This is a genomic window from Micromonospora haikouensis (genome assembly GCF_900091595.1).
In the GTDB taxonomy this organism is placed as follows: Bacteria; Actinomycetota; Actinomycetes; order Mycobacteriales; family Micromonosporaceae; genus Micromonospora; species Micromonospora haikouensis.
This window is the reverse complement of record NZ_FMCW01000026.1, coordinates 1-115,343: the sequence shown is the minus strand read 5'-3', so window position 1 is coordinate 115,343 and position 115,343 is coordinate 1. Positions and strand designations below refer to the sequence as shown.

Here is a 115,343-nt window from a genome sequence, read left to right as displayed (position 1 = left end):
CGTAGCCGGACAGCCGCCGCCCGGCGAGACGTCGTGCCGGGCGGCGGCTGTCGGCGTGCGAGGTCAGCAGCCGCAGGTGTAGTACAGGATGTCCCAGTGGTTGCCTTCCTTGGTGTACAGGTTCCCGGAGGCGGACCGGTACTGGTAGCCGAAGCCGGCGATGTAGCCGACGTAGGCGAAGTGCGCCGAGATGTAGTTCTGCACGCAGGTGGTCAGGCCGATGTCGAGCTTGTAGCCGGTCCAGTGGCTGTAGGGGCCGTCGGCGTGGCCGACCTCGGTGCCGGCGGTGATGGTGATCGCGCAGCCGCTGACCCGCTTGAACGTGATGATCCCGTCGATGGTGGCCTGCCGGATGCCGTCGAACGACGTGCAGGTGGCGGTGTAGCGGTCGCTGCAGTTGCCGCTGGAGGTCCAGGAGATGCCGGCGGCCGACAACTGGGACGCGGCGCTGGAGTGGGTGATCGCCAGGGCGGGGCTGGCGAAGCCGAGCGTGACGCCGAGGGCCGCGAGCGCGGCGACGAGCAGGGTCACCGCTCGGCGGCGCAGCGTGGGGCGGGTCGTGGACATGGTTCTCCCGTATCGCCGTGGGGGTTGGATTCTTGCGATTCAGGGGGCCGGCCTTGCAGGATTTCTACCAGACATCGACGCTCATGACTAGATGCGGGCCTCGGCGGGCCGGTCGGTGATCAGCTTGTCGGTACGGCCTGTTACGGTCGCGCCGCCGCTGCACCAGTCGAGCCGGAGGTTGGCGTGATCCGCTCCCACTTGTCGTCGTTCGCCGGGCTGCCCGTGCTGCCCTTCACCCCGGGGATGAAACTGCCCGACGATCCGTCGGCCGTCGCCTGGCGGCTGGAGGTCGAGGACTTCGAGGCCGAGCCCGAGGAGTTCGCGGCCCTGGTCACGGCCCTGCGCGACGAGGTGCCCGCCGACGCGGTGCGGGCGGTCGTGATCGGCGAGTGGGGCTCGGCGTACGAGCGGGCGCTGCCCGTGGAGCTGCTGATCGACGCGGCGCAGCGGTGGACGTCGCTGCGGGCGGTCTTCCTCGCCGACCTCGTCAGCGAGCAGTGCGAGATCTCCTGGCTCACGCACGGTGACGTCACCGGGCTGCTGACGGCGTACCCGTCGCTGGAGGTGCTGTGGGTGCGCGGGGCCAACGAGCTGCACCTGACCCCGGTGCGCCACACCGGCCTGCGGGAGCTGGTCTTCCAGACCGGCGGGCTGCCCGGTGCGGTGGTCCGCGCGGTCGGCGGCTGCGACCTGCCCGAGCTGGAGCGCCTGGAGCTGTGGCTCGGCCGGTCCGACTACGGCGGCGACACGACCACCGACGACCTCGCCGAGATCCTCGCCGGCACCCGGCTGCCGGCGCTGCGCCACCTCGCGGTCTGCAACGCCGAGGGCGCCGACCGGGTCGCCGGGGCCGTCGCCGCCGCGCCGGTGGTCGACCGGCTGGCGGTGCTCGACCTGTCCAAGGGGGTGCTCACCGACGCCGGGGCCGAGGCGCTGCTCGCCGGCCGGCCGCTGACCCACCTGCGCCGCCTCGACCTGCACCACCACTTCCTGTCCGAGGCCGCCGCCGAGCGGGTCGTCGCCGCCCTGCCCGGCGTCGAGGTCGACCTGTCGGAGCCGCAGAAGGCCGACGTCTACAACGGCCGCGAATACCGCTTCACCGCGGTCGGGGAGTGAGCCTGCGATGAGCGTCCTGTCGCACGCCGAGTCCTTCGCCGGCCTCCGGGTCGTCCAGGTCCCCGCCGACGGCCCGCTGCCCGCCGTCGACGGGCCCGTCGCCTGGCGCATCGACCACGCCGACTGGGGCGACACCAACGAACACGAGCCCTGCCCCCGCTTCCGGGACGCGTTCGACCGGTTCGTCGACGCCGTCGGCGAGTCGGTGCAGGCCCTCGTCGTCGGCAGCTGGGGGTACGCGGCGGTCAACCCCGCCCCGCTCGACCAGCTCTGCGCCGCCGCGCCGCGCCTGCCGAACCTGACGGCGCTGTTCCTCGGCGACATCGTCAGCGAGGAGTGCGAGATCTCCTGGATGCGGGTCGGCGACGTCAGCCGGCTGCTGACCGCGTACCCGAAGCTGGAGGTGCTGCGGGTGCGCGGCGGCGAGGACTTCCGGTTCTCGCCGGTGCGCCACGGGCGGCTGCGCCGCCTCGAGGTCGAGAGCGGCGGCCTGAGCGGCGACTTCGTCCGCGCGGTGCTCGACTCCGAGCTGCCCGCGCTGACCGACCTGGAGCTGTGGCTCGGCGTCGAGTACTACGGCGGCGACACGACCGTCGACGACCTGGCCCCGCTGCTGGCCGGGCAGCGGTTCCCCGCGCTGCGCCGGCTCGGGCTGTGCAACGCCGAGCACGCCGACGGGATCGCCGAGGCCCTGGCCGCCGCGCCGGTGGTGCGGCGGCTGGAGCTGCTGGACCTGTCGCTGGGCACGCTGTCCGACCGGGGCGCGCTCGCCCTGGCCGGCGGGCAGCCGCTGACCCACCTCACGAAGCTGGACCTGAGCCACCACTACGTCTCCGACGAGGTCGTCGCGGCGGTCCGGGCCGCCGTGCCCGGCGTGACGGTGGACCTGTCCGACCCGCAGGAGCCCGACATCGACGACGACGAGGAGCACCGGTACACGGCGGTGTCGGAGTGACATGCGCCTGACCGTCGTCGGCAACCCCGACAACCGTCGCGTCGGCCTGTTCACCGCCGCCGTGCTCGCCGCCGGGCTGCCCCGCCCTGCGATGCTGCCCTGGGCCGACGTGCTCACCGGGGCGGCCCCGCCGCCGGCCGGCGCGCTGGTGCGCGTCGACTCCCCCGGCGAGGACCCGCAGGTGGACCGGCTGCTGCGGCGGGCGGACGCCCCGGCGCGGCACGGCGAGCTGCTCGGCCTCGCCGACGCGTACGCCGGATTGGTCGACGGCCTGGCTCGGGTCGCCGCCGGCGGCGCGGAGCTGCTCAACGACCCCGGCGACGTGGCGGCGCTGTGCGACAAGCGCCGCTGCCACGCGCGGCTGTCCGCCGCCGGGGTCGCGGTCCCGGCGGCGCTGCCTCCCATCGACGGGTACGCGTCCCTGCGGGCCGCGATGGCCGCCGCCGGGTGGGCGCGGGTGTTCGTCAAGCCGGCGCACGGCTCGTCGGCGGCCGGGGTGCTGGCCCTGGCCGTCGGCCCGCGCGGCGTGCGGGCGGTCACCCCGATCGAGGTCGCCCCGGACGGGCTGTTCAACTCGCTGCGGGTGCGCACCTACGACGACGAGGCGACCGTGGCCGCGCTCGTCGACCGGCTCGCCGCCGAGGGGCTGCACGTGGAGCGGTGGCTGCCCAAGGCGGGTCTCGGCGACCGGGTCGTCGACGTGCGGGTGGTGGTCGTCGCCGGGCGGCCCACCCACGCGGTGGTGCGGGCCGCCGCCGGGCCGCTGACCAACCTGCACCTGGGCAACGCGCGCGGCGACCTGGCCGAGCTGCGGGCCGCCGCCGGCCCGACGGCGTGGTCGGCGGCGATGGAGACCTGCGTACGGGCCGCCGCGTGCTTCCCGCGCAGCCTGCACGTCGGGGTGGACCTGATGTTCCTGCTCGGCTGGCGGCGGCACGCGGTGGCGGAGGTCAACGCGTTCGGGGACCTGCTGCCCGGGGTGCTGGCCGACGGCCGGGACACCTACGCCGAGCAGGTGCACGCGCTGACCAGCGGCCGGTGGGAACGCTGGCGGGCCACCGCCACGGCAGCGACGGCCACCGGCATGCGCGCGGCGGAGGTCGTGGCGTGCGGGAGCTGATCGGAAGTCACGACGTCTGCCTGGTCACCCTGGACACGCTGCGCTTCGACGTGGCCGACGACCTGGCCGCCGCCGGGCGTACCCCCGCCCTCGCCCGGGTGCTGCCTGGCGGCCGGTGGGAGCGGCGGCACTCCCCCGCCAGCTTCACCTACGCCGCGCACCACGCGTTCTTCGCCGGTTTCCTGCCCACCCCGGCCGCGCCGGGGCGGCACGAGCGGCTGTACGCGGCGGCGTTCCCCGGCAGCGAGACCTCCGGCGAGCGCACCTGGGTGTTCGACGCGGCGGACCTGCCGAGCGCCCTCGCGCGGGAGGGTTACCACACGCTCTGCCTGGGCGGGGTCGGCTTCTTCAACCGGCGCGGGGCGCTCGGGTCGGTGCTGCCCGGCCTGTTCGCCGAGGCGCACTGGGAGCCGGAGTTCGGCGTCACCGCCCCCGGCTGCCTGGACGCGCAGCTCGACCGGCTCGCCGAGGCGCTGCCCCGGGTCCCGGCGCGGCAGCCGCTGTTCACGTTCCTCAACGTCGCGGCGCTGCACCAGCCCAACCGGCACTACCTGCCCGGCGCCGACGCCGACGACCTGGCCAGCCACGCCGCCGCCCTGGAGTACGTCGACAGCCGCGTCGGACGACTGTTCGCCCTGCTCACCGGGCGGGGGCGACCGGTGTTCACGATCGTGTGCTCCGACCACGGCACCGCGTACGGGGAGGACGGCCACACCGGCCACCGGGTCGGCCACGACGTGGTGTGGACCGTCCCGTACGCCCACTTCACCCTGCGACCGGGAGAATGGTGACCAGCAACCTCGCGGGCCTCGACGGCTCGCCGTACCAGCAGTACCTGTACGCGTACCCGCACAAGACGTCGTACCGGGCGCTGCGGCCCCGGCCGCTGCTCGCCGACGTGTGGCGGGCCGAGCCCCGCGACGCGCTGTTCCTCTACGCGCACGTGCCGTTCTGCGAGATGCGCTGCGGCTTCTGCAACCTGTTCACCCGCACCGGCGCGCCCGCCGAGCAGGTCACGGCATACCTGCGGCAGTTGCGCCGGCAGGCCGAGCGGGTCGCCGACGCCCTCGGCGGCGACGCCGGCTACGCCCGTGTGGCGTTCGGCGGCGGCACGCCGACTTATCTGACGGCCGGCGAGCTGACCGAGCTGTTCGACATCGCCACGTCGACGCTGGGCGCGCGGCTGCCCGGCGTACCGCTGTCGGTGGAGACGTCGCCGGCCACCGCGACGCCGGACCGGCTCGCGGTGCTCGCCGCGCACGGCACGACGCGGGTGAGCATCGGGGTGCAGAGCTTCCTCGACGCCGAGGCCCGCGCCGCCGGCCGGCCGCAGCGGCGGGCGGAGGTGGAGGCGGCGCTCGGCGCGATCCGCGACGCGGCGATCCCGCTGCTCAACGTCGACCTGATCTACGGCATCGACGGGCAGACCGCCGACACGTGGCGGCAGAGCCTGGAGGCGGCCCTGGCCTGGCGGCCGGAGGAGCTGTACCTCTACCCGCTGTACGTGCGGCCGCTGACCGGGCTGGGCCGGCGGGCGCACGCCCGCGCCGACTGGGACGCCCAGCGCCTCGCCCTGTACGCGCAGGCGGTGGAGGTGCTCGGCGCGGCCGGATACCGGCAGGAGTCGATGCGGCAGTTCCGCCGTGCCGACGTGCCCGCGCCGGACGGGCCGGACTACTGCTGCCAGGACGACGGCATGGTGGGGCTGGGCTGCGGAGCGCGGTCGTACACGACGGGCCTGCACTACTCGTTCGACTACGCGGTCAGCGTGTCCGAGGTGCGGGCGGTGCTGGACGACTACCTGGCGCGTCCGGCCGGCGACTTCGCGTACGCCGAGTTCGGTTTCGCCCTCGACGGCACGGAGCAGCGCCGCCGGTGGCTGCTGAAGTCGCTGCTGCGCGCCGAGGGCGTCGACGCGGCGGCCTACGCGGCCCGGTTCGGCGCCGCGCCGGGCGAGGACTTCCCCGAGCTGGGGCGGCTGGTCGAGCGGGGCTGGGCCACCGACGGCGGGCTGCGGCTCACCCCGGCCGGGCTGGCCCGCTCCGACGCCGTCGGGCCGTGGCTGACCTCCGCTCAGGTACGCCGCGCGATGACCGGGTACGTGCCCCGGTGAGCACGGCCGACCGGTGCGGCGCAGGCAGCGGCAGCGGGGCCAGCGGCAGCGGCCTGGCGATCCTCTACCGGGGCCCCCTGGCCAGCTGCAACTACGACTGCCCCTACTGCCCGTTCGCGAAGCGGCGGGACCCGCCGGACGTGCTGGCCGCCGACCGGGCGGCCCTGGAACGGTTCACCGGCTGGGTGGCCGCGACCACGGACGTGCGGCTGTCGGTGCTGTTCACCCCGTGGGGCGAGGGGCTTACCCGCCGCTGGTACCGGGAGGCGATGGTGGCGCTGTCGCACCTGCCGCACGTCGACCGGGTGGTCATCCAGACCAACCTGGCCGCCCGGGTGGACTGGCTGGCCGACGCCGACCCGGCCCGGGCCGCGCTGTGGACGACGTACCACCCGGGGCAGGTCACCCGGGAGCGGTTCCTGGCCCGCTGCGCCCGCCTGGTCGAGCTGGGGGTGCGGTTCTCCGTCGGGGTGGTCGGGCTGCCGGAGCATCTCGACGAGGCGCGGGCGCTGCGCGCGGCGCTGCCACCGCACGTCTACCTGTGGGTCAACGCCGCCGACGGCCACCGCTACGACGCCGCGCAGGAGGCTGCCTGGACGGCGCTGGACCCGCTGTTCGGCTACAGCGTGCGCCCGCACCTGTCGCTGGACCGGCCCTGCCACGCCGGGGAGACGGCGATCTCCGTGCGGGGCGACGGGACGGTGCGCCGCTGCCACTTCGTCGACGAGCCCATCGGCAACCTGTACGACGGCTCGTGGCGGGCCGCGCTGCGGCCCCGCACCTGCGTGAACGGGGCCTGCGACTGCCACATCGGGTACGTCCACCTCAAGCCGCTCGGGCTGCGCGACGTGTTCGCCGGTGGGCTGCTGGAACGCATCCCCGCCGGCTGGCCGCCCGGCTGAACCTCCCCGGCCGGGGCCGGTTCGGCCCGACCGGCCCAGCCGCAGCAGGCCCGGCCGGCGGTCAGGCCCGCAGGGTGTGGCTGGGTGGCCGGCCGTAGGCCCGCCGGTACGCCTCGGCGAAGCGGCCCGGGTTGCCCCAGCCCCACCGGCGGGCGATCGCCGCGACCGACGCGCCCCCGGTCGGGTCGGCGTCGACGAGGTCCCGGTGTGCGCGGTCCAGCCGGACCCGGCGCAGGTGGGTCGTGGGGCTGACGCCGAGGTGCCGCGCGAACGCGGCCTGGAGCCCGCGCGGGCCGACCCCGCAGACCTGCGCGATCTGCGCCAGGGTGATCGGCTCGGCGGCGTGGGCCTCGATGTGGGCCACGGCCCGCCGGACCACGGCCGGCTCCACCCGGCGCGGCCCCGGCACGTAACCGGCCGTCATGGTGGTGTTGGGGAACACGGCCAGCGCGGTGGTCGCCACGTGCTCGGCGAGGCTGGCCCGGATGAGCGGGTGCGCCAGCGTCTCGCCCGCCGCCGCGGCCTGCGTGTCGAGGAACGCCGACAGCCCCGCCCAGGCGCGCGCCATGGCGGCGGAGACGGGGGCCATCCCCTCGAACCGGAAGTCGGCCACGGCGACGTCGGTGCGGGTGGCGGCGACGCGGGCGACGTGCGCGGTCGACAGCCGCACCACGCTGGCGGTGACGTCGCTCCACTGCACGATCATGGGCGAGTTGTGGAACCGGCCCACCGCGCCCGGCGGCAGGGCCAGCTCGTCGCGGCCGACCCGCCAGTGGTATCACCCGCGCCGCACGTGCACCGCCAGGAAGCCCGAGTAGGGCTCCGTCCACGACCGGGCGTCCATCGAGTGCACGATCTGGTCGACGCCGAGCTCTCCCGCCTGGGTGGTGGCGAGCCGGAACCGGAAGCCGAGGGCGCTGCCGGCGAACCGGGGGCGGTGGGCGGAGTACTGCGCGGCGATGGTGTGGTGGGCGAGGTCGGGATCCCGGGTCGCGACCTCGTCGTGGACCACCGGTGCCGAACGCCCCGCATCCACGCCGTCATCTGCACGCACGTCGCCTCCCCATCGCCGCGTTCCACGTCCACAACGCACCGGATCCGAGCGGCGTTACGGGTGGCCGGGCGTCGATATCGGAATACGTGAGATCCGTCCACCGGCCGGGACGGCGACCCGCCGCCGGCCGGTGCCGCAGGCAGGCCGGCTAGCTTGGGCGGCCGGTGCGGACGCCGGCCGGCGGCGCCGGGGGCCGGCAGGTCGGGAAGGGGTACGGCACGTGCGAGACGACTTCCCGCGCCACCTGGCCAAGGAGCTGGACGCCGCGGACCCCCTCGCGGATCTGCGTGACCGGTTCGTGATCGCCGACGACGACCTGATCTACCTCGACGGCAACTCCCTGGGCCGGCTGCCGGCGGCCACCCCGGCGCACCTGGACCGGCTGGTCCGCCAGGGCTGGGGCGACGGGCTCGTCCGGTCCTGGCCCACCTGGATCGAGTGGGGCCGGCGCATCGGCGACCGGCTCGCCGCGCACGCCCTCGGCGCGCGTCCCGGCGAGGTGGTCGTCTCCGACTCCACGTCGGTGAACCTCTACAAGCTCGCCGCCGCCGCGCTGGACGCCGCCGGCGACCGCCGCACGGTGCTGGTGGACGCCGAGGACTTCCCCACCGACCGGTACGTCCTGGAAGGGCTGGCCGCCGCGCGCGGGCTGACGCTGCGGCTGCTCCCCTCCGACCTCGACGAGGGGCTGCGGCTCGACGAGCTGCGCGCCGCGCTCGACGGGGACGTCGCGCTGGTGGTGCTGTCGGCGGTGGCCTACCGGTCGGGGGCGCTGCTGGACATGGCGGCCGTCAACGCCGCCGCCCGGCAGGTCGGCGCGACGGTGCTGTGGGACCTGTCGCACGCCGTCGGGTCGGTGCCGATCGAGCTGGCCGCCACCGGCGCGGACCTCGCGGTCGGCTGCACGTACAAGTACCTCAACGGCGGCCCGGGCGCGCCGGCCTTCCTGTACGTGCGCCGCGAGCTGCAGTCCCGGCTGCGCCAGCCGATCCAGGGCTGGTTCGGCCGGCGCGACCAGTTCGGCATGGGGCCCGGCTACGACCCGGCCCCCGACCTGGACCGGTTCCTGGTCGGCACCCCGTCGATCCTCGCCCTCGCGCCGCTCGACCCGGCGCTGGACGTGCTCGCCGAGGCCGGCATCGACCGGGTCCGCGCCAAGGGCCGCCGCCTCGGCGAGCTGATCGTGACGCTGGCCGACGCGTGGCTGACCCCGTACGGCTTCCGGGTGGCCTCCCCGCGCGAGGCCGACCGGCGCGGCAGCCACGTCTGCCTGCACCACCCGGAGGCGCTGCGGATCTCCCGCGCCCTGGCCGAGGCGGGCGTGGTGGGCGACTACCGGGCCCCCGACCGGCTGCGGCTGGGGCCCGCGCCCCTCTACACCCGCTATGTCGACGTGTGGGACGCCCTGGACCGGCTGCGGGGCCTGGCCGAGCGGCGCGGCTGGGAACGGGTGCCGGGCGGGCCGTCGCGGGTCACCTGAGCGTGTCGGCGGCGCGGGGCAGGGCGAACCAGACCTCGGTCCCGCCGCCCGGCGGGGACTCGATGCCGACCCTCCCGCCGTGGGCGGTGACGATGCCGGCGACGATGGCCAGGCCCAGCCCGCTGCCGCCGCCGCGCCCCGGCTCGGCCTGGGTGAACCGGTCGAACGCCCGCTCGGCGAGCGCGGCGTCGACGCCCGGCCCGCCGTCGGTGACCCGGACCGTGACGCCGTCGGCGTCGGGCTCGACGGCGACGGTGACGGGGGCGTCGGCCGGGGTGTGGGCGCGCACGTTGGCCAGCAGGTTGGCCAGCACCTGCCGCAGGGCGTGCTCGTCGCCGGTGACCGGCACGGGCGTGGGCGCCAGCAGCCGGGCGGGCCGGCCGGGCTGGGCGGCGAGCAGGTCGGCGACGGAGTCGCGGGCCAGCACCGCCAGGTCCACCCGGTCGTGCCGCAGCTGCGGCTCGGCGTCGAGGCGGGCCAGGTAGAACAGGTCGTCGAGGATGCGGCCCATCCGGACGGCCTCGTCCTCGCTGCGGGCCAGCACCTCCGCCCGGCGGCCGGGCTCGACCATGTCGTGCCGCAGGATCTGCAGGTAGCCGCGGATCGAGGTCAGCGGGGTGCGCAGCTCGTGGGAGGCGTCGGCGGCGAAGTCCCGCAGCCGCTGCTCCGAGCGGGTGCGGGCGGCGATCGCCGCCTGGAGCCGGGTGAGCATGCCGTTGACCGCGAGGGTGAGCCGGTCCACCTCCGTGCGCGGATCGGCGACCCGCACGCCGTCCAGGGGGACCCGGCGGTCGAGGTCGCCGTCGGAGATGGCGGTCGCGGTGGCGGTGATCCGGTCCAGCGGGCGCAGCCCCCGCACCAGCAGCAGCCGCGCGGAGCCGGCCAGCAGGAGCAGCACCGCCGCGCCGCCGGCCAGCTCGACCAGCACCAACCGGCGCACGGTCTGCGTCACCGGGGCCAGCGGCAGCGCGATGAGCACGACGGCCTCGCCGGCGCGTACGGTGACCACCCGCCACCGGCCGTCCAGGGTGACCGGCGCCGACGGGCCGTCGGCGGGCGGCGCCGGCGACAGGTCGAGCAGCGGGGTGGCCGGCGGGGTGGCCGCCGAGAACCGGGTGAGCGTGCCGCGGTGGCGGATCTCCACCAGGTAGTCCGACGGCGCGACGGCGGCCCGGACCGTGCCGGGGGGCTGGCCGGCGAGCTGCTTCACCCGGGTGGCGACGACGGCGGCGGCGGAGCGCAGCTGGTCGTCGGTGCGCTGCATCAGGTACGCCTGCAGCGCCAGCGCGCTGACCAGCCCGGCGGACACCAGCGCGGTCGCGGTGAGCCCGACCAGGCCGAGCAGCAGGCTGCGGCGCAGTGGCAGCCGGTTCACCCGGGCGCACGCAGGGCGTAGCCGAAGCCGCGCCGGGTCTCGATCAGGGGCGGCCCGAGCGGGTCCAGCTTGCGCCGCAGGTAGCCGATGTAGGTGTCGACGACGTTCGACGCGCCGTCGAAGTCGTAGCGCCACACGGCGTCGAGGATCTGGGCGCGGGAGAGCACCCGGCCGGGGTTGAGCATGAGGTGGCGCAGCAGCTTGAACTCCGTCGGCGACAGCGACAGCAGCCGGCCGCCCCGGCGGACCTCGCAGGTCTCCTCGTCGAGTTCGAGGTCGGCGTAGCGGAGCACGCCGGTGGCGGGCACGGGGGCGGAGCCGATGCGGCGCAGCACCGCCCGCACCCGCGCGACCAGTTCCTCGACCGAGAACGGCTTGGTGACGTAGTCGTCGCCGCCGTAGGTGAGGCCGGCGATCCGGTCGCGCGGGGCGTCGCGGGCGGTGAGGAAGACGATGCCGATCTCGTGGCCGGCGGCCCGCAGCGACCGGCACACCTCGAACCCGTCGCCGTCGGGCAGCAGCACGTCGAGGACGACGAGCCGGGGGCGGCTCTCCCCGGCGCGGCGCAGCGCCTCGGCCGCGGTGGTCGCGGTCACCACGTCGAAGCCGTGGAACCGCAGCACGGTGGCGAGCATGTCGACGATGTTGGGCTGGTCGTCGACGACCAGGACCCGGACGGCGGCGGCGTTCATCTCGACGGATCAGACCACGGGCGGCTGGGAATTCGATGAGAGTCCGGCGAGAGCCTGCGCCTTGTCCGGCTCAGGGGCGGGCCGGCGCCGGCGGCCCGGGTGCCACCAGTTGGCCCGGCCGAGCAGCGCCATCGTCGCCGGCACCAGCAGCCCCCGGACCACGGTGGCGTCCACCGCCACGGCGACCGCCATGCCGAGGCCGAACATCTTGATCACCGGGTCGGTGTGCAGGACGAAGCCCGCGAAGACGGTCACCATGATCAGCGCGGCGGAGGTGATCACGCGGCCCGTGCCGGCGAGCCCGTCGCGGACGGCGACCCGGTTGTCGCCGGTCGCCCGCCACGCCTCCTGCACGGCGCTGAGCAGGAACACCTCGTAGTCCATGGAGAGGCCGAACAGCAGCGCGAACAGCATCATCGGCACGTAGCTCTCCACGGGCACCGGCCCGGACAGGCCGGTCAGCTCCACCCCCCAGCCCCAGGAGAAGACGGCCGTCAGCACCCCGTACGCGGCGCCGATCGAGACCAGGTTCATCACGGCGGCCTTGACCGCCACCACGGGGGCGCGGAACGCCACGTACAGCAGGACGGTGGACAGCCCGACGACCACGGCGATCACCCACGGCATCCGGTCCCGGACGCGGTCGGCCAGGTCGGCGCGGGTGGCGGTGGCCCCGCCGACGTGCACCTGCACGCCGTCGACCCGCACGTCGCGCAGGTCGGCGACCAGGGCGGCGGTGGCGGGGTCGCTGGGACCGGTGTCCGGCTGCACGCTGGCCGTGGCGACCCGGCCGCCGTCGGCGAGGCGCACCGGGGCCACCGACGCGACGCCGGGCGTGGCGGCCAGCTCGCGGGTCAGCTCGACGAGCCGGGGATCGGCGGCGCTGGCGGCCGGCGGGTCGACGGCGGCGACCACGTTGAGCGGGCCGTTGACGCCGGGGCCGAACCCCTCGGCGAGCAGGTCGAAGCTGGTGCGGGTGGCGCTGCCCGGCGGGTCGTCGCCGGCGTCGAGCTGGCCGAGGGTGAGCGTGGCGGCGGGTGCGGCGAGCACGGCGAGCAGCGCGGCGGCGAGCAGGGCCCACCGCCAGGGGCGGCGGGTCACCCGCTCGGCCTGCCGGGCCCAGCCGGAGCCGCCGTCGGCGGCGCGGCGGCGCAGGCGCAGCGGCAGCGCGTCGAGGCGGGGGCCGAGCACGGCCAGCAGGGCCGGCAGGAGGGTCACCGCGCCGAGCACGGCCACCACGACCACCAGGCCGGCGGTCCAGCCCAGCGTGCCGAGGATGGGCACGCCGGCCACGGCGAGGCCGCCGAGGGCGATGACCACCGTGCCGCCGGCGAACACGACCGCCGCGCCGGCGGTGCCCATGGCGGCGACCAGCGCCTTGTCGGCCGGCGTGCCGGCGGCCCGCAGCGCCCGGTAGCGGGTGATCAGGAACAGGGCGTAGTCGATGCCGACGCCCAGCCCGATCATCGTGGCCAGGTTGCCGGCCACCGACGGCACGGACACCAGGTGGCCGGCGAGGCCGACCGTGGCAAGCGCGCACCCCAGGGTGAACAGCGCGGTGACCAGCGGGACGGCTGCGGCGACCAGGCCGCCGAAGGCGAACAGCAGCACCACGGCGGCGACGAGCAGCCCGACGGCCTCGGCGGTGTGCGAGCCGCCCCGCTCGGCCGCCGTGGCGAGCACCCCGCCCGGCACCGTCTCGACGCCCGCGTCGCGGGCCGGCTGCGCCGCGTCCAGCACCGCTCCGCTGAGCGCCTTGTCCACCTCGCGGGCGGGCACGTCGAGGCGCACGGTGAGGTAGCCGGTGCGGCCGTCGGGGCTGAGGGTGCCGGCGCGGGCGTCGACGCCGTCGACCCGGGTCACGTGCTCCACGGCGGCGAGCGCGGCGGCGCTGCGCTCCAGCGCCGCCCGGCGGTCCGGCTCGTCGAGGCGGCCGGTGTCGACGTGCACCACGACCTGGCCGCTGCTGGCGGGACCGCCGCCGCGTTCACTCAGGTCGCGGGCGAGCTGGGCGTCGCTGCCGGGCAGGGCCACGTCGTTGTCGACCGGCCGGCCGAAGGCGGCGACGCCGCCGACCAGGGCGACCGCGAGCAGCAGCCAGGCGGCGAGGACCCGCCACGGCCGGCGTACGCACCAGCCGCCCAGCCGCTTGAGCGTCCGGTGGGTCCAACCGTCGGTACGGGCGTGCATCAGTTTCCTCCGCAGGTGCCGGCGCGGCGGCCGTCGCCGCCCCCGGGCAGGGTCAGGTCGTGTCCGGTCAGGCGCAGCCGCAGGCCGTCGTCGGCGACGTCGACGCCCTGCCAGCTCAGGCCGGCGGGCAGCGCGGGCAGCGGCCGGGACAGGTCGCGGCCACCGGTGAGCCGCTCCACCAGCTTGGCACCGGCGGGCCGCCGCATGCCCAACACCTCGATCTCGGTGGGGGTGACGGTCAGCCGGCCGGCGTCGATCGCGGGCCGGGCGAGCACGGTGACCGGGAGCTGCTGCCCGGCCATCGGCGCGGTGGTCTCGACGGCGAGCAGCCCGCCGACGCCCCGGTACTGCACCGGGCGCTCGCCGACCGTGCCGGGCAGCGCGTCGAAGCCGACGCGGATCCGCAGGTCCAGCGCGCCGACGCGGGCCGGCTGCTCGCCGGGCAGCCGCACCTGGGACAGCTCGGCGTCCACCTCGGCGGCCCGCACCTCGCCGCGCGTGACGTCGGCGGCCCGCACGCTCACCTTGCCGAGCTCACCGGTGAGCACGCCGGGCAGCACGGGGAACCCGCCGAGGTCGACCGTGGGCGACCGGTCGAGGCCGGCGGCGCAGGCCAGCCGGTCGGACAGCCGCTGCGCCGCCGTCCGCGCGACCCACCGGTCGGCCACCACCGCGACCGTCGCAAGGACGGCCACGCAGGCGGCGGCCAGCAGGGCGGCTCGTCGCCGCCGGATGATTCGCAATCGCACCGGTAGAGCAGAACAGGTCGGTCTGGACCCACCACCCGAGGACGATGAGAGGAACGTGGGAGTTCGGGGTGGCCCACCTGCGGGGCCGCCCCGGTGGGGGCTGGCCGCCGCGGGGGTGGGGAGGCTACCAGTCGAGGCCGAGGGTGGCGACGTAGTCGCCGAGCCGGTCGGCGATGAGCCGGTCGTCGGCGACCGAGTAGTGCCAGTGGCAGCCCAGGAGGTCCAGGCCGGCGTCGTCGAGGTGCCAGTAGCGGACCTTGGCGTCGCCGGCGGCGTTGCGGTCACCGACGACCTGCCGGGCCTTGTCCCCGAAGAGGCTCGTGCCGACGACCACGATCGTCGTGCCCGCGCCGTAGCGGGCCCGTAGCTTCTCCAGGAACGCCACGTACGTGGCGCGGTAGGCGGCGGCCAGGCTCGCGTCCGTCCACGGCTCGCCGCTGTTGATCGGGGTGGAGAAGTCGTTGGTGCCGAGGTCGACCACGACGAGCTGCGGACGCCACGTGGCGGGCCGGTCCCAGACGTCGCCGTCGACGTGCAGCAGCGCCCGGTCGTAGTAGGTGCCGTAGCTGACGCCCGGCGAGCCGCCGTTGTAGTTGCGCACCATGCCGATGCCGGAGTAGGCGTTGACCTGGTAGTCGGCGTTCAGCTCGCGGGCGGTCAGCGCGCCGAAGCTGAGGTCGGTGTTGGTGGTGCGGGTGACCTGGTCGCCGGTGCAGTCGCGGGTGCCGGAGGTGTTGCCGTAGCCGACGGTCAGCGAGTCGCCGATGAACTCGACCTGCCGGGTGCGGGCGGCGGGCCGGTCGAGGATGGCCCCGCCTGCGGCGGCGACGAGGCCGCCGAACGCGCTGGCGCTCCACGGGCTCTCGGTGCGCTTGACGAGCCGTACGCTGTGCTCGCCGGCGGCGAGCCCGTCGATCCAGCGGGTGGTCGTGCCGGGCTTGACCAGGGTGGCGACGACCTTGCCGTCGACCGCGACGTCGTAGTCGTTGGCGGCGTCGTCGAAGACGAGCCCGACGCCGGTGCCCCGGAAGCGGCCCTCGAAGTAGATGCCGGGCCAGCTGTACTGCACGGTCTGCCCGGCGGTCACGACCCGGCCGGCGGTGTGGGTCTGCGCCAGCACGCCGGACGGCCCACCCGGGTCGCCGGGGTCGCCCGGGTCGTCGCCGCCGCAGGTGGTGCCGTTGAGGGCGAAGCCGGTCGGGGCCGGGTTGGCCGCGCCGAACGAGCCCATCACCCCGAAGGTGGTGCTGCCGCCGGTGGCCAGGCCGCCGTTCCACGCCGCGTTGCGGGCCGTCACCTGCGCGCCGGCCTGGGTGACGGTGGCGTTCCACGCCTGCGTCACCCGCTGGCCCGAGGGGTAGGACCAGGTCAGCGTCCAGGCGGTGACCGGGGCGCCCAGGTTGGTGACGGTGACGTCGGCGGTGAAACCCCCGGACCACTGCCCGCCGACGCGGTAGGTGACGGCGCAGCCGGCCGCCGCGGCCTGCGCGGGCACGGCGGCGGTGACGGCGGCGGTCGCGCCGAGCATCAACGCGGTCAGCACCGCGGTCGCTCCCCTGGTTCCCACGCGTTTCCCCTCGCTGGTCCGACGGCGGTCGAGTCGACCGTTAGTCTGATACCCAAACAAACTAATCGACGGTCGTGAGTACGCGCAAGGATGCCGACGGTCAGCGGGCGGCGGGGCCCTCCCGGACCACGGCGACGCCCCCGGCGGGCACCTCCACGGCGGTGTCGACGAGCGCGCCGGTGAGCAGCTCCACGCCGGCGGCCGGCACCCGGTGCGCCCGGCCGGTGTGGTTGAGCAGGAACAGCCAGCTCACCGCCGCACCCCGGCGGCGCACCGCCTCCACCCCGGCCGGCGCGGCGGGGCAGGTCGGCGCCGCGCCGGCCGCGAGGGCCGCGTCGGTCAGCAGCCGCCGGTACGTCTCGTCGTCGGGTCGCGTGGAGACGTACCAGGCGGTGCCGGCGCCGTGGCGGTGGCGGGTCACCGCCGGCTGCCCGGCGAGCACCCCGGCGGCGTACGCCCGGACGACCTCCGCCCCGGCGAGCCCGACGCTCTCGGCCCAGATCCGCCCGACGCCGCCCCCGCCCAGGGGAATCTCGTCGCCGTCGGCGAGCGGGTGGAACTCCTCCACCCGGACGCCGAGCACGTCGCGGAACGCGCCGGGGTAGCCGCCGGCGCGCACCCGGGCGTGCTCGTCGGCGACGCCGCTGAGCCAGGTCACCACGAGGTTGCCGCCGCCGGCGACGTAGGCGCGGGCCCACGCGGCGGCGTCGTCGCAGGCGAGGTAGAGCGCCGGGAGCACCAGCAGCGCGTACCCGTCGACGGGGTCGCCGGGCAGCACCACGTCGCAGCCGAAGCCGGCCCGCCACAGCGCCCGGTGCGCCGCCGCGACCTCCTCGTGGTGGTTGACGCGCTGCGAGGGCAGGCCGGGGTGCTGCAGGGCCCACCCGCTGGCGGCGTCCCAGCCGATCGCCACGGACGCCTCGACCCCCGCGCCGTCGGTCTCGGCGATCCGGTCCAGGATCGCGCCCAGCTCCACCGTCTCGCGGAAGACCCGGCTGTCGGGGCCGGCGTGCGGCACGAGCGCGGAGTGGAAGCGTTCCGCCCCGCCGACGGGGGCGCGCCACTGGAAGTACATCGCGCCGCGCGAGCCCCGGGCGACGTGGGCCAGGCTGTGCCGGGCCATCCGGCCGGGCTCCTTGGTGTGCATCCGTCCGGCCGTGTAGATCAGGTTCGGGGCGCTCTCCATGAGCAGCCACGCGCCGCCGTCGGCGGCGTCGCCGGGCACCGGCCGCCGTCCGTCGCCGTCGGCGCGAGCCCGGTGGGCGGGGGCGTCCGCCGTCGGGTCGGCGGCGGCCCGGGCGCGCGCGCCGTGGCGGGCCCAGCCCCGGGCCAGGTCCGCGGCGAGGGCCGTCTGCTCCTCGGCTGCCCCGTCGACGGCCGACGGGTAGTGGTCGACGGCCACCAGGTCGACCTCGGCGGCCCAGCGGGCGTGGTCGACGGGCACCCAGTCGCCGAGGACGTAGTTGGTGGTGACGGGCACCGCCGGGTTCGCCGCCCGCAGCAGGTCCCGCTGCTCGGCGTACGCGGCGAGCAGGGTGTCGGACCAGAACCGGCGGAAGTCGAGCAGCTGGCCGGGGTTGGCCAGGTACTGCGTCGCCCGGGGGGTGCTGATCTGCGCCCAGTCGGAGTAGTGCTGGCTCCAGAAGCTGGTGGTCCAGGCGTCGTTGAGGGCGTCCAGGCTGCCGTGCCGCCCGGCCAGCCACGCCCGGAACGCCACCGCCGCGTGCTCGCAGTGGCAGACGGTGCCGTACTCGTTGTGCACGTGCCACAGCGCCACCGCCGGGTGGTGCGCGTAGCGGTCGGCGAGGACCCCGGCGATCCGCCGGGCGGCGGCCCGGTACGCCGGTGCGGCGGCGCAGTAGGTGTCCCGGCTGCCGTGGTGCAGCCGTACCCCGTCGGCGGTCACCGGCAGCGCGCCCGGGTGGGCCAGGGAGAACCAGGGCGGCGGCGACGCGGTCGGGGTGGCCAGGGCCGCGCCGACGCCGTTGTCGGCGAGCAGGTCCAGCACCCGGTCGAGCCAGCCGAAGTCGTACCGGCCGGGCGCGGGTTCGAGGCGGGACCAGGCGAACACGCCGACGGTGACGAGGTTGACCCGCGCCCGGCGCATCAGGGCCACATCCTCGGCCCAGACCCCCTCGGGCCACTGCTCGGGGTTCCAGTCGCCGCCGAAGCGGAGCCGGGCCTCGTCCCACATGCCGCACCGTCCGTTCGTCGAGGTGGTGGTGTCCGCGTACGCCGGCCGGCGTCCCGCGCGGAGTCGGCTCCGCGCGGGACGCCGGGGTGTCAGCCCTTCACCGCGCCGGTGATGACGCCCTTGGTGAAGTGCCGCTGCACGAACGGGTAGACGATGATCGCCGGGACGACGGTCACCACCACCACGGCCATCTTCACCGCCAGCGTCGGCGGGTACGCGGTGATCCCGGGCAGGCTGACCGCGGCGCCGGAGACGTTCGGCGACTGGCCCGCCAGGATGTAGCTCTGCAGCACCCGCTGGATGGGGAACTTGTCGTTGTCGTCGATGTAGAGCACCGAGTTGAAGTAGGCGTTCCAGTAGCCGACGGCGTAGAACAGGCCGACCACCGCGATCACCGCCTTCGACAGCGGCAGCATGATCCGGGTGAGGATGCGGAACTCGCCCGCCCCGTCGATGCGGGCGCTGTCGAGCAGCTCACCGGGCACGCCCATGAAGAACGCCCGGATGACCACGAGGTTGAACACGCTGATCGCGCTGGGCAGGATCAGCGACCAGATGCTGTCCTTGAGCCCCAGCCCGGTGACCACGAGATAGCTGGGCACCAGCCCCGGGAAGATCAGGAAGGTCAGCAGGAAGAAGAACAGCAGGCCCCGGTGCCCCACCGAGCCCGGCCGGGACAGCCCGTACGCGGCCAGCACGGTGAGCACCAGGCTCACCGTCGTGCCGAGGACGGTGACCAGGGTGCTGATCCAGACGGCCCGGGTGATCTGCCCGCCGTTGAAGATCGTGATGTACGCCGACGGGTCGAACTCCCGGGGCACCATCACCATGCCGCCGGCCGCGTCGATCGTCTCCCGGGAGGCGAGGCTGGTCACCAGCACCGCCCACAGGGGCACGAGCACCGCCGCCACGAGCAGGACGAGCACGACGCCCTTGCCGAACAGGCCGACCGGCGAGGGCGGCTCCTCCCACGGGGGCCGCGGGCTGCCGCGCCGCCGCCTCGGCTTGCCGGCCGTCGTGGGGGCGGCCGGCACCGGTGAAATGCCACTGAGCTGCGCTGTCATGACTTGGAGTACACCCCCTGCTCGCCGAGCCGGTGCGCGAGCTTGTTGGCCGCGAGGATGAGGATCAGGCCCACCACCGCCTTGAACAGCCCGGCCGCCGCGCCCAGGCCCCACTGCTGGGTGGCGATGGCCTGGTAGTAGACGAAGGTGTCGAGGACCTCGGCGGCGTCGCGGCCGACCGCCTCCCGTTGCAGGATGAACTGCTCGAAGCCGACCGACAGCGCGTCGCCGAGCCGCATGATGAGCAGCAGCACGATCACGGGCCGCAGCCCGGGCAGCGTGATGTGCCACATGCGCCGCCACCGCCCGGCGCCGTCGGCCGCCGCCGCCTCGTACAGGTTGGGGTCGATCGCGGCGAGCGCGGCCAGGAAGACGATCGCGCCCCAGCCGATGTCCTTCCACACCGACTCGGCCGTGACCAGCACGATGAACGTGTCCGGGTTGGTCATGATGTTCCACGGCTGCATCCCGGCCTCGCGCATCTCCTGGGCGAGCAGTCCGGCCCCGCCGAGCATCTGCACGAAGAACGTGACCACCAGCACCCAGCTGAAGAAGTGCGGCAGGTAGACGACGCTCTGCACGAAGCCGCGCACCCGCCCGGAGACCAGGCTGTTGAGCAGGATCGCCAGCAGGATCGGCAGCGGGAAGAAGAACACCAGCTGGAACGCGGTGATGGTGAGGGTGTTGCGCACCGCGTCCCAGAACAGGGGGTCGGCGAAGAGCGCCTCGAAGTTGCCGAAGCCGATCCACTCGCTGTAGAGGAACGCCTCCACCGGGTCGTCGCCGACGAAGGGGTTGTAGTCCTGGAAGGCGATGACGTTGCCGAGGGTCGGCAGGTAGTGGAAGACCAGCAGCAGCGCGGCGGCCGGCGCGGTCATCGCCAGCAGCGGCCAGTCCCGGCGCAGCCGCGCGCCCAGGCTGGCCCGGTGCCGGCGCCGGCCGGTGCCCCGGGGCTTGCGGGTCGGCGGCGGGGCCTGCCCGGCCGCCGCCGGCGCGTCCACCGCGCCGGCGGTGCCCGGGCCGCTCATCGGCCGTTGTCGGCGAGCGCCTTCTCGTGGAAGGCGCGCCCCTCTTCGCCGCCGGAGGCCATGAACTCCTTCGTCACCTGGTCGAGGTCGCTGACGGGGCGGCGGCCGCGCAGGATGTCGCGGATCTTGTCGTCGGTCGGCTGGATGATCTTCGACCAGTTGGCGGGCAGCTCCAGCTTGATCCCGGCGAACAGGTCCTTCTCCAGCAGGGCGACGTTCTTCTTCAGGTAGTCCAGGTACTGCTGGACGTAGTCCGGGGTGTCGCCACTCTTGACCTTCACCGCGACCCGGCAGAAGTTGTACTGGCCGCCCAGCTCCTTGCGGCCCAGCTCGGTCGGGATCGGGCTGCCGTCGGCCGCGCGGGTGAAGTGCTTGCCCTCCACGCCGTACTCGCGCAGCTCGAACTCGCGGCTGCCGAACGGCGCGGCGCACCAGTTGAGCACCCGCAGGATCTCGTCGACCCGGTCGGCGCCGAGGCCCTTCTTGACGAACGTGAAGAAGATCGGCTTCTCGCTGCCCCAGATGACCGGCTGGGCGCCGGCCGCGCCGAACACGGGCAGCGGCTGCATGTTGAAGCTCGCCAGCACCTTGGACTGCTCGCCCTGCAGGCCCTGCCACGCGCCGAGCCCGTCCTGGAACATCAGGATCTTGCCGGCCTTGAACAGCTGCTTCTCGTCGGCGCCCTTGCTGGCCACCGTGTCGGGGTGGACCAGCCCCTCCTTGAACAGCTTCGCCGTGAACTCCAGGGCCGCCTTGTAGGCGGGGTTCTCGAACTTGTGCTCCAGGCCGCCGCCGGGCTTCTTGCGCCAGGTCTGCTGGCAGCCGTAGAACTGCTGGACCATGTCGAAGACGGTGCCGAAGGCCCACACGCCCTTGGCCGGGTCGGTCGCCTTCTTGGCCAGCTCGTAGAGCTCCTCGGGCGAGGTCGGCGCGGCCAGGCCGGCCTTGTCGAACAGGTCCTTGCGGTGGAACAGGGCCCACGCGAAGGGGCCGTCGGTGGGGTACGGCACGGCGGCCAGCCGCCCGCCCCAGACGGAGTACTCCCAGGACCCGGTGGGCAGCGCGGCCAGGTACGGGTACTTCGCGGCGGCGTCGCCCTTGAGGTGGTCGGTGAGGTCCTCGAAGAGCGCCTTGACCGCGTCGGAGAACCGGGCGACCTTGTCGACCTCCCAGTTGGGCGCCATGAGCAGGTCGGGCACGTCGCGGGCGCCGAGCATGGCGTTGAGCTTGTCGGCGAACGTGGTGCCGTCCTGGAGGCTGGGGTTGATCTCGACGCCCAGCTTGGTGTTGATCGCGGCGAGGTAGGAGTTGCTGCCCAGCGTCGGCGGGGTCGGCCCCCACCAGGGGCTCATGGTGCGGATCGCCGCGCCGCCCTTGCCGGGCTGTTCGGTGACCGCGTCGACGAGGTCCTTGGGGTAGCTGAGGTAGCCGTCCGGGATCGGCCCCTCCCCCGGGATGTCCGGCTTGAGGACCTCGGCCGGCTTGTGGTTGGGCAGGACGGCCCGGACCGCGTCGGCCTGGGTGGCGCTGCCCTTGCTTCCGGCCTCCTTGCTGCAGCCGGCGAGGGTGGCGCCACCCATCGTCGCGGCGGCGCCGAGACCGGCGAGACGCAGCAGGGTCCGGCGATCGGTGGATACGCCTGGCAGGGACGGCTTCACGGCGTTCCCTTCATCTGACACGCGGGGCTTGCGGAGCACGCGCGCCCGGCTAGGATTAGTTGGGTTACTAGCCGAATAAACTAATCGACGGTGATCCGACCCACAAGGGAGCGGCGACCGCGAGGCGACGTGCCGCGCGCGGTGGTCCGCTGGGGTGCCGCGGTGCGCGATGATGGACGCGCGGACCGACCGGGGATCGCGCACCGGCAGCGCAGGGAGCGGGCACATCTTGATCAGCATGCAGAACGACCCGCAGCCGACGGACCTCGGCGACGTGCGGGTCGCCAACCGGGCCGTGGTGCTGCGGCACGTCCGGGTGCACGCCCCCTGCTCCCGGGCCGACATCGCGGCCCGCACCGGGCTCAACAAGGCCACCGTCTCCAGCCTCGTCGGCGAGCTGATCGAGCGCCGGCTGGTGCGCGAGACCGGGCTGACCGAGAACCGGATCGGCCGCCCCGCCACCATGCTCGTCCTCGACGGCGAGCCGTACGCCGCCCTCGGCCTCCAGGTCGGCGCCGACGAGCTCGCGGCGGTGGCGGTCGACATCGGCGGCAACCGGCTGCTCACCTGGCGGCGTGCCTTCGCCGCGCCGGCCGCGACCCCGGCCGAGACGGTCCGCGCCCTCGCCGCGCTGGCCCGTCGGGCCACCGCCCGCGTCACCGGCGAGGGGCGGGCCGTGCTCGGCCTGACCGTCGGGGTGCCGGGCCTGGTCGACGCGGCCGGCTGCGTGCCCCTGTCCCCCGCGCTCGGCTGGCGCGACGTGCCCCTCGCCGACCAGTTGCGCGCCGCGCTGCGCGACCCGGACTTCACCGTCGCCGTGGACAACGAGGCCAACCTCGCCGCCCTGGCCGAGCAGCGGCACGGCGCCCAGGCCGGGGCCACCGACCTGGTCCACCTCACCGGCGGCGCGGGGATCGGCGCCGGGGCGATCGTCGACGGCCGGCTGCTGCGCGGCAACCGGGGCTTCGCCGGCGAGATCGGGCACCTGTGCCTCGACCCGACCGGCCCCGCCTGCGCCTGCGGGCGCTCCGGCTGCCTGGAGGCGCTGGTCGGCCTGCCCGCCGTGGTGCGTCGGCTGCTGCCCGACACCGCCGAGGACGGTCCCGTCACCGACTTCCTGCCCGAGCTCGACCGGCTGAAGGCCCTGGCCGGGCAGGACGACCCGACCGTACGCACCGGACTGGCCGAGACCGGCCGCCACCTCGGCCACGCGGTCGCCGTGCTGGCCGACCTGCTCAACCCCGAGGCGGTGCTGGTCGGAGGCCATCTCGCGACGCTGGGGCCGTGGCTGCTGCCGGCGGCCCGGGCCGAGCTGGCCGCCCGCACGCTCGCCCCGGAGGCCGGCGGGTGCCGGCTGGAGGCGTCCACACTGGGGGGCACCGCCGCCGCGCTCGGCGGCGCCACCGCCGCCCTGGCCACCGTCGAGAGTGGCCGCCTGCCCGCCCGCTGACGCCGGAACCCGTCACCGTCAGGCCTTGACCACATCGGCCCGGTGGTGCCAACCTCGGAGCAGCCGTCCCGTCCGGGCAGACGAGGCGGCCTGGTTCCTCGTCGGTTGTCGAAGCGCTTCACCGCGTCCGGGTCGACACCCGCACACCACCACCCCGCGATGCCACCCGTCACGACGGTCGTCGAAGCGCTTCGACCTGCCGCCCGGGCATCGCTAGCCCATGGAAGGTAACCGATCCACCATGACCGACAGCACCGGCCGGACGCCCGGCCCGTCCCCCGCCGCCCGCGTCGACGACCTGCTGGCCCGCCTCACCCTCACCGAGAAGATCGGGCTGCTGCACCAGTGGCAGGCCCCGGTCGACCGGCTCGGGCTGCCGCCGTTCCGCACCGGCACCGAGGCGCTGCACGGGGTGGCCTGGCTCGGCACGGCCACGGTCTTCCCGCAGGTGATCGGGCTGGCCAGCAGCTGGAACGCCGAGCTGGTGCGGTCGGTGGGCGCCGCCGTCGGCGCCGAGGTGCGCGCCAAGCACCACGCCGACCCCGAACGGGTCGGGCTGAACGTGTGGGCGCCGGTGGTCAACCCGCTGCGTGACCCCCGCTGGGGGCGCAACGAGGAGGGCTGGTCCGAGGACCCGTGGCTCACCGGGCACCTCGCCACCGCGTACGCCCGGGGGCTGCGCGGCGACCACCCCGACCGGCTGCGGACCGCGCCGACGCTCAAGCACTTCCTGGGCTACAACAACGAGACCGACCGCGCCACCACCTCCAGCGACCTGCCGCCACGGGTGCTGCACGAGTACGAGCTGCCGGCGTTCCGGGCGCCCCTGGCCGCCGGGGCGGCGGTTGCCGTGATGGCCTCGTACAACCTGGTCAACGGCGTTCCGGCGCACCTGAGCCCGCTGATCGAGGGCGAGCTGCGCCCGATGGCCCCCGACGAGATCATGGTCGTCGGCGACGCCGGGGCGGCCACCAACATCGCCGGGGTGCAGGGCCGGGAGCCCGACCACGTCCACGGCTTCGCCGCCGCCCTGCGCGCCGGCATCGACAACTTCACCGAGGACGACACGAACAGCGCCCTGACCACCGGCCGGATCGCCGAGGCGCTGGAGCGGGGCCTGATCACCACCGCCCACGTGGACCGGGCGGTCCGGCGGATCCTCGGCGTCCGGCTGCGCCTCGGCGACCTCGACCCGGCGCACGAGGACCCGTGGGCCGGGGTGGCACCCGACGTCGTCGACTGCCCCGCGCACCGGGAACTGGCCCGCGAGGCCGCCCGGCAGTGCGTCGTGCTGCTGCGCAACGACGGCCTGCTGCCGCTGACCGCGCGCCCGGGGCTGCGGGTCGCCGTGCTCGGCCCGCTCGCCGACGCGGTGCACACCGACTGGTACAGCGGCACGTTGCCGTACGCGGTCAGCACCCTCGACGCCCTGGCCGCGCGGGTCGGCACCGTCACCAGCCACAGCGGTGCCGACCGGATCGCGCTGCGCGCCGGGGACCGGTACGTGCGCTGCGCGACCGACGCCGACGGTGGCCCGCTCACCCTCGACGCCACCGCCGCCACCGAGGCGACCTGGTTCGACGTGTTCGACTGGGGCGGGGACGCGGTGGCGCTGCGCGCCGTCGCCAACGGCCGGCACGTCGGGGGCGACGACGACGCCGGCCTGGTCAACGACCGCACCGGGCCCGGCGGGTGGATCGTCCGGGAGACCTTCCGGTTCCGGCCCGGCCCCGACGGCACGGTGCTGCTGCACCACCTCGCCACCGGCCGGTACGTCGCCGTCGGCCCCGACGGGCGGCTGCGCGCCGACGCCGCCGAGCCGGGTGCGGGCACCCCGTTCGCCGTGGAGCTGGTCGCCGACGGCGCCGTCGAGGCGGCCGCCCTGGCAGCCGACGCCGACGTGGTGGTGGTGGCCCTCGGCAACCACCCGATGGTCAACGGGCGGGAGACCGAGGACCGGGTGGACCTGGCGCTGCCGGCCGGGCAGGAGGCGCTGCTGCGCGCCGCGTACGCCGCCAACCCCCGCACCGTCCTCGCGCTGACCAGCAGCTACCCGTACGCGATCGGGTGGGCCGACGCCCACCTGCCGGCGGTGCTGTGGTCGGCGCACGGCGGCCAGGAGCACGGCGCGGCGCTGGCCGCGGTGCTGTTCGGCGACGCCGAGCCGGGCGGCCGGCTCACCCAGACCTGGTACGCCGACGCCGCCGAGCTGCCCGACCTGCTCGACTACGACATCATCGACGCCGACGCCACCTACCTCTACCACCGGGGCGACCCCCTGTACCCGCTCGGCCACGGGCTCGGCTACACCCGCTTCGACTACGCTGACCTGCGACTCAGCGCGGCGTCGGTGGCCGCCGACGGGGAGGTCGAGGTGCGCGTCGAGGTCACCAACAGCGGTGACCGACCGGGGGAGGACGTCGTGCAGCTCTACACCCGGCAGCGGCGCTCCCGGGTCAAGCAGCCCCTGCGCCAGCTGCGGGGCTTCGCGCGGGTCGCCCTCGCCCCCGGCGAGCGCCGGGTGGTCCGGCTGCGGCTGCGCGCCGCCGACCTGGGCTGGTGGGACGAGACCCGGGGCGCCCGGGTCGTGGAGGACGCCGCGCACACCGTGCTGGTCGGCCGGTCCGCCACCGACATCCGGCTCGTCGGCACGCTCCGCGTCCGGGCGGCGTCCGCCGCCGACGCCCCGGCGCGGGAGGCCACGGGTGCCGGCCGGTCCCGGTGACCACGGCCCGCGCCTGCCCACGGCGGCGCGGCCGGCGAAGTCACCCGACCTGGTCACCATCTCCGACGTCGCCCGGCACGCCGGGGTCGCCGTCAGCACCGTGTCGTACGTGCTCAGCGGCAAGCGGGCGATCTCCGAGGTGACCCGCAACCGGGTGCTGGCCAGCATCCGGATGCTTGGCTACCACCCGAACGCCGGCGCACGCGCCCTGGCCAGCCGGCGGGCCAACGTCGTCGCGCTGGTGCTGCCGCTGCGCTCCGGGATGCAGGTGCCGGTGGTGATGCAGTTCGCGATGGCGGTGGTGACCACCGCCCGCACCGTCGAGCACGACGTGCTGCTGGTCACCTCGGACGAGGGGCCGGCGGGGCTGCGTCGCATCGCGGCCAGCGCCATGGTGGACGGTCTGCTGCTGATGGACGTGGAGATGCACGACTCGCGGGTGCCGCTGCTGCGGGAGCTGGGGCGGCCCAGCGTGCTGATCGGCTTCCCGGCCGACCCCACCGGCCTGACCTGCGTCGACCTGGACTTCCACCGGGCCGGCGCGGTCTGCGTCGAGCACCTGGCCGGGTTGGGCCACCGGCGGATCGCCCTGCTCGGCGCCCCGGCCGCCGTCTACGACCGGGGCACCGGCTTCGCGCACCGCACCCGCAACGGCATCCTCGACGCCGCCGCGCGGCTCGGCGTCGACACCGTGGTCCGGCCCTGCGAGGAGGGCACGGCGGCCGTACGCCGGGAGCTGGTGGAGCTGTTCGAGCGGTGGCCGGACATGTCGGGGCTGATCGTGCAGAACGAGTCGGCCGTCGGGCCCGTGCTGGCGACGCTGCCCACCCTCGGCCGGCGCGTGCCGGAAGACGTGTCGGTGGTCGGCATCTGCCCCGACCAGTTCGCCGAGCAGGCCAGTCCCCGGCTCACGTCGGTGCCCCTGCCGGCCGAGGAGGTCGGCCAGCAGGCGGTGTCGCTGCTCATGCGCAAGGTGCACGGCGAGCCGGTGCCCGACGCGACGCTGCTCGAACCCCGGTTGACGATCCGGGACAGCACGGCCGCCGCGCCCCGCTGACCGCACCGCCGCCCGCTGCCCACCCCGCCCTTCCCCAGAGAGGATCGTCGATGACGGCTGCCCTGCCCGCGTCCGCCCACGGGATCTGGGACGACGCCCCCGCCGCCGGCTGGGAGGACGCCTTCCTGTCCGGCAACGGCGAGTACGGAATCATGGTGCTCGGTGCTCCCCATGCCGAGCGGGTCGTCGTCAACCACCACCGGTTCGTGCTGCCCAACGGCACCCACGACGCCCGGCCGCCCCGGCTGGCCCACCTGCTGCCCCGGGTCCGCGAGCTGGCGCTCGCCGGCCGGCGGGCGGAGGCGAGCCGGCTGCTCGGCGGCGGCCGGGAGCTGCGCTGGACCCAGTCGTTCCACCCGGGCTTCGCGCTGACGATCGACGCGGCGGGGCCGGGCGGAGCGGCGGGGCCGGGCGCGGCGGCGCTGCCGGCCGGGTATCGGCGGAGCACCGACTTCCGCACCGGGGAGGTCGTCGTGGAGTGGGCCGGCGGCGAGCGGCGCGGCTTCGTCTCCCGCGCCGACGGCCTGGTGGTGCTGCGGCTGGAGGCGGGCGACTGCGTGGTGGGGCTCACCGGCGACCTGCCCGGCCGCCCGGCGGACGTCCGCTACGAGACCGCGGCGTACCAGCGCGGCCAGGACGTCTTCCTGCGCATCCGCGGCCACTACCCGCCGGTGGGCGGCGCGTACGGCTTCGAGGGCCTGGCCCTGCTCACCGGCGACGTGCGGGTGCTCGGCGACCGGGTGGCGGTGCGCGGGCCGGCGCTGCTCACCATGGTGCTCGACCGGCCCGGCACGCCGCCGTGGCGCACCGCCGAGCTGGAGGAGACGCTGCGCGTCCGCTCCCCCGCCGGGTACGCCGACCTCCTCGCCCGGCACGCCGCCCGGCACTCCCCCGCCTACGACCGGGCGAGCCTGGACCTGGCCGTGCCGGCCGCCGAGCGGGAGCTGCCCGTCGGCGAGCTGCTCGCCCGGCAGGCCGCCGACCCGCAGCGGCCCTACCCGGCGCTGGTGGAGCGGCTGTTTCACGCGGGGCGGTACCTGCTGCTCAGTGCCAGCGGCGTCCTGCCGCCCCGGCTGACCGGGCTGTGGCTCGGCTCGTGGGACGCGGCCTGGGCGGGCGACTTCACCACTGACGCCAACCTCAACCTGCAACTGGCGGGGGCCAACATCGGGGCCCTGCCCGAGGTGAGCGAGGCGTACGCGCGGCTGATCGGGTCGCAGGTCGACGACTGGCGGCGCAACGCCGAGGCGATCTACGGCGCGCGGGGCCTGCTCGCGCCCAGCCGCACCGACGGGGAGCACGGGCACCTGTTCCACATGCACGACGACTGGCCGTTCGCCGCGTGGCTCCCCGGCGCGGACTGGCTGCTCTTCCCCCTGTACGAGCACCACCTGGTGACCGGGGAGCCGCTCGGCGAGCTGGCCGGCTGGCTGACGGAGGCCGCCGAGTTCTTCGCCGACGTGCTCACCGTCTCCGCCGCCGACGGCACGGTGGTCGTGGTGCCGTCGTACTCGGCCGAGACCGGCCCGCTGGACGACGACGGCCGGCCGGTGCACCTGGCGGTCAACGCCACGATGGACATCGCCGCCGCCCGGCACGCCCTGGCCACCGCCGACGCCGTCACCGGCACCGACCGGTGGGCGGCACTGCGGGGGCGGCTGCCCGCGTACCGGGTCGACGAGCGCGGCGCGCTGGCGGAGTGGGCCTGGCCGGGCTACCGCAGCGACGAGGACCACCGGCACGTCAGCCACCTCTACCCCGTGTGGCCGTTGGACGAGATCAACCCGGACGACACCCCCGAGCTGGCCGCCGCCGCGCGCCGCGCGCTGCTCCTGCGCGGCGACGAGAACCTCTCCGCTCACGGCAGTCTGCACCGGGCGCTCGTCGCGACACGCCTGCGCGACGGCGCGCTGGCCGGAAAGAACGTGGCCAAGATCCTGGGCAACGACATGTTCTTCCGGTCGCTGATGAGCGCGCACAACCCCGGCCGGGAGACCTACAACGCCGACGCCGCACACGCCCTGCCCGGCGTGTTGATCGAGTCGCTGGTGCACTCCCGGCCCGGCCACGTACGGCTGCTCCCGGCCCCGCTGCCCGGCCTGGACCGGGGGGTGCTGCGCGGGGCGACCTGCCGGGGCCGGGTCACCGTCGAGGAGCTGGCCTGGGACGCCTCGTCGGTGCGGGCGCGGCTGCGCTCCCCCGTCGGCCAACGACTCACGGTGTCCAGCCCGTACGGGGACGTGGCGGTCGAGCTGCGCGCCGGCCGACCGGTGGAGCTGGTCTTCGGTTTCCGCACCGACGGCAGGTAACGCAACGCGGTTGCGCCGGGCCTGCCCCCACCACTCCCACCGCCTCCTTTGCTCTGCACCCACGGACGCAACGCTTCACGCAGCGCAACCCGATGCCGCACCCCGGCCCCGCTCTGCCCCCGGCAGGAGCAGCTCGGGCGGGGTGTTGCGCGGGTGGGTGCAGAGCAAAGGGCCGACAAGCGGTGCGCCGGGGTCGGCAGTTCGTCACCGAGAGCGACAGCGGCCGTCCCTCCCGGCCAACCCCCGCCACCGTCACGGAACGCGATCGACCGCGACGGCGCAGGCCTGAGCACCGACCCCCTGGGGCACCAGGTGCCGCTCGCTGCGCGAGCCACCGGACGCGACAGCGGCGGCCCGCTCCCGGCGTGCGAGCATGGGGCGGTGACCGCAGTTCCTCGGGAAGACCCGCCGGTGGAGGGCCTTGCCTTCGGGCCGCTGCTGCGCACGCTGCGGATCGCCGCGGACCTGACCCTGGAGCAGCTCGCGGAACGGTCGGGCGTCAGCGACCGGGCGATCAGCGACATGGAGCGCGGCGTCAGCCAGGGCCCGCAGGCCCGCACCGTCACGGCGATCGCCGCCGCCCTGGCCCTCAGCCCCGCGCAGCACGCGGCGCTGACCGGCGCGGCCCGGGCCGGGCGACGCCGCGGGCAGCCGGCCGCCCAGGGGCGGTGCCCGCTGCCCCGGCGGGTCGCGGACTTCACCGGCCGCCGCGCGGAGCTCGACAGCGTCCGGGCCCTCGTCGAGGCGGCCCGCGCCGGGCTGCCGGCCCCGGTGGTGCTGGTCAGCGGGGCGCCCGGGCTCGGCAAGACGTCCCTGGCCGTGCAGGCCGCCGCCCAGACCGCCGATGCCTTCCCCGACGGCCAGTTCTTCCTCGACCTGCGAGGGCTCGACGCCCGGCCGCTGACCCCCACGGCCGTGCTCGACCGGCTCGTGCACGCCGTCGAGCCGGGCGCCGGGCCGACCCCCCGGGACGTCGACGACGCCGCGGCGCTGTGGCGTACCGTCGTCGGGGGGCGGCGGATCCTGGTGCTGCTGGACAACGCCGCGCACGAGGGGCAGGTGCGCCCGGCCCTGCCGGCGGAGGGACCGGCGGCGGTCGTGGTGACCAGCCGGCGCACCCTCGGCGGCCTGGAGGGCGTGCACCGGCTGGCGCTGGAGCCGCTGCCGGAGGCCGCCTCCGTCGCGCTGCTCGCCGGGATCGTCACGCACCGGACCGCCGACGCCGATGGGCTGCGGCAGCTCGCCCGCCTGTGCGCCCACGTGCCGCTGGCGTTGCGGATCGCCGGCAACCGGCTGGCCAGCCGCCCCGCCTGGACGGCCGGCGACCTGGTCACCCGGCTGTCCGCGCACGAGCACCGGCTCGACGCGCTCGCCGTCGGCGACCTCCAGGTGAAGGCCGCGTTCGCGCTGTCGTACCAGCAGCTTTCGGGCATCGGCCGCCGGCTGTTCCGGCGGCTCGCGGCCGTGCCCGGCCCCAGCACGGCGGTGGAGCTGGCCGCCGTGCTGGTGGAGGAGACGCCGGCGCGCACCGAGGACGCGCTCGACGAGCTGATCGACCTGGGCCTGCTCCAGCAGGGCGGCGACGGGCGGTTCTTCCTGCACGACCTGCTGCGCCTCTACGCCCAGGGGGAACTGGAGCGGGAGGAGTCCGCCCAGGACCGGGCGAACGCGGACCGGCGCGCAGCGGACTGGCTGCTCGACACGACGATCGTCGCCGGCCGGTGGTTCGAGCCCGCGTACGGCGCTCCCGCGCCCGGCGCGACCCGGCACGTCGAGCTGGACTCGGCCGACACCGCCCGCGAGTGGCTCCAGGCCGAGGGCGACAACTGGCTGCCCGCCCTGCGCCGGGCCGCCGCCGAGGGCGCCCACCAGCGGGTCGTCGACGTCGCCGAGTCCCTGCACTGGTTCTCCGACCTGTGGGCGCACTGGGAGCACTGGGCGGAGGTGTTCGCGCTGTCCAGCGCCGCCGCCGACGGGCTCGGCGACGACCACCTGCGGGCGGTGCACCGGGGCTACCTGGCCTGGGCGCACATCTACCCGCGCAGCGAGCCGGAGGAGGGGCTGCGCCAGGCTGAGCTGGCGTACGAGCACGCCCGCCGGGCCGGCGACGAGGACCAGCAGGGCTGGGCGCGCTTCTACTGCTCGTACGCGAACGCCCGGCTGGGCCGGTTCGACGTCGCGATGCGGCACGCGCAGGAGTCGGTCGCCCTGTTCCGGTCGGTGCGGGACTGGCAGGGCCTGCCGCAGTCGCTGGTGATCCTCGGCCGGACGCTACGCGACGCCGGCCGGTACGAGGAGGCCCTCGCCGCGTACGCCGAGGTGATCGAGATCGTCACCACGCCGGAGACCGCCCTGCCCCGGCACATCGTGCTGATCAGCCAGCTGTCGGCGATGCAGGCGATGATCGAGCTGCACGGCGGGCTGGACCAGTGGCAACGCATGGTCGAGCTGGCCGACGAGGCGCTGCGCCTCAACGAGGAGCTGCGGCACCAGAAGTTCACCGTCGCCGTCCTGCGGTTGCGGGCCACCGCCCACGAGGGGCTGGGCGACCGGCCGGCTGCGGCGGCCGACCTGCGCGCGACGATGCGGTTGCAGCGGGAGCTCGGCGACGAGGCGGGCCAGCGGGAGACGGTGCAGCAGCTCGACGCGCTGGGCGCTTCGGCACCATAGCGACACCCTGCGACCCGCCGTCGGCGGGTCGCAGGGGCCCGGCCAGGGTCAGACGATGTACCCGTTGATCTCCACCCACTTGAGCCAGCTGATCAGCCCGGCGAGGGTGGTGATGGCGATCCGTCCGTAGAGCACGATCATCTGACCGGACGGGTTCATCAGCACCCGGTGGACGAACGCGGACACCGTGCCCCAGTGCGTCGTCAGCCAGACGTTGTCGTCGTTGAGCGGCAGGGACTGCAGGCGGTTGGCGTAACGGATGTTGTAGCGGATGGTGTCCAGGATCGGGGAGTACCGCGCCGCCTCGGAGGTCATCGTGATCGCCTGGACCAGCGCCGCGCTGACGTCGTTGTTGAGCGTGGTGGTCCGCCCGAGGGTGCGCAGGCTGTCGTACATCCGCTGTGGGTTCGTCACCAGCGTGCTGCGGGAGTTGCCCCCCACCAGCTCGTTGTAGTTGCCGTCCATGTTGTATACCGTGACCCGGCTGGTGTCGAGGCCGAGGACGCTGACGACGTTCCGCCACCGGTCACCCTGGCTGAACAGGTAGTGCCGGTTGTTCGTCGGGGAGTACCACGCCGCCAGGTACAGGTTGTCGGCCCAGAAGTAGAGCGAGACCAGGTGGGCGTTGTTGGTGTCCAGCACCCGCACCTGGATCATGGCGCGGTAGTTGCCGTTGGTCTGCATCACCTCGTTGGCGATGTAGTTGCCGCTGTAGGTGTGGATGGCGGCGATCATGTTGAAGTAGCGGCTCTCGTGGACGTCGCCGCCGTCGGTGATCCTGGAGATGTTCCAGTCGATGATCGACAGACTGTCGCCGGGTTGGGCGTGGGCGGGCGACTGCGGCACCGTGGCGATGCCGAGCATCATGACGAGGGCGACGAACAGGGCGCTGATCCGCCGTCCGCTTCCTCTGCACGCATGGAGCAGTGACACGAATCTGGTCCTTTCGGGGTGCGGTCGGCGGCCGACGCCGCGACGCTGTCTGGCGGGCAACGTCGATCCAACCGGCGCGCCGGGCGGGGCACCACGCAGAAGACACGCAGAACTCGACGACAGTGACCGTCCACACTCCACCGTCCACATGCGACGGCCAGCGGGGCCGACGGTCAGCGGATCGCGGTCAGCGCGGCGTAGTCGGCGGGGGTCAGCGGCTGGGCCGACAGCGAGCCGTCCGCGCGCGGCACCCCGAGGGGGCGGCCGTCACGCAGGAACGCCACGGCGTCGACGTCGTCGCGGGCGGCCAGCGTGCAGACGATCTGACCGAACGCGAGCACCTCGTCGCTGCGGCCGGTGTCGTCGCCGGTCCCGTCGACCCGTACGCGTGCCTGGCCGTCGGCGACGCCCACCACGCCGGCGCCGATCGCCCCCGGCAACGCGCTGGTCAGACCGCTGTCCCGCTCGACGGCGCTGGGTCCGGCGAGCAGGTCCCGCAGCTGGTCCTCGGCGTCGAGGGGGCGGCCCACCCGCCGGTCCACCGGGACCAGCCGATCGTCCCGCACGAAGCACAGCGTCACGGTGACCGGTCCGACCGTCGCGGGGCCGTCGACGGTCGCGGGGGACGGGAACGGCCCGGGTGGGGCCTCGACGGCCCGGGGCGTGTCCTCGGCCGGCACCCCGCAGGCCGCCACCGTGCAGGCCACCACGAGGGCCGACAGCAGCGCCCGCGCCGCGCGGCGGCTCACGCGAGGCTCCCCGGCAGGGCCACCCGGAACCGCGCTCCCCCGCCGGGGCGGTCGTCGACGCCGGCCGTGCCGCCGTGGGCGGCGGCGTGCTGGGCGACCAGCGCCAGACCGAGGCCGGTTCCGTCGCCGGTGCCCCGGGCGTGGGCGGCCCGGCCCCGGACGAAGCGGTCGAAGATGGCGGCCCGGTCCTCGACCGGCACGCCGGGGCCGTCGTCGTCCACCTCGATGATGCCGGTGTCGCCGTCGCGTGACAGCCGCACCGCCACCGGGCCCGCACCGTAGCGCACCGCGTTGTCGAGCAGGTTGGCCAGCACCTGCGCGACGCGACGCCGCTCCACCCGCCAGGTGGCCGGGGTGCCGGCCGCGAGGCGGACCAGCGTGGGCGGCAGGTCGTGGCCGGCGCAGGCGCGCCGGGCCAGGTCGGCCACGTCGACCGGGGCACGGTGGGCGGGCTGGTCGCTGCGGGCCAGGTCGATGAGGTCGTTGACCAGCCGCTGGAACCGGTCGATCTCGTCGGCAACGAGGCCGGCGGCCACGGCGGTGCGCTCGTCGTGGTGTTCCCGCCGCCGCTGCAGGACGCTGGCCGCCGCGGCGAGGGTCTGCAGCGGCGAGCGCAGCTCGTGGCTGACGTCGGCGGCGAAGCGGCGGTCCCGCTCGATCCGGCGGGCCAACTGGTCGACCATGTGGTTGAACGAGGTGGAAAGCCGGGTCAGGTCCGGGTCGGTGGCCGGGTCGAGGCGGGCGGTGACGTCACCGGCGGCGATCTTCTCCGCGGCGTCCGCGACCGCCGTGAGGGGGCGCAGCCCGTGCCGCGTCGCATACCAGCCCAGGGCCGCCCCGGAGCCGGCCACGAGGATGGCCACCGCTGTCAGGGCCAGGGCCAGCGCCTGGAAGGTCCGTTCCAGCTCCCACAGCGAGTTGACCTCGTAGTACGTCGCCGAGTCGGACAGCGGCACCCCGACCAGCAGGGCGGTCTGTCCGTCGACGCGGACCCGCTGCACGGCCGGCTGCCCCGAGCCGACGAGCTGTTGCAGCTCCGGCGGGACGGCGGCGGTGAGGCCCGAGTCGGCGATGCGGGCGTGCCACCTGCCGTCCAGGTGCAGCAGGGCCCGCCTGCTACTGCCGGTGTCCAGCGACCGCAGCACCTCCACCACGTCGGGGGCGTCGGTGTCCAGGCCGCTGCGCACCACGGCGGCGTCGAAGTACGCGGCCCGCACGGCGGTGCGTTCCCGCTCGTCGATCAGCGACTGGCGGGTCAGCTCGTAGGAGATCAGGGCCATCGACGCGGCCAGCAGCAGCGCGCCCAGGGCGAACGCGGCCATGACCCGGGCGCGCAGGCCGAGGCGGAGCCGGGGCGGGCGGCGCAGCGGGCTCATCGGCGCAGCTTGTAGCCGAGCCCGCGCAGGGTCACCAGGTGTTCGGGGTTGGCCGGATCCGACTCGATCTTCTGCCGCAGCCGTCCGACGTGCACGTCGACCAGCCGCTCGTCGCCGGTGTCGTAGCCCCAGACCCGTTGCAGCAGTTGCTGGCGCGACAGCACCCGGCCGGCGTGCTCGGCCAGCTCGCACAGCAGCCGGAACTCGGTGCGGGTCACCGGCACCCGCTGCCCGGCGCGGCGTACCTCGCCCGCCTCGGGGCTGACCTCCAGGTCGCCGAACGCCAGGACCGGCACCGGCTCGGCGGCGACCGGGGCGGCGGCGCGGGCGCGACGGCGCAGGGCCCGCAGCCGGGCGGTGAGTTCCTTGATCGCCACCGGTTTGACCAGGTAGTCGTCCGCGCCGGCCTCCAGGGCGGCGACGATGTCGTGGGTGTCGTCGCGGGCGCTCACCACCACGATCGGCACGTCGTCGTCGCGGCGCAACTGGCGGATGCACTCGAAGCCGTCGAGGCCGGGCAGCATCAGGTCGACCAGGACGTAGTCGGCCGGGTCGCGGCGCTGGGCGCGCAGCCCCTCCTCGGCGGTCGCCGCGCCCCGGGCGTCGTAACCCTCGTCCTCCAGGGCGAGCAGCAGCGCCAGCCGGATGCGGTCGTCGTCCTCGATCACCAGTACGGCCGTCATGACGGCATCATCCCCAAGGCCGTCGCCCGGCGGCCAACCGTGTCCCGCGTACGACGGATTTGTCACGCAACTGTCACACGTCCGCGCGGTCCCCGCCAACCCTGGCCGGCACGGTGGCGGGGACCGGTCGGGCGAGAGGAAGGGGTACGGCCGTGACGACGCCGCTGGCACGCCGGGAGTGCACGATCCCCCTGGTCGAGGTGGCCGTGACCGAGTTCGACCTGGCCTGCCTGCCGGAGACCGGCGCCGTGTTCGACCGGCTGCTCGCGCTGCGTCCCGCCCAGATCGTGGTGGACCTGTCCGCCTGCCGGCACATCGACGCCGCCGCCATCGGGTTCCTGCTGGACGTGCACCGGCGGCTGACCCGCGCCGACGGGGTGCTCACCGTCCGCGAACCGAACCCCCGGATCCGGCGCATCCTGCAGTCGGCCCGGCTGGACCAGGTGCTGCCGGTCGTCGTCGGCGACGCGGCGACCGGGTCCCCCGAACGGCCCGGTCCGGTGGCACCGCCGGTCGGCCGGGCGGTCGTGCCGGGCGGCGGGGGTGGCAGCCGTCGCCCGGCACCGGCCGGCCAGGGGCGCGCCCGCCGGTCGGCGGAGTGGGCGTGACCGTCGCCGCGCTGGTCAGCGCCGTCGTCGTCGGGCTCGTCGTGGGGACGCTCGGCCGGCTCGCCGTGCCGGGCCGACCGACCGCGCCGCTGTGGCTCACCCTCGTCGTCGGTGTGGTCGCCGCCCTGGCCGGCAGCGTCGTCGCCCGTCTCGCCGGCGCGAACGGGCAGGGGTTCCGCCTGGTCGACGTGGTCGTGCAGGCGGGGATGGCCGGGGTCGGCGTCGTCCTCGTCGCGGCCACCTCCGGCCGCTCCGACTCCGCCTGACGGGTCGGCCGGCATCGACCCGGACCGGACCGGGAAACGATCACGGCCGCGGGCCGGTCACGGGGCCGGCCCCGGTCTCCGACGGGTGCAGCAGCGCCCGGGTCAGCGGGTGCCGGGCGGCGGTGAGCAGGGCGGACGCGGGCCCGGCCTCGACGACCTGCCCCGCGTCCAGGACGACGACGTGGTCGGCGAGGCGGGCGACGACGTCGCGGTCGTGGCTGATCACCACGAGGGCCAGCCCGTGGGCGCGGCGCAGCCGGTCGACGAGGGCCACGATCCGGTCCCGGCTGACCGTGTCCAGTCCCGAGGTGATCTCGTCGCAGATCACCACGCGGGGCTCGGCCAGCAGCGCCCGGGCCAGGGCGGCGCGTTGCAGCTCGCCGCCGGAGAGCCGGTCGGGGCGGCGCGCGACGACGTCCGCCGCGAGGCCGACCTCGCCGAGGGCGCGGCGCGCGGCGTCGCGGGCCCGGGTCGGCGGCAGGGCGCGCAGCCGCACGGCGGCCCTCGACACCTGCTCCAGGACCGACCGGTGGGGGTGGAAGCTGGGCCGGGCGTCCTGGAAGACGTACTGGACGGCGGCGAGGTCCGCGCGGGTTCGCCGGTCCAGGGTCCCGGCCAGCGGCCGGCCGTCGAGGCCGACGGTTCCACCGCGCGGCGGGTGCAGCCCGGCGACGCAGCGGGCGAGCGTCGTCTTGCCGCTGCCGGAGCGGCCGACCACGGCGAGGCATCCGCCGGGGGCGACGGCGGTGGTGACGCCGCGCAGCACGGTACGGCGGCGGGCGCCGGCACGGTGGGCGGCGACCAGGTCGCCCACGCGCAGCGCCGGTGCTGCGGCGGCAGAGGCGGCGGCGAGCGGCGCGGCCGGGGCGGCGGCGAGCAGGCGGCGCGTGCGCTCGTCCCGGGGCGCGGCGAGCACGTCGGCCGCCGGGCCGGCCTCGACGACCGCGCCGGCGTCCAGGACGACCAGCCGGTCGGCCACGGCGCGCACCAGGTGCAGGTCGTGGCTGAGCAGCACCACCGCCATCCCGGCGTCGGCGAGGGTCCGCAGCTCGTGGGCGACGTCGCGGCGGGTGAGGCTGTCCTGCCCGGTGGTCGGTTCGTCGGCGACCAGGACGCGCGCCCTGGCCAGCAGCGCGTGGGCGACGACGAGGCGCTGCTGCTGGCCGCCGGAGAGCTGGTGCGGGAAGCGCCGCAGGAACTCCCGGTCGGCGGGCAGGTCGACGCGGGCCAGCACGTCGGCCACCGCCCGGCGCACCGCCGACCGCCGGGTCACCGTCGCGCGGGCCGCCGCGTCGCCCGAAGGGCCGCCGGGTGTCCGCCGCTCCGGCCGGGTGTGGCGCCGCGCGACCTCGCGCAGCACCGCGCCGATCCGGCGGACGGGGTTGAGCGCCGCCGACGGCTGCTGCGGGACGTAGCCGACGACGCCCGGGGGCGGTGGGGTCGCCGGGGACACGGCACGGCCGGCCACCTCCACCCGGCCGGCGAGCCGCACGCCGGGGCCGGCCTCCCCCAGCAGCGCCCGGCCGGCGGTGGTCTTGCCGCTGCCGGAGCGGCCGACGAGCGCCAGCACCTCGCCCGCCGCCACCGTGAACGAGACCCCGGCGAGCAGGCGACGCCCGGCGACCTCGGCGTCGAGGCCGACCACCCGGACCGCGCAGGCGTCCACCGGCGGCGTCGGCGGGCCGGCGGCGACGGCCGGGCCGGCGGCCCCGTCGTCGAGCGGCGCCCGGGCGGCGGGGACACGTGCCCCGGGCGCGTCCCGGTGGGCGGCCCCGTGCCGGGATCCCGCGTCCCGGGCGGCCCCCTCGCCGGCCGCCGCGTCGCGGTCGGCGAGCAGCCGGTCGGCGACGAGGTTGACGCCGACGGCGAGGGCGACGAGGAGCGCGGCGGGCACCAGCACCGACCAGGGTTGCAGCAGCAGGCCGGCGCGGTTGCGGTCCACCATGACCGCCCAGTCGGCGGCGTCGGGGGCGACGCCGACGCCGAGGAAGCTGGCCGTGGCGACGAGGTACAGCGCGCCGATGAACCGCACGCCCGCGTCGGCGAGCAGCACCCGGCGGCTGCCGGTCACGACGTGGCCGACGGCGCGCCGCCACCACGTCTCCCGGTACAGCCGCATCGCCTCCATGGCGGGGCCGTGCGCCAGCGGAAGCGCCGCGGCGCGGCTGATCCGGGCGACCTCGGGCAGGCCGATCACCGCGACGATGCCGACGAGGGTGGCCGGCCCGCGCGGCGCGGTGGCCGCCAGCAGGATCAGCAGGATCAGCGACGGCACGGCGAGCAGCAGGTCCAGCGGGCGCATGACCAGCTCGTCGAGCCACCGGCGGCGGGTCAGCGCGGCCAGCAGCCCCAGCGGCACCCCCACCAGGTACGCCAGGGCGGTCGCGGCGAGCGCCACGCCGACCACGGAGCGCCCGCCGAGCAGCACCTGGCGCAGCACGTCGCGCCCCACGAAGTCGGTGCCGAACGCGCCGCCCGGGTCGAACGGCCGGCCGCGCGGCGCCGCGTCGCCGGCCAGGGCCGGCCCCACCACGGCGACCAGCAGGGGTACGGCGAGCAGCGCGACGCCGACGGCCAGGCGCAGCCGGGCCGGGGTGCGGTGGCGGCGACCGGGTGGGCTCACGCGGCGGCCCCGACGCGCGGGGCGAGCCGGAACGCCACCAGGTCGGCGGCGAGGTTCACCGTCACCGTGGTCACGGCGACCAGCACGCACAGCCCCTGCACGGTGGGCACGTCGCGGGCGGTCACCGCGTCGACCAGCGCGGTGCCCAGGCCGGGGACGACGAACACCGCCTCGACGACGATCACCCCGCCGAGCAGCCAGTCGGTGGTGCGGGCGAGCTGCTGGGCGACGGGCGCGAGGGCGTTGGGCAGCGCGTGGACCAGCCGCAGCCGGCGCTCGGGCACGCCGAGCCGCCGGGCGTGCGCGACGTGTTCCGCCCGCATCGCCTCGATCATGCCGGCGCGGGTCAGCCGGCTCAGCGAGCAGAACGGCCGGGCCAGCAGCACCACCAGGGGCAGCGCCAGCACGGCGGGCCGGGACAGCAGGTCGCCGCCGGTGCCCACGGCGGTGGGCGGGAGCCAGGCCAGCCGGATGCCGAACACCGCGACGAGCAGCAGGGCCAGGGCGAACTCGGGCACCGCGTACAGGCCGACGGCGGTGGCGGAGAGCGCCCGGTCGAGGCGGCCGCCCTCCCGCCGGGCCGCGAGCATCCCCAGCCCGACGGAGAGCGGGACGAGCAGCAGCAGCGTGGCGGCGGCGAGCAGCACGGTGGGCGCGGCCCCGGCGGCGAGGACCCCGGCGACCGGCCGCTGGGAGACCAGCGAGACGCCGAGGTCACCGCTGGCGAGGTCGGCGAGCCAGTCGAGGTAGCGCTGCCAGGCGGGCCGGTCCAGGTCGAGCTGGTCGCGCAGGAGGGCGATGCGCGCGGGGTCGGGCTGGTCGCCGGCGATCACCACGGCGGCGTCCCCGGGCAGCGCCTCGGTCAGGACGAACACGACGGTGGCGACGCCGACGACCTGCCCGGCCCCGACGAGGGCCCGCCGGGCGGCGTAGCGGGGCAGGCTCAACCCAGCCAGACCTTGTCGAAGCGCGCCCAGTCGAGGGTGTTGGCCGGCGCGGCGGCGGACACCCCGCCGACGCGGGGGCTGGTCGCGACGAGGAAGTCGGCGAAGCCCCAGACCAGGAAGCCGCCCTCGGCGTGCAGGACGCGCTGCATGTCGCCGTACGCCTGCCGGCGGGTCTGCTCGTCGGTGCTGGACACGGCGCGGGCGTAGAGCGCGTCGAAGTCGGGCCGCCGCCACCGGGTGGCGTTGGTGGTGGACGTGCTCAACAGCCGCTGAGATATATGAGTCTCGATGGGCATGGCTCCCGAACGGTAGCAGGCGAGCACCCCGCCCGTCAGGATGTCCTTCCAGTAGGTGTCCTTGTTGCCGCTGCGCGCCTCGACGGTCAGCCCGACCTGCCGGGCCTGCTCGGCGAAGACGCTCGCGGTCTCCACGAAGCCGCTGGCCACGGGGGCGGTGTCCAGCGGGATGCGCAGCCCCCGGGCGCCGGCCCGCTCGACGAGGAAGCGGGCCCGGTCGAGGTCGGGCACGCGCTGGGCGATGTCGTCGGCGTAGTGCTGGTAGCCCTTGCCGAACAGGTCGTTGCCGACCTGGCCGGCGCCGGACAGCACGGTGTCGACGAGCTGCTGGCGTTCGGTGAGCAGGAACATCGCCTCGCGCAGGTCCCGGTTGTCGAACGGCGGCCGGTCGACCTTCATGGCGAGGGCCTGCATGGTGCTGTTGGCCATCCGGGTGATCCGCACCCGCGCGTCGCCCGCGTAGGTGCGGGCGGTGGTGGGCGTGACGTCGTGGGCGTAGTCGGCCTGCCCGCCGAGCAGCGCGTTGATCCGGGCGGACTCCTCGTTGGCCACGAGATACTCCAGCTCGTCCAGGTGCGGCGCGCCGTCCCAGTGGTCGGCGTACCGCTTGAGCAGCAGGGACCGGCCCGGCTGGAACGCGCCGAAGGCGAACGGGCCGGAGCCGACGGGCCGGTCGAAGGCGTCGGCGCCCTCGGGCACCACGTACGCGCCGAAGGCCGCCAGGACGTTGGGGAACTCGGCGAACGGCCGGCGCAGCGCGAGTTCGACGGTCCGGTCGTCGACCGCCCGGCTGCCGCGCAGGTCGATCAGCTCCAGGCTGGCCCTGGCCCGGAAGGCGCGCTTCGGGTCGGTGATCCGGGCGTAGCTGTACAGCACGTCGGCGGCGCGCACGGGGCGGCCGTCGTGGAAGGTGGCCTCGCGCAGGGTGATCCGCCACCGGGTGAGGCCGGCGTCGGGCTCCCACCCGCTGGCCAGGCGGGGCCGGATCGACACGTCAGGGCCGTAGTCGGCGAGCTTGTCGAACATGGCCTTGGCCCGGGACGCCTCGTTGAACAGGTTCGCCAGGTGCGGGTCGAGGGTCTCCTGCGCGCCGCCGCCGGCGAACACGGCCCGCAGCCGGCCGCCCCGGCGCGGCCGGTCGGAGGCGGTGCCGGTGGGGCTGTCGCCGCACCCGGCGAGCAGGGTGGCCGACGCGGCGGCGGCTGCGCCGCCGAGCAGGCCGCGCCGGGTCAGCCGGGCGGCGGGCATGGGGATGACGGATGTCACGGGGGGTCCCTCCAGGGAAGCGGGTCGGTCGGGGTGCGGCCGGTCCGGCGGCGACGCCGGACAACGGGTGGGGTCGGGCCGGGCCCGAGCTGCGCAGGTCGGGCCGGGTCGGATCTGTGCAGGTCAGGCCGGGTCGGGGCGGCGGCGGGCCAGCAGGTGCAGCCGGTCGCCGCGCAGGGCGGTGGACAGCGCCGCGCCGGGCCGCCACGGCGGCGCGGTACGCGGACCCGGCCCATCGAACAACGTCAACACGTCGAAGCCGGCGGTGTCGAGCAGGTGCCGCAGTTCCTGGGGGAACAGCAGTCGCCAGGCCGAGGTCTGCACCAGCGGCTCGGGCGCGCCCGGCCAGCTCCAGGCGCGTTCCCGGCGCAGCAGCTGCTCCGCGTGGTCGATCCACAGCCGGGTCCGCGACGTGTACGCGACGCCGCGCCACGGCACGGTGCGCACCGACGTGCCGTCGAGCAGCTCGGTGTTGCCGAGGAAGAACGCGCCGTTGCGCATCTCGGCCAGCAGCAGCCCGCCCGGGGCCAGGTGCGCGCGGCACCGGGCCAGGAACGCGGTGAGGTCGGCGTTGGTGTGGCAGTAGAGCATGGCGCTGTCCAGGCAGGTCACCGCGTCGAACCAGTCGGCGAGGTCGAAGCCGCGCATGTCGGCGGCCACGAACCGGACGTGCGGGTGCCGGCGGCGGGCATGGGCGAGCATCGCCGCCGACGTGTCGATGCCCGTGGCCGCCCAGCCGAGCTGCGCGAGCCGCCCGGCGTCGCGGCCCGTGCCGCAGCCGACGTCGAGCAGCCGGCGGCCGGGAGGCCCGTGGCGGCGCAGCAGGTCGTCGACGAAGCCGGCGGCGGCGTGCTGCGGGTCGGGGAACTGCGCCTCGTACAGCTCGGGGTTGTCGGTGAGCAGGTTGGCCCCGGCGGCGGCCGGTCCGGTGCCGCCGGCTCCCCCGCTCATGCGGGCACCGCCGACGGGGCGGGCGCGGGCGTCGGGTCGAGCGCGCCCCGGCGGTGCAGCATCCCCACGGCCGCCGCGGAGGCCAGCCCGAGCGCGGCGCAGAGCAACCACGCCACCGCCGGCACCCCGGAGCCGGACCCGTCGTCCATGGCGCGGCCGACGGCGGTCGTGCCGGCCGCCGCGACCACCCCGGAGACCAGGTAGAACAGTCCGAAGTAGGTGCCGGTGAGCCCGTCGCGGGCGAACGCCGGGATCAGCTCCAGCACGAACGGCTGCGCGACCAGCACCCCGACGGCGAGCAGCACGGCCGCGCCGAGCACCGGCGCGAGCCGGACGGGGCCGGCGGGACCGCCGACCGGCGCGAGCGGCAGCACGAAGCCCCCGCCCATCACCGCCAGCCCGAGCGCGATGGCCGGGCCCCGGGCGAGGCGGCGGTGCAGCCAGCGGGTCACCGGCACCTGCCACGCGAGGGTCACCACCGTGGACACGACGAACAGCGCCGCCACGGCCAGCGGATGCCCGCCGGCCCGCTCCGCCTGCACGGGCAGCACCAGGTAGAGCTGGTTCTGCAGGGCGAACATCGCGCTGAGTGCGAGGGTGAAGGCGAGGAAGCGGCGGTCGGTGACGGCCTCGCGCCAGTCCCCCAGCACGCCCTGCCCGCTGCTGCGGGCCGGCTGCGTCGGCAGCACCAGGGCCTGGGCCACGGTCAGCGCCGCGAACACGCCGGCCGCGGCGAGGGCGGCGGCCCGGAAGTCGACCAGCAGCAGCGCGCTGCCGATCAGCGGCCCGAGCAGGGACCCGGCGCTGGCGAACACGTTGAACAGCGCGAACGCCTCGGCCCGCCGGTCCGGGGCGGCCTGCGCGAGGTAGGCCCGCACCGCCGGGTTGAACAGCGCACCGGCCAGGCCGGAGAGCACGGAGGCGGCCAGCAGCGCCGGCAGCGACACCCCGACGGCGAAGACGCCGAAGCCCACGGCGCGCAGCGCGCACCCGACGATGATCACCCCGCGCGCACCGAGCCGGTCGGAGGCGGAGCCACCGAGCAGGAACAGGCCCTGCTGGCTGAGGTTGCGTACGCCCAGGACCAGGCCGATCACGGCGGCGGACAGCCCGAGGTCGTCGGCGAGATAGCCGGCGAGGTAGGGCAGCAGCAGGTAGAAGCCGATGTTGACGCCGAGCTGGTTGACCACCAGCAGCCGGATCGCCGGGGGGAAGCCGCGCAGCGTCGTCCAGGTCGCGGTCATCGGGCCACCGCCTGCCGGTCGGCCCGCGCCGGGCGCACGCCGAGGCCGGGCCCGCCGGGCGTACGCAGGGTGCCGTCGGCGCCGCCGATGCCGGTCCACGGATCGTCGGCGAGCAGCAGGTGCCCGTCGAGGTCGACCCAGCGGGCGTGCCCGGCCAGATGCAGCGCCGGGGCGACGCCGAGCGTGCTGGCGACCAGGCAGCCGAGCATGACGTCCATGCCGTGCCCGGCCGCGGTGTCGATCAGCCGGCGCGCGGCGGCCATCCCTCCGCACTTGGCGAGCTTGACGTTGATGCCGGCGACGGCCCCGGCGAGGCGGTGCACGTCGGCGACGGTGGCAACGTCCTCGTCGGCGACGACGGGCACCGCGACCCGCGCGCCGATCCAGGCCAGCGCGTCCGGGTCGCCGGGCGGGACGGGCTGCTCGACGGCGTCCACGGCGCAGGCGGCGACGGCGTCGAGGACCCGGACGGTCCGCTCGGGCGTCCACGCTGCGTTGGGGTCGAGCAGCAGCCGGGCCGCCGGGGCGGCGGTCCGCACGGCGGCGACCCGGGCGACGTCGTCGTCCGCCCCGGCCTTGACCTTCAGCACCGTGAAGCCGGCCGCCACGAGCCGCCGCGCGGTGGCGGCGGCGTCGGCGGGCGGCACCAGCCCGATCGTGTACGCGGTCGAGACCGCCTCCCGCGCGGGGGCGTCGACGAGCCGCCACACGGGCATCCCGGCGCGCCGCCCGGCGAGGTCGTGCACGGCGGCGTCGAGCGCGCCCAGCACCCCCGGCGCGTCGGCCAGGTCGGCGGCCAGCGCCGGGAGGTCGGCGCGCAGCGCCTCCGGGTCGGCGTACCCGGTGACCCGGGGACGCAGGGCGGTCAGCAGCGCGTCGATGCGGCCCAGGTCGAGACGCTGGTACGCGCTGGTGACGACCTCCCCGTGGCCGGTGCCGCCGTCGTGGGTCAGCCGCACGGCCACCGCGTCGCGGCGGGCCATGACCGACCGGGAGATGCGCAGCGGCTCGGCGAGGGGCAGCGGGTAGGCCCGCCAGTCGAGGTTCACGCCGGCACCCGCTGCCCTCGGGCCGGCTCGGCGGGCCGGCGGCGGGGGTCGACGACGGTGCGGCACCGGCTCCACCGGGTGACCTCCACCGCCCGGGGGTGGGGGATCTCGACGGGGTGGCCCCGGGTGGGGCCGAGCAGCCCCCGCCGGGCGCAGTAGTCGTCGTCGAAGATGGAGTCGAGGTAGCGGTGCGGCCCGTCGGGGAACACGGCGAGGACCCGGTCCCCGGGTCGGGTCCTCGCCGCCCAGGCGGCGACCCGGGCGGTCGCGCCGGTGCTCCACCCGCCGGTGACGAACGCGTGCCGGGCCAGCCGCCGGCAGGTCTGCACGGCCTCGGCCGGGCCGACCCAGTGCACCTCGTCGAAGGCGGCGTAGTCGACGTTGCGGGGGTGGATGCTGCTGCCGAGGCCGCGCATCAGCCGGGCGCGGGCGGGCTGACCGAAGATGGTGGAGCCGACGGTGTCCACCCCGACCAGGCGCAGCCGGGGCCAGTGCCGGCGCAGCGCGCGGGCCAGGCCGGCGCTGTGCCCGCCGGTGCCGACGCTGCACACCAGCGTGTCCACGACGTCGGCCTGGGCGACGATCTCGTCGGCGAGCCCGGCGTAGCCGGACGCGTTGTCGGGGTTGCGGTACTGGTCGGGCCAGTACGCCCCGGGCAGCGCGGCCCGCACGCGGAGCAGCCGGTCGAGGCGGGCCTGCTGCCAGCCGCCGACGGGGTGCGGGGCGTCCACCACCTCCAGCCGGGCCCCGTGGGCGCGCAGCAGCGCCCGCATGGACGGCTCCAGCTCCCGGTCGATGACCAGCACCACGGGGTGGCCGAGGGCCTGCCCGGCGAAGGCGAGGCCGACGCCCATGGTGCCGCTGGTCGACTCCACCACCGGGGCCCCCGGGGCCAGCTCGCCGCGCGAGCGCGCGCCGGCCAGCATGGACACCGCCGCGCGGGCCTTCATCCCGCCGGGGCTCAGGCACTCCACCTTGGCGAGGAAGCCGGGGTGCGGGTGCGGCAGCGGGGCGTCCACGAGCACCACCGGCGTGCGCCCGACGAGATCGAGCAGCTGCGGCGCGGTCATCGGCCCTCCCGGTCGGCGCGGTAGCGGTAGAGCGGCGTGGGGCCGCCGTCGAGCCAGAAGAACGGGTAGGGCTCCGCCGACACGGCGGTCAGCCCGGCCCCGAGGAAGCACGGCAGGACCGCGCTGCCGGACTGGGCGAACGCCACCAGCGGGACCCCGGTGGCCCGGGCGTGGCGCAGCAGCGGCGCGAAGGTGCCGTTGCCGAGGGTCATGCCGGAGGCGAGGATCGCGTCGCAGCGCCGCAGCAGCGCCGCCGCGTCGGACAGGCACGGCTCGTCCCACTCGGTGCGCCCGCCGGCCAGGTCGCACGGCAGGTAGCGCAGGCCGCGCCGGCGCAGCTGGTCGAGCAGGGAGTTGACCACGCCGACGACGAGCACGGTCCGCCCGGGTTCGGCGGGGAGCAGGTCGACCACGGCGGCGGCGCGGGCGGCCGACTTGGCCAGCGACGTGCCGGCGGGCACGGTCACCACGTCGGTCGCCGCGCCCGCGTGCGGGCGCACCCCCATCAGGTACGCGTCGAGCGCGGCGACGCGCACCGGCAGGCTCGGGTGGGCCAGCAGCTCCGCCACGGTGGCGCCCACGCAGTCGTACGCGACGTCGTCGGGCAGCTCGTCGGGCTCGACGGCGCAGGAGCCGACGGCGACGCCGACCCGCAGGCTGAGCACGTGGTTGCGGTAGCCCCGGGCGCGACCGGGGTGGCGGGCGCCCTGCCGGGTGACGAACCCGACGCTGACCCGCTCCCCCGCCGGATCGGGACCAAGGCGGCCGGCGAGCACCGCCGCCATCAGGTCGTCGAGGCTGTCGTGGGGTGCTGCGGTGACGGTGGGGCCGGCGGCCGGGGCGGTCACGCGGCGGCCCCGGCGAGCTGGTCGGCGTACCGGACGTCGAGGGCGGCGACGTGCGCCTCGGCGCGGGCCCGCGCGCCCGGCCCGTCGGTGTCGACGGTCATGACGTGGCCGAGGTAGCTGTTGTTGCTGCTGGCGTCGCCGGTGCGGTGCCCGGCGGGCCTGACGGCCCAGTCCACGACGCCACGGTCGTCGACGAGCCGGTCGGTGCCGGTGATCGTGTCGACGGTGCCGGCCCGGGGCGGCAGCAGGAACGCGATGGCGGCGCTGCGTACGCCGGTGTCGACCGGCGTGGTGTCGGGGCGCTCGCCGAGGGCGAGGCGCGCGTACGCCATCGGCAGGTCGATGCCGGTGACCCGGCGCACGAGTTCGGTGATCTGGTTGCCGGCGGGCCGCGGGTTGACCTCGACCACCCGGGGCCCGGCCGGGGTCAGGCGCAGCTCGGTGTGGGCGACGCCGTGGGTGAGGCCGACGGCGGCGAGCGCGGCGACGGCCGCGTCGGCGGCGGCGCGGGCGTCGGTGGCGGGCAGGTCGGCGGGGAACATGTGTCCGCTCTCGACGAACGCGGGCGCGCCGGCGAGGCTCTTGTCGGTGACCCCGACGACCGTGGTGACGCCGTCGCAGGTGACCGTCTCGACGCTCACCTCCGGGCCGGTGAGCAGCTCCTCCAGCAGCACCAGCGGCACCCGGGGCTGCCGGCGGGCGTTGACGCCGAAGCCGGCCAGCGCGTCGTACGCCGAGCGCAGCTGCGTCGGGTCGGCGACGGCGCGCACGTACATGCCGGCGCACAGGTCGACGGGCTTGGCCACCAGCGGGAAGCCGAGCCGCTCGGCGGCGGCGAGGGTGTCCGCCCAGCCGTCGGTGACCGCGAACGCCGGCCCGGGCAGGCCCGCCCGGCGCATCGCCTCGCGGGCCAGGTCCTTGCGGTACGCGCGGCGCACCGCCGCCGGGTCGGGGCCGGGCAGCCCGAGGTGGGCGGCGACCTCGGCGGCGGTGTGCAGGTAGTAGTCGCAGGAGGTGAGCACCCCGTCGAAGCGCAGGGCGGTGTGCAGCCGGGCGACGTGTGCGGCGAGCGCCGCCGGGTCGTTGGTCTCGGCGGTGACCACGTTGTCGGCGGCGAGCAGCGGGTGGACCTCGCCGGGCGGCGTCGCCCGCAGGTAGTGGTGCAGGTCGCGGGTGAGGAACGTGAACCGGTGGCCGTCCTCCCGGATCGCCCTCGGCAGCAGGGCGCTCATCGCGCCCACCCAGCTCTCGATGACCAGCAGGTGACCCATCAACGACTCCCGTCCTGTTGCGGTGGCGTCCCGCGTACATCTTGTTGGAAACGGTTTTCGTTGTAAAGTCCGCCGCGCCGCGGCCCGCCGCCCGCACGTCCGCCGCCGCGCATCCGTCGCTGCGAACGGCGAGCCGATCACCTGCTCGGAAGGCTTGACCGCCACGGTGACGGCGACGGGCCCGAACGCCCTGCGCGTCGCCACCAAGGGCACCGCGATCACGGACACCGGCGTCCACTTCGACGCTGACCTGAAGCGGGAGTAGCAGCACGCACCGATCAACGTGAATCTTGGTAACTTTCGGCCCTCAGAGGGGCCGTTTCGCACCAAGATCTCTCGGCGTCGCGCCGAGGCCGGGCGTCAGCCCGCGTACACGCGGACCTCGCCCCGCACCGTCGCCGCGACCTGCGCAACGGCGGCGGGCGCGCCCCCCTCGTCGAGGGTGTCGCTCGTCGCCGATGTCGGCGTCGCGGCGCCGGCCCGGGTGGCGGCCCGCGGTTGCCGCACGTCGCGCGGTCGTGGGGCCAGGCGACGACGCGCGACGCCCGGTGGGCGGTGACCGCCGCACGGTTGCCGCACGCACCCGTCGACCGGGCGCCGCTGCTCGACGGGGCCGTTCAGGCCACGGCGGCCCGGTCGGCCGGGTCGACGCCGGCGTAGCCGCCCCGGTGGTAGAGCAGCGGCGAGCCGACGTCGGCGTGCCGCAGCAGCTCGGGTTCGGCGAGCACGATCGCGTGGTCGCCGACGACCACCCGGTCCACCACGCGGCAGAGCAGCCACGCCGGCGCGTCGTCGAGGATCGGCACCGCCTCGGGGCCGACCCGCCACCGGGTCGGGTGGGCGAAGCGGTCGATCCCGGTGGCGGCGAACGTGCGGGCCAGGTCCCGTTGGTGCTGGGCGAGCAGGTGCACCGCGACGTGCCGGGCGCGCGCCACCGTGGGCCACGCCGACGAGGCGAGACCGAGGCAGAAGGACACCACGGGCGGATCCAGCGACACCGACGTGAACGACGTCGCGGTGAAGCCGACCGGCGTGGCCCCGGGGGCCGTCACCACGGTGACGGTGCTGGCCTGCTGACGCAGGACGCTCCGCAGCGAGGTCGTGTCGGCATCGACGATGGGTCCCTGCTGCGGGTCGGCGGTCATCGGAGGCTCCCAGGATCGCACGGTGCAGCCCGGGGTGGGCCGCCCCGGATCGGCCGGGACGCACATCGATGCGGCGTCCGGTGCCTCCGACGCTAACCGACCACCCCCACCACCCGCAAATCCTACTTGAAAAGTAGGGATTTTGGCAACGCCGCGTCGACGCCGGCCAGGACGCCCCCGAGCAAGCCGGATCGCCCGGCCACGGGCCGCCGCGCGCCGGCTCCGGAGCGGACCCCGCGCAGGCAGTCGATCAGGCCGGGCCGGTCGGCACCCGGGCGGGCACGGGCCGCCCGGTGAGCCGACGCAGCGCGAGGTACGCCTCGCAGCCGAGGCAGAAGTCGAACGCCGCGTTGAGGAAGGCCGCGGCCAGGGCCGCCGCCGTGGCGGTCAGGGCGAGCGCCGGCAGGCCGGCGAGGTGCCCGACGGCCGCCAGCAGCATGAACGCCAACCCGACGAGCTGGGCGAACCGCACCGGGGCGGCCGGCTCCCGCTCGGCGGGCGGGTCGAGCCGGGGCGCGACCAGCGCCCGGTAGGCCAGGGCGTACGGGCCGAGGCGCGGGCTCGCCGCCGTGACGGCGAAGACCACCGCCTGGGTGAGCACCAGGGCGAGTGAGCCGGTGATCAGCGCGGCGGCGAGGACGACGGTGGTGACGGCGGCGGCGAACCGGGGGCCGCGAGGGTCGAGCAGCATGGCGTGAGGGTCCGTTCGGCGAGGGGGCGCGCCGTGGCGCGCGGGGGCGACTGTCAGGCGGCGTGGCACGCCGGACAGAGGCTCGCCGCGAGCCGCCCGTGGTCCACCGCTCGCCGTCGGGTCAGTCGCACCCCGCGCGCAGAACCGGCCCCCGACGGCGGCATGGACCCTGACGGCGGCACGGACCCCGAGGGCGGCCCGGACGACCGGCGCGCGGACGACCGCGTGATCGTCACCGGTCGGCTCCGGCCAGCAGCGGCGCGACGGCCGCGACCAGTTCGTCCCGCACGGGCACCCCGGACGCCCGGAGCACCACGCGCCCGGCCGGGTCGACCACCAGCACCGTCGGCGTCCGCCAGACGTCCAGCTCACGGACGGCGTCAAGGTGCTGCTCGGCGTCGACCTCGACCAGCACGACGCCCGGGACGACCGCCTCGACCTGCTCGAGGACCCGGCGGGCCGCACGGCACGGCGCGCACACCGCCGAGGAGAACTGAACCAGCGTCACCGCGCCGGAGCGCGCGCCCAGCCGCGCGAGCAGGGCCCGGTGCGCGTCCTGCGGCGCGCCGGGGCCGGTGCCAGCCCCAGCGGCGGGGGCGACCGACCGGAGGCGGCCGTCGCGGCGGCGTCGCCACCAGCCGAAGCAGGTGGCGAGGCCGAGCACGCCGACGACCAGCAGCACGCCGGTCAGGGTCTGGTCCCGCACCGGTCCAGGGTGCCACAGGACCAGGTCAGCGCCCATCGGCGGTCCGGATGGCGGAACGCCGGCACCGCCGCCCGGCCCGTTCCGCCGCCGCGTCGGCCGCCGCGGGCTCAGCAGGGGCAGCCGCGATCACTCTGTGTGACGCCCACCTGACCCCGCCTGACGCCTCGCATCCCCTTTGCTCTGCACCCATCCGCGCAACACCCAGCGTGAGCTGCGCCTACGCGAGGAACGAAGGGGTGGCGGGGCCGACGCGCGGCTGCGCTGCGTAAAGCGTTGCGCCCTTGGGTGCAGAGCAAAGGGGTGGGCGGATGCCGCCCCCGCCCGACCAGAGCCGCCCCCGCCCGACCAGAGCCGGCTCCGCCCGGCCGGAGCCAGCCGGAGCCGGCCGGATGGCGCATCGCCCTCGCCGGGCGCCGAGCCACCGCCGGCCGCCCTCTGATTCTTGGACAGTTCCGGTCCGTCGCGGACGGGAACTGTCCAAGATTCGCACGCCGCCCGGGGCGGCGGTACGGCCGAAGGCGAGTTGCGGGTGGCGTCAAGCGCCCGCAGCTCAGAATTCCGTCAGCGTTTGCTGTCAGCAACCTGTCATTCGCGGCGGCGACCGCTTTTCCGCCGCGAGACCTATGACCCAATCGAACATCTATCTATGATTGTCGATGCCATGGCGCATTCACCGGCCGTTCACCTACCGAACAGCCGGCGTTCAGGACCGCATCCACCTGCCCTCGAAGAACGGGATCACCATGACCTCGACCACCCGCAGAACCGCCGTCCTCGCCGGGCTCACGGCCACTCTGCTGGCCGGCCCGCTCGCCGGCGCCGCCATCGCCGCCCCGACCGCCACGATCACCCTCAACGGATCCGGCGCGAGCGTAGCGGGCAGCAACGTCACCGTCTCTGGCAGCGCCATCACCATCACGGCACCCGGCTCGTACCAGATCAGCGGCACGCTGAACAACGGCTACGTCAAGGTGGACACCGCCGCCGCCGGAACCGTCGAGATCATTCTCAGCGGCGCCTCGATCACGAACTCGACGTCCTCGCCCCTGTACGTGACCAACGCCGACGCCGTCACTGTCACGTTGGCCGCCGGGACCACCAACAGGCTCACCGACGCGACCACCTACACCACCACCGGCGAGCCGGACGCCGCGCTGTTCAGCGCCGCCGACCTGACCATCGGCGGCACCGGGGCGCTGACCGTGCAGGCCCGCTACCAGGACGGCATCGTCAGCAAGGACGACCTGGTCATCCAGTCCGGCACGATCACCGTGAACGCGGTGGACGACGCCATCCGGGGCAAGGACTCGCTCACCGTCAACGGCGGTGCCATCACCGTCACCTCGACCGCCGGCGACGGGCTCAAGTCCAACGACACGGAAGCCGGAAAGGGCGTCGTCAACATCACCAACGGCACGATCTCGGTCTCCGTCGCCGACGACGGCATCAAGGGCGAGAACGCGCTGAACATCTCCGGCGGCACGATCAACGTGACCCGGTCGTACGAGGCGCTGGAGGCGCTGAAGCTCACCATCAGCGGCGGCAACTCCACGGTCGTGGCCAGCGACGACGCCGTCAACGCCGCCGAGGAGGGCCTCGGCCACATGGAGCCCTCCCCGAACGCGTTCATCCGGGTCACCGGGGGCACGGTCGTGGCCACCGGCGGCACCGACGGGTTCGACTCCAACGGCGAACTCACCTTCGCCGGCGGCACGGTGGTCGCCAACGGCTCCAGCACCCGGGGCGGCGGCGAGGGCGCGCTCGACACCGACGCGACGCTCAGCTTCACCGGCGGCACGGTGGTGGGTGCCGGCCTGACCTCGATGGCCGTGTTCAAGGCGGTGCCGAACACCGGCCAGGGCTGGGTGGCCCCCCGGTTCAGCACCACCTACGCCGCCAACACGATCGTGCACGTCGTCTCCGGCAGCACCGTGCTGGCCTCGTTCCGGGCGTCGAAGAGCTTCCGGGAGGTCGTCATCTCGTCGAACCGCATCACCAACGGCCAGCGGTACGACGTCTACACCGGCGGCAGCGTCAGCGGCACGAACGTCGGCGGCCTGTACACCGGCGGCAGCATCTCGGGCGCGACCCGGGTGTTGACCGGGGTGACCGCCGGCCAGTACAGCGGCGGCATGATCCGCTCCTGATCCCCGGTGCGCCCGGCCAGGACCGCGCGGTCCTGGCCGGGCGGCCCTGGCCCCGCCCTCGCCGCACCCCTCCCCACCTCGCCCCGCACCGATCCGCAGCCCGCGCGCCGACCCCGTACCCCGCGACGCCGGGTAAACCTCAGAGGAGCATCAATGTCACGGTTGGTCCTGACCGGGATGAACCTGGTCGCCGTGGGCCTGCTCGTCTTCGCCCTGTACTTCCCCCGTCATCGGCGGCGGGACCTGGTGGTCGCCTACCTCGGCGTCAACGTCGGCGTCTTCGCCGTGGCCAGCTCGCTCAGCAGCGGCACCGTCGGGGCCGGCCTCGGGCTGGGTCTGTTCGGCGTACTCTCGATCATCCGGCTCCGCTCGACCGAGCTCGACCAGCACGAGGTGGCGTACTATTTCTCCGCCCTCGCGCTCGGCATCCTCGGCCCGCTCTCCGGCACCTCGGTCTGGACGGTCGCCGGCCTGACGGGGCTGATCCTCGCGGTCATGTACGTCGGCGACCACCCCCGGCTTCTGCGCCGCTACCGGCGGCACGTCATGGTGCTCGACACCGTGCTGACCGACCCGGTCGCCCTCACCGCCCACCTCGAACAACAGCTCGGCGCGCGGGTGCACGCCGCCAACGTGGAACGGATCGACCTGGTCAACGACACCACCGTCGTCGACGTCCGCTACTCCCGGCCGAAGGCCACCACGGGTGCCGCCCGGCGACCGGTCGAGACGGGCGCGACGGGCGCGACGCGATGATCCCCCTCGCCACGCCCACCACGGTGCTGGCCGACCTCGCGCCGATCGACCTCGCGGAGCTGACCGGACGCGCCGCCCTGCAGACCCGGTTCGACCGCAAGTACCTGCTCCCGGCCGCCGAGGTGCCGGGCCTGCTCGCCGGGCTCGACCCCGGCACGCAGGTGCTGGAGATCGACGGCCGGCGGTCGTTCCGGTACGAGTCGGTGTACTTCGACACCCCCGACCTCGTCAGCTACCGGCTCACCGCCCACCGACGCCGCCGCCGTTTCAAGATCAGAACCCGGACGTACGTCGATTCGGACCTGTGCTGGCTGGAGGTGAAGACCGAGGGCACGCGCGGCGGCACGGTCAAGCACCGGCTGCCCTACCACCCCGGCGACAGCGGCACCCTGTCGCCCGGCCGGACGTTCGTCGACGGGATCCTCGCGACGCTCGGCACCGGCGGCGGGACCGGCCTCGCGTTCGCCTCGACGCTCACCACCAGATACCTGCGCAGCACGCTGTTCCTGCCGACGACCGCGAGCCGGGCGACCATCGACCTCGGACTGTGCTGGGAAGGCGGCCACGGCGCGCGGCTGGAGCTGCCCGGACTGGCCATCGTCGAAACGAAGACCGGGTCGACCGCCTCGCACGTCGACCGCCTGCTGTGGAGCCACGGCCACCGCCCGGTTGCCGTCTCCAAGTACGCGACCGGACTGGCGGCCCTGCGCCCCGAACTGCCCTGCGCCCGCTGGCGACGCACCCTGCGGCGGCACTTCACGCCGGACGCCGGCACGGAGGCACCGCCGTCGTCGTCGCCGCCGTCGGTCTGAGTCCCCGCGACGTCCGGCGGCGCGGCTGCCGGGCCGCCGGACGGCTCCGGGTCCGCAAGCAGCACGTCGGCAGCCGCAGCGTCGCCGACAGCGCCGCTCGGCCCGCACCGCACGTGCCGACGCCGGGGGCTATCGTCGCCGCATGGTCGAGCTGATCGCGCCCACCGTCCGGCTGCACGACGCCTGGCTCGACGCCCATCGCGAGTGGGGCCCCGGCGTCCACGAGGACGGCTTCGGGCTGCGGCCGAACGACGACGTGAACTCCCCCGCCGGGTTCGCGGCCTGGGTGGCCCGGTTGGTCGAGGGCCCGGAAGCCGGCGGACCGACGGCCGACAGGCGGGTGCCCTGCACATACCGGTGGATCGTCGAGGACGGTCGAGTGCTCGGTGGGATCGCGCTACGGCACGAGCTCACCGACTTCCTGCTGCGTGTCGCCGGCCAGATCGGCTACGGCATCCGACCGTCGGCGCGCCGTCGCGGCCTGGCAACGTGGGCGTTGGGCCGGATGCTCGACGAGGCACGGACGCTCGGCCTGGACCGGGTACTGATCACCTGTGCGGTAAACAACGACGCGTCGGCGAGGACGATCGAACGCCACGGCGGCGTCCTCGACGACGTGCGGGTCACCGAGCTGGGCCCCGTGCGGCGGTACTGGGTAGCGCTGTAGCACCGCCGCACGGAGCCCCGCGACGTCAGAGGGAAGACGTCAGAGGGTACGGGCCAGCCGGTCGGCGAGGACACGGGTGAACCGGGAGGGGTCGGCCAGTTCCCCGCCTTCGGCCAGCAGCGCCATGCCGTACAGCAGCTCGGCGGTGTCGGCGAGCCCGTCGGCGGCGGCGTCCTGCTCGTGGGCCTTGCGCAGCCCCTCCACCAGCGGGTGCCCCGGGTTGAGCTCCAGGATCCGCTTGACCTGCGGCACCTCGTGCCCCATCGCCCGGTACATCTTCTCCAGCGTCGGGGTGATGTCGTGGGCGTCGCCGACGACGCACGCCGGGGAGGTGGTCAGGCGGGTGGAGAGCCGGACCTCCTTCACGCTGTCGGCGAGCTTGCCGGACATCCAGGTCAGCAGGTCGGCGTACTCCTGGCGCTGCTGCTCGCGGGCGGACTCGGCCTCCTTCTTCTCCTCCTCGGTGTCCAGGTCGACCTGGCCCTTGGCGATGGACCGCAGCGGCTTGCCGTCGAACTGGCCGACCCGCTCGACCCAGACCTCGTCGACCGGGTCGGTGAGGATCAGCACCTCGTAGCCCTTGGCGCGGAAAGCCTCCATGTGCGGCGAGTTCTCGATCATCGACCGGGACTCGCCGGTCATGTAGTAGATGTCGGACTGGCCGTCCTTCATCCGCTCCACGTAGTCGCGCAGGCCGGTCAGCTCGGCCGGGTCGTGGGTGGAGGCGACCGAGACGACGTCGAGGATCGCGTCGGTGTTGTCCGGGTCGTCGAGCAGGCCCTCCTTCAGCGCCGGGCCGAACTCCGACCAGAAGGTGCGGTACTTCTCGGCCTCGTTGGCCTTCAGCTCCTTGACGGTGGCGAGGATCTTCTTCACCAGCCGCCGGCGCACCGCCTGGATCTGGCGGTCCTGCTGGAGGATCTCCCGGGAGATGTTGAGCGACAGGTCGTGCGCGTCGACGACGCCCTTGACGAAGCGCAGGTAGTTGGGCATCAGCGCTTCGCAGTCGTCCATGATGAACACGCGCTTGACGTAGAGCTGCACGCCCCGGCGGGCCTGCGGGGCGAACAGGTCCACGGGCGCGTGCGACGGCAGGAACAGCAGCGCCTCGTACTCGAAGGTGCCCTCGCCCCGCATGTGGATGGTCTCCAGCGGGTCGGCCCAGTCGTGGCTGACGTGCTTGTAGAACTCCTTGTACTCGGCCTCGTCGACCTCGCTGCGCGGCCGGGCCCACAGCGCCTTCATCGAGTTGACGGTCTGCACCTCGCGGGTGGTCTCGTCGCCCTCGCCCTTGCGCTCGACCGTCATCCGGATCGGCCAGGCGATGAAGTCGGAGTATCGCTTGACGATCTCGCGGATCTTCCATTCGGCGGTGTAGTCGTAGAGGTGGTCGTCGCTGTCCTCGGGCTTGAGGTGCACGGTGACGGCGGTGCCCTGCGGCGCGTCGTCGACGGTCTCCACGCTGTAGGTGCCCTCGCCGGTCGACTCCCAGCGGGTGCCCTCGCTCTCCCCGGCGCGGCGGGTGAGCAGGGTGACCCGGTCGGCGACCATGAACGTGGCGTAGAACCCGACGCCGAACTGCCCGATCAGGTCCGCCGACGCCGCCGAGTCCTTCGACTCGCGCAGCTTCGCCAGCAGCTCGGCGGTGCCCGACTTGGCGATCGTGCCGATCAGGCGGACGACTTCCTCGCGGGACATGCCGATGCCGTTGTCCCGGACGGTGAGGGTGCGCGCGTCGCGGTCGACCTCGATCTCGATGTGCAGGTCGGAGACGTCGGCTGCGAGATCCTTGTCGACCAGGGACTCCAAGCGGAGCTTGTCCAACGCGTCGGAGGCGTTGGAGATCAACTCCCGCAGGAAGACGTCCTTGTTCGAGTAGATCGAATGGACCATCAGCTGGAGCAGTTGGCGCGCCTCCGCCTGGAACTCCAGCGTCTCGATCCGGTTGCTCACACCGACCCCCTTCAGTGACTTCAGATGCCTTCGTGGTGCCTTCGCGCACAGGATACGAGCCGTCGCTGCCCGTCGCGACACCCGCCCGCTCACGTGACCCCGAGGGCGAGCGCTAGCTGCACGATCGTGGCCGGGGCGTGCGGGTCGCGTACCACCTGGGCCAGCACCGACCGGGCGGCCGGGCGGTGGCGCACCTCGGCCGGCGCCGTGCGATCGGCGTCGACCAGGGTCCGGCCGGCACTGGCCGGGTCGTCGGCCTGAAGGTAGGCGCGGGCGGCGTCGAGCAGGTGCGCGGCCCGGTGCTCGGCGGGCAGCCACCGCCAGGCGTCCCGCCGGGTCGTCCGCTCGTGCCAGGTCACGGCCGCGCGGGCCGCGCCCAGCTCCACGGCCGCCGCGACCCGCGCCGAGCCGACCGTCGTCGGCCCGAACCCCGTCCGGTGGTGGTCGTGCCTCTCCCCCACCCGGTCCGCCATCGCGGCGGCCTCGCCGAGCAGTTCGGTGGCGGAAGCCTCGTCACCGTGGCGGGCGGCGGCCAGGGCCGCCTGGACCAGCAGCGCCCCGCACAGCGACAGTTCCTGCGGCGTACCGTCGTCGGGGTCGGCCGGGGCGATCCGGTACGCGGCGGCCAGCGCCGCCGACCTCGCCGCCCGCGCCCGGCCGGACGCGCGCAGCGCCTGGCCGAGTTGCACCACGGCGGCGGCCACCAGCGCCCGGTCGCCGGTCGCGGCGGACACCGCCCGATCGGCGGCCAGCCAGGCCAGGTCGGCCTCGCCGACCTTGACCAGCAGTGCGGCCGTGATCCGGTACGCCTCGACCAGCGGCCCGCGCCCCGCCGCGGGATCGCGGGCGTGGGTGCGCTGCGCGTCGGCCAGCAGCGGCGGGAGCAGGTCGACGAGCTGCGGGTACCGGGCATGCTGGTAGGTGATCCACCCGTGTCCGACCTGCCGCGCCAGCCGGTCGGCGGGCACGGCGGGCCGCTGGGTGGCGCGGCCGAGCGTGATCTCGTACGCCGACAGGGCCGCCCGGATCCGCTCGACGCCCTCGGCGCGTTCGGTCGCCTCGGCGGGCCGGGCGTCGCGGCCGAGCAGCACCGCCGCGTCGATGCGCAGCACGGCGGCGATATCGTGCAGGATGGAGACCCGGTCGAGGGCTCGGACGCCTCGCTCGACCTTGTCGACCCAACTCTTGGACTTGCCCAGCCGGTCGGCCAGCATCTGCTGCGACAGTCGCCGCCGTCCCCGCCAGTACGCGACCCGCCGGCCGACGGGCAGGAGGTCACCGCTGTCCACGCCGCCACCGCCGGTCCGGCACCGCCCGGGTCGTCTCCTCGGCCGGTATCCGCTCCGCCTCGGCCTGTGCGAGCAGCCGCTGCCGGGCTGCCTCCCGCTCCGCCTGTTGGATCTGCTCGCCCCGACCCTCGACCGGCCCGTCGTCGCTCATCGTCCCGCCTCCGTTGCCAGGGGCGCGGCGCAGCGGCCCAGGGAAGGACCGCCACCGCCACACCCGGTGGAAGGGACGCGACCGCCAGTGCCCGTGGGAGATCTTGGAAGGAAACGGCCCCTGGAGGGGCCACCATCTTCCAAGATCTCCATCGCGTCCCTGCCCTGACGCTAGAGCAGTCGGAGTGACGGAAAGATAACCGTGAGTTAGATTCCGTGTGGTTCCGGGTCCAGTGGGTCGACGCCGACCCGGGTCGCGAGATCCCGCAGCTCGGCGGTGCCCCGTCGGCGGGCGTCCCGGACCATCTGCCCGACGATCTCCCGCACGCTCGGCCGTGACCGCAACTCTGCGGGCGACGCGTTATCGGCCTCCAGGAACGCCAGGATCGCCCGGTCCTGGTCGCCAGCCGCATACCACCCGCGCCCCGCGTCCAGGTGCAGGCGGCATCGACGGTTCGCGCTGCGAATCTGGGACCGGTCGACGCGCCGGGCCCGCTCTGGCGCACGCTCAGGGGTGCCGTTCTCGACGGCCACGCCCACCCGCCAGATGCCGCAGTTCGCCGGCGTGAACTCCATCCGCCAGGGGTCGGACCCGGCCCGACGCGCGGCGCTCTCCGCCTCGGCCAGGTGCCCATCCGGGTCGCCGGTGCCCAACGATGCCGCCGACATCGCGGAGTGCAGGTGGAGCATCCCGTACCAGGTCAACGCCGCGTCGTCGCCCGTGTCGCCCAGTCGTTCCGCTGCGCGCGTCGCCACCACCAGCGACCGCCGCCGACCACCGTGCGTGCCCGACGACAGGGCACTCTGCGCGGCGGCGAACGCGGCGGCTGCGGCCTCCGCCGGCCCGGCCAGCGCGGCGACCTGCTCGGCGCGCTCGGCGTACCGCGCCGCCAGGTCGATGTAGCCGAACGGCTTGATGGCGAGCACAGTGGTCACCGCCGCCCGTACGAACAGTCGCGGTCCCTCCGGGTGCCCGGAGTCGGCGAGCTGTCGCGTGGCGGCAACCAGATCGGGCAGCAGTCGAGCCAATGCCTTGTAGTCGCAGGCCATCCGGGCCGCCATCGCCTGATCCACGGACGCCCGCAGCTCGGCTGGGTCCAGCAACCGTCCCGGCTCCTCGGGGTCGTCGTCGAGGGCACCGCGCAGCGCCGGAACGGTGGTGTAGATGGCGAGATCGTCCTCGCTGCGTGGCGCGTGCGGCTGCCCGGTGAGGTCGGTGACGCTGACGCCGAGAGCACTCGCCAGGGCGATGAGCCGCGACCGCTTCGTTACCGGCCGCCTACCCGACTCGATCATCGAGATGTAGGAGGCGGTCACACTGATCCGATCGGCCAGTTGCTGCTGCGTCATCCCGGCGACGTCCCGCCATCTGGCGACGCGCAGCCCGATGTAGTCGGCCATGACTCCTCCTGGACGAGATCGACGACGTTCGGCGTGGAGCCTGCACAACGGACGGTACGTGCAGTAACGCTTCGCGGCCAGTCCAACACAGGGAGCAGGCGAACGCGTCGGCGCAGGGCCAGACGTATGGTCAGCTTTCGAATGCCGCCAACAGCGAGCGGACGTCGCCGGCAGGCTGACTCCCCGGGGGTCGTTGGGGATTCGTCGGCATTCCCAGGGCCTCCAAGTTCGTGCGCGCGTCGCCCAGTTCGGGTGCGAGGGCGTGCAGCTCGACGACGAACTCGACCAGCCGACCCTGGTCATCGACGGTCGCGGTGAACGGGACCGCCCGGACCCTGTCGCCGAACTTCCGGCACAGTTCCTCGTTCGCATACCAGGTGGCCGTCAGGTCGACGGCACCGGCGAGCCGCCGCTTGCCCGTGGCCGCCTGCTCGCCGCCGCTCTGCACGCTCACCACCGCGTCGACCAACCGGCGCGCGCCGCCCAGGTCGGTGGGGTCGACGTCCAGGTAGCTGCCTGCGGGCACCTCGGCCCTGGACAGCGAGTACATCGTCCCGAAGCTGATCCCCGGCACGTTGAGCATGGCGAAGTACACGTCGTCCTCTTCTAACGTCACGAGGATCATCCGGTCGTTCCTCTTCAGGGTGTAGGACATCGTTGCGGTGCGTCTCCGCGCGTCCATCACCCCCTGACCGGTGGCCGCCGCCGAGTCGGTGGTGACCCGGACCGGCTCCCGCGAGATCCAACCGACGGCGGCAGCCAGCTCCTCGCTCCCGCCCTGCCGCCCGACCGGGGAGGCGTCGGAGCGGCGGCACGACGCCTCCGTCGTCGAGACGGAAGCCTGCTGCCCGGAGTCGTCCGGACCACAACCGGTGGCGGCGAGAACGGCGGTCAGGGCCGTCACGATGGCGACCAGACGTCGAGCCTGCATGTAGGGGGTCACCTCACGATGGAAGGACGAAGCCGCCACCACGGGTCACGGCACTGTGGATCATAGGCGGTGGCTGACGCCGCTCAGCCGGCCGGTGACACCGGGGCGAACCGGTCGAGCGCGGCGCGCAGGTGCCCACGCAGGGCGTCGCTGCCGGTGTGCCCGGAGTCGTCGACCACGATCAGCTCCGCGTCGGGCCAGGCGCGGGCCAGCGACCACGGCGTCTCCAGCGGCGCGCCGAGGTCGAAACGCCCGTGCACGAGCACGCCGGGGATGCCGGCGAGCCGGTGGGCGTCGCGCAGCAGCGCGTCGTCGGCGAGCCACATGCCGTGGGAGAAGTAGTGCGCGCAGAGCCGGGCGAACGCGACCTGGTCGTCCGGCGGCTGGTCGCGGTAGACGTCGGGCGTGCCGTTCGGTTCGAGGGAGACGACGGCGTCCTCCCAGGTGAGCCAGGCGATCGCGGCCCGCTGGCGGACCTGGGCGTCCGGGTGCTCCAGCAGCCGGGCGTACGCGGCGAGCAGCTCGGCGGCCGAGCCCCGGCCCGGTGCGATCGCCGGGCGGTCGGCGGCCGGCACGGCGTCGACGAACCGCCGCCACTGCTCGGGGAAGAACCGGCCGACACCCCGGTACAGCCAGTCGATCTCCGACCGGCGGCTCATCGTGACCCCGACGAGGACGATCGCGCTGACCCGCTGCGGGTGGCGCTGGGCGTACGCGAGGCCGAGGGTGGAGCCCCACGAGTTGCCGAACAGCAGCCACCGGTCGACGCCGAGGTGCTCGCGCAGCCGCTCCATGTCGGCCAGCAGGTGGTCGGTGGTGTTGTGCCGCAGGTCGGCGGCCGGGTCGCTGGCGTGCGGGGTGCTGCGCCCGCAGCCGCGCTGGTCGAACTGGACGAGCCGGTAGCGGGCCGGGTCGAACAGGCGGCGCGTGCCGGGCGACGAGCTGCCGCCGGGGCCGCCGTGCACGGCCACGGCCGGCCTGCCGTCCGGGTTGCCGGACACCTCCCAGTAGACGAGGTGCCCGTCGCCCACGTCGAGCATTCCCTGGTCGTACGGCTCCACCACGGGATGCCCCATCAGGCCGCCCGTCCGGTCACGGCGTCGAGGGCGCGGGTGAAGTCGGCGAGCAGGTCGGCGGTGTCCTCGATGCCGGTGGAGACCCGCACGAGGCCCTCCCCGATGCCGGTGGCGGCGAGCTGCGCGGTGTCGACGATCCCCGCCCACATGGAACGCGGGTGCACCACGAGGGTGCTGACGCTGCCGAGGCTGGCGGCCCGCTTGGCCAGCCGCAGCTCGGCGAGGAGGGTGGCCGCCGCCGGCTGGCCGCCGGCCAGGTCGAGGCTGAACACGCCGCCGTACCCGCTCATCTGCCTGGTGGCCAGGTCGTGCTGGGGGTGGCTGGGCAGCCCCGGGTAGCGGACCCGGGCGACCGCCGGGTGCGCCTCCAGCTCCCGGGCCAGGGCGAGGGCGTTGTCGTTGTGCCGGGCCATCCGCAGCGGCAGCGTGCGGATGCCGCGCAGCAGCAGCCAGGAGTCGATCGGGCCCAGCGTCGCGCCGGTGACGATGGCGGTCTGCCAGACCCGGTCGACCAGCTCGGCGGAGCCGACGACCACCCCGGCGGTGACGTCGGAGTGGCCGCCGAGGAACTTCGTGGCGCTGTGCCAGACCAGGTCCGCGCCGAGGGCCGCCGGCCGCTGGTTGACCGGGGTGGCGAACGTGTTGTCCACGACGGCGTACGCGCCGTGGGCGTGGGCCAGCTCGATCACGGCGGTCAGGTCGGTCAGCTCCAGCAGCGGGTTGCTGGGGGTCTCCACGAGCAGCAGCCGGGTGCGCGGGGTCAGGGCGCGGGCGAACGCGTCGACGTCGGTCTGGTCGACCTGGGTGCAGGTCACCCCGAACCGGGTGAGCAGGCCGGTGGCCAGCGAGGTGGTGCCGCCGTACGTGCTGCGCTGCACGATCACGTGGTCCCCGGCGCTGAGCAGGGCCAGCGCGATGGTGGTGACCGCGCCCATGCCGGAGGCGGTGACCAGGCCCGTCTCGACGCCCTCCAGCTCGGCGACCACGGCGGCCACCTGGGCGTGGTTGGGGTTGCCGTAGCGGGTGTAGAAGGCGTCGGGGCGCACCTGCGTGGCGACCTCGGTGAACCGCTCGTCGCTCTCGGCGCCGAACGTGGCGCTCTGCACGATCGGGGGCGACACCGCGCCCGTGGGGTACAGGCCGTCGTCGCCGTGGATCGCGGTCGTGCCGATGCCGGTCACCGGTGCTCCTCATGCTGGTCGGATCGTTGCCCGGGGTCGGGCGGGGGGATGACGACGGGGCTTGGCGCGGGCGCGGGGGCGGCCCGGTCGCGCAGCATCCGCTGGCTGTCGCGCTGGCGGCGCAGCACCGCGTCGTCGAGGTCGGCGACGGCGAGCCCGGCGGCGGTGCCGGCGGCGGCCAGGGCCCGGCCGTCGGGGCCGTACACGGCGCTGTGGCCGGCGAAGCGCCAGCCGCCGTGCGCGCCCGCGTAGTTGGCGAACAGCACGTAGCTGGTGTTCTCCAGGGCGCGGGCCGGGAAGTAGACGCCGCGCCGGTGGTCGGAGTCGCCGACGGTGAACGCGCCGGGCACCAGGTAGGCGTCCGCGCCGGCCAGGGCCAGGCCCCGGGCGTGCTCGGGAAAGCTCGCGTCGTAGCAGACGCCGAGACCGAGCCGCCAGCCGCCGACCTGCACCATCGTGTCGGTGTGGCCGGCGACGAACACCGCGCGCTCGTCGGCGTCGAGGTGCCGCTTGTGGTAGGTGGCGGACACCGCGCCGTCGGGGCCGACGACGAACGCGGCGATGGCCCAGCCGTCGGCGCGTCGGGCGCAGCCGCCGACCACGGCGGTCACCCGGTGCGCCCGGCAGGCCCCGCCCACCGTCCGCAGGACCGCGTCGCCCACCTCGACCTCGCAGCGGGCGACGTCGGCGGCGAGCAGCGGGTAGTCGTACCCGCACAGCGACAGCTCGGGAAAGACGACCACGCGGGCGCCGAGGGCGGCGGCCTCGGCGACGGCCGCGACGTGGGCCGCCGCGTTGCCGGCCAGGTCGCCGCCGACCGCCTCGATCTGCGCGGCGGCGACCCGCAGCGGCTCCCGCACCGGGTCGTCGTCGCCCGTCACATCGCCCCCAACCACCAGCGCAGCCCGAAGAAGACCGCCAGCCCGACCGTCCACACGATCATGAACCGTTCGACGAACAGACCGGTCACCAGGGTGACCAACCCGGCCACCAGGTAGGGGATCGTGACCACGGTGATCTCGACCCGGTTGTCGACCGGGGCGAGCACGGACGGCACGGCGATGGCGGCGAGCAGGGCCGCCGGCAGGTAGCCGAGGAACGTCTTGACGTCGGCGGGCAGCTCCCGGTCGCGGAAGACCAGCAGCGGGACGTACCGGGGGGCGAAGGTCGCCAGCCCCATGCCGAGGATGAGCAGCAGCATGGACATCGTGGTCACCTTCCGTCGCCGTCGACGGCGGGCGCGACCGCCGGGTCGTCGTCGCGCGCCGGCTCCTCGGCGGGCGGCGGTTCCTGCGGCTTCGGCGGGAACCAGCGGCGTTCGATCCGCTCGCAGGCCATCCCCACGCACGCGCCGCCGAGGGCGGCCACGATCAACCCCAGGTTGTACGGCAGCCCGAGGAACAGCATCGCCAGCGCGCCGGCCGACACGGCGGCGCTCCAGATCTTCCAGCCGGCCAGCGCCCCGGCGAGCACGACGAGGAAGACGGCGGTCATCGGGAAGTCGAGGCCGGCGCGCCACCGCTCGGGCAGCAGGTGCCCGGCGACCATGCCGACGACGGTGGCGACGGCCCAGTTGACGTACATGACGGCGGACGCGCCGAAGTAGAACATGCTCTTGCGGCGGGCCGGCTCGCCGCCCTTCATCCGGTCGAACGCGACGAAGAAGACCGCGTCGATCAGCCCGAAGCCGAGCAGCAGCCGCCACCGTTGCGGCAGCTCCCGCACGTGCGGGGCGAGCAGCGTCGAATAGATCAGCATGCGCAGGCTGAGGATGAGGGTGGTCAGGACGATCACCGGCCACGCCGCGCCCTCGGCGATCAGCTTGAAGCCGATGAACTGGGCGGTGCCGGAGTTGACCACCATGGCCAGCCCGAACGTCTCCAGGTAGGACAGCCCGCTGGCCAGGCCGAGTGTCCCGCCGATCACGCCGAGGGGGAACGCGGACAGCAGGAACGGCACCATCGAGCGGGCCCCGGCGACGAACTCGCCGCGCGGCGTGGCGGGGCGCTCGGGGGCGCTGGTGGGCGTGCGGTCAGACATGGTCCTCCCCGGGGCGGCTGTCGCGCGGCATGGCCGGGCCGGCGCCGGCGACGAGGTCGGCCACCTCCCCGGCGCGGGTACGGCAGAAGTAGTGTCCCCCACCATCGATCTCCGCGAGGGTCACGTCGGCGGCGATGCGTCGCCACGCAGCGGGCGCGTCGCCCGGCGCGGCGGTGAGCGGGTCGTCGGCGGCGAGCACCACCGTCACCGGCACGGTCAACGGGCGGTCGGCCAGGGGGTCGAGCCGGTCCCGCAGGTAGGTGTGCGAGCCGAGGGCGTCGTGCCGGAACGCGGCGACCAGCGCCGAGGTGTGCCCGGCGTCGAGGCCGTCGAGGTCGGTGAAGCCGGTCTGCCCGACCAACCAGTCCACGACCCCGGCCTCGTCGAGGGCGCGTACCTCGGCGATGCTGGCGTCGATGTCGGCGGCGTCGCGCAGCAGCTTGCCGCCGAGGAACAGCCGCGCGGGCGGGGACCCGGCGGCGGCGAGCAGCCGGGTGACCTCCACGGCGAGGGCCGCGCCGACGCAGTGCCCCCACAGCAGCACCTCGCCCCCGGCGGCGGCGCGCAGCTCGGCGACGACCCGGCCGGCCACCTCGTCGAGGTCGGCCAGGGGCTCGGGGCGACCGGGGTCGTGCCCCGGCAGGGCGACCGCGAGCACGGCCACGCCGCGTGCGGCGAGCGCCTCGGCCAGGGGCCGGAAGGCGAGCGGGTTGCCGGCGGCGTACGGGAAGCAGACCAGGACCCGGTCGGCGGCGACGCCGGGCGGCGACAGCGGCTGCAACAGCGGCGCGGCGATGCCGGTGCCGGCGGCGGCCGGGGTGGCGGCGGCATCGACGGCGCGGGCCAGCGGGCCCAGGTCGGAGTGGGTCATGAGCTGCCGGAGGGTGACCAGCGGGCGCAGCGCGGCGACGACCCGCATCGCGGCCAGGGAGTTCCCGCCGAGGTCGAAGAAGTTGTCCTCCTCGGCGATGTCGGCCACCGGCACGTCGAGGGTGTCGGCCCACGCGCGGGCGATGCGGCGGGCCGTGTCGGTGCCGGGCGGGGTGCGCCCGGCCGGGGCGGCGGGCGCGGCCGGCGCGGGGCGGGCGAACGCCCGGCGGGCGGGGACGAGGCGGGCCGGCGGCAGGCCCGGGTCGTAGCCGCCGTGCGGGGCGTCCGGGTCGTCGGCCAGGGCCACCAGGGCCCGCCGGTACGCCGCGCCGAGGCCGGCGGCCTGCTCGGCGGTGAACTCGGCACTGTGGTAGTGCAGGCTGAGCCGGACCTGGTCGGTGAGGAAGTCCCGCATGAACTCGGCGCGCAGCGCGAACTCGGTCTCCGTGCTGACCCGCACGTCGAGCAGGTCGAAGCCGGGCAGCTCACGCAGCTGCTTGAGCAGGTAGAAGTGGGTGTAGTTGAAGACCGTCTCGAACAGCGTGTCGGTGGTGGCGGCGTCGGCCTTCATCTGCGCCATCGGGTAGCGGCGGTGCGGCAGCAGGTCCGCCTCGGCCCGGTAGACCCGGCCCACCAGGTCGGCCCAGCTCCCGTCGCCGATGTCGACGCGCACCGGCACGGTGTTGAGGAACAGGCCCAGCGCGGCGGTGGCGCCCTCGGCCTCGGGCCGGCCGCTCTGCTCGTACCCGGTGATCACGGCCGGGTCGGCGGCCAGCGCGCCGACCACCTTGACGTGCGCGGCCAGCAGCAGGGTCTTCAGCGGCACGGCCAGCCGGTCGGCCAGCCGCAGCAGCCGCTCGGACAGCGCGGCGGGGATGTCCACCTCGTGGAACACCACGGGGTGCGCGGCGGGCTCGGCGGGCGGCTCCCAGCGGGGCAGCTCGGTGACCCCGCCGGCGGCCAGGACGTCGCGCCAGAACTCCCGGTCCCCGGCCGAGGCGACGGCCCGCCGTTCCAGGCCGATGTAGTCGCGGAAGTGGTTGCCGGCCGGCGGCTCGGGCAGCGGGCGGCCGGCGCGCAGCCGGTGGTACGTGTCGAACAGCCGGGTGTGCAGCAGGGTGATGCTCCACCCGTCGAGGGCGGAGTTGTGCTGGCTGAGGCTGTAGCGGTAGAGGTCGTCGGCGAGCACGTGCACGTGGATGCGGACCAGCCCCGGCTCCTGCCAGACGAACCGGTACGACTGCTCCCGGTCGTGCCAGTCGGCGTACCGGCGCTCCTGCTCGGCGGGGGTGAGCCCGCGCAGGTCGGTCACCCACAGCGGGGTGGGCGCGTCGGCGTGCACGAGCTGGAGCTGCTCCGAGTAGCCGGTGAGGTGGTAGCTGGTGCGGAAGATCGGGTGGTCGGCGACCAGCCAGCGCACGGCCGCCGCGAACGCGGCCTCGTCGAACGGGGCGCTGATCAGGAAGCTGATGATGTCGTGGTACTGGGCCGCGCCCCGGGCCAGCTCGTTCTGGAAGATCAGCCCGGCCTGGAGCTGGCCCAGCGGGTACGCGTCGACCACCGTGTCGGGCAGCAGCGCCCGGTCGGCCGGCGACACCAGGTCGAACGGCGCGTACGCCGGGGGTCGCTGGCCGTCGGCGGGGGCCGCGGCGAGCGCGGCGATCGTGGGGTGCCGGAACATCTGCTGGAAGCTGAGGTCCAGGCCGGCGGCGTGCGCCCGGGCCAGGACGGTGACGAAGTGGATGGAGTTGCCGCCGAGGGCGAACAGGTTGTCCTCCACCCCCACCCGGTCGACCCCAAGCACGTCGGCCCACGCCTGGGCGAGGATCCGCTCGGCGTCGGTGCGCGGTGGCACGTACGGCCGGTCGTCGGCGGGCGGGTCGGGCAGCGCCCGCCGGTCCAGCTTGCCGTTGGCCGACAGCGGGAACTCGGCCAGCTCCACCACCCGGGCGGGCACCAGGTAGGCGGGCAGCACCCCGGCCAGGTGGTCGGTGAGCGCCCGTTCGGCCACCGGGGAGGCGGTGCGCACGTAGCCGAGCAGGTTGCCGTCGCGGGCGACGACCACGGCGTCCTTGACGGCCGGGTGGCCGCGCAGCGCCTCCTCCACCTCGCCCAGCTCGACCCGGTAGCCGCGCACCTTCACCTGGTGGTCGAGGCGGCCCAGGTAGTCGATGGTGCCGTCGGGCAGCACCCGGGCGAGGTCGCCGGTGCGGTAGACCCGGTCCTCCCCGACGGCGGGGGCGGCGACGAACCGGTCCCGGGTCAGCTCGGGCCGGTTGAGGTAGCCCCGGGCCAGCTGCACCCCGGCGATGCACAGCTCGCCGGGCACGCCGACGGGCTGCGCCCGCAGCCGCCCGTCGAGCACGTGCAGCCGGGTGTTGTCCACCGGGCGGCCGATCGGCACCCGCGCCGCGCCGGGGACGCACGGGTGGTGGGTGACGTCGACGGTGGCCTCGGTCGGCCCGTACAGGTTGACCAGTTCGACGTGGGGCAGCAGCGCGGCGAGCCGGTCGACGTGGTGGGTGCCGAGGGCCTCGCCGCTGGCGAAGATCCGCCGCAGCCCGGCCAGGCCGGCGGTGTCGGCGGTGGCCAGCCAGTCGAGGAACGCGCCCAGCATCGACGGCACGAAGTGCAGGACGGTCACGCGGTGGGCGGCGACGGCGGCGACGATGGCGCGCGGGTCGCGTTCCGCGCCCGGCGGCAGCAGGCACACCGACGCGCCCTCGCGGGCCCACCAGAACAGCTCCCACACCGACACGTCGAACGTGGTGGGGGTCTTGTGCAGCACGACGTCGTCCGGGCCGATCGGGTAGTGCCGCTGCATCCAGGCGAGCCGGTTGGCCAGGGCCCGGTGCGCGATCATCGCCCCCTTCGGCTCGCCGGTGGAGCCGGAGGTGTAGATGACGTAGGCGAGGTCGTCGCCGTCGCCGGGCGGGGCGGGTTCGCCGGCCGGGGTCGCCGCCGGCCCGCCGGTCGGCGCGAGGTCGGCGGTCGGCGCGGGGTCGGCGGTCGGCGCGAGGTCGGCGGTCGGCGCGAGGTCGGCGTCGGCCGGGGGCAGCGCGACCACCGGCACGCCGTCGGGCACCGCCGTGGCGTCGGCGGCCACCACCAGGGCCGCGCCGCTGTCGCGCAGCAGGTAGCCGACGCGGGCCGGCGGGTAGCCGGGGTCCACCGGCAGGTAGGCCGCGCCGGCCCGGTGCACGGCCAGGATCGCCGCGAGCTGCGCGGGCGACCGCGCGGCCAGGACCGCGACGACCGTCTCCGGGCCCGCGCCGGCCGCGCGCAGGTCCGCCGCCAGCGCCGCGACCCGCCGCTCCAGCTCCGCCCAGGTCCAGGCGCCCTCGTCGGTACGCACGGCGACGCCCTCGGGCGTGTCGGCGGCCCGCCGGGCCACCCACGCGTCGGGGCGCGGGCCGGCGGCGACGTCCACGGTCGTGTCGTTCATGGCGGCGAGCACCGCCCGGTCGGCCGGGGTCACCAGATCGACGTCGTCGACGGGGCCGTCCGGGGCGGCGAGCGCGGCGGCGAGCAGGAGCAGCAGGTGGGCGGCGATCCGCTCGGCGGTGCCCCGGTCGTGGCGGGCGGCGTCGTGGTGGACGGTCAGGTCGGCGTCGACGACGGCCACGGTGATCCCGACGCGGGGGTCGACGGCCGCGTCGGCGGTGTGCACGGCGACGTCGAGGAACGGGTGGCGGCCCTGTTCGGCGTGCGGGGCGAGGTCCTCGGCGAGCAGCTCGACGGGGTAGTCGGCGTACCGTTCGGCCTCGGGCAGCGCGGCGCGCACCTGCCCGACGAGGTCCCGGTAGCTGCGGTCCGGGCCGGCGGCCACCCGCAGCGGCAGCAGCCCGGCCAGCGCGTCGCCGTCGGCGGGGCGGCCGACCAGCACCTCGGTCGCGCCGGTCCAGCGGCGCAGCAGGGCCGCCACGGCGGCGGCGACCAGCACGAACCGGGCCGCCTCGGCGCCCCGGCTGGCGGCGGCGAGCCGGTCGGCCAGCGCGGCGCCCAGCGGCACGGTGACCGCCTCCGGGCGCGGCGGGGTGCCCGGTGCGGCGGCGTGGTCTTCGGGGAAGCCCACCCGCTCCGCCCCGGCGGCGAGCACGCCGTGCCAGTGCCGGGCGTGGTCGGGCCGCCGCGCGGCGGCGATCCTGAGCTGGCCCCGGGTCATCAGCGACTGCATGAGCTCTCCCGGCTACAGGTCGATGTCGATGGTGGTCGGGGCGGCGGCCACGGGGGCCGCCGCGCCGGTCAGCTCGCCGACCGGGCGGCCCGGGTCGGCCAGCACGGCGTCGAGCAGGTCGAGGTACAGGTCGGCGAACGCGCGCACGGTCTGCGGCAGGAACAGCCCGGCGTGGTACGCCCAGTGCACGGTGAGCCCGTCGGGCCGCTCGTAGACCTGCATGTCCAGGTCGAACATGGCCTGCCCGGTCGGGGCGACGGCCAGCTCCACCGGCCGGCCGAGGAACTCGACCCGGGCCACCTCGGCGTGCTGCATCGCGAACAGGGTGTCGAACAGCGGGTGCCGGTGCGGGTCGCGCACCGGCAGCACCGCCTCGACCAGGCTGTCGAACGGGAAGTCCTGGTGGGCGAAGGCGTCCACCGCGTCCCGGGCCACCTCGGCCAGCAGCGCCCGGAACGGCACGTCGGGGCGGACCCGGTGGCGCAGGCAGACGGTGTTGACGAACATGCCCATGGTGGCGTCCAGCCCGGGTGCGCCCCGGCCGGCCACCGGCGTGCCGACGGTCACGTCGACGCCGTCGGCCCCGCCAGGGCCGCCCGTGGCGGCGGCAAGGAACGTCGCGTAGCCGGCGAGCAGCAGGTGGAACAGGGTGACGCCCTCGCGGCGGGCCAGCGCGCGCAGCGCGGCGGTGCGGGCGGCGTCCACGGCGAACTCCACGACACCGGCGGCGGCGGTCGACGGGTCGCCCGCGTCGGGCCCCGTGCCGCGGTCGGCGTCGGTGGGCAGGCGCGGCGGCGCGGGCGGGTCGGCGAACCGGGCCAGCCACCAGTCGCGCCCCGGCGGCTCCTGCGCGTGCGTCCACACCGCGTAGTCGGCGTACTGGGCGGGCACGGGCGGCAGGTCGCGGCCGGCGTAGCGGGCGTCGACCTCGCGCAGCAGCAGGGCCAGGGAGAGCCCGTCGGTGACGATGTGGTGCAGCTCCAGGGCCAGCGCCGCCCCGGTCGGGGTGCGCCGCAGCTCGGCGCGCAGCAGCGGCGGGGCGGCCAGGTCGAACGGGGTCACCGCGACCGGCTCGTCGGCGGCGCGGGCCACCTCGGGCAGCTCACACACCACGCCGGGCAGCACCCGCTGCACCGGCCGGCCCGCCTCGGTGCCGAACGCGGTGCGCAGGATGTCGTGCCGGGCCACCACGTGCCGCAGCGCCTGGCCCAGCCGGGCGGCGTCGGTGTCGGCGGGCACCGGCAGCAGCAGCGGCAGGTGGTAGGCCACCGAGGCCGGGTCGCGGGACTGGGCCAGGAACACCCGCCGCTGCTGCGGCGACAGCGGGTACGCCCGCGCGGCGGCGGCCCGGGGCAGCGGCGTGGCGGCGCGGGCCTGGCGTACCTCGGCGGCGAGGGCGGCCACGGTCGGGTGGCGCAGCACGGCGGCCGGCGACAGGGCCGTGCCGAAGACCCGCTGGGCCTCCACGGCCAGCGCGACAGCGGCCAGGGAGTCCCCGCCGGCGGCGTAGAAGTCGTCGAGCACGCCGAGCTTGGGCAGCCCCAGCACCCCCTCCCACACCCGCACGAGCTGCCGTTCGGTGTCGTCGCGCGGCGGCTGGTACGCCCCGTACCGGTCGTCGGGGGCGACCAGGTCGGCCGGGTCGAGCGAGTCGACCTGGACGATGTGCCGGGGCAGCTCCCCGTCGGGCAGTTCCCGCGCGAGCTGCCCGCGCAGCGCCAGCGGGTCGAGGTGGTCGTCGGCGACGACGTACACGCAGCCGTCCTTGACGGCGACCCGGTCGACCTGCGGCCAGAGCCGGGCGAGGGTGTCCACGTCGGGGGTCATCGGGCGGCTCCGATCGCCTCGGCCAGCCCGCGCACGGTCTGGTGCACGTACAGGTGGCGGGGGGTGAGATCGGCGAGGCCCTGGTCGCGCAGCTCGTTGAGCAGCCGCAGGGCCAGCAGCGAGTTGCCGCCCAGGTCGAAGAAGTTGTCCTCCGGCCCGACCTCGGCGCCGAGGACCCGCTGCCACACCGCCCGGATCCGCTCGTCCAACGCCGCGTCGGCGGCGGGCGCGGGGGCCGACGCGGGCAGCTCGGCCGGGGCGGGCAGCCGGGCGGTGTCGAGCTTGCCGTTGCCGGTCAGCGGCAGGGCGGGCAGCGCGGTGACCGTCGCCGGGACCATGTAGTCGGGCAGCATCCGGGCCGCGCGGCGGCGCACCTCGGCGAGCACGCCGGTGGCGGCACGGGCCCCGACGGCGGCCCCGGCGGCGGGGTCGGCGGCGGTCCCGGCGGCGGCGGGGTCGGCGAGCACGACGTAGGCGTGCAGCCGGGTGTCGGCGGACTCCGCGCCGGTCTGCACCACCACGGCCACGGCCAGCACCCCCGGGTCGTCCAACAGCACCTGGCGGATCTCGTCCAGCTCGATGCGGTAGCCGCGCACCTTCACCTGGTCGTCGAGGCGGCCCAGGTGCTCCAGCCGCCCGTCGGGCAGCAGCCGGCCCCGGTCGCCGCTGCGGTACATCCGTCCGCCCGCCCACGGGTCGGGCCGGAACCGCTGCGCGGTCAGCTCGGGGCGGTGCAGGTAGCCGTCGGCCACCCCCGCGCCGCCCACGTGGATCTCCCCCGCCGCGCCGGGCGGCAGCAGCCGGCCGTCCGGGTCGAGCACGTACACCCGCCAGCCGGGCAGGGCACGCCCCACCGACCGGCTGCCGGCCAGCGCCAGCCCCCGGTCGAGGGTCTGCGCGGTGACGTGCACCGTGGTCTCGGTGATGCCGAACATGTTCACCACCCGGCACTCCCGCTCCGGGTGCCGGTCGAACCAGCCGGTGAGCATCCGGGCGTCCAGCGGCTCGCCGCCGAAGACGACCAGCCGCACGGCGAGCCGGTCGGCGGCGCGCCGGTCGACGTCGAGGAGCTGCGCGAACGCCGACGGGGTCTGGTTGAGCACGGTCACCCGCTCGGCGGCCAGCAGGGCGTGGAACTCCTGCGGGGACCGGGTGACCAGGTGCGGGACGACCACCAGGTGCCCGCCGGTGAGCAGGCAGCCCCAGATCTCCCACACCGAGAAGTCGAAGGCGCTGGAGTGGAACATCGTCCACACGTCGGCCGGGCCGAGCCCGAAGTCCCCGGCGGTGGCGTCCACGAGGGCGAGGACGTTGCGGTGCGGGACGCACACCCCCTTGGGCCGGCCCGTGGAGCCGGAGGTGTAGATGACGTACGCGGTGTCGTCGGGCCCGCCCGCCGCCGGCTCCTTCCCCGCCGCGTCGTCCGGCCCGGCGGTCAGCCCGGCCGGGTCGATCCCACCACCGCCGACGAGCAGGGCGACGCCGGAGTCCTCGACGGTGTAGCGGATCCGCTCGGCCGGGTACGCCGGGTCGACCGGCACGTACGCGGCCCCCGCCCGCAGCACGCCGAGCAGCACCGCGATCAGGTCGACCGACCGGTCCAGGCAGACGCCCACCCGGTCGCCGGGGGCCACCCCGTGCGCGGCGAGGGCGCGGGCCACCCGGGTGGCGGCGGCGTCCAGTTGCGCGTACGTCAGCCGTTGGCCGGCGCAGGACACGGCCGGCGCGTCGGGTCGCCGCCTGGCGTGCCGGGCGACGCGGCCGGCGATGGTGTCGACCGCCGGGGGCGGCCCGCCGGGGCCCCGGCCGAGGGCGACGATCGCGGCCCGCTCGGCGTCGTCGAACAGGTCGTGACCGGCCAGCGGTCGGTCCGGGTCGGCGAGGACCTGCCCGAGCACCCGGACGACCTGGCGGGCGAACGCCGCAACCAGGTCGCCGGACCACCCGGCGGTGCGGTGGTGGCAGGTCAGCGTGGTGCCGGCCAGCGCCAGGGTCAGCGGCCACAGCGGGGCCAGGCAGGGCCGGTACGCGTCGGCGGGGCTGGCCGCGTCGAGCACGCCGACCTCGACGTCGAGGAACCCGGCGGGCGGCGCGCCGCCGGCGACCGGCCAGGGCGACCCGGTCGCGGCGGCGGTGGCGAGCAGGTCACGGGCGCCGCCGTCGACCGGCACCCCGACGACGGCCAGCCGCTCGTCGACGACCGCGCCGACTAGGGCCCGGCGCACGCCCCGGTACCGGGCCAGCACCGCGCCGACCGCCGCGACGAGGGCGGCCAGGTCGGTCCCGGCCGGCACGGCGACGATGTGCGCGGCGGGGCGGTCCGGCCCGGGGTCGCCGCGCAGCCAACCGGTGTCCCCGGCGTCGGGGTCGGAGGCGGAGGCGTCGGCAACATCGGCGGAGGCGGAGGCGGGGGCGTCGGCGTCCGACCCGCTGCTCCCCGGGGCGGCCGGGTCGGTCAGCTCGGCCAGCAGGGTGCCGAGGCGGTGCCGGCCCACGGCGTGCCGGCGGGCGACCAGCACCAGGTCGGCCCCGTCGTCGTGGCGCAGCAGCACCGCCCGCAGGTCCGGGCCGCCGACCGGCAGCGGCCGGGCCAGTTCGGCGTCGCGGCGGCGCACGGCCAGCCCGGCCGGCACCCGCTCCACCCACAGCCGCCCGCCGGCCAGGCCGTGCCGCCGGGTGAGCACGGCGTACGCCTCGGCGAGGCCGTCGGCGTCGGCGTCGGGGGCGACCCGGGCGCTCGCGGCGTGACAGAACCGGGCCGCCTCGGTCGGGTGGGGGGTGTGCGGGGCGCTCATCGGGTGGTGAACCCTCCGTCGACGGTGATGACCGAGCCGGTGACCTGCGCGGACTCGTCCGAGGCGAGCCAGAGCGCCGCCTGGGCCACCGCGCCGGGCTCGATCAGCGCGTTCATCGGCTGGGCCTGCACGAACGTCTCCTCGTGCTCGGCGACCGGCACCTCCAGCGACCGGGCGATCTCGGCGAGCATCCGGCCCTCGACGTGCGGGTCGTCGCGCACCGAGCCGGGGCACAGCGCGTTGACCCGCACCCGCAGCGGGGCGTAGTCGAGCGCGGCGGCCCGGGTCAGCCCGACCAGGCCGTGCTTGGCCGCCACGTAGCCGGCGAAGTGCCGGTAGCCGACCAGCCCGGCGGTGGACGCGACGTTGACGATGCTGCCGGCGCGCTGGCGGCACATCACCTCGCCGACCGCGCTGATCATCCGCCACGGCCCGGACAGGTCGACGTCCAGCATGAGCTGCCACTCGGCCTCGGTGATCTCGTGCGTCGGCTTGCCCGACGGCGCGGCGATGCCGGCGTTGTTGACCAGCACGTCGACCCGGCCGAAGCGCGCCACCGCCAGCGCGACGGCGGCCCGGACGGCGGCCAGGTCCCGCACGTCGGCCTCGACCGGGTACGCGGCCACCCCGTACCCGGCGCACAGGTCGGCGGTGTGCGCGAGCTGGCTCGCCGAGCCCAGCGGGTACGGCACGCCGGGCAGGTCCCCGGCCAGGTCGACGAGGACCACGTCGGCCCCCTGGGCGGCGAACGTCACCGCGCAGGACCGGCCCAGCCCCCGGGCGGCACCGGTGACGATGGCGGTCTTGCCGGCCAGCCGGTCGCCGGTGACCACCGGTGCGGGGCGGGTCGGCGCGTCGGTCATCGCGTCAGCTCCGCGCCGACCAGGTCGAGCACGGCCGCCGGGGAGTCGGTCAGGTACATGTGGCCGCCGGGCAGCCGCCGCACGGCGAAGGTGGCCGAGGTGACCCGCCCCCAGCCGGCGAGCGCCTCGTCGGCGACGAGCGTGTCGTCCGCGCCGCGCAGGGCGGTGACCGGCACGTCGACGCGCTTCTCCCCCGCCGGCCGGTACGCCTCGTGCAGCTCCACGTCGGCGCGCAGCACCGGCAGCAGCAGCTCCCGCATGTCGGGGTCGGCCAGCGCCGGGTGGGTGTACCCGGCGAACTCCTCCACCCGGGCGACGAACTCGTCGTCGGGCAGCCCGGCGGCGGTGCGCTCGCGCCCGGACCACGGGTCCGGGGAGCCGCTGACGAACAGGTGGGACACGGCCACCCCGGCGGCCCCGGTGAGCCGGCGGGTCATCTCGTAGGCGAGCACCGCGCCCATGCTGTGCCCGAACAGGGCCACCCGGTCGCGGCCGGCGACCAGTTCGAGGACCTCGTCGAGCAGCCCGTCGACCGCCTGCTCCAGGCGGCGGTACGGCTCCTCGACGAACCGCTTCTCCCGCCCCGGCAGCGACACCGGGACGACGTCCAGCTCGGGCGGGGCGACGCGCCGCCACGATTGGTACACCGACGGGCCCGCGCCGGCGTACGGGAAGCAGAGCAGTGTCGTGCGGGTCAAGACGGCTCCTTGCCGGTCAGGGCGGTCCGGACGGCGCGCAGCAGCCCGGCGTCGGCCCGGGCGAGCAGGTCGTGCCCGCCGGGAACGGTCAACGTGGTGCAGCCGGCGGTGGTCAGGTCGGCCCAGGCCGCCGCGTCCACCGCCGACACGTGCGGGTCGGCGTCGCCGACGACGACGGTGACCGGGGTGGCCACCGGGTCGGCGTCGCGCAGCCGGTAGCTGCGGCCCAGCTCGAAGTCGGCGCGGGCCGCCGGCAGGGCCGCCGCGGCCAGGTCCGGGTGCCCGGCCACCGCCGGGGGCAGGGTGCCCAGCGCGACCAGCTCGGCGAGGAACGCCGCGTCGTCCAGGGTGGAGTAGTCCGGTTCGACGCCGCTGCGGTGCGGCGGCACCGCCGAGGAGACCACCAGCGCGTCGGCGGGCCGGTGGCCGCGCCGGGCCAACCGCCGGACCAGCTCGAACGCCACGTACGCGCCGAGGCAGTCGCCGTAGACGGCGTACGGGCGGTCGAGGTGGGGCGCGAGCGCCGCCTCCAGGGCCTGCACCAGCGGGGTCATCCGGCGCGGGGCGGCCTCGGTGGCGCGTTCCCGCCGGCCCGGGTACTGCACGGCGTTGACCTCGACCGACCGGGGCAGCCCGGTGCGCCAGCTCTCGAACGCGCCCGCGTTGCCGCCGGCGTAGGGCAGGCAGAACAGCCGCAGCGCGGGGCGGGGCACCGGCGCGCGGACCACCAGCCACGGGTCGCGGTCAGCCATCGCGGGCCACCCGGTCCACCAGCGCCCCGAAGTCGGCCAGTTCGGCGAACTCGGCCAGGGTCAGCCCGGTGCCGTACCGCTGGCGCAGCGTGCGGACCAGGCGCAGCGCCCGCAGCGAGTCCCCGCCGGCGGCGGCGAACGTGGTGGCGGCCGAACGCGGCGTCACCCCGAGGACGTCCCGCCAAGCCCCGGCGACCCGCGCCGACCAGCGGGAGCGGGCGTCGGTGGGCGCGTGGGCCGGCGGCCCGGCCGGCGGCAGCGCCGCGGTCGGCTCGGTGGCCAGCAGCCGGGTGAAGGTCGCGGCGAGCCGGTCGGCCCAGTCCGCGTCGAAGCGGCGGCCGTCGTACTGCAGGGCGAGGACGAGCCGGCCGGTATCGGGGACCACCGCCACGTCGACGGCGAGGCTGAACCCGACGTCGACCGTGGTCACCCGGCTGACCACGACGCGGGGGCCGGCGCGGTCGTCGGCGTGGAAGTGGGTGTAGTTGAAGAAGCTGTCGAAGCGGGGCCCCGCCCCGCCGGCCCGGACGATCTCGGCCAGCGGGAACCGGTGGTGGCCCATCAGGGACCGCTCGGCGTGCCAGGCGTCCCCGGCCAGCTCGGCCAGCGGCCGGCCGCGCAGGGTCGCCGTGACCGGCAGGGTGTTGAGGAACAGCCCGAGGGTGGCGTCGCTGCCCGCGCCCTCGGGCCGACCGCCGACGACCAGGCCGGAGACCACGTCGTCGCGGCCGGCGGTCTCGCCGAGCGCCCGCAGGTGCACCGCCAGCAGGTACGACTTCACCGGCACCCCGGCCGCGCGGGCCGCCTCGGCGACCCGGTCGGTGACGTCGTCGTCGAGCGGCACCGGCCGGGTGACGGTGATCCGGGGGCCGGGCCCGCCGAGCAGCAGCGGCGGCGCGGCACCGGGGCCGTCGAGCCAGAACCGGCGGGTGGCCGGGTCGGCGAGGGCGGCCCGCTCGGCGGCGACGTGGTGGTACGGCGGCAGGGCCGCCGGGGCGGGCGGGGCGGGCCGGCCCGTTCGCCGCCGCTCGTGGTCGGCCAGCAGGGCGCGCAGGAACAGGTCCAGGCTCCAGCCGTCGAGGACGGCGTGGTGCTCGGCGACGACGAGGGTGAACCCGTCGGCGCCCTCGTCGACGGCCTGCAGCCGGACCAGCGGCGGGCGTTCCCAGTCGAACGGGCGGGCCCGTTCGGCGGCGATCAGCGCGTCGACGTGGGCGGCGCGGGCGGCCGGGTCGGCGTCGGCCAGCGCGTCGACCGGCACGTCGGCGGGCGCGTCGGCGTGCACCAGCTGCAGCGGCTCGGCGTACCCGTCGAGAGCGAAGCCGGTGCGCAGCACCGGGTGCGCGGCCACCAGCGCGGCGAACGCGGCGCGCAGCGCGGCCGGGTCCAGCGGCGCGTCGACGCGGTGCGCGGTGACGTTGTGGTACATCGCCGGGTCGCCGGTCAGCTCGCAGTGGTAGACCATGCCCTGTTGCAGGGTGGTCATCGGGTACGCGTCGACCGCCGACGCGGGCAGCCGGTCCCGGTCGGCGGCGGCCAGGAGCGTGTCCGCGCCCCGCTCGGGCCGAGCGGCGGCGGGCCCGGTGGACCGGTCGCCGTCGACCGGCACCGCCCCGGCGGTCGGCTCGTCGGCGTCCGGGTCGGCGAGGGTGATCTCGCCGTGGCTGACCAGCTCCCGGATCGACTGGTGGGCGAAGATGTCGCGCAGCCGGAACGACAGGCCCCGCCGGGCGGCGGCGACCTGCATCTGGATGCTGCGGATCGAGTCGCCGCCGAGGGCGAAGAAGCTGTCGGTCACGCCGACGGTCTCCAGGCCGAGCACCTCACGCCACGCCTCGGCGAGGATCTCCTCGGCCCGGTTGGCGGGGGCGACGCCCGGGCCGGCGGCGCGGCGGCCCCGCTCGGGGGCGGGCAGGGCGGCGCGGTCCAGTTTGCCGTTGCCGGTCAGCGGCAGCGCGTCGAGCACCACCACGGCCCCGGGGACCAGGTGCGCCGGCAGCCGCTCGGGCAGCCAGGCGGCGAGGCGGGCGTCCAGCGGCTCGCCGTCGGCCGGGGCGGCGGTCACCGCGGGGCGGGGGTCGTCGGCGTACTCGGGGCGCACGGCGTGCAGGGTGTACCGGTCGGTGCCCTCGAGCAGGTCGTCCTGGCGGGTGAGGACGGTGAAGCCGCGGTCCTCGAAGAACGCGATGAGCTCGTCGAGGCGGCCCTCGGTGGCGGTGCCGACGCCGTCGTGCACCTCCATCGCCACCTGCGCGACCAGCGGCCAGTGGCCCTCCCGGATTCCGGCGAGGACGTCGGCCTCGGCCCGCTGCACGTCGATCTTGAGCAGGTCGATGCGCTCGGGGGCCACCTCGTCGATGACGTCGGACAGCGGCCGGACGGCCACGCTGAGCCGGTCCGGCGCGAAGCGCTCCGTCAGCAGCTCGTCGACCCGGTCGAGCAGGGCGTCCCGGTCGGCCTCGCCCCGGTCCCGCTCGTTGGTCAGGAAGCGGCGGATGACGGCCTGTTCGGCGGCCGGGTCGGCGTACTCGGCGTGGCCGGACATCATGGCGTAGCCGGGATAGTAGGTGAAATCCACCTCGCCGGGTGCCGCCGCGAGCCCGTGCGGGTGCACGGTGGCGGGCACCCCGAAGGTGGCCACGTTGCGGCGCAACGCCTCGACCACCGACGGCACCGGCTCGAACGCGTGGATCGTGGCGTCCGGGCACACGGCGTGCACGAACAGCGAGAACATGCCGATGTTCGCGCCGACGTCGAACACCGTCGCCCCGGCCCGCAGCACCACCCCGTCACGCAGGTAGACCTGCTGGCGGAAGATCTCGTCGTACAGGTAGCGGGTCTCGTGGGGGTTGATGCCCACGATCCGGTCCACGTCGACCGCCGGCGGGCCCCCGGCGGGCGTCACGTACGCGACGAGCCGCGCGCCGTGCCCGTCGTCGTCGCGGGCCACCACCGCCGCGTCGGCCACCCCGGGGTGCTCGCGCAGGACCGCGGCGACCTCCCCCGGCTCGATCCGGAAGCCGTTGACCTTGACCTGGTCGTCGAGCCGGCCCAGGTAGGTCAGCCGCCCCCGCGCGTCGAAGCGCACCCGGTCGCCGGTGCGGTACACCCGCTCGACGCGGCCCGACGGCAGCGCCGCGGGCACGAACCGGCGGGCGGTGGCCTCCGGGTCGCCGAGGTAGCCGTCGGCGAGCTGGGGGCCGGTCAGGCACAGCTCCCCGGCCACCCCGGGCGGCACCGGGCGGAGCTGGCCGTCGAGCACCCACGCCCCCGTCCCCGGCAGCGGCCGGCCGATCGTCGGCGGGTCACCGGGGGTGATCTCGGCGCTGGTGGCGTCCACGGTGGCCTCGGTCGGGCCGTACAGGTTGACCGCGCGCACCCCGGGCAGGGCCGCCACGGCGTCCCACAGGTCCGCCGGCACCGGCTCGCCGCCGAGCAGCAGCACCCCCGGCAGCGCGGTCCGGCCGGCGGCCACCCCGTCGGCGGCGAGCAGGATGCGCAGCTGCGACGGGGTCAGGTCCAGCACGTCGACGCGGTGCGCGGCGAGCAGGCCGGCCAGCTCGACGCCGTCGCGGCGGGCCTCCTCCGGCACCAGGTAGAGGCTGCGGCCGTGCCCGAGCTGGACGAGCTGCTTGACGGAGGCGTCGAAGGTCAGCGGGGCGTTGACCGCCACCCGCGCCCCGGCCGGGGCGTTCGAATAGACGACGCGCTCCAGGGCGTGCGCCAGGTGCGCGGCGCTGCCGTGCGAGACCAGCACCGGGCGCGGCGTGCCGGTGGACCCCGAGGTGAAGATCACGTACGCCGGGTCGGTCGGCCGCGTCTCGGGCAGCGCGGCGGTGGCGGCGGTGGCGGCCAGCTCGGCGACGCCCGCGTGCGGCACGCCCGCCACGGGCCGGTCCCCGAGGACCAGGCCGGCGTCGACCGCGCGGGCCAGCTCGGCGAGGCGACGCGGGGGCGCGGCCGGGTCCAGCGGCACGAACACCGCGCCGGCGCGCAGCACGCCGAGGAACGCCACCACCGTGTCCCGGGAGCGGGCGGCCAGCACCCCGACCCGCCGGCCGCCGTGCAGGCCGCGCTCGACCAGGCCGGCGGCCACCCCGTCGGCGAGCCGGCACAGCTCGCCGAAGGTGTACGTCCCGTCGGCCGCGACGACCGCCTCGGCGCCCGGGTCGGCGGCGGCCAGCCCGCCGTGGAGCAGTTCGGCGAGGGTACGCGTCGGCGCGTCGGACGCCGGCCCGGCGGCCTCGACCAGCCAGCGCGTCTCCGCCGCGCCGAGCAGGGCCAGCGGGGCCCCGTCGGTCAGCGCGGCGGGCAGGGTGCCGAGCACGGCGAGCAGCCCCTCGCGCAGCTGCCGCCCGCCGGTGACCCGCAGGGTCGCCGTGCCCGCGTCGAGCACGGCGCTCAGGTGCGGCCCGCCCACCGGCGGCGGGGCGCTCACCCGCACGTCGGTGGCCCCGAGGGCGGCCAGGGTCGCCGGGGCGACGGCCGGCACGGCGGCGAAGCCGGCCACCGCCGCGGAGTCGACGCCCACCGGCTCCAGCAGGTGGAACGTCTCCTCGGTGGGGCGCTCCGCGCCGCGTACCTCGTCGAGGAGCTGTTTCGGCGCGGCCGGCAGCGGCAGGCGCAGCCGCAGCGGCGCGTAGCCGCCCAGCGGCCCGACCACGGCGGCGGTGCCGTCGGCGTGCCGGCCGTCGCTCCAGCGGGCCAGCACCAGCTCGGCGTCGTCGGCCCCGGCGGGCGGCTCGGCCCGGCGGGACAGGGTCAGCGCCCAGGCGGCCAGCAGCAGGCTGGGCACCGTCACCCCGGCCGCGTCGGCGGCGGCGGTCAGCGGGCCCAGCGGCACCTCGGCCACCGACTCCTCGGCCGCATCGTCGCCGTGCGGGGTGACCAGCCGGGCGGCCGGGACGTCGGGGGCCGCCGGCAGGCCCGCCTGCTGCCGCTCGTCGAACTGCCACTCCGAGACGTCGAGGAACTGCAGGGCGTCCGGGTCGTCGGCGAGGGACCCGCCGGCGTACGCGGTCGCCAGGTCGGCCAGCACCAGCCGCAGGCTCGCCGGGTCGGCGATCAGCGGGGCGGCGGCCAGCTCCAGGGCGTCGTCGGTGAGGGTCACGGACAGCTTGCCGGCCGCGCCGACGGTCACCGAGCGGGCGTCGTCGACGTCCTGCAGCGGCACCCGCAGGCCGGGGTGGTGCACCAGGGTCAGCCGCAGCGCCTCGTGCCGGGCGACCACCGCGTCGACGGCGGCCTGGAGGCGGGCGGCGTCCAGCGGACGGTCGAGCCGGACCCGGGCCCGCACGAGTTCCCGCGCCCCGGTGTAGGCGAGCCGCTGGACCGGGGAGAGTCGGTAGCCGTTCACACCACGCTCCGGTTGACGTAGAGGTCGGACATGGCGACGAGGATCTGCCGGTCGCCGGAGAAGGGCTCCCGCCCGTGGGTGGCGAGGAAGTTGTCCACCACCAGCACGTCGCCGCGCTGCCACGGCACCGACACGGCGTGCTCCCGGTAGAGGTCCCGGATGCCGGCGACCACCTCGTCGTCGATCGGGCTGCCGTCGCCGTGGTACGCGTTGCGCGGCAGCCCCTCGGGGCCGTACTCGCGCAGCAGCGCGGCGGACACCTCGGCCGGCATGTTGGAGCTGTGGAACAGGTGGGCGTGGTTGAACCAGAACGTCTCGCCGGTGCGCGGGTGGGTGGCCACGGCCTGCCGCCGGGCCCGGGTGCGCAGCCCGTCTCCGCCGAGCCAGGTGAACTCGGTCGCCGACGCCGCGCAGTAGGCCTCCACCTCCGCCCGGTCGGTCGTCTGGAACGCCTCCTGCCACGGCAGGTCCAGGTGCGGGCCGTAGTTGCGCACGTAGCACACCCCGTCGCGGGTGAACCGCTCGCGCGCCTGCGCCGGGATCCGGGGGGTCACCACCCGCTCGCTGGCCAGCGGGGTGGCCCCGCCGCTGCCGGTGGCCGGCTGGGCGCACCAGAAGTAGAGGTGGGTCGGCCAGTTGTGCGAGTACGACATCTCGTGGTGCAGCGGGATCCACTGCTCGGCGTTGAACTCGGTGGAGGTGAACACCCGGTCGGCGACCTCGGTGCGCGGCGCGGCCCGCTCCAGGTAGCCGAGCAGGTCCGGGGTGACCGCGCGGGCCGCCCGGCTGAAGTCGTCGGCGGTGGCCACCTCGAAGCCGCGGAACAGCACCGCGCCGTGGGCGTCCAGGTCGCGCAGCAGCTCGTCGCGGCGGCCGGCGAGCCAGCCGGCGAGGTCGAGGTCGGCCACCGCGGCCTCGACCAGCAGCACGAAGGAGTCGTCGACCAGCACCCGGCGGGTGACCGGCGCGGCGGCCGGCGCGGCCCCGCGCCGACGCGGCCCCGGCCCGCTCACGACCGGCCCCCGGCGGTCGCCGCCAGCTCGGGCGCGCTGACCGGGTCGGACATGGCGGTGAGGATGCGCCGGGGCGGGGTGAACGGCTCCCGGGCGTGCGCGGCCAGCATGTTCTCCACCAGCAGCACGTCGCCGCGCCGCCACGGGAACGACCGGGTCTCCGCCGCGTACGCGGCCCGCAGCTCGGCGAGCACGTCCGCGCCGATGGGCGTGCCGTCGCCGTACGCGGTCTGGTAGGGCAGGTCCTCCTCGGCCAGTGCCCGGCGCAGCCCCGCGCTGACCTCGTCGGGCAGGGAGGTGACGTGGAAGAACAGCGCGTGGTTGAACCAGGTGCGCTCCCCCGTCACCGGGTGCTCGCGCACGGCGGGCCGGACCTGCCGGGTGCGCAGCTGCTCCTCGCCCACCCACTGCGCCTCGATGCGGGCGCGGGCGCAGTATGCCTCGACCTCGGCGCGGCTGTCGGTCTGGAACGCCGTCTGCCAGGACAGGCTGATCCCGGGCAGGTAGTTGCGCTGGTAGCACACGCCGCCGCGGCGCTCGAACCCGGCGACGGTCTCGGGGCGCAGCCGGGCCAGCACCCGCCGGCTGTCGGCCAGCGGCGTCCGCCCGCCCGCGGCGGGCTCGGTCTCGCAGAAGAACACGATCCGCAGTGGCCAGTTCAGCGTGTACGACTGCTCGTTGTGCAGCACGATCGGCTGGTCGGCGGGGTGTTCGGTGGAGGTGTAGACGCCCTCGGTGACCTCGCTGCGCGGCGAGGACCGCTCGCCGTAGCTGAGCACGTCGTCGGAGAGGGCGGCCATCGCGGCCCGGAAGTCGGCGGGACCGGCCACGGCGAAGCCCCGCAGCAGCACGGCGGCGTGCCGGCGGGCCAGCTCGTCGACGGTGTCCCGGTTGCCGGCCAGCCAGGCCGCCAGGTCCAGGTCGGGCACGGTGGCCTCGACCAGGGCGGGCAGCGGACCGCCCGGCCAGTCGGGGCGTACGTCGACCAGGGAGCGGTCCCGTCGGCGGCGTCCGATGGCCGGCGCCACCCGGCTCTGCTCAGTCATCTCTCGTCCCCCAGGAATCGTCGACACACTCGGCGAGGCTGCGCGCGGGGTCGGCCGCCGCCCGGCGGAGGACCCCGACGAAGTCGTGGTGCCACGCCTGCGCGCGTGGACCGTCGAACAGGTCGGTGCGGTAGGTCCAGAGCGCCTCCAGGCCACCCCGGCGCTCGTCGAGCCAGCAGGTGAGGTCGAGCCGGGCGGCGTCCGGCGCGAGTTCCACCCCCGCGAGGTCCAGCCCCTGGGCCCCCCGCCAGGTGGCCGCCGGGGCGTTCTGCACGCCGAAGGCGACCTGCACCACCGGGTTGCGGTGCGGGTGGCGGGCCGGACGCAGCCGCTCCACCACCGCGTCGAACGGCACGCCCTGCCGTTCGCCGGCGAACAGCGCGGCGGCGCGGGCCTCGGCGAGCAGGTCGGCGAAGCCGCGCCGCGGCGCGGGGCGCAGCCGCAGCGGCATCGTGTTGACGAAGCAGCCGACGCTCTCCTCGGCCGCGACGCTGGTGCGCCCGGCGAACGCGGTGCCGACGAGCAGGTCGGTGCGCCCCGTACGGGCGCCGAGCAGGGCGGCGAACGCGGCCAGCCCGACCATGTAGAGGCTGGCCCGGTGGGCGCGGGCGAGCCGCCGCACGGCCTCGGCGTCGGCGGCGTCCACGGTCGCCCGCAGGCTGGCCCCCCGCGGGCGGTCGGCGGCGCGCGGGGCACGCGCGGGCGAGCCGGCGGGACCGGGCGGAGGCGATGCGGGGGCGGGCGCGGCCAGGTCGAGCAGGGTGGGCGCGTCACGCAGCCCGGCGACCACCTCGTCCAGGGCGCGGCGGCCGGCGGGGCCGGCCAGCCACTCCCGCTGGGCCAGCGCGAACGCCGCCGGCCCCGGCACGGGCCGCGCCGGCCACGGCGGGCGGGGCCGGGTGACCCGCACGGCGGCCTCCCGTTCGCTGTCGTAGCAGCGGCCGAGGTCGCGCACGAGCACGCTGAACGACCAGTCGTCGCAGACGATGTGGTGGGCCACCAGCAGCAGCGCGTAGCGCCGGCGGTCGTCGGCGACGAGGTGCGCGCGCAGCAGCGGCCCGGCGGCCAGGTCCATCGGGGTCCGGGCACTCGCGGCGGCCACCCGGGCGACCCGCTCCGCCAGCGGCCTCCCCGGCACGGGCCGCTCCAGGACCAGCTCGACCTGCGGGTCGTCGTGCACCCGCTGGACCGGGCCGGCGTCGGAGCTGGGAAACACGGTGCGCAGCGCGGGGTGCCGGGCGACGACCCGGCGCAGCGCCCGGGCCAGCGCCGCCCGGTCCACGGCACCGTCCAGCTCGACCACGTAGGACACCAGGTAGGAGGTGTCGGTCGGGTCGAGCTGGTGCAGGAACCACAGCCGGCGCTGCGCCGCCGACAGCGGCGCGGCCCCGTCGGCGACGGCGGGCGGGGCGGCGTCGGCGCGGGAGGGGCCGGTGGCGGGCGGGGCGGTGCGGGAGGCGCTGGTGGCGGGCGGGGTGGCGGCGGGCGGGGCCGGTGGGGCGGCGACCGCGGCGGCCCGCAGGTGGGCGGCGAGGGTGGCCACGGTGGGATGGTCGAACAGCGCCGCCGGCGGCACGGGCACGCCGGTGGCCGCCGCGAGCCGGGCCGCGCAGCGCAGGGCGAGCAGGGAGTCGCCGCCGAGGTCGAAGAAGTCGGCCTGCGGCCCGGCAACCGGCACGCCGAGCACGTCCCGCCAGACGGCGGCGACCTCCCGGGCGAGCCCGGCGTCGGCGGGGTCGAACGCATCGGCGGCAGGTGCGGCACCGGCGGCGTAAGTCGCGTCGGCGACGGCGGTCGGGTGCGGCGCGTCGGCCGCCTCCCACTCGGGGTCCGGCAGGGCCGCCCGGTCCACCTTGCCGCTCGGGGTGGTCGGCATCCGGTCCAGCCACACCACCGTCGCCGGCACCAGCGGGGCGGGCAGCCGCTCGCGCAGCCGGGCCGGCACGTCGTCGCGGCGCGCGCCGACCAGGTAGCCGACCAGGAGCGGGTCGCCGCTGGGCCCGGTACGCACGGCGGCGGCGGCCTCCCGCACGCCGGGCAGGTCGGCCAGGGCCGCCGCGACCTCGCCCAGCTCGATGCGGTGGCCGCGCAGCTTCACCTGGTCGTCGAGGCGGCCCAGGAACTCCAGTTGACCGTCGGGGCGCAGCCGGACCCGGTCCCCGGTGCGGTACATCCGCTCGCCGGGGCGGAACGGGTCGCGCAGGAACCGGGCGGCGGTCTCCTCCGGCCGGTCGAGGTAGCCCCGGGCCAGGCCCGCGCCCGCCAGGTACAGCTCCCCCGGGGTGCCGGGCGGCACCGGCATGCCGTCGGTGGCCAGCACGTACGCCCGGGTGTGCGGCAGCGGCCGGCCGATCGGCGGTACGCCCCCGTCGGCGGTGATCTCCGCCCAGGTCGAGTAGGTGGTGTCCTCGGACGGGCCGTAGAGGTTGAGCAGCCGGCGCACCCCGGGGCGGGCCAGGACGCGGGCGGCGAGGGCCACGGTCAGCGGTTCGCCGGCCAGGCACACGGTGCGTACGCCGGCCGGCAGGGCGTCGGCGGCGAGCAGCTCGCTCATCGCCGAGGGGACGGTGTTGACCAGCGTGACCGGCAGCGCGGCGGCGTCGGGACCGGCGAGGGCGAGGACGTTGTCGACCAGCAGCACCCGCCCGCCCCAGCACAGCGGGCCGAAGATCTCGAACACCGACAGGTCGAAGCAGACGCTGGTGGCGGCCAGCACGCCGCCCAGCTCCTGCGCGCAGAAGGCGGACCGGGTCCAGCCCATCAGCACCGAGGCGGAGCGGTGCTCGATGGCCACGCCCTTCGGCCGGCCGGTGGAACCGGAGGTGTAGATGACATAGGCGAGGCTGGAGGGATCGGCGTCGGTGTCGGGCCGGTCGGCGGGTGCCGCGGCCACGTCGAGGGTGTCCAGGGGCAACGCGGCGCGGCCGAAGCGGTCGGCCAGGCCGGTGCGGGTGAGCACCAGCCGGGCGCCGGAGTCCTCGGTCATGAACGCCACCCGCGCCGGTGGGTACGCCGGGTCGAGGGGCACGTACGCCGCGCCGGCCTTGAGCACCGCCAGCAGGGCGACCACCAGGTCGACGTCGCGGGGCAGGCAGACGCCGACCCGGTCCTGGCCGGTGACGCCGTGCGCCAGCAGGACCCGGGCGAGCCGGTTGGCCGCCTCGTCGAGTTGCCGGTACGTCAGCGCCCGGTCGCCGGCGCGCACCGCCTCGGCGTCGGGCGTCCGCTCCACCTGGGCTTCGACCAGGCGGTGCAGGCAGGCGCCGGTGAGCGGGACGTCGGGGACGCGGGGTGCGCCGGCCCGGCGCACCGGTCCGGCGGGCCGGGCGGAGATGGTCACTTCCGCCCGCGATTCGTCGTGCGCGTGCAGCCAGACACCGAACGGCCCCCAAGATCGTAACGGTACGTGCGCCCTGGATGACCCTTCGGCAGGTCAGCGCGCCGGGCCCCTCACGCTCTGCTACTTACAGCGATCGATCGATTGCTCTCCGCTGAGAGATTCCACGAGCGCCGATGGGAATGCCAAGGGCCCTCCCAAGATGCGGGACACCAGTGGCGAAACTCGGACCGGCCACTCCCGCCCGTTATGTGACCTGCGCATCGGGCGGCGCGGCACTGAACAGGGCCGATGCCCCGGGCGCGACCGCCAGCCGCCGGCCTCGCCGGCCCGTGGCTGTCGGGAAGCTGCCACGCCCTCCGAAGCAGCCCGGCCGCGCCGCCCGTCGACGGGCGCTGCAGGCCGTCGACCGGCGTGGCCGGGCCTTCGAACGGGCGTGGCCGGGCCGTCGACGGCGCTGTAGGCCATCGACGGGCGTCGCCTGGCTTTGGGACGGGCGCTCCGGGCTCCGGGCCGTCGGCGGTCACGCGGCCGGGCAGCGCCGGCGGGCATCCGTCAGGGCCGTCAGGCCGGCCGCCGCCACTCGTCGGCGAGAACCGACCAGATGTCGATGTCGACGCGCCCGCCCGGCCCGGGGACCGCCTGGCGCAGCGTGCCGTCGCGGCGCATGCCCAGGCGGCGGGCGACGGCGATGCTGCGGGTGTTGCGCGGGTTCGTGCGCCACTCGACCCGGTGGATGCCCCGCTCCCGCACCGCCCAGTCGACGATCAGGCCGGCGGCACGGGTGATCAGGCCCCGCCCCTGCGCGGCCGGCTCCAGCCAGCAGCCCGCCTCGCACACACCGAGCGCCGTGTCGAACGAGACGAACATGACCCCGCCGACCAGGGTCGGTTGCTGCGGGGCCGGCCCCGTGAGCCAGATGCCCCAGATCCCGCCGGCGTCGCGGGCCCCCGCGTCGGCGTACCGTTGCAGGACGGCCCGCGCGGACGCGAGGTCGGTGGCCACGAACGACCGTCCCACCCAGGGCGCGATGTGCTCCCGGGCCCGGTCGAGGTGGCCGAGGAACTCCTCGGCGCGCCACGGCTCCAGTGGACGCAGCTCGGCGTCGGCGGTCAGGGGGCGAGCGAACACCGAACCTCCCGGGGGCGCGGAGCGGACCCGTCCAGCAGACCATACCCGGGCGCGCGGCCGCACCCGGCCCACCCGGAGCGGCCGGACCAGCGGGTCAGTCGCGCAGCAGGTCGGCGTGGGCGGCGCGGAGCCGGGCCAGCGCCGGGTCGCTGCCAGAGGCGACCCGGCGGTCGAGCTCGGCCCAGACCTCGGCGAGCGCCTCGGTGACGGCCCGCAGCTCGGCGGCGTGCCGACGGCTGCTCTGCCGGTGCGACTCCTCCAGGCGGCGGGCCCAGCCCGCCGTCACCGTGGCGAGCCGGTCGGCGTCGGCCCGCGCCTGGGCCGCGCTGCGGGCGGCGGAGGCGGGCACGATCGCGGCGATCGGGCGGGGGTCGCCGTCGCGGGTGACCAGGGTGACCGTGTCGGTCAGCTCGGCCATCGCGACGAGTTGGGTCAGCCGGGTGCGGGTCTCGCGCAGCGACAGGGCACGCGGCGGGGTGGGCTCGTGAGCCAGTGCGGGAGCAGCCATGACTCCATACTGCGACCGGGGTATGACAAGAACCGTCCACGGTGGCCGGTCAAGGGCTACCCGGCCACCGGACGAGGATGTCGACGTACCGGCGGCACCGCTCGGCGACGGTCGACTCGTCGTACAGGTCCGTCGAGCCGCAGGTCACCCACCGCGCGACGATCTTGCCGGGCGGACGGGCGAGTTTCGATGGCGCGCCGGGGTCTGTGGGGTGCCCCTACCCGCCCGGGCTCAGGTACCGGGCCGGGACCGCGTCGGTCAGCCACACGCCGTTGGCGCTGCGGTGGAACGCGTGCCCGTCGCGGACCATCGCCGCCGCGTCCACGGTGAGCACCACGACCGGCCCGCCGCGTCGGGCGCCGACCCGGCGGGCCGTCTCGACGTCGGCCGACAGGTGTACGTGGTGCCGGCCGCCCCGGTGCAGCCCGGTGGCCCGGATCGAGTCGAGGACGGCGGCGGCGGTGCCGTGGTAGAGCAGCGGGGGCGGCTCGACCGTCGGCAGTCCCAGCTCGACGGGGATCGAGTGGCCCTGGTTGGCGCGGATCCGCTCGACCCCGTCGGGGCCGCGTTCGACCGCGAAGCGCTGCTTGTCGTTGCCGGCCACGACCGCGTCGAGGTCGGGCCGCCCCACCCGCAGGGCGGCGAGGAGGTCGTCGACCGGCACCCAGCCGGCCCCGTCCGGTGCGAGGCCGAGGCGGTACGGCTCGTGCCGCAGCGCCTTCGACATCCGCTTGCTCAACTTGACCATGGTGCGGTGGTCCATGGCGGCATTGTGGTCGCCGCCGTCGCGCGGCTCCACCCGATTACCGGGCGGGCGGCTGCTAGCCTCTCGCCGTCGGGGCGCAACCAGCAGCGGGAGGCCGACCGTGCCCAGGGAGACCGGACGCACCCTCGTCGCGTCGAACAAGAAGGCCCGCCACGACTACGACATCCTCAAGACGTACGAGGCGGGGCTGGTGCTCGCCGGCACCGAGGTGAAGTCGCTGCGCGCCGGGTACGTGTCCCTGGTCGACGCCTTCGCCCAGGAGCACGACGGCGAGCTGATGCTGCACGGCCTGCACATCGCCGAGTACGGCTTCGGCAGCTGGACCAACCACCAGCCCCGGCGCACCCGCAAGCTGCTGCTGCGCCGCATCGAGATCGACCGGATCCTCGACCGGGTACGCGAGGGCGGGCTGACGCTCGTGCCGCTGTCGCTGTACTTCTCCAACGGCTGGGCGAAGGTGGAGCTGGGGCTGGCCCGGGGCAGGCGGTCGTACGACAAGCGGCAGGCCATCGCCGAGCGCGACGCCAACCGGGAGATCGCCCGGGAGCTGGGCCGCCGCCTCAAGGGCGCCCAAGCTCGCCGCCGGTAGGCACGACCCCGGCGGCGAGCCCGGTCAGCCCTTCACGCAGACCACCTGCCTGAGGTGGGCGACGACCTCGACCAGGTCCTCCTGCTGCGCCATCACCTGCGTGATGTCCTTGTACGCGGCCGGGATCTCGTCGACCACCCCGGCGTCCTTGCGGCACTCCACCCCGGCGGTCTGCGCCGCCAGGTCGGCGGTGCTGTACGTCCGCTTCGCCTGCCCGCGCGACATCCGCCGTCCCGCCCCGTGCGAGGCGGAACAGTACGCGTCGGGGTTGCCCCTGCCGCGCACGATGTACGACCCGGTGCCCATCGACCCGGGGATGATGCCCAGGTCACCCGCGCCGGCCCGGATCGCGCCCTTGCGGGTGACCAGCACGTCCACCCCGTCGTAGGTCTCCTCGGCGACGTAGTTGTGGTGGCAGCTGATCGGCTCGTCGAAGCCGACGTGACCGACCGCGTCGCGGACCACGCCGCAGAGCAGGGCCAGCATCAGCGCACGGTTGCGCCGGGCGTACTCCTGCGCCCACCACAGGTCCCGCCGGTACGCCGCCATCTCGGGGGTGCCGGCGAGGAACACCGCGAGGTCCCGGTCGGGCAGACCGGCGTTGTGCGGCAGCCGCCGCGCGACGCCCATGTGCCGCTCCGCCAGCTCCTTGCCGATGTTGCGGGAGCCGGAGTGCAGCATCAGCCAGACCCGGCCGGCGTCGGGCCCGCCGGACTCGAGGCAGACCTCGATGAAGTGGTTGCCGCCGCCGAGGGTGCCCAGCTGCTGCCGGGCGCGGCCCTCCAGCGGGGCCACCCGCTCGTCCAGGGTGGCGAAGCGCGCCCAGAAGTCGGCCCAGCCGCGCTGCTCCAGCCCCCGCACCCGGCGCGGGTCGACCGGGTCGTCGTGCTTGGCGAAGCCCACCGGGATCGCGGCCTCGATCGCCGAGCGCAGCCCGGCGAGGTCGTCGGGCAGGTCGGCGGCGGTCAGCGAGGTGCGCACGGCCGACATGCCGCAGCCGATGTCCACGCCGACGGCGGCCGGGGAGACCGCCTGCCGCATCGCGATCACCGAGCCGACGGTCGCGCCCTTGCCGAAGTGGACGTCGGGCATGACGGCGACGCCCTCGACCCACGGCAGCGCGCCGATGTTGCGCAACTGCCGGGCGGCCTGCGGCTCGATCGCGTACGGGTCGGTCCAGACCCGGACGGGCGCGCGGGTGCCGGGCAGCGGGGTGAAGGCCATCGTGTCTCTCCTCGTCGGACGAGGAGTCTCTCCCCGTCGGATGAGGAAAGGTAGGCCGGGGGCGGGACGACCGGCAACGGATAATCGGCGACCGACGCCCCGGCGTCAGGCGTGGGTCGGGTGCTCGGCAACCGGCTCGGAGACGTGGTCGAGGAACGGGAAGCGGGCCCGCAGCTCGCCGAGGCTCGCCCCGCCGCGCCAGGCGTCGGCGATCCGCACGACCTGGTCCAGGTCGGTGGTGTCGCCGTCGGCCCGGCTGCCGTCCGCGCCCGAGATGTCGACCATGAAGTAGCGGGCCTGCGAGCCCAGGCCCACGCAGATGGCGCCCCGTTCGGAGCGCAGCTCGGCGCACGTGAACCGGCCCCGCCCCTGCTCGGGGGCGCTGATGCGGCCCACGTCGGCCTGGCACCGGGTCGCGGCCAGGGCCAGCGCGGACGCGAGTCCGCCCAGCTCGACCAGGTCGGGGTAGAGGCGCACACCCAGCGCCGTCGACACGTCGGTCACCACTGACTCCCACTTCTCTGTGACGGATCCAGCAGCGCGGACGTTACAGCCTGGTAAACCTGGCAGCTACCCTCGCGGACGACTCGGGACGAAATTCCTGCGCCGACCGGACCAAGGTCCCGCCCCCGGCCGGCGGGCTCCGCCCGCGTCGCCGCGGCCTTCCGGCGCGTAGCATCCACGCCCATGGCATTGATCCGGTGCAACTTCCACTCCGAGGCGCTGGGCATGGGCACCTCGATGACGGTGCTCCTGCCGGACCCGGCCGGTGCCGGGATCGGGCTGGCCGGCGGCGCGCCGGCCGGCGACCCGCCCGTGCTGTATCTGCTGCACGGCCTCAGCGACGACGACACGATCTGGACCCGGCGCACCTCCATCGAGCGGTACGTCGCGCCGCTCGGCCTGGCCGTGGTGATGCCGCAGGTGGGACGGAGCTTCTACACCGACGAGGAGAACGGCAACCGGTACTGGACGTTCCTCAGCGAGGAGCTGCCCGAGGTCTGCCGCTCGTTCTTCCGGCTGTCCGACCGGCGGGAGGACACCTTCGTCGCCGGCCTGTCGATGGGCGGATACGGCGCGGTCAAGTGGGCGCTGCGCGAGCCGGGGCGGTTCGCGGCGGCGGCGAGCCTGTCGGGGGCGCTGAACGTCGCCCACCGGCAGGACCACTCCACCCACCCGATGGACCCGGCGGTGTGGCACACCGTCTTCGGCGACCGCACGGTGCCCGGCAGCGACGACGACACGGTGGCGCTGCTGGAACGCGCCGGCGACGACCTGCCGGCCCTCTACGTCGCCTGCGGCACCGAGGACTTCCTGTTCGACGACAACACCCGGTTCGTCGAGACGGCCCGGCGGCGGGGCGTGCCGCTGACCGTGGACTTCTCCCCCGGCGACCACGACTGGGCGTACTGGGACACGAAGATCTCCGACGTGCTGGCGTGGCTGCCGCTGCGCGCCCCCGTCACCCGGTCACAGTGACGAGCGGGCCACCGGGAAGTCGAAGTACGTGTCGGGGTACGGCTCGTCGGCGTACCGGTAGTGCCACCACTCGCGCGGATAGTTGGTGAAGCCGGCGTCGGCCATCAGCCGCACCAGCAGCTCGCGGTTGTCCCGGGCGACGCCGGTGATCCGGCGGTCGGCGGTGTGGGCGCGCGGGTCGAAGCAGTCGAAGCCGGTGCCCATGTCGACGGTGTTGTCCGCGAAGCGCTCCCCCGCCGGGGCGGTGCACGCGACCAGCGGCGCGTCGGGCGCGTACGGGGGCTGCTCGGGCGGCGGGTCGGGCACGAGCGTCACGTCGACCGTGCTGCCCCGGCTGTGTGCGGTGGGCGCGCCGAGGTAGCCGTCGGCGAACAGCCGCGACTTGGCCACGTCGGGGTAGAACTCGGCCTTCGTCTGCTGCTCGCCGGGCCGCCCCGCCCAGGCGACGACGTCGTCGACGGCGCGTTGGGGCCGGTAGCAGTCGTACACCTTCAGCCGGTGGCCGGTGGCGCGGGCTGCCTGCTGCACCCGGCGCAGCGCCTCGGCGGCGGGCCGGGTGAGCAGGCACAGCGGCTCCCGGTAGCCGGCGATCGGCCGGCCGACGAAGTTGTGGGCGGTCGCGTACCGGATGTCGGTGACGACGGTCGGGTCCACGTCGGACAGGTCGACGAACCCGGCCGGGGCGCGTGGCTCGGTGGCCGTCGGGGTGGCCGGGGCGGACGGGGTCGGCTCCGGGCGCTGCGGCGCGGGGCAGCCGGGCAGCAGCGCGGCGACCGCCACGACGACCACGGCCGGCACGGCGGCGCGGAGGGACCGGATGGACCGATCCGCCCCGCGCCGCCGCCCCATACCCACCGTTCTAGCAGCAGCTACGCCCGGTTCGCGGCAACCTGCCGGATCCGCGCCCGGCGCGGGGGTCAGCGCCCGCGCACCGCCCGACGGATCTCCACCGGCAGTGCGGGCGCGCCGTCGACCGGGGCCGGGTCCTCGGGCGTGGGGGCGATCCCGCCGGCGGCGATCCGGTCCAGGGTGGCCAGGCCGGCGGCGTCCACCTCGCCGAAGACGGTGTAGTTCGGGCGCAGCGCCGAGTCCGCGTATACCAGGAAGAACTGGCTGCCGTTGGTGTCGGGGCCGGCGTTGGCCATGGCGAGCAGGCCCCGGGCGTAGACGCGGCGCTCACCCGTCGGGTCCGTCGGCGCGGGCGGCAGGTCGGTGGGCAGCTCGTCGGCGTACCGGTAGCCCGGCCCGCCCTCGCCGGTGCCCGACGGGTCGCCGCACTGCAGCACGCTCAGCGTCGGGTACGCGGTGAGCCGGTGGCACGGCGTGCGGTCGTAGAACCGGTGCCGGGCCAGGTGCAGGAAGCTCTGCACGGTGCAGGGGGCCTGCTCGCGGTCGAGGGTCAGCCCGATCGGGCCGTGGTTGGTGCGCAGCGTGACCCGCACGGTGCCGTGGTCGGGCGTCCGGCGGGGGTCGGGCGGCAGCGGAACGGGCCGGGCCGGCGGCTCGTCGGGGGTCTCGGTGTACGCGCACGGCCCGGGGGTCGTCTGCGGCGGCACCTCGGCGACGGCGCTCCCGGTGGCCGACCGCGGCGCGGCGACGGCGACGGCGGCGCTGCCGCCGACCAGGCCCGTGGCGAGCAGCGCGACCCCGGCGAGCCGGGGCAACGCCCGTGGCCGGCGGGGACGGGCCGGGGGCGGCGGGACCGGCTGCCGGCGGGATGACCTCGACACGTGGCGTCCTCCTGGGCTCGTGACTCCAGAAAGATCGCAGTCTATGGATCGGGTCGCCCTCCTGTCGACGGCGACACGCGCCGGGACTCCGGCGACGGCGGCGAGGCGGTGCCGGCGAGCCAGACCCCGACCACGATGGCCACCACCGCCAGGGCCAGCACGGCGACCCGGGGCCCGCCCAGGGTGATCGTCTCCCGGAACGCGGTCACCCCGAGCACCACGCTCACCACCGGGTCGGCGAGGGTGAGCGCGGTGAGCGGGGCGGCGATCCGGCCGCTCTGGAAGGCGCTCTGGTTGATCACCAGGCCCGTCACGGCGACCACGGCCGAGGCGGGCAGCAGCGGGTCGACCACGAGGGCGCGCAGATCGCCGTGGAAGCCGCCGGTCAGCGCCTTGACCAGGGCCGCGGCGACGCCGTAGAGGGTGCCGGCGGCGAAGCCGAGCAGCGCACCCCGGGCCGCCCCGGTGACCAGCGCCGACAGCGCCAGCGCGACCGCGACGACCCCGCCCACGCCCAGCGCCACCCGCCACCAGGCGCCCGCCGTCGGCGCCGGGATGCCCGCCTGCGGCTCGGCGGCCGTCAGGAAGGCCGCCAGTCCGACCAGGCCCACCGTCGCGCCGAGCAGGTCCCGCGCCCCCGCCCGGCGCCGGTTCCAGCCGGCCTCGATCAGGATCGCCATGAACAGGCCGCTGGCCATCAGCGGCTGGACGAGCGCCAGCGGCCCGAACCGCAGCGCCACCGCCTGCAGGCCGACGCCGGCGACGTCGGGTGCCCAGCCGAGCCGCCACAGGCGCGTGCGCAGCAGCCGCAGCAGCAGCCGGGGGTCGAGCGGGTGGTGCCGCCGCTGGCGCTTCGCGGCCCGCTGGTGCATGGTCGTGGACACCGCGAAGCAGAACGCGGCGCCCAGGGCGCACGCCACCGCCAGGGTCACGGCCCCGGCACCCGGTGCTCGCCGAGCGGGCCCACGGTCCAGCCCCGGCGGCGGCACTCCGCCAGCAGCCGGGGCAGGGCGGCGAGGGTGGCCCGCCACGCGCCGGGGGCCGCGGCGCAGTCCGCGTCGTGCAGCAGGACGGTGTCGCCGCCGGCCAGCCGGGCGGTGACGGTGTCGAAGACCGAGTCGGGGGTCGCCGACGCCGTCCAGTCGCGGCCCCAGCGGGCCCACAGCACGGGCGTCAGCCCGAGCCGCGCGCTCGCCAGCAGCGCCGGGCCGGTCAGCACCCCGTACGGTGGGCGGAAGAAGCGGGGGGCCCGGCCGGTGGTGGCCTCGACCAGCGCCCGGGCCCGGGCCAGGTCCCGGTAGGTGGCCAGCGGGCCCCGGCCCAGCAGGTTGCGGTGGTCCCAGCCGTGCACGGCGACCTCGTGCCCGGCGGCGACGAGGTCCGCCGCCAGCCAGGGCGACCGCACGAGCATCGTGCCCAGCACGAAGAACGTGGCCCGCGTCCGATGCTCGGCGAGCACGTCGAGGAACCGGGGGGTGGACTCGGGGTCGGGCCCGTCGTCGAAGGTCAGGGCGATCCGTCCGGGCCGGCCCGCGCCGCCGAGCCGGGGGAAGAGCCGGCGGCGCACCGGCCCCACGGCGGTGGTCGTGGGGCCGAGGTGGGCGGCGAGCGCGGCCGCCGCGGCACCGGCCAGCGCCAGGGCGGGCCGGCGCGGCCCGCGCGGCGCGGTCACCGCCCGCCCGTCCAACGGATCGAGGGCAGCACCGTGGCCAGCACGCCGACCGCCTCGTCCACCGCGTCGAGCACGGCCCTCCTCCTGCGGTACGCGGCGCAGCCGGCGCCGGCCTGCCGCCCCACCTCGTCGGCGACCAGGCCGGCGGGGTCCGCCCAGCCGCCCGTCCACCCGTCGGGGGCCGGCGGCTGCGACGCGGCCAGCGCGGCCACCGCCCGCCGCAGCTGCTCGGCGGACGGGGCCCAGCGGGTCAGCCCGGCGGCGGCGAGGACCGTGGCGTTGGCCCGGCCGTGTCCCGGCAGGGGGCGGTAGGTGATCACCGGCACCCCGCAGCTCAGCGCCTCCTGGCAGGTCAGTCCGCCCGCGTTCTCCACCACCACGTCCACGGCCCGCATCAGCGTGGGCATGTCGTCGACCCAGCCGAGGACGTGCGGGGTGAGCCCCCGCAGCCGCTGGCGCAGGGCGGCGTTGCGGCCGCAGACGACCACGGTGCGCACTTCGTCGGCCGCGGCCACGTCGGCGACGGTCGCCTCGATGTCGCCCGTCCCCCACGCACCGGCCACGATCAGCACGAGCCGTTCCCGCTCCGGCAGCCCGAAGCGCCGCCGCGCCGCGCGGCGACTCGTCCCCGTCGCCGCCGGGAAGTCGACCGAGACCAGTGGGGCGACCGTGCGCACGTCGAGCGGCCCGGCGGCTCCCGACGCGTGGTGGCGGGCGTGCCGCAGGGTGCAGTAGATGTCGACGCCGGGCGCGACCCAGGTGGGGTGCACGACGAAGTCGGTGACGTAGGTGACCAGTGGGACGGGGAGCAGCCCGCTGCGGCGCAGCGGCCCCAGGAGCTGGTTCGCGAACGGATACGTGGTGACGACCGCGCGGGTGCCGGACGGTACGGCCCGCCGGGCGCGCCCGCGCAGCGGCGCGAGCGCGCCCCGCAGGACGGCCACCACGAGCCGGGACCGGCCGGTGATGGTGAACAGCGCGTCGTATCCCCACGGCGCCCAGCGCAGCACGCCCCGGTACGCCTCGCGGAACATCCACCGCGCCGGGCGGGGCAGGAGGTCGAGGAAGTTCACCCGGTGCACCGCGAAGCCCCGGTCGGCGAGCCGACGGGTCAGCTCGGCGGCGGCCGAGTCGTGCCCGGCCCCCACGTCCGCCGACACGACGACGATCGTTCCCCGGTGCTGCGCGTTCACCGCGCGCGCTTACCCGTTCGGCGGGGCTTGACTCCCGTCCGGCGTCCCGGGTCGGCGCGGGAGCGTCAGGCCCGGCGTCGGCGGCGGTGCAGGAGAACGGCGGCGAGCAGGCCGACCAGCGCGGCGGCCGCGGCGACGAACGGCCAGGACGCCGCCCAGCCGGGCGGGGCGACCCGGTGGGCGGCCACCGCGCGGGGCTCGGGGGTGATCGCCGCGCCGACCGTCGGGGACGCCACGGGGGCACCGTTTGCGGCCGTCTCCCCCGGCGCGACGAGGCGGCCCACCGAGGCGTCGCGGGGCAGCGAGAAACCCCAGTCCAGCAGCGTGGCACCCTGTTCCCAGCCGCGCATCGGCTGGGGCTCGGCGCCGAGCAGGGTGACCACGAGCCGCCGGCCGCCGCGCTGCGCCGCGCCCACGTAGGTGTGCCGGGCGTAGTCGGTGAAGCCGGTCTTGCCGCCGAGCGCGCCCGGGTAGCGGTAGATGAGCTGGTTCTCGTTCTGGATCTGGAAGCCCTTCTGGCGCAGCGCGGGCTGGTCGGGGATCCGGGTCTGCTCGGTCAGCGCGTACCGGCGGAAGGTGGGGTCGGCGAAGCAGACCCGGGCGATCAGCGCCAGGTCGTAGGCGCTGGTGAACTGGCCGGGCCCGTCCAGCCCGGACGGGGTCACCGCGTGGGTCTGCAGGGCGCCGAGGTGGCGGGCCTCCGCGTTCATCGCCCGCACCCCGCCGGCCGCGCCGTCGGGGCCACCGATCAACCGGGCCAGCACGTTCGCTGCCTCGTTGCCCGACTGCAGCAGCAGCCCCAGGAAGACGGTCTCGACGGTGTAGCGGCCGCCCTCCAGCAGGCCCACCGCCGAGCTGCCGGGGGCGATGTCCAGGTCCTCGTGGGTCACCGTGACGACCCGCTTCGGGTCGAGCTTCGGCAGCGCGGTGGCGGTCAGCAGGAGCTTCTGCACGCTGGCCGGCGTGGCGTACTCGTGTGGGCCGCAGCCGCCGAGCACCGCCCCGGTGTCCAGGTCGGCGACCAGCCAGGAGGTGGCGGTGACCGCCGGTGGCGCGGGCGCGTCGGCCGGCACGACGAGGGCCGGGGTCGCCAGTGCCGGGCCGCCCACCGTCTGGTGCAGCGGCACCGACGGCGGGGGCGTGGGCCGGGGGGAGCGCTCCACCCGCGGTGCCTGCGCCCTGGGGCAGGGCACCGGGGCCGCGGGCGCGGCGGCCCGGCCGCTCGGGTCGGCGTGGACCGGCGCGGGCGCCCCGGACGTGCCGAGGACGACGGCGGCGGCGAGGGCCAGCACCGGTGCTCTCATGCCCTGCACCCTAACGGTGTGGCCGGTCGCTGTCCGGCGGACGCGCGCCGGAGGCGGGGTGTTCTCGCGTTCGACGCGGGCGGGCCGGCGGGTGCCGAAAATTCGCCGGGGAAAGGGTTGAACGATCGCCGCCGAAGATCCGTACTCACCGGCGAAGGAAAACGGGTCGTCCGCGATCGCCATGCCGGGGCGGTCACGACGTGTCCACTTGTCCGTGGAACCGTCCGGGAACCATTCCGGGAACGGGCGTGACGCCGTTCCCACCGGCCGGTCTCCGGTTTCTTTCAATCGTCACGGCACACCGCCGGCGACGCGTTCGGGAATTGACGCCGGACGCTGCGGCGGTCAGGACAAGGAGAGGTGCATGGTCAGGCGCACGCGAAAGAATGCCGTCCTGAAGCTCGGCGGGGTCGGTGCCTTCGCGGCACTGGTGCTCGGTGCCGGGCTGTCGCTGGCGTCCGCCGGCGAGAACACGGCGACGGCGGTGTCGGTCACCTGTCCGACCGTGGCCGACAAGCTGGGCGCGGTGCCGGCGGCCGCGAAGGCGGGGGTGGACCAGGAGCTGCGCAACCTGGAGACCCAAATCGCCAACGTCAACGCCCGGCTGGCCCGCGAGCCGGGGGCCGCGTCCGGCCAGCTCAACGACATCGCCGGCAAGCGCCGGGCCGTGCTCGACCGGATCCGGCTGAACATCACCCGGGTCGGTGGCACCGCCCCCGCCGGCCTCGACCAGCTCGCCACCTGCACGCTGCGCAACGGCGCGGCCCCGGCCAACGCGGGCGCCAACAACGGCAACGCCGGCAACAACGGCGCGGTCGCGGCCGGTGGCGCGCAGACCGTGAACTGCCCGGACGTGCGCGGCCAACTGCCCGCCGTGCCGGCCGGCGCGACGGCGGGGGTCCAGCAGGAGCTGGCGAACCTGGACCGGGAGATCGCCGCCGCGAACGCCCGACTCGCCCAGCTCGCCGTGAAGCCCGAGGGGGGCCCGAACTTCGTCAACAACGCCATCCTCGGCCCGCTGAAGAGCAAGCGGATCGCCGTGCTCGACCGGATCGCGCTCAACATCGCGCGGGCCGGCGGGCAGCGCCCCGACCTGTCCAGCCTCGCCACCTGCGGCCTCAACGCCGCCGGGGCGGGCAACGCGGCCGGCGGCAACAACGCGGGCAACGGCAACGCGGGCAACAACGGCGGCAACGCGGGGGCCGGCAACAACGCGGGCAACAACGGCGGTAACGCGGGCAACGGCAACAACGGCGGCAACGCCGGCGTGGCGCAGACGGTGAACTGCCCGAACGTGCGCAACCAGATCGGCGCCGTGCCCGCTGCCGCCGCCGGCCAGGTGCAGAGCGAGCTGAACCAGCTCGACCAGCAGATCGCCGAGGCCAACGCCCGCCTCGCCCAGCTCGCGGTCCGCCCGGAGGGCGGCCCGAACTTCGTCAACAACGCCATCCTCGGCCCGCTGAAGGACAAGCGGGTGGCGGTGCTCAACCGGATCGCCACCGACATCGGCCGGGTCACCGGCCAGCGCCCCGACCCGCGTCTGGACCTGGCCACCTGCGGCCTGAACTGACCGACGGGCAGGCGCACTTCCGCGGGCCCCGCCCGGTGGACCCCCACCGGGCGGGGCCCGCCGCGTCCGCCGGGTGCCGGGCTTCCCGGCGGGATGTCTGCGCTTTGAGACTTTTCCACCCTCGAAAGCCGCCGAGCGGGAATAGCGTCGAGAAAAGTCTTCACGGACGGTCGAATGAGACAATTGAAGCGACAAGGCCCCGGGGCGACCGCCGGTCGGAGTCGCCCCGCCCGTCGCTCGCGTGAAGGGTTCGCATGACGCAGCCAGCACGGTCCATCGCCGACAGCCACGACATGATCGAGGTACGCGGCGCCCGGGAGAACAACCTCGCCGCCGTCTCGGTGGACATCCCCAAGCGCCGCCTGACCGTCTTCACGGGCGTCTCCGGCTCGGGGAAGTCCTCGCTCGTGTTCGGCACCATCGCCGCCGAGTCGCAGCGGATGATCAACGAGACGTACAGCGCCTTCCTCCAGTCGTTCATGCCCAGCCTGTCCCGCCCGACGTCGACTCGCTGCGCAACCTCAGCGCCGCGATCGTCGTCGACCAGGAGCGGATGGGGGCGAACTCGCGGTCGACCGTCGGCACCGCGACCGACGCGTACGCGATGCTGCGCATCGTCTTCAGCCGGCTGGGGCAGCCGCACGTCGGCCCGGCCGGCGCGTTCAGCTTCAACCTCGCCGAGGGGATGTGCCCCACCTGCGAGGGGCTCGGCCGGGTCTCCGACCTCGCCGTCGACCAGCTCGTCGACGTGGAGCGCTCGCTCAACGACGGGGCGATCACCGTGCCGAACTTCGCGGTCGACTCCTGGTACTGGCAGACGATCGTCGGCTCCGGCCTGTTCGACCCCGACGTCAAGCTCCAGGACTTCACCGCGCAGCAGTGGCAGGACTTCCTGCACAAGCCGGCCACCAAGATGAAGGTCGGCAACCACACCATCACCTACGAGGGCCTGGCGGTGAAGGTCCGCCGGCTCTACCTCAGCAAGGACAAGGAGCCGACGCAGCCGCACATCAAGGCGTTCGTCGAGCGGGCGGTGACGTTCGCGACCTGCGGCGACTGCGCCGGCACCCGGCTCAACCGGGCCGCCCTGTCCGCGCGGATCGCCGGCCGCAACATCGCCGAGTGCAGCGCGATGCAGATCAGCGACCTCGCCGCGTTCGTGCGCGGCATCGACGACCCGTCGGTGGCGCCGCTGGTGGGCAGCCTGCGGGAGCTGCTCGACTCGCTGGTCGAGATCGGCCTGGGCTACCTCAGCCTCGACCGCGAGTCGGGCAGCCTCTCCGGCGGTGAGGCCCAGCGGGTCAAGATGGTCCGGCACCTCGGCTCCAGCCTCACCGACGTCACGTACGTCTTCGACGAGCCGACGGTCGGGCTGCACCCGCACGACATCGCCCGGATGAACGGCCTGCTGCTGCGCCTGCGCGACAAGGGCAACACGGTCCTGGTGGTCGAGCACAAGCCGGAGACGATCGCGATCGCCGACCACGTGGTCGACCTCGGCCCGGGGGCCGGCCCGGACGGCGGCCGGGTCTGCTACGCCGGGGACGTCGCCGGCCTACGTCGCGCCGACTGCCTGACCGGCCGGCACCTCGACCACCGGGCGCGCCTGCGGGAGCACGTCCGCACGCCCACCGGGCACCTGCCGATCCGCGGCGCCGACCTGCACAGCCTGCGCGACGTCGACGTCGACCTGCCGCTCGGCGTGCTGACCGTCGTCACCGGCGTGGCCGGCTCCGGCAAGAGTTCGCTGATCCACGGCTCGCTGCCCCGCCGGGAGGGGGTGGTCGTCGTCGACCAGTCCCCCATCCGTGGCTCCCGGCGCAGCAACCCGGCCACCTACACCGGCCTGCTCGACCCGGTCCGGGCTGCCTTCGCCAGGGCCAACAAGGTCAGGCCGGCCCTGTTCAGCGCCAACTCCGAGGGCGCCTGCCCGAAGTGCCGGGGCATCGGCGTCGTCTACACCGACCTCGCGATGATGGCCGGGGTCGCCTCGGTGTGCGAGGAGTGCGAGGGTCGCCGGTTCACCCCGCAGGTGCTCGCGTACACGCTGCGCGGCAAGAACATCAGCGAGGTGCTCGGCATGTCGGTGACCGAGGCGCGCGACTTCTTCCCGACCGGGCCGGCCCGGTCGGTGCTGGACCGCCTGACCGACGTCGGCCTGGGCTACCTGAGTCTCGGCCAGCCGCTGACCACCCTCTCCGGGGGCGAGCGGCAGCGGCTCAAGCTGGCCATCCACATGGGCGAGAAGGCGCACACCTACGTGCTGGACGAGCCCACCACCGGCCTGCACCTGGCCGACGTCGACAAGCTGCTGGCCCTGCTGGACCGGCTGGTCGACGCCGGCAACACCGTGGTCGTCATCGAGCACCACCAGGCGGTGATGGCGCACGCGGACTGGATCGTCGACCTCGGCCCGGGTGCCGGGCACGACGGCGGCCGGATCGTGTTCACCGGCACCCCGGCCGACCTGGTCGCCCACGGGGACACGCTCACCGCCACCCACCTGCGCGAGTACGTCGGCCGGTGAGGCCGGGTCGGGTCCACCGCCGCCGTCGGCCCCGGTGGACCCGACCCGCCCCTGGGCGGGCGCGCGGGGCTACCGGTAGACCGTCGCCGTCCCGGCGTCGCGGATGGCCCCGGACAGGTTGCCGGTGAGGTTGTTGCCCGGCCCCACGACCGTCGCCGTGCAACCCGCCGAGGCGATGTTCAGCCCGTACCGCTGGGTCCTGACGGCCTGGGAGTCGGTGGCCACGTTGCCGGTGACCACGTTGCCGGCGCAGGGCACCGCCGTCGCCGTGGTGATCCGGATGCCGTCGCGGCCGGCGGTGTCGTCGGCGCTGTTGGTGACCTGGTTGTCGACGAGGTGGTTGTCGTTGCCGCCGTCGACGTTGATGCCGGCCTGGCCGGCCTGGTCGATCCGGTTACCGCTGACGACGTTGTGGTCGGCGGTCTTGTTGGGCTGGTCGGCGGTCGGCGAGGAGCGGTTGATCTGCACCCCGTGCCCGCCCACGTCGGTGATCACGCAGCCGGTGACGGTGTCCCCGCTGGTGGCCAGCAGCTCGATGCCGTCGCTGGCGGTGCCGCTGACCTGGCAGTCGCGCACCGTGTTGCCCATCGAGGTCCAGGTTTGGTTCTTGCCGTCGAAGACGATGCCCCGCCCCCGCGACGCGGTCACCCGCACCCGCTCGACCAGCATGTTGTTGCCGTCGTCGAAGTCGAGGGCGTCGCTGGTGGTGCGCGGCGGGCCGCCGGCCGACACGGTGAGGTCGCGGACCACCCCGCCGTCCATCCCCTTGGTGTTGAACGGCTCCGTGTCCGCCGCAGCGGAGCTGGAGTTGCGGATCAGCGTCAGGTCCATCCCCGCCCCGGCGAAGGTGACGTTGCGCAGGCCCTCCAGCTTGAAGTACTCCGTGCCCAGGTCGAACGTGCCGGCGGTGAACGCGATCGTGCCGCCGCCGAGCCGGTTCACGTCCGCTGCCGCGCTCTCCACCACACTCTTGAGGCTGCCGGTCCAGGTCTGCCCCGTCACCTCGGACACCGCGCTGTAGGTGGTGGCCCCGACGCGGCTGATCGTGTATGGCGACGGGTTCGGCGGCGCGGGGACGATCAGTTGCGGCCGGCGGGTCCCGACGCCCTCGCGGCTGGTGAGCCGGAAGCCGGTGTCGTTGCTCGTGCTGAGCGCCAGGGTCACCGGCCCGTCCCCGGTGACCAGCGACGACACGTCGACGGAGAGCCAGGTGTCGGCGGCGGTCGGGCCGCTGCTGGCGACGACGGGGCCGATCGGCGGGGCGTTCTGGTAGGTCAGCGTGTCCTCCCGCCAGTCGTCGGCGGAGACGCCGTGCACGCTGAGCCCGGTGCTGCTCGCGGTCTCGGCGTACAGCCGCAGCACCGCCGACGGCTCGTCGCCCGCGCCGGTCACGTCGAAGCGCAGGTACGCGACCTGGCGCGGCGATCCGTCGACCCGCAGCGAGACGGCCGTGCCGTCGTTGCGGGTCGGACGGGCGGCATCCACGGTGGCGTCGGCCACGGGGGTCTGGGTCGCCGCCGCGGCCGGCGCGGCGGGCCCCGCCAGGGCCGCGCCGGCCAGCAGCAGGACCGCCGCCACGCGGCCCGCAGTCCTCCGGTGTTCACTTGTCATGTCTCCTCCAGCCCCATCCACGAGGTCGGGGCGGCGCCCGGGTGGGGCACCGCCCCGTCAGCTGTCCACGGGCGCCTCCACGTCGTGGTCGGCGCCGCGCTGCGCCGGTGGCACCGCGCCGTCCGGCGAGCGCCGGCGACGGAGGAACACCCACAGCGGCAGCAGCGCGAGTACGCCGCCGCTGGCCACCACGGCGCCCCAGGCGGGCAGGCCCCAGTGGTCGTCGTGCTCCTGCTGGCTGTCCATCGCCACGTCGTGGTCGATGTCGACGCCCAGCAGATCCGCCAGCACCTCCAGGTATCTCGCGCCGAACCGCTCGCTCGGTTCGACATGGGTGTTCTCGCTGAACTCGTTCCAACTGATCACGCCGAGCGCGTCGGGTTGGGACAGCCGTGCCGCGGCGAAGGACGCCCGCAACGTCTCGCCGTCGCGGCGGTCCACCTCCCGCTGCCCGCCGAGTTGACGGCCGTCGTACCCGGGGGCGACCGGGGCGATCCACAGCCCGCCGTGCAGGTGCACGGCCCGGGACATCGCCGCCAGCCGGTCCCGGGTGCGGCCGCCGACCGGGTCCGCCGACGACCAGTAGTACGCGTGGCCGTCGAGCGCCGTGCCGTACGTCGCCACCTCCTCGGTGGACTTGGCGGCGCCGAGGACCAGCAGCCGCTGCCGTGCGGCGCGGACGGTGTCGGCGACCTCGGTGGCGGTGAACCGGTCGCTGCCGTTCCAGACGACCACCGGCTTGTCGAAGACGTCGAAGACCGGGTCGGCGGCGTACCGGTCGGCGAAGAGGTCGAGGTCGGCGCGGACGGTGGCCAGGGGCAGGGGCTTGCGGCTGAAGTCGAGCCCCTGGTAGACGATGCCGAGCCGGAAGTCCTCCGCCCAGGCCACCTCGACCAGCCTGGCCAGCCGGTCGTCGAGCTGCGGGGTGTGCTTCCAGGAGACCAGGAAGCCGGTCATCCCGGCCGCCCTGGCCATCCGCACGTGCCGCCGCATGATCTCGGTGTCGTCGCTGGAGTAGCGCCCGAGCTGCGGATAGTCGATCTTCGCCCGATTCCAGGAGGTCGGGTTGAACCAGATGTAGTAGTGGGCGAGCACGGGCACCGGGGCGGCGGCGGACGGGGCCGGCGCGGGGCCGCCCGCCGCCCGGGCGGGCCGCGACGCGACCACGCCGACGACGGCGGCCACCAGCAGCACCGCCAGGACGGACCCGAGCCCGAGCCGCAGCGGCCGCCGCCACCGGCCGGTCCGCTGGTGCGCCGGGCGCGCCCGGCGGGGCAGCGGGATCCGCAGTCGCCGCCGCAGCGCCGGCCGGCCCACCAGGACCAGGCCGACGGCCACCCCGAGCACGCCGCACACCACCAGGGCCAGGTCGACGGCGCTGATCACGCTGAGCGTCACCTGCTGGTCGCGGCTGATGCTCACCGGCCGACCGAAGGAGACCCCGCCGCCCAGCACGGTCACCGTGTAGGTGCCCCGGGGCAGGTCGGGCACCAGGACGGTGCCGTCGGCGGCGAACGGCAGCCGCTGCACGCGCCCGTCGGCGCGGGTGAGCCGGATGCCGTCGCCGGCCCGCTGGGCGAAGAACATGTCGTCGGCGGTGAAGGACACCTTGAAGAAGAGCAGCTCGATCAACCAGTCCTGGCGTTCCCACGGGACGAACTTGTGGCCGGCCCGGTTCACCACCGAGGTGCCGTCGACCATGACGGTGTCGACCACGTAGTAGAGCTGCTTGGAGGCCAGGCCCCGGGGGCCCTGCTGGGTGCGGCTCTCGGCGACCCAGAGCGGCCGGGCCAGGTCCGCCCCGGTCAGCTCGATCACCTCGCCGGTGTTGCTGCGCAGCCGCATCTCGGTCACCCGGTCGACCGGGACCGGCGCGCCGTCGCGGTCGGCGTAGCGCCACGTGACGCGACGCTGCGTGCGCAGCCCCACCTCCACGGTGCGGCTGTGCACCCCGTGGTCGAGGCTGCCCCGGAACCGGTCGAGCAGCACCCGGCGGTCGGGGCTCACCTCGGTGGGCACCACCGTGAACCGCTGGTCCAGGCCGGTGAAGTTGCGCACCCGCACGCGCAGCCGCCCCTGGGGGTCGGAGCGGGCCGTGTTGCCGTCGACGGTGACGACCACCCCCTTGATCGGCGGCACCAGCTGGATCTTCAACGTGCCGGGCAGCGCGGACGCGGGCGCGGCCACGGCGGGGGCCGGCAGGAGCAGCACCGCCAGCACGCCGAGCAGCAGCGGCAGCAGCCGCCGGGCGGTCACCGGTGCCTCCGCCGGCCGCGCAGCGCCGCCGCCGCGACCAGCGCCGCGACCAGGCCGACCGCGACGGCGTACGACGCGTAGACCGGCCGGGGGTCGGGGCGGTGCACCGCCACCGGCACCCGCTCGGCGCTGAGCAGCACGCCGGGGCGCGGCGGCGCGGCGAAGTCGAACGCGCCCAGGAACGTCTGCGCCTTCGCGTCCCGGCTGGCCAGCGGCTTCACCCCCCAGTTGACCTCGATGAACTTCAGGGCGGAGGTGAAGTCGAGGGTGGTCGAGTCGACGTACCCCCGGCGGGCGTACGGGCTGACCAGCAGCGCCGGCACGCGGAAGCCGTAGCCGTAGCGGTCGACCTGCGGCGGGGTGACGTGGTCGTACCAGCCGCCCCAGTCGTCGTAGGACCACAGGAACGCCGAGGACGACCAGTCCGGGGAGCGCACCAGCTGGGTGAGCAGCGCCCGGACGAGGTTCTGGCCGGATCCGATGTTGCCGGGCGGGTGTTCGCTGTTGCCGGCCGGGGCGATGAAGGACACGGCGGGCAGGTCGCCCCGGGCGGCGTCGGTGTAGTACTCGTCCAGGTCGACGATCTTGCTGGACAGCCGGGGGTCGTCGACGTAGCGGGCGTACGCGAGCAGGGGCACCCAGATCACCTGCGCGCCCCGGTCGATGTTCTCCTCCTCCACCCGGGACCGGAAGGTGATCGTCGGGTCGTAGTTCTGCACGTAGAACTTCCAGCTGATCCCGGCCGCCTCCAGCCGGTCGAAGATGGTGGGGATGTCCCCCCAGCCCTGCGCCGGGATGGTCTCGGCCTTGCCGGCGGCGCCCGGCCCGCCGGTCACCCGGTACATGTGGTTGCGGATGCTGCCGGAGTTGGAGGAGCTGAAGAAGCGGTCGAACAGCACGTACTCGTCGGCGATGTTCCAGTAGTAGGGCAGGTCCCGCTCGTCGTAGTAGGCCACCGCCATCCGGCCGTCCTTGCCCTGCTTGCTGACCCCCTCGACGAAGCCGTCCATCCGGCCGCCGTTGTACTGGACACGGAACGCCTCGGCGGAGTGATCCAGGTCGATCGCGCCGAGCTTGCCGATGTGGAACGGGGTGACGCAGGGCTCCGGCACGCCCCGCTGCACCGGCATGCAGACGTCCTTCGGGTACCCGTCGACGCCGGGCCGGGTGCCGAAGTAGTTGTCGAAGGTGTGGTTCTCCTGCATGAGGAAGACGAAGTGCTCGACGGGCGTGGTCGTGCGGGGGGACGGGGCCGGCGCGCCGGGGGCCGGGGCTGACGCGCTCGGGGTCGGCGCGGGTCGGGCCAGCGCCGCCGCCGGGCAGGCCGACAGGGCCAGGCCCGCCAGCGCCACCACGAGCGACGTCCGGCGGGCCCACCGCGGCACGGCGGCGGACGGCGGGACAGGGGTCGGACGGATCATGGACGCACCTCGTAGACGACCACCACGGGCACCGGCGTCACACGACCCGAGGCGCCGGGAGCCCCGACGTACTCGGTGTGCACGACCCGGCCGTGGTACCGGCGGACGAGCGTCATCAGCCGGTCGGCGAAGAAGGGGGACCGCCGCGCGGAGAACGAGTCCCACACGACGTAGTGCAGATTGTTGTTGCGCAGCCACCCGTCCGGGTTGTTCAGCGGCACGTAGGACGGGTTGCGGTGCAGCGGGTTCGGGCTCACCGACAGGCCGTAGCTCTGCCGCTGGCTGTAGAACCGCACGATGTTCGACATCGAGGGGCCGAGGGTGAGGATCACCGAGCCCTCCGGGGTGTGCTCGGTGATCCAGCGCCCCGCCTCCCGGCCGCCCGGCACGCCGCCGGAGCCGGCGAGGAACGTCGAGCTGCCCTGGTGGCTCACCGCGTCCCAGGACGACGCCGCCAGGGTCGAGGCGACCAGGGCGACGGCGGCCAGCCGGACCAGCCGGCCGGCCCGGGCCGGCACCGGGCGGGCGGGACCGCCCCGCCCGGGCCAGCGCAGCCGCGTCGGCACCGGCAGCAGGACCAGGGCCCGCGCGGCGAGCAGCACCACCGGCACCGCCACCGGCAACAGGTACTGGAAGCCCTTGACCGGCCAGAGCTGGAAGAACACCACCGGCACGGCGATCCACGACAGCAGCAGCGTCTCCCGCCAACCGTTGCGCCTGCGGGCCCACCAGAGGCCGCCCGCCGCGGCGACGAGCAGCAGCACGCCCATCGCCGTCGGCACGTTCTCCAGGTAGAACGACATGGGATGGTTGGGCCGGCGGAACAGCTGCCACACCAGGTAGTTGCGGCCGCTGTTCGACCCACCGGCGAGGGCCTGGGAGACGGGGTGCGCCGCGAAGACGACGGCGAGCACCGGCAGGGCCAGCAGGGTGGCCCGCACCGGCCGCCGCACGCGCGGGGTCAACGCCAGGAACGCGTAGACGCTGCCGGCCAGCACGACGCTGGTCTCCTTCGCCAGCATGGTGAGCCCGAGCATCCCGGCGGTGGCCAGATACCAGGCCAGCTCCTGCCGCTGGACGTAGCGGACCATGCAGTAGAGCGTCAGCGTGCTGAGCAGCACCATCGGCCCGTCCAGCAGGATCTGCCGGGTCACGATCACGTGGTACGGCATGACCGCGAGCAGCAGCGCGGCGAGCAACCCGACCCGGCGGCCGTAGAGACGCGCCCCGAGCGGGTACACCGCCAGGACGGTGAGCACCCCGATCGCCGCGACGACCCACCGGCCGCCCATGCCCACCTCGCCGACGCGCAGCAGCGGGGACAGCAGCGCCTGGAACAGCATCGGGTGCGCCCGGAACACCGGGAACAGGTCGGCGTAGCCGGGGTTACCGGCCAGGGAGGCGGCCTGCCCCGCGTACACCACCTCGTCGCTGTTGAAGCCGAAGAGGTCGATCCGCCAGGACCGGACGAGCAGGGCCAGCCCGCCGATCGCGGTCAGCGCGGCGGCCACCGCCCACCGGCGGCGGGTCAGCGCCGGCAGCCACGCCGCCGGCGGCGGGATCCGGCGGCGGGCCGGGTCGTCCGGGTGGTCCCGGCGCTGGCCCGGCACGACGGCCGTGACCGCGTCCGGCTGGCTCACGCGGGCTCCCCGGCGACCGTCAGGTCCCCGCTCCAGCGCGGCCACGCCTGGGCGGGCACGACGCGGGTCGACGCCGGCCCGCGCTCGCCGCGCAGCAGCCGGGGGATGTCGTCGGCCCAGCCGAACCGGTCGGAGACGAGCACCCGGCTGCGGACGTGCGACAGGAACCCGGCCAGGATCTCCCGCTCCCGCAGGCGCAGCTCCGGGTAGTGCAGGCCGTCGATGGCCAGCGACGGCGCGAGATACCGGAAGGGCGGGAAGCCGTACGCGTCGTCGGTGTTGCGGATCATCCGGGTGACCGTCTCGTCGTGGTCGAGTTCGCTCATCGCGGGCCGCCCGCGCTCGATGACGAAGAGCTCCTCGACCCGGGTCGTGGTGCCGATGCGGCACGGCACCAGCCGGTCGACGCTGTACTTCGGCGGCGGCACCAGCAGCTGGGTGACGGCGTTGATGCCCATGATCGGCAGGTTGAACCGGGCGAGGGTCAGCGCCAGCGACCGGCCGCCCTTGGAGTGCAGCCGGCTCTGCCACTGCAACCGCCGCCACTCCCGGGGCGTCAGGTCCTGCGCCTGCACGGCCCGCAGGGTGTGCGCGCTGATGGTCAGCGGCTTCGGGAAGCAGGTCGCGGTGCCGTCGGGCCGCACGATCGTCATGTCGTCGGAGAGGAACAGCCCGCCGTGGTCGCGCAGCAGCCGCAGCACCGTGGCGGTCTTGCCGGTGTCGGTGAGCGCGGAGAGCATCACCCCGACCCCGTCGAGGGTCACGCAGGCCGAGTGCAGCAGCATGTGGCCCCGGGCGACCATCACGAACCGCAGCAACGCCTCGACGATGTTCGTGTAGACCACGTGCGGGGACCGGGCCAGCAGCGGGCCCACCTGGATCTCGATGGGCGAGCCGAGCTGGATGCGGAAGTTCGCGCCCAGGCGCCCGAGCTGCTCCTCGTAGCGCAGCACCGACCGATCGGCGTACTGGGTCATCGCGGCGCGGCGTTGCGGGCCGCGCCCGCCGACGTCGCTGACCCGCACCGCGATGTCCACGTCGGCGTCGGCGACCCACTGGGCCCGGAAGAACTCCAGCTCGGGCAGCATGATCTGGGACCCGATCGTCACCACCCCGGCCACGTCGTAGCGGTACTTGAGGTACTGGTAGCGATGGCGCGACGGCGGGGTGACCGTCTCGGCGGCGCCGGAGGCGATCAGCAGCCGGACCGGGTCGCGCCGGCCCCGGTCCAGCGCCGCGTAGATGACCTGGTCGTTGACGAGGAAACGGACCAGGAACAGCGCCGCCAGGGTGGCCGCGTTCGCCACCAGCACCCCGACGCCCGCGAACACCAGGGCCTGCAGCACGGGCAGCCGCAGCAGCAGCAGGACGTTGTTGAGCAGGAAGAACCGCACCGCCCGGGCGGGCAGGGAACCGACCCGGGTGCGCCGGTAGATGAGGTTGTCCACCAGCAGGAAGTTCCACGAGGTCGACAGCTGGGTGGCCAGCGCCGCGCCCAGGAGGTGGTGCAGCCTGGCGGGTTCGTAGAAGAACCAGAGCGCCGCCGTGTTCACCACCATCCCGGAGAGCCCGACCAGCCCGAAGCAGACCATCCGGACGAGCTGGCGCACCCGGTCGGCCGGGGTACGCGGGCGACGCCGGATCTGCCCGACCAGCCGCCGGCCGCGCAGCCGCGACAGGTGCCGCACGAACGTCACCCCCTCCCGCAGGGACGCCTTGGACCGGCCCTCGTGCCGGGGCGCCATCTCGTACGCGACCTCGGCCACCCGGGCGCCGGGGTGCCGCACCAGCAGCTCCAGCAGCACCTTGAAGCCGAGCGGGTTCATCCGGTCCAGCCGCACGGCCGCGCGCCGAAACGCGAAGAGGCCGCTCATCGGGTCGCTCACCGTCGCCAGCCGGCGCGGGAACATCGCCTTCACCAGCCGGGTGGCCGCCGACGAGGTGGCCTCCCGCAGCGGGCCGTCCAGGCCGGCGCTGGAGCCCCGGCCGGCGTACCGGGTGCCGATCACGACGTCGACGTCGTGCCGCATGGCGACCGCCGCGAGCGTCGCGGCCGACTCCGGCGGATGCTGCAGGTCCGCGTCCATGACCAGGACCCACTCGCCGAGGGCGTGCCGGGCACCCAGCAGGACGGCCCCGCCGAGGCCGCCGGTCCGCGCCTCCGGCGGCCTGTGCAGCAGCCGTACGGGCACCGGGGCCTCGGCGGACGCCGCGGCGATCACCCCGTCGGTGCCGTCGTCGCTGTCGTCGACGAACAACAGCTCCGCCCGCAGGGGCGCCAGCAGCGGGGCGAGGCGCCCCATCAGCACGGGGATGTTCTCCGCCTCGTTGCGGGTCGGCACGATGACGGTCAGCCGGGGCGGTGGCGCGTCGTCCGGGGCGCGCAGCTCGCGTGGCCGCGGCACCGACTCTTCTCCGACGGCCTGCCGTGCGCGGGCGTCCGGCCCGTGTCCGATCATGGGTAACCTCTCCAGCCTCCGGTTCCCGAGCAGCCCGGAGCCATTCACAGTCATTGGGAGAAACGGCAGAAGAGCGCAGGAATGCGATTCACGTACGCGGTGCGACGCCGACGGAATTCGTCGACTCATAAGTTCACTCGGGTACGGCAGAGGCTATGGGAAATGGCCGGGAAAGGTCCAACGCCTGAACAGTCGGCAAATTGACATAGCCATTATGCGCAGGGAGATGTCCGGTACACGAAAGCCGAGCGAACGATAAAGGCCGAACAATGACGTCCCTTATTCGTGCGACCACTTCCGACCCACTCGACCTGCCGCAACTTCCACAGAAATGCCGCGACGCCGAATGGGAAAAGAATTCCCTTTCGGCGTCGCGACTCACGGCGGGATGCGGTGCCCGGATCGCGGCGACCCGGGCGCGGAGACGGTCAGCGGGGGGCCGCCACCCCCGCGCCCGGCCCGCCGACACCGATCCCCGCCCTCGACGGCAGCTGATCGTGCAGGTCGCTGATGAAGTCGGACCGGCCGGCACCGCTCCAGTCGCACCACGTACCCGCCGGTGCGGGGCTTCGGCAGCCCCGGGAACTCTCGATCGCGGTCCCCTCGCCCCACTCGTTGTAACTCGTCACCAACTGCCAGGGCGCCCCCGAGGCGTTCATCCGGGCCAGCCCCGCCCGCCAGCGCGCCCGGTCCCGGGACAGGAACGGCGCCTGCCCGTACGGCGATCCGGCCTTCCAGAAGCCGGGCGAAACGGTGTACGAGCCCTCACCGGGGGCACCGCTGAAGTCGTGTTCCGCCCGGGCCGGACCGTACTGGTGCCACCCCGCCACCCGCGCCGTCGCGGGACAGCCCGCGTAGCCGGGAAAGACCTTCAGGTTGACGAGGACCGTCTCCCCGAACCGCCGCTGGAGCGACGACTGGGCCTGCGCCCAGCGGTCCACCGTGGCGCAGCCCTGCGCGGTCGTCAGGTCACCGGCGTTGTACACGAAGACGGGCATGCCCCGGTCGGGCAGCACGGCCAGCGCCGAGCCCTGCCCGCCGTAGGTGGCCCGAAGGTAGTGCAGGTCGTCGGCGATCCGCTCGGGCGTCGGGTCGGACGTGCCCTCCGGCTCGTAGTAGGGCGCCCAGCCGAACCCGGTGCCCTGCGCGGCCCGGACCATCGCCGGCCAGTGCCGGTCCGTCACCGTGCCCCGGCCGAACCACGACGCGACACCCATCGTGATCCCGCCGTACCGCATGTCCGCGACCTGGGCCCGCACCACCGACTCCTCGACGGTGTACCGGCCCCGCGCCGGCACGTAGTTGGTGAACGGGTCCAGGCCCTGCTGCCGCCAGGCCTCCGGAAACCACGGATAGTAGAACGCCGCCCTGATCACCGTCGGCGCCCGCACCACCAGGCGGAAGACGACGGTGTGCCGGGCCGCCCCGCCGGCACCGGCGACCACCACGTCGTACGTGCCGGCGCGGGTGGACACCGAGGTCAGCACGGTCAGCACGGCCGACCCGCCGGCGCGGAGCACCGCCGGCTCCACGGTCGCGGCCGTCCCCTCGGGCAGGCCGCCCACCGTGAGGGAGACCGGCTGCGCCGCCCCGGTCGTGACCGCCGTCCGCACCGTGGCCTGGACCAGGTTCCCGGCCACCGCCGAGGCCGATCCGGGCACCACGGCCAGGGAGAAGTCGTCGCCGGCAGCCGGGCGGGACACTGTGCTGCCCGCATCCGACCGGACCGGCTCAGCCGGTCGCGCCGGACCGGCGGCGAACTGGCCGCACGCGACGAGACCTACGACCAGCACCGCGGCACATGACATCAGCCCGCTCCCGCCGACGTGGGGTCGACCAGGCTGCGACCCGTCATCAGACAGAACGCAGCAGACCGACGAACGCAACTGCCCACCGGCCGAAGGAAGGGCCCCTTGTTAACGCTTCTGTATAGGAGGGGCCCCTTCCTAACACTCGGTTGCCCGGGGGCGGAGACGCTGCCGGCCGGGCCCCTGTTGTCGGGGCCCGGCCGGTGGCGCTATGCGATCGGTCAGCTGTTGTTCCAGTGTTGGGTGACGAGGTCGGCGGCCTGCTGTTCCCACTGGGCGTAGGCGTCGGGGTAGGCGGAGACCTGGACGGTCTGGGCGGCGTCGGTCAGGGGCATGTCCTGCCAGCCGTCGACCTGTCGGAGGCCCTTGAGGAACGCTGTGGTCGCGTACTGCGGGTCGGTGATCTGCTCCGGCGAACCCCAGCCGCTGGACGGGCGCTGCTGGAACAGGCCGAGGGAGTCGTGGTCGTTGCGGTCGCCGAGGTGACCCAGGTTGTGCAGCTTCGACTCCTGCAGGGCGGTGCCGATGGAGATGACGGCGGCGCGTTCGTCGAGGCCGGTC

General features: G+C 75.4%; 87 protein-coding genes and 2 pseudogenes. 22 read left to right on the top strand and 67 right to left on the bottom strand.

Annotation, left to right across the window (positions count from 1 at the left end; translation table 11 throughout):
* Positions 1–63: 63 nt before the first annotated feature.
* Positions 64–567 carry a hypothetical protein gene (locus tag GA0070558_RS24445; RefSeq protein ID WP_077940213.1) on the bottom strand — a complete coding sequence of 168 codons (504 nt, stop codon included), beginning with the start codon at positions 565–567 and terminating at the stop codon, positions 64–66.
* Between the two features lie 183 nt (positions 568–750).
* Between GA0070558_RS24445 and GA0070558_RS24440 the strand changes: the two genes are divergently transcribed.
* Genes GA0070558_RS24440 through GA0070558_RS24415 form a run of 6 tightly spaced genes read left to right on the top strand, consistent with a single transcriptional unit; the run spans position 751 to position 6,773 of the window.
* On the top strand, positions 751–1,683 hold the full coding sequence (locus tag GA0070558_RS24440; protein WP_091283947.1) for an STM4015 family protein: 933 nt from the start codon (positions 751–753) through the stop codon (positions 1,681–1,683).
* Between the two features lie 7 nt (positions 1,684–1,690).
* The gene (locus tag GA0070558_RS24435; protein ID WP_091283945.1) at positions 1,691–2,638 is read left to right on the top strand and encodes an STM4015 family protein; all 948 of its coding nucleotides are present in this window, start codon (positions 1,691–1,693) and stop codon (positions 2,636–2,638) included.
* 1 nt (position 2,639) lies between these two features.
* A complete protein-coding gene (locus tag GA0070558_RS24430; protein ID WP_091283943.1) occupies positions 2,640–3,758 on the top strand; it encodes an STM4014 family protein in 1,119 nt (372 codons plus the stop codon).
* Positions 3,746–4,549 carry an STM4013/SEN3800 family hydrolase gene (locus GA0070558_RS24425; protein WP_091283942.1) on the top strand — a complete coding sequence of 268 codons (804 nt, stop codon included), beginning with the start codon at positions 3,746–3,748 and terminating at the stop codon, positions 4,547–4,549. The genes GA0070558_RS24430 and GA0070558_RS24425 overlap by 13 nt, the downstream gene beginning before the upstream one ends.
* On the top strand, positions 4,546–5,871 hold the full coding sequence (locus GA0070558_RS24420) for an STM4012 family radical SAM protein (protein ID WP_256092106.1): 1,326 nt from the start codon (positions 4,546–4,548) through the stop codon (positions 5,869–5,871). Before GA0070558_RS24425 ends, GA0070558_RS24420 begins: the two co-directional genes overlap by 4 nt.
* Entirely contained in the window at positions 5,868–6,773 is a 906-nt protein-coding gene (locus GA0070558_RS24415; protein ID WP_077940207.1) for an STM4011 family radical SAM protein, read from the top strand. Before GA0070558_RS24420 ends, GA0070558_RS24415 begins: the two co-directional genes overlap by 4 nt.
* 61 nt (positions 6,774–6,834) lie before the next feature.
* Here the strand turns inward: GA0070558_RS24415 and GA0070558_RS24410 are convergent, their stop codons facing one another.
* Complete coding sequence (locus GA0070558_RS24410) at positions 6,835–7,479, bottom strand: helix-turn-helix domain-containing protein (RefSeq protein ID WP_141722308.1); 645 nt, start codon at positions 7,477–7,479, stop codon at positions 6,835–6,837.
* Positions 7,480–7,551: 72 nt separating this feature from the next.
* Positions 7,552–7,827: a hypothetical protein gene (locus GA0070558_RS24405; protein ID WP_141722307.1), complete on the bottom strand. Its 276-nt coding sequence runs from the start codon at positions 7,825–7,827 to the stop codon at positions 7,552–7,554.
* A gap of 220 nt (positions 7,828–8,047) precedes the next feature.
* Here GA0070558_RS24405 and kynU point away from each other — a divergent pair, with 220 nt between their 5' ends.
* Positions 8,048–9,307 (top strand): kynureninase, encoded by a 1,260-nt coding sequence (gene kynU, locus GA0070558_RS24400; protein ID WP_077940205.1) that lies wholly within the window; start codon positions 8,048–8,050, stop codon positions 9,305–9,307.
* Here the strand turns inward: kynU and GA0070558_RS24395 are convergent.
* The 9 genes from GA0070558_RS24395 to GA0070558_RS24355 form a co-directional block, all read right to left on the bottom strand.
* Complete coding sequence (locus GA0070558_RS24395; protein ID WP_218107078.1) at positions 9,300–10,682, bottom strand: sensor histidine kinase; 1,383 nt, start codon at positions 10,680–10,682, stop codon at positions 9,300–9,302. The genes kynU and GA0070558_RS24395 overlap by 8 nt on opposite strands.
* Complete coding sequence (locus GA0070558_RS24390) at positions 10,679–11,374, bottom strand: response regulator transcription factor (RefSeq protein WP_043969013.1); 696 nt, start codon at positions 11,372–11,374, stop codon at positions 10,679–10,681. Before GA0070558_RS24390 ends, GA0070558_RS24395 begins: the two co-directional genes overlap by 4 nt.
* A 9-nt stretch (positions 11,375–11,383) precedes the next feature.
* Complete coding sequence (locus GA0070558_RS24385; RefSeq protein WP_091283934.1) at positions 11,384–13,564, bottom strand: MMPL family transporter; 2,181 nt, start codon at positions 13,562–13,564, stop codon at positions 11,384–11,386.
* The gene (locus tag GA0070558_RS24380; RefSeq protein WP_091283932.1) at positions 13,564–14,313 is read right to left on the bottom strand and encodes an LmeA family phospholipid-binding protein; all 750 of its coding nucleotides are present in this window, start codon (positions 14,311–14,313) and stop codon (positions 13,564–13,566) included. The genes GA0070558_RS24385 and GA0070558_RS24380 overlap by 1 nt, the downstream gene beginning before the upstream one ends.
* Before the next feature lie 124 nt (positions 14,314–14,437).
* Positions 14,438–15,880, bottom strand: coding sequence for a cellulose binding domain-containing protein (locus tag GA0070558_RS24375; protein WP_369523386.1), 1,443 nt, complete (start codon positions 15,878–15,880; stop codon positions 14,438–14,440).
* A 100-nt stretch (positions 15,881–15,980) separates the two neighbouring features.
* Positions 15,981–18,074, bottom strand: coding sequence for a beta-galactosidase (locus GA0070558_RS24370; RefSeq protein ID WP_091283930.1), 2,094 nt, complete (start codon positions 18,072–18,074; stop codon positions 15,981–15,983).
* 89 nt (positions 18,075–18,163) lie between these two features.
* A complete protein-coding gene (locus GA0070558_RS24365) occupies positions 18,164–19,138 on the bottom strand; it encodes a carbohydrate ABC transporter permease (protein WP_256092105.1) in 975 nt (324 codons plus the stop codon).
* Positions 19,135–20,166 carry an ABC transporter permease gene (locus GA0070558_RS24360; protein ID WP_091283926.1) on the bottom strand — a complete coding sequence of 344 codons (1,032 nt, stop codon included), beginning with the start codon at positions 20,164–20,166 and terminating at the stop codon, positions 19,135–19,137. The genes GA0070558_RS24365 and GA0070558_RS24360 overlap by 4 nt, the downstream gene beginning before the upstream one ends.
* Positions 20,163–21,824 carry an extracellular solute-binding protein gene (locus GA0070558_RS24355; RefSeq protein WP_091283924.1) on the bottom strand — a complete coding sequence of 554 codons (1,662 nt, stop codon included), beginning with the start codon at positions 21,822–21,824 and terminating at the stop codon, positions 20,163–20,165. The genes GA0070558_RS24360 and GA0070558_RS24355 overlap by 4 nt, the downstream gene beginning before the upstream one ends.
* 238 nt (positions 21,825–22,062) lie before the next feature.
* Here GA0070558_RS24355 and GA0070558_RS24350 point away from each other — a divergent pair, with 238 nt between their 5' ends.
* The 5 genes from GA0070558_RS24350 to GA0070558_RS24330 all read left to right on the top strand — a co-directional run bounded on the left by GA0070558_RS24350 (position 22,063) and on the right by GA0070558_RS24330 (position 32,035).
* Positions 22,063–23,274, top strand: coding sequence for an ROK family transcriptional regulator (locus GA0070558_RS24350; RefSeq protein WP_256092109.1), 1,212 nt, complete (start codon positions 22,063–22,065; stop codon positions 23,272–23,274).
* A 241-nt stretch (positions 23,275–23,515) separates the two neighbouring features.
* Positions 23,516–25,999 (top strand): glycoside hydrolase family 3 C-terminal domain-containing protein, encoded by a 2,484-nt coding sequence (locus GA0070558_RS24345; protein WP_091283922.1) that lies wholly within the window; start codon positions 23,516–23,518, stop codon positions 25,997–25,999.
* A 49-nt stretch (positions 26,000–26,048) separates the two neighbouring features.
* Positions 26,049–27,056 carry a LacI family DNA-binding transcriptional regulator gene (locus GA0070558_RS24340; protein WP_091283969.1) on the top strand — a complete coding sequence of 336 codons (1,008 nt, stop codon included), beginning with the start codon at positions 26,049–26,051 and terminating at the stop codon, positions 27,054–27,056.
* A 50-nt stretch (positions 27,057–27,106) separates the two neighbouring features.
* Positions 27,107–29,365 carry a glycosyl hydrolase family 95 catalytic domain-containing protein gene (locus GA0070558_RS24335; protein WP_091283921.1) on the top strand — a complete coding sequence of 753 codons (2,259 nt, stop codon included), beginning with the start codon at positions 27,107–27,109 and terminating at the stop codon, positions 29,363–29,365.
* Between the two features lie 381 nt (positions 29,366–29,746).
* The gene (locus GA0070558_RS24330) at positions 29,747–32,035 is read left to right on the top strand and encodes an ATP-binding protein (RefSeq protein ID WP_141722306.1); all 2,289 of its coding nucleotides are present in this window, start codon (positions 29,747–29,749) and stop codon (positions 32,033–32,035) included.
* Positions 32,036–32,083: 48 nt separating this feature from the next.
* Here GA0070558_RS24330 and GA0070558_RS24325 read toward each other — a convergent pair whose 3' ends face one another.
* The 4 genes from GA0070558_RS24325 to GA0070558_RS24310 form a co-directional block, all read right to left on the bottom strand.
* The gene (locus tag GA0070558_RS24325; RefSeq protein WP_176734361.1) at positions 32,084–32,968 is read right to left on the bottom strand and encodes a ribosome-inactivating family protein; all 885 of its coding nucleotides are present in this window, start codon (positions 32,966–32,968) and stop codon (positions 32,084–32,086) included.
* 173 nt (positions 32,969–33,141) lie between these two features.
* A complete protein-coding gene (locus GA0070558_RS24320; RefSeq protein ID WP_091283915.1) occupies positions 33,142–33,717 on the bottom strand; it encodes a GerMN domain-containing protein in 576 nt (191 codons plus the stop codon).
* Positions 33,714–35,093, bottom strand: a complete 1,380-nt coding sequence (locus GA0070558_RS24315; RefSeq protein ID WP_091283913.1) for a sensor histidine kinase — start codon at positions 35,091–35,093, stop codon at positions 33,714–33,716. The genes GA0070558_RS24320 and GA0070558_RS24315 overlap by 4 nt, the downstream gene beginning before the upstream one ends.
* A complete protein-coding gene (locus tag GA0070558_RS24310; protein WP_077940192.1) occupies positions 35,090–35,776 on the bottom strand; it encodes a response regulator transcription factor in 687 nt (228 codons plus the stop codon). Before GA0070558_RS24310 ends, GA0070558_RS24315 begins: the two co-directional genes overlap by 4 nt.
* A gap of 152 nt (positions 35,777–35,928) precedes the next feature.
* On the opposite strand from GA0070558_RS24310, the gene GA0070558_RS24305 reads away from it, so the two are divergent.
* Positions 35,929–36,384 carry an STAS domain-containing protein gene (locus GA0070558_RS24305; protein ID WP_082106783.1) on the top strand — a complete coding sequence of 152 codons (456 nt, stop codon included), beginning with the start codon at positions 35,929–35,931 and terminating at the stop codon, positions 36,382–36,384.
* On the top strand, positions 36,381–36,650 hold the full coding sequence (locus GA0070558_RS24300) for a GlsB/YeaQ/YmgE family stress response membrane protein (RefSeq protein WP_091283911.1): 270 nt from the start codon (positions 36,381–36,383) through the stop codon (positions 36,648–36,650). The genes GA0070558_RS24305 and GA0070558_RS24300 overlap by 4 nt, the downstream gene beginning before the upstream one ends.
* 40 nt (positions 36,651–36,690) lie before the next feature.
* On the opposite strand, the gene GA0070558_RS33920 is transcribed toward GA0070558_RS24300, so the two are convergent.
* The 13 genes from GA0070558_RS33920 to GA0070558_RS24235 form a co-directional block, all read right to left on the bottom strand.
* Positions 36,691–39,273: an ABC transporter ATP-binding protein/permease gene (locus GA0070558_RS33920; RefSeq protein ID WP_256092103.1), complete on the bottom strand. Its 2,583-nt coding sequence runs from the start codon at positions 39,271–39,273 to the stop codon at positions 36,691–36,693.
* The gene (locus GA0070558_RS24285; protein WP_218107077.1) at positions 39,270–40,220 is read right to left on the bottom strand and encodes an ABC transporter permease; all 951 of its coding nucleotides are present in this window, start codon (positions 40,218–40,220) and stop codon (positions 39,270–39,272) included. Before GA0070558_RS24285 ends, GA0070558_RS33920 begins: the two co-directional genes overlap by 4 nt.
* Complete coding sequence (locus GA0070558_RS24280; protein ID WP_218107076.1) at positions 40,217–41,782, bottom strand: ABC transporter substrate-binding protein; 1,566 nt, start codon at positions 41,780–41,782, stop codon at positions 40,217–40,219. Before GA0070558_RS24280 ends, GA0070558_RS24285 begins: the two co-directional genes overlap by 4 nt.
* Before the next feature lie 123 nt (positions 41,783–41,905).
* Positions 41,906–42,733 (bottom strand): methyltransferase domain-containing protein, encoded by an 828-nt coding sequence (locus GA0070558_RS24275; protein ID WP_091283906.1) that lies wholly within the window; start codon positions 42,731–42,733, stop codon positions 41,906–41,908.
* Positions 42,730–43,977 (bottom strand): MFS transporter, encoded by a 1,248-nt coding sequence (locus tag GA0070558_RS24270; RefSeq protein ID WP_091283961.1) that lies wholly within the window; start codon positions 43,975–43,977, stop codon positions 42,730–42,732. The genes GA0070558_RS24275 and GA0070558_RS24270 overlap by 4 nt, the downstream gene beginning before the upstream one ends.
* Entirely contained in the window at positions 43,974–45,026 is a 1,053-nt protein-coding gene (locus tag GA0070558_RS24265; RefSeq protein ID WP_218107075.1) for an enolase C-terminal domain-like protein, read from the bottom strand. The genes GA0070558_RS24270 and GA0070558_RS24265 overlap by 4 nt, the downstream gene beginning before the upstream one ends.
* Entirely contained in the window at positions 45,023–46,096 is a 1,074-nt protein-coding gene (locus GA0070558_RS24260; protein WP_091283904.1) for a PLP-dependent cysteine synthase family protein, read from the bottom strand. The genes GA0070558_RS24265 and GA0070558_RS24260 overlap by 4 nt, the downstream gene beginning before the upstream one ends.
* The gene (locus GA0070558_RS24255; protein WP_176734360.1) at positions 46,093–46,944 is read right to left on the bottom strand and encodes a Rossmann-like domain-containing protein; all 852 of its coding nucleotides are present in this window, start codon (positions 46,942–46,944) and stop codon (positions 46,093–46,095) included. The genes GA0070558_RS24260 and GA0070558_RS24255 overlap by 4 nt, the downstream gene beginning before the upstream one ends.
* Positions 46,941–48,215 (bottom strand): ATP-grasp domain-containing protein, encoded by a 1,275-nt coding sequence (locus tag GA0070558_RS24250; protein ID WP_091283901.1) that lies wholly within the window; start codon positions 48,213–48,215, stop codon positions 46,941–46,943. Before GA0070558_RS24250 ends, GA0070558_RS24255 begins: the two co-directional genes overlap by 4 nt.
* 360 nt (positions 48,216–48,575) lie before the next feature.
* On the bottom strand, positions 48,576–48,722 hold the full coding sequence (locus GA0070558_RS33540; RefSeq protein WP_176734359.1) for a hypothetical protein: 147 nt from the start codon (positions 48,720–48,722) through the stop codon (positions 48,576–48,578).
* Positions 48,723–48,832: 110 nt separating this feature from the next.
* Complete coding sequence (locus GA0070558_RS24245; protein WP_091283899.1) at positions 48,833–49,360, bottom strand: flavin reductase family protein; 528 nt, start codon at positions 49,358–49,360, stop codon at positions 48,833–48,835.
* A 250-nt stretch (positions 49,361–49,610) separates the two neighbouring features.
* Entirely contained in the window at positions 49,611–50,051 is a 441-nt protein-coding gene (locus GA0070558_RS24240; RefSeq protein ID WP_077940181.1) for a DUF4395 domain-containing protein, read from the bottom strand.
* Between the two features lie 232 nt (positions 50,052–50,283).
* Entirely contained in the window at positions 50,284–50,757 is a 474-nt protein-coding gene (locus GA0070558_RS24235) for a TlpA family protein disulfide reductase (protein WP_256092102.1), read from the bottom strand.
* 656 nt (positions 50,758–51,413) lie between these two features.
* Here GA0070558_RS24235 and GA0070558_RS24230 point away from each other — a divergent pair.
* The 4 genes from GA0070558_RS24230 to GA0070558_RS24215 all read left to right on the top strand — a co-directional run bounded on the left by GA0070558_RS24230 (position 51,414) and on the right by GA0070558_RS24215 (position 55,139).
* Complete coding sequence (locus GA0070558_RS24230) at positions 51,414–52,904, top strand: carbohydrate-binding domain-containing protein (RefSeq protein ID WP_091283894.1); 1,491 nt, start codon at positions 51,414–51,416, stop codon at positions 52,902–52,904.
* A gap of 153 nt (positions 52,905–53,057) precedes the next feature.
* The gene (locus GA0070558_RS24225) at positions 53,058–53,660 is read left to right on the top strand and encodes a DUF4956 domain-containing protein (RefSeq protein ID WP_091283892.1); all 603 of its coding nucleotides are present in this window, start codon (positions 53,058–53,060) and stop codon (positions 53,658–53,660) included.
* Positions 53,657–54,472 carry a polyphosphate polymerase domain-containing protein gene (locus GA0070558_RS24220; protein WP_091283890.1) on the top strand — a complete coding sequence of 272 codons (816 nt, stop codon included), beginning with the start codon at positions 53,657–53,659 and terminating at the stop codon, positions 54,470–54,472. Before GA0070558_RS24225 ends, GA0070558_RS24220 begins: the two co-directional genes overlap by 4 nt.
* 142 nt (positions 54,473–54,614) lie before the next feature.
* On the top strand, positions 54,615–55,139 hold the full coding sequence (locus GA0070558_RS24215) for a GNAT family N-acetyltransferase (protein WP_091283888.1): 525 nt from the start codon (positions 54,615–54,617) through the stop codon (positions 55,137–55,139).
* Positions 55,140–55,178: 39 nt separating this feature from the next.
* On the opposite strand, the gene htpG is transcribed toward GA0070558_RS24215, so the two are convergent.
* The 23 genes from htpG to GA0070558_RS24105 all read right to left on the bottom strand — a co-directional run bounded on the left by htpG (position 55,179) and on the right by GA0070558_RS24105 (position 90,296).
* A complete protein-coding gene (htpG, locus tag GA0070558_RS24210; protein ID WP_091283886.1) occupies positions 55,179–57,092 on the bottom strand; it encodes a molecular chaperone HtpG in 1,914 nt (637 codons plus the stop codon).
* Between the two features lie 89 nt (positions 57,093–57,181).
* Positions 57,182–58,381 carry a helix-turn-helix domain-containing protein gene (locus tag GA0070558_RS24205; RefSeq protein ID WP_256092101.1) on the bottom strand — a complete coding sequence of 400 codons (1,200 nt, stop codon included), beginning with the start codon at positions 58,379–58,381 and terminating at the stop codon, positions 57,182–57,184.
* Positions 58,368–58,532 carry a hypothetical protein gene (locus GA0070558_RS33535; RefSeq protein ID WP_176734358.1) on the bottom strand — a complete coding sequence of 55 codons (165 nt, stop codon included), beginning with the start codon at positions 58,530–58,532 and terminating at the stop codon, positions 58,368–58,370. The genes GA0070558_RS24205 and GA0070558_RS33535 overlap by 14 nt, the downstream gene beginning before the upstream one ends.
* A 206-nt stretch (positions 58,533–58,738) precedes the next feature.
* Positions 58,739–59,932 (bottom strand): helix-turn-helix domain-containing protein, encoded by a 1,194-nt coding sequence (locus GA0070558_RS24200; RefSeq protein WP_077940175.1) that lies wholly within the window; start codon positions 59,930–59,932, stop codon positions 58,739–58,741.
* Positions 59,933–60,062: 130 nt separating this feature from the next.
* Positions 60,063–60,863 (bottom strand): hypothetical protein, encoded by an 801-nt coding sequence (locus tag GA0070558_RS24195; protein WP_141722305.1) that lies wholly within the window; start codon positions 60,861–60,863, stop codon positions 60,063–60,065.
* An 83-nt stretch (positions 60,864–60,946) separates the two neighbouring features.
* Positions 60,947–61,939, bottom strand: coding sequence for a prolyl aminopeptidase (gene pip, locus GA0070558_RS24190; RefSeq protein WP_091283884.1), 993 nt, complete (start codon positions 61,937–61,939; stop codon positions 60,947–60,949).
* The gene (locus GA0070558_RS24185; RefSeq protein WP_077940172.1) at positions 61,939–63,120 is read right to left on the bottom strand and encodes a trans-sulfuration enzyme family protein; all 1,182 of its coding nucleotides are present in this window, start codon (positions 63,118–63,120) and stop codon (positions 61,939–61,941) included. Before GA0070558_RS24185 ends, pip begins: the two co-directional genes overlap by 1 nt.
* The gene (locus tag GA0070558_RS24180; protein ID WP_218107074.1) at positions 63,117–64,016 is read right to left on the bottom strand and encodes a carbon-nitrogen hydrolase family protein; all 900 of its coding nucleotides are present in this window, start codon (positions 64,014–64,016) and stop codon (positions 63,117–63,119) included. The genes GA0070558_RS24185 and GA0070558_RS24180 overlap by 4 nt, the downstream gene beginning before the upstream one ends.
* The gene (locus GA0070558_RS24175; RefSeq protein ID WP_141722304.1) at positions 63,998–64,327 is read right to left on the bottom strand and encodes an AzlD domain-containing protein; all 330 of its coding nucleotides are present in this window, start codon (positions 64,325–64,327) and stop codon (positions 63,998–64,000) included. Before GA0070558_RS24175 ends, GA0070558_RS24180 begins: the two co-directional genes overlap by 19 nt.
* 5 nt (positions 64,328–64,332) lie before the next feature.
* On the bottom strand, positions 64,333–65,160 hold the full coding sequence (locus tag GA0070558_RS24170) for an AzlC family ABC transporter permease (protein ID WP_176734356.1): 828 nt from the start codon (positions 65,158–65,160) through the stop codon (positions 64,333–64,335).
* Positions 65,153–70,207, bottom strand: a complete 5,055-nt coding sequence (locus GA0070558_RS24165; RefSeq protein ID WP_091283879.1) for a non-ribosomal peptide synthetase — start codon at positions 70,205–70,207, stop codon at positions 65,153–65,155. Before GA0070558_RS24165 ends, GA0070558_RS24170 begins: the two co-directional genes overlap by 8 nt.
* A 12-nt stretch (positions 70,208–70,219) precedes the next feature.
* Positions 70,220–72,034, bottom strand: coding sequence for a condensation domain-containing protein (locus GA0070558_RS24160; RefSeq protein WP_091283877.1), 1,815 nt, complete (start codon positions 72,032–72,034; stop codon positions 70,220–70,222).
* Positions 72,031–74,829 (bottom strand): amino acid adenylation domain-containing protein, encoded by a 2,799-nt coding sequence (locus tag GA0070558_RS24155; RefSeq protein ID WP_091283875.1) that lies wholly within the window; start codon positions 74,827–74,829, stop codon positions 72,031–72,033. Before GA0070558_RS24155 ends, GA0070558_RS24160 begins: the two co-directional genes overlap by 4 nt.
* Entirely contained in the window at positions 74,826–75,692 is an 867-nt protein-coding gene (locus tag GA0070558_RS24150; protein WP_091283873.1) for an SDR family oxidoreductase, read from the bottom strand. The genes GA0070558_RS24155 and GA0070558_RS24150 overlap by 4 nt, the downstream gene beginning before the upstream one ends.
* On the bottom strand, positions 75,689–76,390 hold the full coding sequence (locus GA0070558_RS24145) for a thioesterase II family protein (protein ID WP_091283871.1): 702 nt from the start codon (positions 76,388–76,390) through the stop codon (positions 75,689–75,691). The genes GA0070558_RS24150 and GA0070558_RS24145 overlap by 4 nt, the downstream gene beginning before the upstream one ends.
* Positions 76,387–77,142, bottom strand: a complete 756-nt coding sequence (locus GA0070558_RS24140) for a thioesterase II family protein (RefSeq protein WP_091283869.1) — start codon at positions 77,140–77,142, stop codon at positions 76,387–76,389. Before GA0070558_RS24140 ends, GA0070558_RS24145 begins: the two co-directional genes overlap by 4 nt.
* The gene (locus GA0070558_RS24135; protein ID WP_091283867.1) at positions 77,135–82,498 is read right to left on the bottom strand and encodes a non-ribosomal peptide synthetase; all 5,364 of its coding nucleotides are present in this window, start codon (positions 82,496–82,498) and stop codon (positions 77,135–77,137) included. The genes GA0070558_RS24140 and GA0070558_RS24135 overlap by 8 nt, the downstream gene beginning before the upstream one ends.
* Positions 82,495–83,511, bottom strand: a complete 1,017-nt coding sequence (locus tag GA0070558_RS24130) for a TauD/TfdA family dioxygenase (protein ID WP_091283866.1) — start codon at positions 83,509–83,511, stop codon at positions 82,495–82,497. Before GA0070558_RS24130 ends, GA0070558_RS24135 begins: the two co-directional genes overlap by 4 nt.
* On the bottom strand, positions 83,508–84,557 hold the full coding sequence (locus tag GA0070558_RS24125) for a TauD/TfdA family dioxygenase (protein ID WP_077940162.1): 1,050 nt from the start codon (positions 84,555–84,557) through the stop codon (positions 83,508–83,510). The genes GA0070558_RS24130 and GA0070558_RS24125 overlap by 4 nt, the downstream gene beginning before the upstream one ends.
* Entirely contained in the window at positions 84,550–87,897 is a 3,348-nt protein-coding gene (locus tag GA0070558_RS24120; protein WP_091283864.1) for a non-ribosomal peptide synthetase, read from the bottom strand. The genes GA0070558_RS24125 and GA0070558_RS24120 overlap by 8 nt, the downstream gene beginning before the upstream one ends.
* A 561-nt stretch (positions 87,898–88,458) precedes the next feature.
* Positions 88,459–89,025: a GNAT family N-acetyltransferase gene (locus tag GA0070558_RS24115; RefSeq protein WP_091283862.1), complete on the bottom strand. Its 567-nt coding sequence runs from the start codon at positions 89,023–89,025 to the stop codon at positions 88,459–88,461.
* A gap of 94 nt (positions 89,026–89,119) precedes the next feature.
* Entirely contained in the window at positions 89,120–89,533 is a 414-nt protein-coding gene (locus GA0070558_RS24110) for a hypothetical protein (RefSeq protein WP_091283860.1), read from the bottom strand.
* A gap of 217 nt (positions 89,534–89,750) precedes the next feature.
* Complete coding sequence (locus GA0070558_RS24105; protein WP_091283955.1) at positions 89,751–90,296, bottom strand: RNA 2'-phosphotransferase; 546 nt, start codon at positions 90,294–90,296, stop codon at positions 89,751–89,753.
* Between the two features lie 103 nt (positions 90,297–90,399).
* On the opposite strand from GA0070558_RS24105, the gene smpB reads away from it, so the two are divergent.
* Positions 90,400–90,888, top strand: a complete 489-nt coding sequence (gene smpB / locus GA0070558_RS24100; RefSeq protein WP_091283858.1) for an SsrA-binding protein SmpB — start codon at positions 90,400–90,402, stop codon at positions 90,886–90,888.
* 24 nt (positions 90,889–90,912) lie between these two features.
* On the opposite strand, the gene GA0070558_RS24095 is transcribed toward smpB, so the two are convergent.
* Positions 90,913–92,112, bottom strand: coding sequence for an RtcB family protein (locus GA0070558_RS24095; protein WP_091283856.1), 1,200 nt, complete (start codon positions 92,110–92,112; stop codon positions 90,913–90,915).
* Positions 92,113–92,217: 105 nt separating this feature from the next.
* Complete coding sequence (locus tag GA0070558_RS24090; protein ID WP_077940155.1) at positions 92,218–92,616, bottom strand: hypothetical protein; 399 nt, start codon at positions 92,614–92,616, stop codon at positions 92,218–92,220.
* A gap of 183 nt (positions 92,617–92,799) precedes the next feature.
* Here GA0070558_RS24090 and GA0070558_RS24085 point away from each other — a divergent pair, with 183 nt between their 5' ends.
* A complete protein-coding gene (locus GA0070558_RS24085; RefSeq protein WP_091283854.1) occupies positions 92,800–93,591 on the top strand; it encodes an alpha/beta hydrolase in 792 nt (263 codons plus the stop codon).
* Here the strand turns inward: GA0070558_RS24085 and GA0070558_RS24080 are convergent.
* The 6 genes from GA0070558_RS24080 to GA0070558_RS24055 form a co-directional block, all read right to left on the bottom strand.
* Positions 93,583–94,440 (bottom strand): M15 family metallopeptidase, encoded by an 858-nt coding sequence (locus GA0070558_RS24080; RefSeq protein WP_091283851.1) that lies wholly within the window; start codon positions 94,438–94,440, stop codon positions 93,583–93,585. The two genes, GA0070558_RS24085 and GA0070558_RS24080, sit on opposite strands and share 9 nt — an antisense overlap.
* A gap of 68 nt (positions 94,441–94,508) precedes the next feature.
* Positions 94,509–95,321, bottom strand: coding sequence for a peptidylprolyl isomerase (locus tag GA0070558_RS24075; RefSeq protein WP_256092100.1), 813 nt, complete (start codon positions 95,319–95,321; stop codon positions 94,509–94,511).
* 41 nt (positions 95,322–95,362) lie between these two features.
* Positions 95,363–96,253, bottom strand: a complete 891-nt coding sequence (locus GA0070558_RS24070; protein ID WP_091283847.1) for a DMT family transporter — start codon at positions 96,251–96,253, stop codon at positions 95,363–95,365.
* Positions 96,250–96,993, bottom strand: a complete 744-nt coding sequence (locus GA0070558_RS24065) for a polysaccharide deacetylase family protein (RefSeq protein ID WP_256092099.1) — start codon at positions 96,991–96,993, stop codon at positions 96,250–96,252. The genes GA0070558_RS24070 and GA0070558_RS24065 overlap by 4 nt, the downstream gene beginning before the upstream one ends.
* Positions 96,990–98,153: a glycosyltransferase gene (locus GA0070558_RS24060; protein ID WP_256092098.1), complete on the bottom strand. Its 1,164-nt coding sequence runs from the start codon at positions 98,151–98,153 to the stop codon at positions 96,990–96,992. The genes GA0070558_RS24065 and GA0070558_RS24060 overlap by 4 nt, the downstream gene beginning before the upstream one ends.
* Before the next feature lie 98 nt (positions 98,154–98,251).
* Positions 98,252–99,490 carry a D-alanyl-D-alanine carboxypeptidase family protein gene (locus GA0070558_RS24055; RefSeq protein ID WP_091283841.1) on the bottom strand — a complete coding sequence of 413 codons (1,239 nt, stop codon included), beginning with the start codon at positions 99,488–99,490 and terminating at the stop codon, positions 98,252–98,254.
* A 364-nt stretch (positions 99,491–99,854) separates the two neighbouring features.
* On the opposite strand from GA0070558_RS24055, the gene GA0070558_RS34580 reads away from it, so the two are divergent.
* Together GA0070558_RS34580 and GA0070558_RS24045 are read left to right on the top strand one after the other, a co-directional pair.
* Positions 99,855–101,060, top strand: a complete 1,206-nt coding sequence (locus GA0070558_RS34580; protein WP_256092097.1) for a hypothetical protein — start codon at positions 99,855–99,857, stop codon at positions 101,058–101,060.
* 254 nt (positions 101,061–101,314) lie between these two features.
* Positions 101,315–103,587, top strand: a pseudogene (locus tag GA0070558_RS24045) (ATP-binding cassette domain-containing protein).
* A gap of 69 nt (positions 103,588–103,656) precedes the next feature.
* Here GA0070558_RS24045 and GA0070558_RS24040 read toward each other — a convergent pair.
* From GA0070558_RS24040 to GA0070558_RS24010, 7 genes and pseudogenes are all read right to left on the bottom strand, one after another.
* Positions 103,657–105,165 carry a CBM96 family carbohydrate-binding protein gene (locus GA0070558_RS24040; protein WP_176734355.1) on the bottom strand — a complete coding sequence of 503 codons (1,509 nt, stop codon included), beginning with the start codon at positions 105,163–105,165 and terminating at the stop codon, positions 103,657–103,659.
* Positions 105,166–105,255: 90 nt separating this feature from the next.
* Positions 105,256–107,454: a glycoside hydrolase family 71/99 protein gene (locus GA0070558_RS24035; RefSeq protein ID WP_091283836.1), complete on the bottom strand. Its 2,199-nt coding sequence runs from the start codon at positions 107,452–107,454 to the stop codon at positions 105,256–105,258.
* Complete coding sequence (locus tag GA0070558_RS24030; protein WP_091283835.1) at positions 107,451–108,875, bottom strand: phospholipase C; 1,425 nt, start codon at positions 108,873–108,875, stop codon at positions 107,451–107,453. Before GA0070558_RS24030 ends, GA0070558_RS24035 begins: the two co-directional genes overlap by 4 nt.
* A complete protein-coding gene (locus GA0070558_RS24025; RefSeq protein ID WP_141722303.1) occupies positions 108,872–110,515 on the bottom strand; it encodes a glycosyltransferase family 39 protein in 1,644 nt (547 codons plus the stop codon). The genes GA0070558_RS24030 and GA0070558_RS24025 overlap by 4 nt, the downstream gene beginning before the upstream one ends.
* Positions 110,512–112,920 (bottom strand): glycosyltransferase, encoded by a 2,409-nt coding sequence (locus GA0070558_RS24020; RefSeq protein ID WP_176734354.1) that lies wholly within the window; start codon positions 112,918–112,920, stop codon positions 110,512–110,514. The genes GA0070558_RS24025 and GA0070558_RS24020 overlap by 4 nt, the downstream gene beginning before the upstream one ends.
* 482 nt (positions 112,921–113,402) lie before the next feature.
* A complete protein-coding gene (locus GA0070558_RS24015) occupies positions 113,403–114,677 on the bottom strand; it encodes a glycoside hydrolase family 71/99 protein (RefSeq protein WP_091283829.1) in 1,275 nt (424 codons plus the stop codon).
* Positions 114,678–115,003: 326 nt separating this feature from the next.
* Positions 115,004–115,343, bottom strand: a pseudogene (locus tag GA0070558_RS24010) (hypothetical protein); the annotation flags it as partial.

Coding starts and splice junctions, on each gene's coding strand:
- GA0070558_RS24165 (WP_091283879.1), bottom strand. CDS start 70,207: ATGCAGTCGCTGATGACCCGGGGCCAGCTCAGGATCGCCGCCGCGCGG.
- GA0070558_RS24055 (WP_091283841.1), bottom strand. CDS start 99,490: ATGAGAGCACCGGTGCTGGCCCTCGCCGCCGCCGTCGTCCTCGGCACG.
- GA0070558_RS24140 (WP_091283869.1), bottom strand. CDS start 77,142: ATGGCTGACCGCGACCCGTGGCTGGTGGTCCGCGCGCCGGTGCCCCGC.
- GA0070558_RS24270 (WP_091283961.1), bottom strand. CDS start 43,977: ATGACCGCGACCTGGACGACGCTGCGCGGCTTCCCCCCGGCGATCCGG.
- GA0070558_RS24095 (WP_091283856.1), bottom strand. CDS start 92,112: ATGGCCTTCACCCCGCTGCCCGGCACCCGCGCGCCCGTCCGGGTCTGG.
- GA0070558_RS24335 (WP_091283921.1), top strand. CDS start 27,107: ATGACGGCTGCCCTGCCCGCGTCCGCCCACGGGATCTGGGACGACGCC.
- GA0070558_RS24240 (WP_077940181.1), bottom strand. CDS start 50,051: ATGCTGCTCGACCCTCGCGGCCCCCGGTTCGCCGCCGCCGTCACCACC.
- GA0070558_RS24195 (WP_141722305.1), bottom strand. CDS start 60,863: ATGCAGGCTCGACGTCTGGTCGCCATCGTGACGGCCCTGACCGCCGTT.
- GA0070558_RS24160 (WP_091283877.1), bottom strand. CDS start 72,034: ATGACCCCCGACGTGGACACCCTCGCCCGGCTCTGGCCGCAGGTCGAC.
- GA0070558_RS24085 (WP_091283854.1), top strand. CDS start 92,800: ATGGCATTGATCCGGTGCAACTTCCACTCCGAGGCGCTGGGCATGGGC.
- GA0070558_RS24435 (WP_091283945.1), top strand. CDS start 1,691: ATGAGCGTCCTGTCGCACGCCGAGTCCTTCGCCGGCCTCCGGGTCGTC.
- GA0070558_RS24350 (WP_256092109.1), top strand. CDS start 22,063: ATGCAGAACGACCCGCAGCCGACGGACCTCGGCGACGTGCGGGTCGCC.
- GA0070558_RS24150 (WP_091283873.1), bottom strand. CDS start 75,692: ATGACCGACGCGCCGACCCGCCCCGCACCGGTGGTCACCGGCGACCGG.
- GA0070558_RS24275 (WP_091283906.1), bottom strand. CDS start 42,733: ATGAGCGGGGGAGCCGGCGGCACCGGACCGGCCGCCGCCGGGGCCAAC.
- GA0070558_RS24215 (WP_091283888.1), top strand. CDS start 54,615: ATGGTCGAGCTGATCGCGCCCACCGTCCGGCTGCACGACGCCTGGCTC.
- GA0070558_RS24175 (WP_141722304.1), bottom strand. CDS start 64,327: ATGTCCATGCTGCTGCTCATCCTCGGCATGGGGCTGGCGACCTTCGCC.
- GA0070558_RS24155 (WP_091283875.1), bottom strand. CDS start 74,829: ATGAGCGCCCCGCACACCCCCCACCCGACCGAGGCGGCCCGGTTCTGT.
- GA0070558_RS24370 (WP_091283930.1), bottom strand. CDS start 18,074: ATGTGGGACGAGGCCCGGCTCCGCTTCGGCGGCGACTGGAACCCCGAG.
- GA0070558_RS24410 (WP_141722308.1), bottom strand. CDS start 7,479: ATGATCGTGCAGTGGAGCGACGTCACCGCCAGCGTGGTGCGGCTGTCG.
- GA0070558_RS24105 (WP_091283955.1), bottom strand. CDS start 90,296: ATGGACCACCGCACCATGGTCAAGTTGAGCAAGCGGATGTCGAAGGCG.
- GA0070558_RS24170 (WP_176734356.1), bottom strand. CDS start 65,160: ATGTCTGACCGCACGCCCACCAGCGCCCCCGAGCGCCCCGCCACGCCG.
- GA0070558_RS24250 (WP_091283901.1), bottom strand. CDS start 48,215: ATGGGTCACCTGCTGGTCATCGAGAGCTGGGTGGGCGCGATGAGCGCC.
- GA0070558_RS24430 (WP_091283943.1), top strand. CDS start 2,640: ATGCGCCTGACCGTCGTCGGCAACCCCGACAACCGTCGCGTCGGCCTG.
- pip (WP_091283884.1), bottom strand. CDS start 61,939: ATGGGGCATCCCGTGGTGGAGCCGTACGACCAGGGAATGCTCGACGTG.
- GA0070558_RS24200 (WP_077940175.1), bottom strand. CDS start 59,932: ATGGCCGACTACATCGGGCTGCGCGTCGCCAGATGGCGGGACGTCGCC.
- GA0070558_RS24260 (WP_091283904.1), bottom strand. CDS start 46,096: ATGACCGCGCCGCAGCTGCTCGATCTCGTCGGGCGCACGCCGGTGGTG.
- GA0070558_RS24315 (WP_091283913.1), bottom strand. CDS start 35,093: ATGAGCCCGCTGCGCCGCCCGCCCCGGCTCCGCCTCGGCCTGCGCGCC.
- GA0070558_RS24030 (WP_091283835.1), bottom strand. CDS start 108,875: ATGATCCGTCCGACCCCTGTCCCGCCGTCCGCCGCCGTGCCGCGGTGG.
- GA0070558_RS33535 (WP_176734358.1), bottom strand. CDS start 58,532: ATGAGCGACGACGGGCCGGTCGAGGGTCGGGGCGAGCAGATCCAACAG.
- GA0070558_RS24230 (WP_091283894.1), top strand. CDS start 51,414: ATGCCATGGCGCATTCACCGGCCGTTCACCTACCGAACAGCCGGCGTT.
- GA0070558_RS24245 (WP_091283899.1), bottom strand. CDS start 49,360: ATGACCGCCGACCCGCAGCAGGGACCCATCGTCGATGCCGACACGACC.
- GA0070558_RS24385 (WP_091283934.1), bottom strand. CDS start 13,564: ATGCACGCCCGTACCGACGGTTGGACCCACCGGACGCTCAAGCGGCTG.
- GA0070558_RS24310 (WP_077940192.1), bottom strand. CDS start 35,776: ATGACGGCCGTACTGGTGATCGAGGACGACGACCGCATCCGGCTGGCG.
- GA0070558_RS34580 (WP_256092097.1), top strand. CDS start 99,855: ATGGTCAGGCGCACGCGAAAGAATGCCGTCCTGAAGCTCGGCGGGGTC.
- GA0070558_RS24220 (WP_091283890.1), top strand. CDS start 53,657: ATGATCCCCCTCGCCACGCCCACCACGGTGCTGGCCGACCTCGCGCCG.
- GA0070558_RS24125 (WP_077940162.1), bottom strand. CDS start 84,557: ATGACTGAGCAGAGCCGGGTGGCGCCGGCCATCGGACGCCGCCGACGG.
- GA0070558_RS24445 (WP_077940213.1), bottom strand. CDS start 567: ATGTCCACGACCCGCCCCACGCTGCGCCGCCGAGCGGTGACCCTGCTC.
- GA0070558_RS24365 (WP_256092105.1), bottom strand. CDS start 19,138: ATGACAGCGCAGCTCAGTGGCATTTCACCGGTGCCGGCCGCCCCCACG.
- GA0070558_RS24345 (WP_091283922.1), top strand. CDS start 23,516: ATGACCGACAGCACCGGCCGGACGCCCGGCCCGTCCCCCGCCGCCCGC.
- GA0070558_RS24390 (WP_043969013.1), bottom strand. CDS start 11,374: ATGAACGCCGCCGCCGTCCGGGTCCTGGTCGTCGACGACCAGCCCAAC.
- GA0070558_RS24080 (WP_091283851.1), bottom strand. CDS start 94,440: ATGGGGCGGCGGCGCGGGGCGGATCGGTCCATCCGGTCCCTCCGCGCC.
- GA0070558_RS24225 (WP_091283892.1), top strand. CDS start 53,058: ATGTCACGGTTGGTCCTGACCGGGATGAACCTGGTCGCCGTGGGCCTG.
- GA0070558_RS24360 (WP_091283926.1), bottom strand. CDS start 20,166: ATGAGCGGCCCGGGCACCGCCGGCGCGGTGGACGCGCCGGCGGCGGCC.
- GA0070558_RS24110 (WP_091283860.1), bottom strand. CDS start 89,533: ATGGCTGCTCCCGCACTGGCTCACGAGCCCACCCCGCCGCGTGCCCTG.